Genomic DNA, 95,387 nt, shown 5'->3' with positions numbered 1-95,387 from the left:
TCGCAATGGCGCTCATCAAAACACCAAAACCAGCCGCGGCATGAGCCAGCCCATCCTTCTGCGCCTCCCGCCAAGACCTCCCGGCGGAAAAACAAATCCACAAAAACAAAACCCGCCGAAAATATCGACGGGTTTGTCAGCAGTCTGGCCGCCTCCAAGTGAGGCGGTAATTCTCGCTAAACTGTCTGATCAAACGAAAAAAGCCGCCCCGAAAGGCGGCTTTTCTTTTGTGTCGCAGAACCGCCCCGAAGGGCAATTCATCAACGCGAGTAGAATTCGACGACCAGCTGCGGTTCCATGATAACGGCGTAAGGAACGTCGCTCAGGCCCGGAACGCGGGCGAAGGTGGCAACCATCTTGTTGTGGTCGGCTTCGATATAGTCCGGAACGTCGCGTTCAGCGAGCGAAACGGCTTCGAGAACCGTAACCATCTGCTTCGACTTCTGGCGGACTTCGATGACGTCGCCGGCCTTGCAACGGTAGGAACCGATGTTGACGCGAACGCCGTTGACGGTGACGTGGCCATGGTTGACGAACTGGCGGGCAGCAAAGACCGTCGGAACGAACTTGGCGCGGTAGACGATCGCGTCGAGGCGCGATTCGAGCAGACCTATCAGGTTTTCCGAAGTGTCGCCCTTGCGGCGGTTGGCTTCGTCATAGATCGAGCGGAACTGCTTTTCGCGCAGGTCGCCGTAATAGCCCTTGAGCTTCTGCTTGGCGCGCAGCTGCACGCCGAAGTCGGAAAGCTTGCCCTTGCGGCGCTGGCCGTGCTGGCCCGGGCCGTATTCGCGGCGGTTCACCGGGGACTTCGGACGACCCCAGATGTTTTCGCCCATACGGCGGTCGATCTTGTATTTGGACGATTCGCGCTTGCTCATCGTATTTCCTTATCAAACGGTTACACCGACTTGCTGCCAAGCCGGATCAAGGAAACACGCCCTCCTCTGAGCCCTGATTTAAGAGCTCTGACAGGTCTCTCACGAAAGCGTTCGGAGAAAACCACGGGACATGTCAGTGAAACACCGGGTCTTTCGGCCCGGCGTTGGCGCGGTGTTTAGGCGGATGTCACAGGAATGTCAACTGCACCGGTCTCTTAACCTTTCGGCAAGGCTGTCCGCAGGCTTTTTTGACGGAACAGGGGGTTCGTACCATCTTAAGGAAAGGAGGTGTCGTGTCATGAAATCGAAACTCTGGAACAGCCCGATCAGGATCGAGAATCCCGAAACCGGCACGGTCCGCACCGTCAAGACGGTACGCGAGGCAAAAACAGTCCTCGACCGTTTCTGGCCGGCCTATCACGGCAGTCAGCATCATCTGGCGGAACAGGTCTGCGACGAAGCGCTGAAGGGAAAGTCGAGGCCTTCGGAAGCCCGGCGCGCCTTTATCGCCGCGGCGGTGGAAGCGCATTTTCACATCCACTGACCACCTATTCGGCAGCGGCCCTCGCCTCGCCCTCATCCGGCGCGTCGGCGCTGCCGGGCGCGGTCTCCGCCTGCAGATCCGGGAAGGCAACGATGCGTTTGCCCGAAAAGTCCGCATGCACGACGATCAGGCCCTGTTCCTCGAAATAACCGAGCAGGCGACGGGCGCGCCGCGCCGAGTGGGTGCCGTAGGCCCGGGCGATCCGTGCATCCGACGGGCATGGTTCGCCTGATATCGCCGCCTTCGCCATCAGCAGGAAAACGCCCTGCAGGTCATCCGAAACGCCCGATGACAGCGACAGCGCCGTTCCCCAGACTTCGCTGGAAGCGGTTTCCTCGTCGACACCCGAGCGGGCGATCGCCGTGCGGCGGCGGAATTCACCGAGCGAGAGCGGCGGACCCGGCAGGCGCCGCATCCGGGCGCGCACCAGAAAATCCTGATATAGGACGGAATCCGTCCGGTAGGCGGATTGCGGATCGTCGAGAATTTCCGACAGCACGGCGGACAGCCGGTCTTCGCGCTCTTCGGCGGACAATTCCGGCTGGGCGACACGCGGCTCCTGCGGCGGCGCCACCGCTGATGGCGTCGAGCGCGACAGTTCGGCCAGGATATCCGTTGTCGGCCGCGGCGCAGGCGGGGCACGGCGGACCATCGGCCGGGTGAATTCTTCCGGATCCGGCGTGAAGATCAGGTCCTCGACGTCCTGCGGCGCATCCGGCAGCGGCATCAGCTTCGGGCTCGAAGAGCGCGCCGAGGTCTCGACCGTGCCGATGACGATCGGCAACGGCCGGCGCGACAGGGCCGGACCGAGGGCGACGAAATTGCCACGCTTCAGATCACGGAACATTTCCGCCTGGCGGCGATCCATGCCGAGTAGATCGGCGGCGCGGGCCATGTCGATATCGAGGAAGGTGCGGCCCATCAGGAAGTTCGAGGCTTCCGCCGCGACGTTCTTGGCGAGCTTTGCCAGCCGCTGGGTGGCGATGACGCCGGCAAGGCCGCGTTTTCGGCCACGGCACATCAGGTTGGTCATCGCACCGAGCGAAAGCTTTCTGGCGTCTTCCGACACATCGCCGCCGACCGACGGCGCAAACATCTGCGCTTCGTCGACCACGACCAGAACCGGATACCAGTATTCGCGGTCGGCATCGAACATGCCGTTGAGGAAGGCGGCGGCGGCGCGCATCTGTTCTTCGAGATCGAGGCCTTCGAGCGTCAGGACGCAGGAGACGCGATTCTTGCGGATGCGGTTGGCGATGCCGGCAAGCTCGGCTTCGCTGCGCTCGCCATCGACCACGACATGGCCGAATTTTTCAGAGAGCGTGACGAAATCGCCTTCCGGATCGATCACCACCTGCTGCACCCAAGGCGCGGACTGTTCCAGAAGGCGGCGCAGGAGATGCGACTTGCCGGAGCCGGAATTTCCCTGCACGAGCAGACGGGTCGCCAGAAGCTCCTCGATATCGAGCTTGGCCGGATCGCCCCCGGACACAATTCCCATATCGATGCCGACCTGCAATGCACTTACCCCGTAAACTGTCTCTTCGCGGTAACCGTTGGAAGCCGCGACTCCGGAACTCTAACAGAGATCGGGATTCGTTTCGCCGGGCAAGATCGAAAATGCACAGGCCTTTAGGAGCTACTCGAAATTGAGCTGCCAAGAAATGCCGAAACGATCCTGAAGCCAGCAGAATTTCCGGCTGAACCCGTAATTGTCGGTGGGCATCAGGAACATCCCGCCCTCGCTCAGAGCTTCGGCCAGCCGCGTGAGCTCCTCTTCGGCCTCGCATTCCACAAAAAAGGAAAAGGACGGCGTGAAATCGAAGACATGCTTTACCGGGCTGTCGATGCAGACCACCTGCTGGCCCGCGACCTCGAAGGTGGCGCGAAACACGCTGCCTTCCGGCCCCGCCTCGCCCGGGCCGTAACGCCTGATGTCGTTGATCCTGCCTGCCGGCAGCACTGACGTATAGAAGGTGATCGCCTCCTCGCAGGTGCCGCCCTGGAACATCAGGAAGGGCCGGACGGATTTCACTGGACCAGACATCGGGTTCTTCCTTTACGAAGCGGCCCTTCGATAGAGCGCCAGAGACCCCGCGAGCGCCAGAAGCGCGCCGCCGCAGAGCCGGTCAAGCCAGAGCGCGCCTTTCTTCTTCAACAGATGCACCGCCCGCGAGCCGAGCAGCGCATAGGCGAACATAACCGCGAAATCGATCAACGCAAAGACGAGCGCCAGGATCGCATATTGCGGAAACTGCGGCGCATCCGGCACGATGAACTGCGGCAGGAAAGCCGAGAAGAACAGGTATCCCTTGGGATTGGTCACCGCGACGAGGAAGCTCTTCAGGAAGATTGACGTCGCGGAACCCGAACCGGCGGCAGCAGCGCCTGCCGTTACGTCAAGCGAGCCTTTCGAGCGCAGAAGCATCAGGCCGAGAAATGCAAGGTAACCGGCACCCAGCCACTTGACGACCGAGAACCAGAATTCGGAGGCCGCCAGCAACGCGCCGAGGCCGAGCGCCACTGCGCCGATCAGCGCGAAATCGGAGATCATCGCACCGGCCATGCCAGGCAGCGCACGGCGCAGACCAAAACGCGAGCCGTTGGTGAGCGCCAGGAGAACGGTCGGCCCGGGTGTGGCGATGCCAATGAACGCGACGATCGCAAAGGCAAGCAGGGTAATGTCACTCATCGCTCTTCTCCTACCAGAGGTGCCGGCCGTCGATGACCGTGTGCGGCCAATCTTCCGCGTCAAAATCGTCGAATAGCCGTGCATTCACGGCGATACGCCGGGTTTTGCCGTCCCATGTGCCGTCCGGCTGGAAATCCGGGCTGTCGCTATAGGTGGTGCAGCCGCATGTGCCGCAGAAATGATGCGCCACCGTTTTGGTGTTCCACCGATAGACCTTGTCATTGGCGGCATCGGCGGTGACTTTCACCTGCTTCGGCTCGTAATAGGCATGCAGCGCACCGCGCCTGGAGCAGAAGGTGCAGGTGCAACGGGTGAGTGCCTGTGGCAGTTCGCCCTTGATCTCGAAAACGGTCTCACCGCAATGGCAACGCCCGGTGATCATCAGTTGCTCCTCCTTGACGACGCTCAGACGGCTGCGCGCTTGAAGCCGACCGACAACAGCCCGGCGCCGATCATCAGCGAACCGCCGGTGAGGTTGACGATCCGCTGGACCTTCGGCTTGCGGATCGTGTTGCGGGCCATCGAGGCCAGCAGGCCGTAGAGCGTGGCATTCAGGGTTGCGAGCACCAGGAAGGTCACTTCGAAGACCACCATCTGGAAGAACAGGGGCTGACTGAGGTCCAGGAACTGCGGCAGGAAGGCCACGAAGAAGACAATGCTCTTCGGGTTCAGTGCGGTGACCACATAGGTATGCAGGAAAATCTTGAACGGCTTTACCGACGTCACTTCGGCTTCGCCGAGATCGGCTGCCCGTTCGGAAACCGGCGCGCGCCAAAGCTTGATGCCGAGATAGATGAGGTAGGCGGCACCCACCCATTTCAGCACCGTAAAGAGCGCTGCAGAGGTCGCAAGCAGAGCACCCAGCCCCAGCATGGACGCGGTCATCGCCGTGAAGTCACCCAGCGCCGTGCCGGCGACCGTGGCGGAGGCCACCTTGCGGCCATGGCTCAGCGCATACGAAATGACGAGCAGGATCGTCGGCCCCGGAATGGCCAGGAGAACCGACGATGCGGCGACGAAAGCGAGCCAGTGTTCAAGCGACATGCGGATTCTCCTCCATGGAATAGACGGAGCAAGCCACCGAATTTTTCAGTTTGCAAGTGGTGTTTATTCAGTCGTCATGCGCCAGCGGTAGAGTACGTCCGGCTCCTTCTCCTCATTGCCTGAGCCATCGGTCTCCTCGGTCGCGACGAAACCACGCGCTTCATAAAAACGGCGGGCTGCAACATTGCGCTGGAAGGTCCAGAGGAAGAGCTCCGGATGGGCTCCCTTCGCGATGTTCAGCAGCCGGGAACCGATCCCCTGCCCCCGCACGCCCGGCAGGATATAGAACTGGTCGATCCAGTCCTTGCGAAAGGCAATAACGCCGAGCAAGGTGCCGTCCCTTTCGGCGCCCCAGATGTCGCAGGTCGCGAAGAGATGTCCTCTCCAGTATCCGCGATCCTCCTCCGGCGCGTGAAGCTGAGCGAGCCACGGCAGCCGTTCTTTGAAGGACGTACGGTGAACGCTCGCAGCCTCCGCCATATCGTCACGGCAAAGTTTGCGGAAGACGGCTGTCATTCTTTTAGCTCCAGAACCATAGAACCTCTACGTGAGGCCCCGGCGGCAAGCCCGCCGGGGACCCATCGCAGCACTTTCACAGCCGGAGGTCCCAAAGGTTGAACCGGGCATTACCGCGGTCGTCCTCGAGTTCGGGGAAACCGACATCGCGGCGCATCCGATTGGAAAGATCAGAGATTTGGTTCTCTTCTTGACGACGTCTCCAGGCTGCCAGGAGCAGTGCACCGGCAGTCTTCCAGACGCCATGTTCGCGGCAGAGTTCATGAACCGCAGCCGAAAGGGTGTCAGCAACTATAAATTGTGATTCACGCATGATTTTCCGTCCCGGCACATATCGCGACCAGGTCCTCTGAGATGAAGAAAGACGTGCGGATGCGGACGAGGAAACACGGTAAATCGCGTCGTCAGCCGGTCACGTCAGATCAATGGGAAAAGTGCCAAAAGCGGCGGAAATCCAGCCTTATACAGCCTGGAAACACATGCCGGCCGGCATCGATGTGCGAGACACCGAGGCCACAATAGCCGTTCCGCCAGAAAGGCGCATATACATGGTAATGGACTTCATTTCACGCCTCCTGTGTTCGATTTGCGGAATGGATAAATAATACACGAGATCGTCCGATGAGCAAGCGCACAATCGCGAATTGCAGTCATCACGGAAAAACCGTGGCAAATAAGCCACATTGCTCGTTGGCGCTCAGGCCCTCAGCCCAAAACCCTGCATCAGACGGCGGGTGGCGAAGTCGGGATTGCCGGAGGTGAAGACGGCGAAGTCGTAATTATCCGGATGTTCTGCGCCCTCGACCAGCGGCACTTTTCGGCGTGCCTGCCTGGCGATCGCCTCGGCCGGGTCGAGCCAGTCGACCGGCCAGGGGGCAAGCCTGCGGAATACATTGGCCATGAAGGGGTAGTGGGTGCAGGCGAGCACGACGATATCGGTTTTCCGACCGTCCTTCTCGACGAAGCAGGGCGCAATCTCGGCCAGCACCGCCTCGTCGGAAATCGTCTCGCCCCGAATATACGCTTCCGCCATGCGGGCGAGGTTCTGCGAGCCGACAAGACGCACGTGACACTGGGTGGCGAAGGATTGGATAAGGTCGCGGGTATAGGCGCGCTTGACGGTGCCCGGCGTCGCGAGAACCGAGACGAGGCCTGACCGGGTGCGTTCGGCCGCCGGCTTGACCGCCGGCACGGTGCCGACGAAGGTCATCTTCGGAAAAGTCTCGCGCAGCTCGGCGCCGACCAGCGTGAAAGCGGTATTGCAGGAGATGACGCAGACTTCGGGATCGTATTCATCGAGGAGTTTTGCAAAGAGCGCGATCACCCTCTCGCGCAGGGCCGGCTCCTCCCAGTCGCCGTAGGGAAAACCGGCGTCGTCGGCGACATAGATGAAGCCGCGTTCCGGGATCAGCACGCGCGCCTCGCGCAGCACGGTCAGCCCACCAATGCCCGAATCGAACATCAGCACCGGTTTCGATTCATTCGTCTGCGTCATTCCCCGTCTTCTCCCCAGATACCCCTTTGGGCAGATCCGCCTTTTCAGGCTTCGGCCCGTCCTTTTTCGACCATCCGCGGGGAAAACGGTCGAGCGAGTTGATGACGCCCCGGAACACGCTGATCTCCTGTTCCGTAAAACCCCGCCGCGAGATGACGGCCCGGAGGTTGTCGATCATTCTTGGCTTTTTCGCGGGCGGATGGAAATAATTGCGGGCGTCCAACGCCTCTTCCAGGTGCTCGAACAGGCCAATCACCTGTTCCTTGGTGGAAGGGCGCTGCTCGATCGGCAGGAAGACCGTCTCGGTAAGATCTTCCATGCCCGATTTCATCCATTCATAGGACATCAGCAGCACGGCCTGAGCGATGTTGAGCGAGGCGAAAGCGGGATTGACCGGAAAGGTGACGATCTCGTCGGCGAGCGCCACCTCCTCATTGGTGAGGCCCCAGCGTTCGCGGCCGAACAGAATGCCGGTCTTCTCGCCTGCCTTGAATTTGGTGCGCAGGGTCTCGGCCGCAGTCACAGGCGAGCGCACCGGCTTAAAGCCATAACGCTCGCGCGCCGTCGTCGCATAAACGAAATTGAGATCGGCAATCGCTTCTTCCAGCGTTTCGAACACCTTGGTGCCGTCGATGACGTGGTCGGCCTTGGAGGCGGCGGAGCGAGCCTTTTCGCTCGGCCAACCGTCGCGCGGTTTGACGAGGCGTAGTTCCGCGAGGCCGAAATTGGCCATGGCGCGCGCCACCATGCCGATATTCTCGCCGAGCTGCGGCTCAACCAGGATGACCGCCGGTCCTTCGGCTATAAGTTCGCGCTCGCTGTTCGTGCCTGACATTTCTGTTTCCGTATCCAAATCCGAGGCCGCAATAGCGGTGACCGGGGCAATCGGCAAGCCTTATGCCGTTGCGGGATAAAGCCTGCCCAACATGGTGCCGATCATTTCGACGCCAACGCGACTGCCGTGCTTGAAGATCGGCAGATGGCGGCTGCCGCCGCGGCTCAGCTTACGCTTCACCACGAAACATTCCGATCCACGCGCTGAAAGCGCGTCGATATTGCCCAAAGTATCCTCCAGCGCCGTCAGCACAGGGCCTTCCGGCTTGTGTCCTACCTGGACTGCATTGCGGGCGAAGATTCGCGCCCAATAGGTAGCACCGAGGAAGATGCCGAGCGTCTGGCGAACCTGGCCCGGACGACTAACGACCGACCAAGTGGTGCCAAGTGGGCGCGCGGCGAGCGTGACTTCGCGATATGAGGCATCGAGCTTGTGAGAGAGCGCGATGATCTCGAAACCGCTTCGGCCCTCCCTGACTGCGGAAAGAAGCTCGCGCAGACCATCGAACCAGCGCCCCAACGCAAGATCGAGGGTCGAGCGCGTTGATGCCGGAAAAACAAGGAAGGCGACGATCGTTCCCGCTAGAGCGCCGATCAGCGTTTCCTCGATCCTGAGCTGCAGGAGGTCGAGGGTCAGCACGCCGGTCATGCCATAGATCAGGCAGAGCACGATCGAGATGAAGAAGGTCATCGCCGCATAGGAGATCTGCAGGCAATAGAAGCCGAGGAAGATGCAGAGCACCGCGATCGGCGCGGATACCAGCGGATAACCGCCAATCAGCGTTGCCAACACGAGGCCGGCGGCAATGCCGAGCAGCGTGCCGATCGAGCGCTGAAGGGCCCTGATCGCCGCGTCGCCGCGCGACTTGGTGTTTGTGAAGATCAGGAAGGCGGTCAGTACCGCCCAGAACCAACGGTCGCGCGACAGCATCAGGCCAAAGGCCATCGCCAGGCTCGACGCGATGGTGATCTGCACCGCGGATCGCATCACCGGGTTCTTGAGCGAGAAATCGATCTTTGCCGAGGCCGGCGAGGCAACGGCATCCTCGATGACCCGGAAACGGTCGCGCCGCCCTTCCTCGACGGCTTCCGTCAAGGCCGCCCTCGCCGTCTGCAGCCAGATTAGAGCGCGGGCATTCTCCGCCACCCGGTCGTCGCCGGCGACCGCCGGGCTGGCTGCGATCTTCTCGGCCATATCCCGGTCGTCCTCGATCAGGGCGTGAACGAGCAGGAAAGGCGGCAGCGCTTCGAGGGAGAGCACGATCACACTTTCCGCGGCGAGATGCGCGTCGAAGATTTTCATCGTGAGAGACGTGAGCGGCTCGTCTTCCGGATCGATCGTGCCGTCGGCCGTGCGGGGAAGGAACCCCTCGGCCATCAGCACGACGTCCTTCAACCGCTCCTCGAGCTGCCGCAATTCGCGCCGATCTCCATCCGAGATGATCCCGCCGCTCGATAGAACCGCGAGCTTCATCAGGATATCGCCCACCCTGCCCTGGATCGCCACTAGCGACCGAAGAAGGTCGCGCCGCCAATCGTCCGGCAGGAGATAGGTGCGGACCAGATGGCCGATGACGACCGCGATCACCGGACCGATGGCCCCCAAAGGAAGATCGGAAAGGTTCGGCTTGAGATAGGCGCCCATGAAATAGGACGTAAACGCGAACATGCCGACTGCAAATCCGCGCGGCCCGTAGACACGCCCGACCGTAGCGCCGGCGATGACCACTAGGAACATCGGATCGGATATGTAGCGATAGTCTTCCAGTGCCGCGGCGAGCCCGACACAGAGCAAGCTGACGGCGCCGCCGATCAGCCGCGTCTTCAACTGGTCCGACGGCAGCCGGTCGCGGACAGCGACACCTCCTTCGATTGAGAGGATGATCGCAAGCCCGTAGGCGATCGTCGGCAGCGCCAGACCGGCCATGTGGATGAGCGCTAGGCAGGCCACCGCGCCAATCACGGTCAGCGTCACCCGTCCTGCCATGCGCAGGCGCGACAGCGCCGGGTCGTTGGCGAGCAGCCAGTCTCGGATCTTTGCGGCAACCGTCATCAACCACCCCAGGCGGGTGCCGGCACCCGCTCCTGGCCGGCGAATATATCGCGTTGATAAAGTTTGGCGATACCGTGCATGGGGCTGAGGGCCACGATCGACAGATCGGCGGGCTGCCCGATCACCGGCACGGTTACTCGCCCTTGGCGATCGAATGCATCTCTTCGATCACCGAATCCCGCTCGCCGTCGGCGACGCGGTGGATGTCGTCGATGACAGGCTTGCCGGCTTCCTGGATGACGTCGAAATGCAGTTCGTTGACACTGTCCTTCACCGCAGCCTCATCGACGCAGGTCCACATTTTGAAGGTCACGGTAACGTCGGTCATGCCGTTCGCGCCCGGCGCCGAGGTGGTCTTGATTTCCTTCAGCGGACAGCCGTCCTGCGATGAGGTGACCACATCGTAGCCGAAGGGATCGCCAGGCTGGTTGTTGTCCGTGTCATAGGCCGGGTGTTTGGCGGCTTCCGCATAGGCGCTCTGGAATTTCTTGCTGAACAGGCGCGACAATGGATCGGCATCGAAGATGTATTTCCATTCGCTGTCGACGGTGTTCCAGTTGTCCTCGGTGATTTTCATCACCTCTTTCACCGGATCGGTAACATCAGCCGCCGAAGCGAAGGTCGAGATCAATGAAAAGGCAAGGGCAAGCGGCAAGGTCCGCATAAGATCAAATCCGGCTGTTGGAGAGCGATTTGGCCGGACATTAATCAGGCTTTGTGGTTTGGCAAGGGCAATCGTCCACAGGTCCGGACGCACCGTGATTTCTCGCGCGAAAAGCCGCATATGATGGCCTCAATGCCTTTGCGTTCCGGCCTGGCGATGTTATAGCGCACCCACTGGTGTCCACCCGTCGGGACCTTGAGGTCCCTTCTACGTCCAAGAGGAATTCCATGCAAAAGATCAAGGTAGCCAACCCGGTCGTCGATCTCGACGGCGACGAGATGACCCGCATCATCTGGCAGCTCATCAAGGACAAGCTGGTCCTTCCCTATCTCGATCTCGACATCGAATATTACGACCTCTCGGTCGAGAACCGCGACGCCACCAACGACCAGGTGACCATCGACGCCGCCAACGCCATCAAGAAGCACGGCGTCGGCATCAAGTGCGCGACGATCACGCCGGACGAAGCCCGCGTCAAGGAATTCAACCTCAAGGAAATGTGGAAGAGCCCGAACGGTACGATCCGCAACATCTTGGGCGGCGTCATCTTCCGCGAGCCGATCATCTGCAAGAACGTGCCGCGCCTGGTTCCGGGCTGGACCAAGCCGATCGTCGTCGGCCGTCACGCTTTCGGCGACCAGTACAAGGCGACCGACTTCAAATTCCCGGGCAAGGGCACGCTGTCGATCAAGTTCGTCGGCGAAGACGGCCAGGTGATCGAGAAGGAAGTGTTCAAGGCTCCCGGCGCCGGCGTCGCGATGGCCATGTACAACCTCGACGAATCGATCCGCGATTTCGCCCGCGCTTCGCTGAACTACGGCCTGATGCGCAAGTGGCCGGTCTACCTGTCGACCAAGAACACCATCCTCAAGGCCTATGACGGCCGCTTCAAGGATATCTTCGAGGAAGTCTTCAACGCTGAATTCAAGGAACAGTTCGACGCGCTGAAGATCACCTACGAACACCGCCTGATCGACGACATGGTCGCAGCGGCGCTGAAATGGTCCGGCGGCTACGTCTGGGCCTGCAAGAACTATGACGGCGACGTCCAGTCCGATATCGTCGCCCAGGGCTTCGGCTCGCTCGGCCTGATGACCTCGGTTCTGCTTTCACCCGACGGCCGCACGGTCGAAGCGGAAGCTGCCCACGGCACCGTTACCCGTCATTACCGCCAACACCAGAAGGGCCAGGAGACCTCGACGAACTCGATCGCCTCGATCTTCGCCTGGACCCGTGGCCTCGCACATCGCGCCAAGCTCGACGACAATGCTGCCCTTGCAAAGTTCGCCGCCACGCTCGAAACCGTCTGCGTCGACACCGTCGAAGCTGGTTACATGACCAAGGACCTGGCGCTGCTCATCGGTCCGGATCAGCCGTGGCTCTCGACCACCGCCTTCCTCGACAAGGTGGACGAAAATCTCAAGGTGGCCATGGCTGCCTAAGTCCGAAAAATCGGCTAATCATTCGACGGCGGGGAGCAATCTCCGCCGTTTTCTTTTGTGAGGAAGTTTGCCATGACCGCCACGACGACACCTGCGATCATCCGTCCGCTCGAGCCAGCCGACCGCACCGCCTGGGAACCGCTCTGGGAAGCCTATCTGCGCTTCTACGAGACCGTGTTGCCGAAAGAGATGTACGATCTCACCTGGAGCCGGCTTCACGATCCCGCCGAGCCGATGCATGCTCTCGGCGCATTCGACGAGACCGGCAAGATGATCGCCATCGCGCATGTCATCTTCCACCGATCCTGCTGGTTGCCCGAATCGACGTGTTATCTGCAGGACCTCTATGTCAAGAATACCCTGCGCGGCCGCGGAACCGGCGCAGCCCTGATTGAAGCGGTGGCAGATCTGGCGCGCGCAAACGGAGCCGGGCGGCTCTATTGGCTGACCCAGGAGAGCAATGCAGCCGCGCGGCGGCTCTACGACCGCATCGCCCAAAACTCCGGCTTCATCCAGTACCGGAAGGCGCTCTAATTCGCCCTGGCGCCTTGATTGAAAAGCAAGCTGCACCAAAACATAGACGTCACTGCCCGGAGGACCACATGTCAGATGAACTTGTGCTCTACACAAATCCGATGTCACGCGGCCGGATTGCCCGGTGGATGCTGGAGGAGGTCGGCATCCCCTATCGTACCGAAATCCTGCATTTCGGCACAACGATGAAGGGCGACGCCTACAGAAGCGTCAACCCAATGGGCAAAGTGCCGAGCATCACGCACGGCAAGACTGTCGTCACCGAATGCGCGGCGATCTGCGCCTATCTGGCGGATGTCTTTCCGCAGGCGGGTCTTGCGCCCGCCCCCGCCAAGCGAGCCGACTATTACCGCTGGATGTTCTTTGCGGCCGGTCCACTGGAAGCAGCCGTCAGCAACCACGTGCTCGGCTTCGAAGTGCCCAAGGAACGCGAGCGGATGGTCGGTTACGGCACCTATCAGGATGTCATGGATACGCTGGAAGCGGCCGTTCGGGCGAACGCCTATATCGCCGGCGACACGTTCAGCGCCGCGGATGTCTATGTCGGCTCGCAGCTCGGCTATGGACTGCGGTTCGGCACGATCGAAAAACGCGCAGCATTCGAACAGTATTTCGGACGGCTTGCGCTACGCGAGGCTTATCAGCAGGCCAACGACAAGGACAACGCCGCGACTGCCGAGCTGCAGAACGCGGGATAGGCTTCAGGGATCAGCGGTCGATACCGCCCGGCGATCGCTTGGGCGACGGAGTGGGTATCGGCTTTGCGTTGCCGGCGTCGAAACGCAGCATCCATTCATTGCTCATGGAGCTGGCAAGGATCACCGGCCCGACAGGAGGCTTTACGGATTGCGTGCCAGTCGGCTGGATGCTGGCCGAACGGACAGCCAAGGGATCCGGCCGCTCGATCGGAACCGGGACGTTCGTCGCTACCATCGGATCCGCGCCGGTCGACGGAATGGACGCAACGTCGAATTCCTTAGCCTGGATCAGGCTGAACGGGTCGGGATTGCTCTGCACGAGTGCGAGCACGTATTCGTCTGCTGGTTTCGGCGGCGGCGTCTGCAGCTCCCCGTCCCTGTCGCGCTTCTCGTAGAAGGCGTTGCCGCCGGCAACCGTCACATAATGCATGTTCTGATAGGGGAAGCGTAAGCCGGCCGTGTGAAAGAACATGGCGTCCCTGACTTCCGGGTTCCGCTCGCCGCGAATGATCGCATCGACCGCCGCATCGAGTTCCGGAACCGTTTCGTCGTTGATCGGTCGCGTCAGGACACCCGGCGCAAACTGCTTTTCCTGAGCAACGATGCCGCAAATGCTGGGCGGATAGGCATCCGAAGTCAGCCTGTTCATGATCACGGTGCCGACCGCCATCAACCCTTCACGGCTCGACCGCTGCGACTCGAAATACATTGCCCGCTTCATGCAGTCACGATCGGCCGGCGTGTAGTGATAGACCTGTTTCCTGGAGACCGGTGCAGGCTTCACGGTCGTGCTCGCGGGTGAGATGGATGACGTCGTCTGCGCCGACGTGCATGCCGATAGAAGCATCATTCCAACCAGGCCTACTGCCGGCCGGAGAAGGGCCTTATCGCTCGCCGTCATTGAATATCCCCCCTGCGGTATAATTCCAGAAATCGCTACGGCGCGAAAAGGGATACCTCAAAAATTGATTCAGATCAAACGCCATAAGAGACAATCAAAACTGGGAGGAAAATCGTTCCGGTTGCAGGCCGGCCTAGCGGCAAGCCCCTTCGAACCGAGGCCTTGCCAGACGTGCCGAAACGACGTCTTACGACGGTCTTCCTAATGGAAAGTTGACTTCCCACCCTTCCGTTCACTGAGATTCGGCGTAGAGCAGTTCTGGAACCAAAAGCGTCCGGAGCTGGAATCCAAAGCCAGAAGCGATAGGGGCCGACGCCGCTCCGCCTCTATCGGCTTCCCTAGCTCCGCAGCCCCGGCGCCTCGTAACCGGTGCGTTCTACATATTCCGTATAACCGCCGTCATAGCGGTGGATGCCCTCGGGCGTCAGTTCGAGCACGCGATTCGACAGTTCGGCGAGGAAATGCCGGTCGTGGCTGACGAACAGCATCGTGCCTTCGTATTCCGACAGCGCCTTGATCAGCATTTCCTTGGTGTCGAGGTCCAGGTGGTTGGTCGGCTCGTCGAGGACGAGGAAATTCGGCGGGTCGAACAGCATGGCGGCCATCACCAGACGGGCCTTCTCTCCGCCGGACAACACCCGGCATTTCTTCTCGACATCGTCGCCTGAAAAGCCGAAGCAGCCGGAAAGTGCCCGCAGCGACCCCTGCCCCGCGCGCGGAAACCGTTCTTCCAGCCATTCGAAGACGGTCAGGTCGCCGTCGAGGAGATCCATGGCGTGCTGGGCGAAATAGCCCATCTTGACGCTGGCGCCGATCGAGACGCTGCCTTCGTCCGGTTCAGTCGAACCCGTCACCAGCTTCAGCAGCGTCGACTTGCCGGCGCCGTTGATGCCCATGATGCACCAGCGCTCACGCCGCTTTACCATGAAGTCGAGACCTTCGTAGATCGAGCGGCTACCGTATCGCTTGGCGACATTCCTGATGTTGACCACGTCTTCACCGGAACGAGGCGCCGGCTGGAATTCGAAGGCGACCGCCTGGCGGCGTTTTGGCGGCTCTACACGCTCGATCTTGTCGAGCTTCTTCACCCGGCTCTGCACCTGGGCCGCGTGGGATGCACGGGCCTTGAAGCGCTCGATGAACTTGATCTCCTTGGCAAGCATCGCCTGCTGGCGCTCGAACTGCGCCTGCTGCTGCTTTTCGTTCTGGGCCCGCTGCTGCTCGTAGAAGCCGTAGTCGCCGGAATAGGTAGTGAGCGATCCGCCGTCGATCTCGATGATCTTGGTAACGATTCGGTTCATGAATTCGCGGTCATGCGAGGTCATCAGCAGCGCGCCGTCGTACCCCTTGAGAAACTGTTCGAGCCAGATCAAGCTTTCGAGGTCGAGATGGTTGCTCGGTTCGTCGAGCAGCATGACGTCCGGGCGCATCAGCAGGATGCGGGCGAGCGCCACGCGCATCTTCCAGCCGCCGGACAGCTTGCCGACATCGTCGTCCATCATCTCCTGGGTGAAGCTCAGGCCGGCAAGCACTTCGCGGGCGCGGCCTTCGAGGCCGTAGCCGTCGAGCTCCTCGTAGCGCGCCTGCACCTCGCCGTAACGCTCGATGATCTGATCCATCTCGTCCAGGCGGTCCGGATCGACCATCGCCGATTCGAGTTCGTGCAATTCGGCGGCGACGACGCTCACCGGACCGGCGCCGTCCATCACCTCGGTGACGGCGCTACGACCGGCCATCTCGCCGACATCCTGGTTGAAATAACCGATCGTGACGTTCTTCTCGACGCTGACCTGCCCCTCGTCCGGCGCCTCCGAACCGGTGATCATCCGGAAGAGCGTCGTCTTGCCGGCGCCGTTCGGCCCGACGAGGCCAATCTTCTCGCCACGGTTCAGCGCCGCGGCCGCCTCGATGAAGAGGATGCGATGGCTGTTCGATTTGCTGATGTTTTCGATACGGATCATGGATGGCGGACTCGGGAGGTTGCATCACAACAAAAAGCCGGGTCGTCGCCGACCCGGCTTTTCTAATCAATCAATGCGAAGGTTATTCGGCGCTGTCTTCAGCGGCCTTCTTCTTCGGAGCAGCCTTCTTTTTCGGAGCGGCAGCTTCTTCGCCTTCGGCGGCTTCATCAGCAGCCTCGGCCTTTGCAGCCTTCTTCGGAGCGGCCTTCTTTTTGGCCGGTTTTTCAGCGCCTTCCGAGCCTTCCTCGTCTTCAGCCATCAGCTCTTCCTTGGTCACGACCTTGTCGGTGACCTTGATCTCGGAGAGCAGCTTGTCGACGACCTTCTCTTCGAAGATCGGCGCGCGCAAGGAGGCGGAAGCGCCGGGGGTGTTGCGGAAGAAGTCGAGGATTTCCTTCTGCTGGCCCGGGAACTGCTGGAGCTGCGCATAAAGGGCGCGCTGCATTTCTTCCTCGGTCACTTCGACGCCGGCCTGTTCGCCGATTTCGGAGAGGACGAGGCCGAGACGAACGCGACGCTCAGCCAGCTTGCGGTATTCGACGCGCGCGTCTTCCTCGGTCGTTTCTTCGTCTTCGAAGGTCTTGCCGGACTGCTGCAGGTCGGTGTTGATCTGACGCCAGATGTTTTCGAACTCGGCGTCGACGAGGCCCTGCGGGGTGTCGAACTGGTACATGCCGTCGAGCTGATCAAGGATCTGACGCTTGACCTTCTGGCGGGTGACGCTGCCGTACTGGCTTTCGATCTGGCCGCGGACAATCTCCTTGAGGCGGTCGACGGATTCGATGCCGAGCTTGGAGGCGAGTTCGTCGTTGATCTCGAGAGCGGCCGGAGCGGCGACTTCCTTGACGGTGACGTCGAAGGTGGCTTCCTTGCCAGCGAGGTTCGCAGCCGGATATTCGGCCGGGAAGGTCACGGTGATGGTCTTGTCTTCACCGGCCTTGACGCCGACCAGTTGGTCTTCGAAGCCTGGGATAAAGCGGCCGGAGCCGAGAACCAGTTCGGCATCTTCGGCGGTACCGCCGTCGAAGGCAACGCCATCGACCTTGCCGAGATAGTTCATGGTAACGCGGTCGCCATCGGCGGCCTTGCCACTCTTGGTTTCGAAGGTACGGGCGCTCTCGGCGATCTTCTCGATCTGCTCGTTGACTTCGTCTTCGGTGACTTCGACGACTTCACGAACGACGGAAAGGCCGTCGGTCGGCTGCAGCTCGATGTCCGGGATGACTTCGTAGGAGAGCGTGAATTCGAAATCGACCTCGGCGTTCAAGATCCTTTCGGCTTCGTTCTCATCCTCGGTCATGGCGACCGACGGCTGGGTCGCCGACTTCTCGCCGCGGTCGGTGAGAATCTCGGTCGGGCGTTCGCGGACGATCTCGTTGACGAGATCCGCCATGATCGACTTGCCGTACATCTTCTTCAGATGAGCGATCGGCACCTTGCCCGGACGGAAACCGTTGATGCGGACCTTGTCCTTGGCGTCGGCGAGGCGCACGTTCAGCTGCGCTTCCATATCCCGCTTGGGGATTACGACCTTGATTTCGCGCTTCAGCCCTTCAGCGAGCGTTTCGGTAACCTGCATTTTCATACCTTCATATCGTGGCGGCGGTGCTCAGACAGCCGTTGGTTTCAATGAGCACATCGCCGGAACTTTGAGAGACCGGCCGCGGCTTCAAGGAGCGCCGATCCTTTAGCCAGAACCGGCTCGGACCGCACTCCTGGCGGTTTTGATGCGGGGCGGTTCTGGTGCGGGTAGAGAGACTTGAACTCCCACGCCTTGCGGCACCAGAACCTAAATCTGGCGTGTCTACCAATTTCACCATACCCGCGCCCCAGCCGCGTCGAAAATCCTCGTCGCACAAGGCCTTCCGGAGCGCGCGTCTCTATATCACCCGTTTCGGCGCACGCAAAGGGAAAATGACGCTTTTTTGGCAGCTCCGAGAAACCGCGGTGGATGGGCGAATTTGCTCCCGCCGCACCCCGGTCGAACCAGCGATTATTGGGATATTTAACTTTTTATTAAATTCTAATGTGTACATTGGAATCAACGGCGATGTGAGCCATGCAATAACCGCATGTCATCCATACGGATATTGCACTGCACAATTTCGCTGCAATCTCATATTATGCAAATACAGAGATTGATTGAAGGTTTCGGTCTCTCTGGTTTGGACGGCTTGGCGCCCGCCCTGAACGATGCAGATGCCCTCGGGAAGTCTCTCGTGATAGGAATTCGAGCCGCGCACTCCTCCTCCCAGCGCGGGCTTGATGGGACTGGCGATCCTCCTCCTCCCAAGTCGCCAGTCGTTACAAATGACGCCCACCGGACCTCCTCCCCCGGTGGGCGTTATTTTTTGTCCTGCAGCATGCGATCTGCCTAAAACTCGCGCATCATTTCCTCACTTGTGCATGGTAAACGATCTCGTAATGCGCCAGATGCATAGGTGGCATTCCGAATAGGCGCTGTTACTTTTTGCAGCGCAGCATATATTGGTGCTCATGAGATTGAAGTCAGCGCCGAACGGGCTGCTGGCAAGGGCCTAGAAAGGGACAAGATCATGAACATCGCACAGAAGCTCACCACCTGGCGCAAGTACCGCGAAACCGTCAACGAGCTCGGCCGCATGAGCGACCGCGAGCTCAACGACCTCGGCATCGGCCGCGCCGACATCCGCCGCGTTGCACGGACCGCCGTCGGCTTCTAAGCCTTGCGCAGACATTGCTGCACCATCCAAAAGCGCCTCCTCCCGGAGGCGCTTTTCTTTTTGTTCATAGAAATTTCACACTTGAAGCATCTGCCTGATTTTTGGCCTCCGCCGCAAACTTCGGCGATCCCCTGCACATTTGCATGGCAGTCGCACATTTTTCGCACTGCACATTCTTATTGTGCGGATGTATAAGACCCTCATCGCTGATGACGACAGAGCATCAGGAAAAATCTTGAGGAAACAACCATGAACCCGATCCGTATCGCCAAGAACTGGATCAGCTACCGCCGCACGATGAATGAGCTTGGAAATCTTTCGAGCCAGGCCCTCAGCGACATCGGTCTGACCCGCTACGACATCCGCCACATCGCGGCTCGCTCTTTCCGCTAATCCGCTTCTCGCAGGCGGACCCGCACGGCTCGAGGCCTTGCGGCGAGGATCAAGCGGTCCGAGAGGACATCCAAGGACGTATCAAAGGCACCTTTTCGGGTGCCTTTTTGATTCCGGTCCGGCAAATGGCGTGATAATGAGCCGGCCATGAGCAACATTTCTTCCTCCCCCACCTCTCCTGCCGCCATCCACGTTGTCGGCGGCGGCCTTGCAGGTTCCGAAGCCGCCTGGCAGATCGCCTCGGCCGGCGTCCCGGTGATTCTCCACGAGATGCGCGGCGTGCGCGGCACCGACGCCCACAAGACGGACGGACTTGCCGAGCTCGTCTGCTCGAATTCCTTCCGCTCGGACGATGCGACGGCGAATGCCGTCGGCGTCATCCATGCGGAGATGCGGCTTGCCGGTTCACTGATCATGGCATGTGCCGACAGACATCAGGTACCGGCCGGCGGGGCGCTTGCCGTCGATCGCGACGGATTTTCCGACGCGGTCACCGAAGCGATCGAAAAACACCCGCTCATCACCGTCGTGCGCGAGGAGATCCAAGGCCTGCCGCCAAAGGAATGGGATCTGGCGATCATTGCCACCGGGCCCCTGACCTCGCCGGCGCTGGCAGCCGCGATCCAGGCGGAGACAGGCGAGGACCAACTCGCCTTCTTCGACGCCATCGCACCGATCGTGCACCGTGATTCGATTGACATGGACATCTGCTGGTACCAGTCGCGCTACGACAAGGTCGGTCCCGGCGGTACCGGTAAGGACTATATCAATTGCCCGATGGACGAGGCGCAATACAACGCCTTCGTCGACGCGCTGATCGCCGGCGACTCGGTCGGTTTCAAGGAATGGGAAGGCACGCCCTATTTCGACGGCTGCCTGCCGATCGAAGTGATGGCCGAACGCGGCCGCGAAACGCTGCGTCACGGGCCGATGAAGCCGATGGGTCTCACCAATTCCCACAACCCGACGGTCAAGGCCTATGCGGTCGTGCAGCTCCGGCAGGACAATGCGCTCGGCACGCTCTACAACATGGTCGGCTTCCAGACGAAGCTGAAATACGGCGCCCAGGCCGATATTTTCCGGATGATTCCCGGCCTGCAGAATGCCGAATTTGCAAGGCTCGGCGGCCTGCACCGCAACACCTACATCCACTCGCCCGTTCTTCTCGACAGGAGCCTGACGCTGAAAAGCCGGCCGGGCCTGCGATTCGCCGGCCAGATCACCGGCTGCGAAGGGTATGTGGAAAGTGCGGCGATCGGACTTCTCGCCGGCCGTTTCGCGGCTGCCGAACGCAGGGGCGAAACGCTCCCCGCACCGCCTGCGACGACCGCTCTAGGCTCGTTGCTCGGCCATATCACCGGTGGACATCTGGTTTCGGACGACGAGCCGGGCAAACGCTCGTTCCAGCCGATGAACGTCAACTTCGGGCTGTTTCCTGAGCTGGAGCCGGGATCGATCGTCAAGCCGGAGGGCGTCAAGCGTTTCCGCGGTAAGGACAAGACGGTGATGAAGCGGCAGCTGCTCTCTGCCCGCGCGCTTCAGGATTGCGCTAGTTGGCTCGGTCGGGGCTGACATCCCCGGAAGGCGTCCCCGGCTTTTCCTCCAGATCGCGATCGGCAACGCTGACATAGTTGTCGAGCAGCCAAAGGGCCACTTCGGCTGCCTCCTTTTCCGTCGAGAAGAGATAGGTGCCGTTCTGCGTCGATGCGTCCAGAAATTCGACGGTGAACCCCTTGGCGTTCGGCAATGGGGTCACGCGGACTCGGCCGGGCTCGATCAGAAAGCAGGCGTAGTGATTGCGGTGGCTGCGCATGAAGCCGGCCTTGTTGTCATGCAGCCGCACGAAGATGGCGTCGCCCTTAGCCGTCACGTGCAGGCTGCGGATGGCCTCATTGGGAAAGGCCCGGCCGAACTCGAGGATTGCCATCCCCGTGTCATGCAGGTTGCCGTCCTTGTCCCTGTCCTTGCCGGACATTCGCGTGACGTAATAGGCAAGCGCCATGAGGAGTACGAAGATGATCGACCAGACGACAACGGGGCTCACACCGCTTCTCCTTATGATGGCGCCGGATTTGTGCTTCGTTCCTTAGCCGGCGAGCCTTGCGCGAATTTGACGTCCATCAAAAGCGCCTGGTGACGGAGGCCTTCATGAGCCGCAATTGGCGCCGCCACTGCGGCAGTTGCAGGGCCGAGTCGAGCACCGACGCACCTGCACGCACTGCCCGGCGCAGCACCGGTTCGGCAAGCGCCACAGGCAGATAGGCCGGAAAGACGGCGGACGGGACGGTTCCCGACTTTCTGGCCTTGGCAAGATGTTCCAATCCAAGGCCGGCAAAGGCCTCGATCGCCACAGAAATGCGCGACCTATCCTCGCCGCGCAGGAATGTATCACGGTCGAGCCCGGTCGCCGAGAGGATATCGAGCGGCAGATAAAGCTGATGACGACGTCGATGGATTGGCATCAGCAGCAGGAAACCGGCGATCGACTGGGCGACACCCGCATGTCCTGCCGCCTCGGCAGATTTTGCCGCATCGGTGGGAGAGAGAATCAGGCTCGCGAGCTGGATTACCGCCGAAGCGGTCTCGCCGGCATATCCTTCGAGCGCATTCCGGTCGGCCAACGGATCGTCGTAGAGGTCGAAGATGCGCGCCTCTATCATGTCGACGAGCGTCTGGCGCGGCAGGCGATAGGTCTCGATCGCCTCAAGCAGGCCGGCGGCGATGGGGTTGGCGGTGCTGTCGCCGTGAGCGCCGCCTTCGAGGAGGTCGCGCCACCATTGCAGGCGGATTTCGCCGGGAAGCGGTTCACGCACCACGTCGCGGACGCGGGCGATCTCGGCGTTGAAGGCATAAAGGGCCGCAAGTGCGCCGCGCTTGTCTTCCGGCGACAGGAGGCAGGCGAGATAACGGTCGCGGTCCGTATCCCTGAGCGTTGCAAGGCAGATGTCGCCGTCCTGTCTGGCTGGATCGGCCATCTGTCAGACGGCAATCAAAGCTGCGGCGACGGCGCGCGATTCGGCGAGCATGATGTTGAACGTGCGCACGGCAGCACCGGTGCTCATCGGATCGGAGGCGATGCCCTTGGCTTTCAACGCCGCTTTCACATCCGCCGGAATGGGCTTGAGGTTGGCACCCATGCCGACGAGCAACACCTCGATCTCGTTCGATTCGGCGAGCACCTTCATCAGGGAGGCGACCGTCAGCGGTTCACCTTCCCGCAGTTCCCAGCCGTGGACACCCGAGGGAAGGCAGAGCAGCGAGCCGCGATGCGACATGTCTGCAAAACGGAAACCGCCATTGCCATAAGCGTCGATCGGAGCACGACCGGGAAAATGGGCGTCGCGGATTTCGATGCCTTTCGCCATGGGCCGCAAGCTTTCTTGAAAAGGTTACGAGCCGGATGATGGGCCCGGCTCTTTGGATCCAAGGCCCTGCAGCAGACAGGGCCCTTGCATCGGCGATAACGTTCAGGAAGCCGTTCCGGTCTTCGCCGGTTCGGTCTTGACCGGCTCGCCCTTGACGCGGACTTCGGCAATATAGGCGCGCATGGCGCGGATCTTCACGCCTTCGGCGATTTCGACTTCCACTTCGGCATCGTCGATAACCTTGGTCACCTTGCCGGTGATGCCGCCGCCGAGAACGACCTGGTCGCCGCGGCGGACGTTGGACAGCGTTTCCTGGCGCTTCTTGGCAGTGGCGCGCTGCGGACGGATCAGAAAGAAATACCAGACCACCATCAGAGGCGCGAAGAGGAAGAGCATCTCAAGGCCGGAGCCGAACGCGGAAGCTCCCGGTGCTGCGGCTGGGGCCTGGGCGAATGCTTCGGTAATGAACATCGAAAACTCCTAAGATTACCGGAGGCCCCGGGCCCCCGTTTCAAGCCGCCGGAATATAGTTGCGATAGGCCGGAATGCAACAGAAACACGCCGGCCGGCGTACCGAATTCGCGGCTCTCAGGCTTTTGATGCCCCAACGAGCATGTTACCGCAGCGAAAAGGCTCAAAAACTGGCCGATACGACCGGAGAAACACCATGAGCGACGACTTCAACACCCTGATCCTGACTGAGGTCCGCAGGCTTGCGGATGCGCTGGAACGGCTTGCCGGCCCTCCGCCCGCCGTCAACGACTGGAACGCCGCCGACTGCTTCGTCTGGATCCCGGCAAACCAGCGCCTGCAGCCGGTGCCGCGTCCGAACCGGGTCGCCCTGACGCTGATCCGCGGCGTCGACCACGTGCGTGACATTCTTCACGAAAACACCCTGCGGTTCGCGGAAGGCTTTGCCGCCAACAACGTGCTGCTGTGGGGCGCTCGCGGCATGGGCAAATCGTCGCTGGTCAAAGCCGTGCACGAGGACGTGCGCGCAGCGACCGGGATCTCGCTGAAACTCGTCGAGGTGCATCGCGAGGATATCGCCTCGCTCCCAGCCCTGCTCGATATCCTCGAGGCTTCCGGCCAGCGCGTCATCGTTTTCTGCGACGACCTCTCCTTCGACCACGACGACACCGCCTACAAGTCGCTGAAGGCGGCACTCGACGGCGGCATCGAAGGCCGGCCGGACAATGTTCTGTTCTATGCGACCTCCAACCGCCGCCATCTCCTGCCGCGCCACATGATGGAGAACGAGCAGTCGACGGCGATCAATCCATCCGAGGCAGTCGAGGAAAAGGTGTCGCTGTCGGATCGTTTCGGCCTGTGGCTCGGTTTCCACAAGTGCAGCCAGGACGACTACCTGAAGATGATCGATGGTTATGCCGAACATTTCGAGCTCGGCCTTGACCGGGAGACCCTGCATCACGAGGCGCTCGAATGGGCGACCACCCGCGGCGGGCGCTCGGGCCGTGTCGCCTGGCAATATATCCAGGATCTTGCCGGGCGGCTGCGGAAACCGCTTTCCCGAGATTGAAACCTGAAAAAGCACTGAGAACGCAAAAAGCCCGGCACTGCCGGGCTTTTCTCCGTCCCCTGAAACGCACTACTTATTCAAGGAAGGTAATCGGGTTGACCGGGGTCGCGTCCTTGCGGACTTCGAAGTGGACCTGCGGGCGCTTGGCGTCGCCGCTCATGCCGGAGGCGGCGACCGTCTGGCCGCGGGTGATCTTCTGCCCGCGTGTGACGTTGATGCTGCCGGCGTGGCCGTAGACGGTGACCTTGCCGTCGTCATGACGGACGAGAACCGTGTTGCCGAGCTGCTTCAGGCCGTTGCCCGCATAGATGACCACACCGTTTTCGGCAGCCTTGATCGGGGTACCCTCCGGAACCGAAATGTCGATGCCGTCATTGCGGTTGCCGTCGACGTTCTGGCCGTAGCCGGCGATGACCGCACCATTGACCGGCCAGCGATACTTGCCGATGCCGGTGGACTGCGGCGCCACTGAGGCGGTGTCCGACTTCTTCTCGACGTCGGCGACGGAGGCGCCGTCGACCGCGGCCTTGGCAGCGGCAGGCGCCACAGCAATCTGAGCGACCTGGGCCGTGGCAGGAGCAGCCGGCTTCGGTGCCGCGGCTACCGCCTTTTCAGCCTGCTTCTGCGGAATGGACGCGGTCTTGACCGGATCGGCGACAGGAGCCGCAACGCCGTTGGCGACCTTGAGAGTTTGCCCGATCCGGACGCCGCCGGAGGTCAGGTTGTTGGCGGCTTTCAGCTGATCGATCGGCGTGCCGGTCTCGCGGGCGATCTTATTGATCGTGTCACCCGGCTTGACCACATACGTACCGCCAACCGGCTTGCCGCCCGGAGGCGTCAGCTTGGCGGGTTCGGCCATCGCCTTGTCGCGCGCCGGGGTCGGCAGAACCGCGAGTTTCTGCTCGGGCTCGCGGGCTGGCGTCGGAGCCTTGTTCTGGAGGTCGATCGTGCCGGCGGCATTCTTCGCCGAATTCTGCGCCGTGCCGAAGGTCGGGATAAGGACAGACTGGCCGGGAGCGACGGCGCCGCCATTGGCCTTCAGGATTTCCTTTTCCGGAACGCCGTAACGCTTGGAAAGCGTCGAAACCGTTTCACCGGGCCTCAGCGTTACCTTCGGCGCATTGACCGTGGACCAGCCGGACATCGGCTTGGCGGTCGTGCCGGTGACGACATTGTCGGCCTTCAGCGTCGATGGAGACGGAGCGACAAGCGTGTGGGCGGCCGGTTGACGACCGGGGAACGGCTGAGCGAGCGCTTCCTGGCGGTTCGCCGGATCACGGGCCATCGGTGCGGTGTTACGCTGCGCCGCGGCGCCGGTCGGGGCCGCGAGTTCGGAGCGCTGGACGGCGACGGGAGCGGATGCGGTGCGCGCCGGCGAGGTATAACCGCCGGAATTACCGGGATACGGTTGAGCCATGGCGGTGTTGCGCGAGCCGTAGTCGTTCCGCGGAATTGGCGGCAACGCCTGAGCCTGGCCGGATCCAAGATCGGCCTGCGGCGTCGGCGCTTGGCCATAGGCCCCGCCTCCCTGCCGCTGCGGAATGGACGCCGTCGTCATGTTGTCGGATTTCGAAAAGAGCCCCGAGAAACGCGTCGCGTCCGAACTGCACCCTGTCGCTGCGCTGGCAAGCAGTGCCGCGACAGCAAATTTGATTACGGATTTTCCGAACTTCGGAGAACTCTTCATACGCATGACTCGCCTACAGATACGCCACCATCGTGAGAGTCATTAAAGCGCGTTAGTCTTACTGCACTGTTAAAGGGCAGGCATTGTCTTAAAATTTTAGGGAAATTGATAACCATGACCGCCAGAAGGCCGGCATGGCCTGGAACCAAACCGTCTACAGCGCTGCGGCGATATGCGGAACGATCGGCAGAAAAGGCACCGGGAACAGGTCTTCGCGCTCGAATCGGCTGCCGGTCTTGGTCAGGCGCACCATCATGCACGCCTCGCCATCCATCAGCGGAGCGAGCATAGAACCGCCGTGGGTCAGTTGCTCGGCATAGAATCGCGGCAGTGACGGAAAGGCTGCCGTGACGAAAATGCGGTCGAACGTGCCCTCGCCGGGCATGCCGTTGCCGCCGTCCGCCTGGCGCACGACGACATTGCGCAGCCCCAGTGCATCCATGCGGCCCTGGGCGGCGGTAACCAGGGTGCGGTAGCGCTCGACGGTCAGCACCCGCTCGGCGATCCGGGCCATAACGGCGGCGGTGAAGCCGCTGCCCGTGCCGATTTCGAGCACCCTGTGCCCAGGCTTGACCTGGAGGCGATGCAGCAACCGGACGGCGAGATCGGCGCCTTCCATGAAGGATCCGCAATCGATCGGCACCGTGCGGCTGGAATAGGCATCTTCGGCAAGCGGCGGCGGCACAAACTGCGACCGCTGCGTCTGTTCAACAGCGGTCAGCAGATCGAGGTCGGAAATGCCTTCCGACCTGAGGCGCAGCACGAGCGCGGCAAAACCTTCTTTTTCGACCATGCCCGATTTCAATCGGCAGCTCCGAATCCCAGTGCTTTCGCCACACGATCCTGAACCGAATGATCGGTCAGGTCCAGTTTCAGCGGCGTCACGGAAATCTTGTTTTCCTTGAGCGCCTGAATATCGGTGCCCTCGCGGAAATGCCCCTTCCGTTCGCCGAATCGCAGCCAGTAATAGGGCAGACCGCGGCCGTCGTTGCGGGCGTCGATCGTCAGGCCGAAATCGAGTTTGCCCTGCGACGTCACCTCGACGCCCTGCACCTCGCTGGGCTCGCAGTTCGGGAAGTTGAGATTGAGGAAGGTGCCGTCGGGCAGGTCCACGTCGATCAGTTTGCGAATGAGGTCCGGTGCATAGGATTCGGCGACTTCCCAAGGCGCATAACGACCGTTCTCGCGACGCACTGCCTGGCTCAGCGAAAACGAGCGCACGCCCTGGAGCGTGCCTTCGATCGCGCCGGCAATGGTGCCGGAATAGGTAACGTCATCGGCCATGTTGGCGCCGTCGTTGACGCCGGAAAGCACCAGATCCGGCTTCTCGGGCAGGATTTCGCGGATGCCCATGATGACGCAGTCGGTCGGCGTGCCGCGCAGCGCAAAGTGCTTGTCGCCAACCTTGCGCAGACGGAGCGGTTCGGAAAGCGTCAGCGAATGGGCAAGACCGCTCTGGTCGGTCTCCGGCGCAACGATCCAGACGTCATCCGAAAGCTGTCTGGCAATTCGTTCGAGAACGGCGAGGCCTTCGGCATGAATGCCATCATCGTTGGTCAGAAGTATCCGCATCAGGCCGCCCGCTCGATCTTGGTCAGGCCACCCATATACGGCAGGAGCGCGTCCGGAATTGTGACCGAACCGTCCTCGTTCAGGTAATTTTCCATGACCGCGATCAGGCAGCGGCCGACCGCGACACCAGAGCCGTTCAGCGTGTGAACGAACTTCAGCGCCTTGTCGTCCTTGGACCGATAGCGCGCGTTCATGCGACGCCCCTGGAAATCGCCGCAGACGGAGCAGGACGAGATTTCGCGGTAGGTATCCTGGCCCGGCAGCCAGACCTCGATGTCATAAGTCTTGCGTGCGCCAAAACCCATATCGCCGGTGCAGAGCGTCATGGTGCGGAAATGCAGGCCGAGGCGCTTCAGCATATTCTCGGCGCATTCGGTCATTCGCTCGTGCTCGGCGATCGACGATTCCTGATCGGTAATCGACACGAGTTCGCACTTCCAGAACTGGTGCTGGCGCAGCATTCCGCGCGTATCGCGGCCGGCGGAACCGGCTTCCGAGCGGAAAGATGGCGTCAAGGCCGTGAAGCGCAGCGGCAGCTTTTCCTGTTCCAGGATTTCCCCGGAAACGAGGTTGGTGAGCGTCACTTCAGCCGTCGGGATCAGGTAGCGGCCATCCGTCGTCTTGAAGAGGTCTTCCTCGAACTTCGGCAGCTGGCCGGTGCCATACATGGCGTCGCCCTTCACCATCAGCGGCGAGGAGACTTCCGTATAACCATGCTCGGTCGTGTGCATGTCGATCATGAACTGGCCGAGAGCCCGTTCGAGCCTGGCGAGCTGGCCGGTCAGGACCGTGAAGCGCGAACCGGAAAGCTTCGTAGCGCGTTCGAAATCCATCATTCCGAGCGCTTCGCCGATCTCGTAGTGCTCCTTGGCCGCATGGTTCCAGCGCGGCTTTTCGCCGATGACGTGCTTGACCACGTTATCGTGCTCGTCCTTGCCGACCGGTACGTCGTCAAACGGGATGTTCGGGATACGCGACAGTGCGTCTTCGAGCGCCGCGACGGCCTCGCGCTCTTCCTGCTCGGCAACCGGCATCGTGTCCTTGATGACGGCGACCTCTGCCTTCAGCTTTTCGGCAAGCTCGGAATTCTTCTGCCCGAGCGCAATGCCGATCTCCTTGGAAGCGGCGTTGCGGCGGGACTGCATGTCCTGAAGCTTCTGGATGACGGAACGACGCGTGTCGTCCAGCGCCAGGAGGGTTGCCGCCATGGGCTCTGCGCCACGCTTGTTCAGCGCTGCATCCAAAGCCCCTTCGTTTTCACGGATCCACTTGATATCGAGCATCTTGCCTTGCCTTTAGAGCGGAACGCCGCGGACTCGCAAGGCAGGCCGGAAGGCTTCAGGCCTTGTCCGTCTCCGCAACATCCGAAGATTCCTGCTCCGAAAGCTTTTCCTCGGCACGTTTACGCTCGACGAGTCGTGCGGCGTAGATGGAAATCTCGTAGAGAAGGATGGTCGGCAGTGCAAGGCCGATCTGGGACATCGGATCAGGTGGCGTCAGCACGGCGGCAACGATGAAGGCAAGCACGATCGCATATTTGCGTTTCTGCCGCAGCCAATCGCTGGTCAGAATGCCGACACGGGCCAGCAGCGTGGTAATCACCGGAAGCTGGAACACCAGTCCAAAGGACAGGACCAACGTCATGATCAGGCTCAGATATTCCGAGACCCGCGGCAGAAGTGAAATGCCGACTTCGCCTTCGGTCGGCGCCTGCTGCATGGCAAGGAAGAACCACATGACCATGGGAGTGAAGAAGAAATAGACCAGAGCGCCGCCCATCAGGAAGAGGATCGGCGAAGCGATCAGGAACGGCAGGAAAGCCGCCCGTTCGTTCTTGTAGAGACCCGGTGCCACGAACTTGTAGATCTGCGAGGCGATCACCGGGAAGGCAATCACCAGCGCGCCGAACATCGCCACCTTCACCTGCGTGAAGAAGAATTCCTGCGGCGCGGTATAGATCAGTTCGGACTTGGCAAGATCGAGATGGGCCCAGAGAACCGCCCACTTATAAGGGACCACGAGCAGGTTGAAGAGCTGCTTGGCGAAGAAAAAGCAAACGACGAAGGCGACGAAAAACGCGCCGATCGACCAGATCAGCCTCGTGCGCAGCTCCATCAGATGCTCGATGAGCGGCTGCGGCTTGTCTTCGATGTCACCGCTCATGCGTCGTCCTTCGGAGTATCGGCCTTCTTCGGCGTGCGCTTGCGGGCCGGAGCCTTGACGACCGCCTCTTCCACAGCTTGGGTCACGGGCGCCGGCTTGGGCGCCGCGCGGCTGCGCTTCGGTTTTTCGACAATAGCGGCCGAGGCGGCAGGAGCTTCAGTGGCCTCGGGAACCGGCTTCGCCTTGGCGGCGGTCTTGCGGACCGGTTTCGGCTTTTCGGTAATAGCTGCCACAGCCTCCGCCGCGGCCGGCACGGACTGTGCCGGAGCGGTGGTAACCGGCGGCACTGTCGACGTCGGCGTCGCGGTCGGGAAGTTTGCCGGGATCTCGGGAGCCGCATCGACGGGCGACGTGCCCTCGACAGCCTGCTGAGCCTCGGCATCGGTCTGGCTTAGCCCCGCCGTCGGCAGCTGCGTCGCCTTCTGCAGGTCGGCGCGGATTTCCTGCCCCATCTGCCGGAGCGGGTTGATCGCGTCCCTCAGCGCATTCGTCGGGTTCAGCCGCTGCGCATCCGAAATCGTCTTGCGCACGTCATCGAGTTCCGACTCCTTCAGCGCTTCATCGAATTGCGCGCGAAAATCGCCGGCCATCTTGCGCAGATTGGTCGTCATCTTGCCAAAAGCCCTGAGCATGGGCGGCAAATCCTTGGGACCAACCACGACGATCAGCACGATCGCTATGACAAGAAGCTCGGTCCAGCCGATATCAAACATTCAATGAGGCTCCTGGAACCCGCCACTCGGACATTACGACCGGTTGGTTTCCTTGGCCTCTTCAGCCTTGAGATCAACGGTCTTCGTCGTGGTCGTCGCGCCGTTCGCCTCAGGGGCGTCCTCGTCGCTCATGCCCTTCTTGAAGCTCTTGATGCCCTTGGCGAAATCGCCCATCAGTTCCGGAATCTTGCCGCGTCCGAAGAGAACGAGCACGATGACCAGAACGATCAGCCAATGCCACACACTGAAAGAACCCATAAGTCCAACTCCATTAGTACCGTTTCATCGATGTAAGCTTTTTATGATGCTTTTTCAAACACCAAAATGTCCTCGGACGGCACCGCTATCGACACGTCGTTTACCGTGGCTGGCAAACCGCCGGCATGGGCCGGTTCCAAAGCTCCGGGAACACACACGCCAGGTACTCAATACCGCCAAGGAACGGTCGCAGCCCGGGCTTGGCGGGGCAATCACCGGTCAAATGCACACGCTGCTGCACTTCGCCGGAGAGCGCATGCGGGTGTTTCTGCGTATGGTGCGACAGACCGACGCGCTCCGGGCCGAACCCTCTCCGATAGCTTGCACCCGCTGAGCCAAGCCTTCAGAGAAAGATGGGTTCATTCCTCTGCTTCACCGCCCGGCGTCAACAGGCCGAGTTCCTCAAGGTCGAGTTGCGTGATCGGGTCCTCGTCCTCGGAAAGATCATCGACATTGAGCGGGATGGGTATCGCAAAGCCCGGCGGGATGCGACCGGAAAGCAGGCCGGCGCCCTTCAATTCTTCGAGACCAGGCAAATCACGCAGTTCCTCGAGGCCGAAATGATCGAGGAAATCAGGTGTCGTGGCGAGCGTGACCGGCCGCCCCGGAGTGCGGCGACGGCCGCGGAAGCGAACCCAGCCCGCTTCCATCAGCACGTCGAGCGTTCCCCTGGAGGTCTGGACGCCGCGGATCTCTTCGATCTCGGCACGGGTGACCGGCTGGTGATAAGCGATGATGGCCAGAACCTCGAGCGCCGCACGCGACAGCTTCTTCGTCTCGTTATCGTCCTTGTGAATGACGAAGGAGAGATCGGCAGCAGTACGGAAGGCCCAGCGGTCGCCGGTCCGGATCAGATTGACGCCGCGCGGCGCATAGACCTCCACCAACCGCCGCATGACGGCATTCACATTGGTGCCGCGCGGCAGCCGTTCGGCCAGAAACGCTTCCGAGACCGGCTCGGACGAAGCGAAAACCAGTGCTTCTGCGATCCGCTCGACCTCCACCAATGAAAAAGATGAGGGCTCGGCCTCCTCTTCGTCAGCGATCGGCAGATCGTCGTCATCCTGCGGCGTCAACAACGCCTCCCGTGACGGGTTGCGGCGAGGCCGGCTGATGCGGCCCAGGCCCCTTGCGCAAATAGATCGGCTGGAAGGCGCCGTCCTGTCGGATTTCAAGCTTGCCTTCGCGCACCAGTTCCAGCGAAGCGGCAAAGGCGCTGGCGGTCGCCGTGACGCGATCCTCCGGCGGGAGATAGGGCAAGAGATAGTGCTGCAGCGCCGTCCAGTCAGCGACCTCGCCAAGCATGCGGGTCAGGAGTTCGCGGGCATCGACCAGCGACCAGACCTTGCGCCTCTCGATCGTCACCTGGGTGACGGCGGTGCGCTGGCGCAGGTTGGCATAGGCCGCAAGCAGGTCATAAAGCGTCGCATCATAGGCGGATTCGACATTGTGCGGGATATGTTCCGGCGCGCCGCGGGCAAACACGTCGCGGCCAAGCCGGTTGCGGTTGACCAGCCGGGTCGCGGCCTCCCGCATCGCCTCCAGTCGCTTCAGGCGGAAGGCGAGCGTCGCAGCGAGTTCTTCACCGCTCGGGCCGTCGCCGCCCTTGACCTGCTGCGGGATCAGAAGTTTGGACTTCAGGTAGGCAAGCCAGGCGGCCATGACCAGATAGTCGGCTGCAAGCTCGATGCGAACCCGACGGGCGCTATCGATGAACAGGAGGTATTGCTCTGCGAGCGCCAGGACAGAGATGCGGGCGAGATCGACTTTTTGGGTGCGGGCAAGGTGAAGCAGCAGGTCGAGCGGACCCTCGAAGCCGCCGACGTCGATCACCAGCGCCGGATCGTCGGTCGCGCGGTTGGCGCCGGCATCCTGCCAGAGCTTGTCCATCGGAATGGCGTCCTGCGATGTATTTATGGCCATTCCCAAACCTTGCCCTGTCGACAGCCGTCAGGAGACGGCGAGAAGACTGTGGAATTCCGCGCGGATCGCCTCCTCGCTCAAGCCGTCGCCCACGCCGAAGGCTGCCTCCACCGCCCTTGCCCGCCGTAGCGCTTCGTCGCCAAGCGGTATCGCTTCCTTCACGACGGCCTTCATTTCGTCCATCACGCCGTTGCAATGCAAGACAATATCGCATCCGCCCCCAACGATTCTCGCCGCACGCTCGCCGATCGTGCCCTTCAGCGCGTTCATCGATGTATCATCGGACATCAGTAGCCCGTCGAAGCCGATATGGCCGCGGATGATCTCGTCGATCACCTTGCGGGAAATGGTCGCCGGCTCGTCCGGGTCGATGGCGGTAAAGACGATATGGGCGCTCATCGCCATCAACTCGTTCTTCATGGCGACGAAGGGCAGGAAGTCATGCGCTTCGAGCTCGGCGCGCGACACGGTGACCACCGGCAGTTCGTGATGGCTGTCGGCCATGCCGCGGCCATGGCCCGGCATGTGCTTCATGATCGGCAGCATGCCGCCCGCCTTCAGACCGTCAGCGGCAGCCTGCCCCAATTCCGCAACCGTCTTCGGATCGAAACCATAGGCGCGATCGCCGATGACGTTGCTCGCCCCTTCGATCGGCACGTCGAGCACCGGCAGGCAATCGACATTGATGCCGAATTTCATCAGGTCGAAGGCATGCAGGCGCGACATCAGCCAGGTTGCCCTCAGCCCCTTGCCGCGATCCTGCCTGTAGAATTCGCCAAGCACCGCAGCGGACGGATAACGCTCAATCATCGGCGGACGGATGCGCTGAACGCGCCCTCCCTCCTGGTCGATCAGCACCGGCGCATCCGGGCGGCCGATAGCATCGCGCATGGATGCGACGAGATCGGCGATCTGCGCCGGTTCGACGCAATTGCGGGCAAAGAGGATGAAGCCCCAGGGCCGTTCATCCCGGTAAAGCGCCACTTCGTCGGCGGTGAGGGTCGGGCCGCTGGAGCCCAGGATCATTGCTTTTGATTCGCTCATGGCTCGATCTTAGATCATTGCTGGACCAACGAAAAACGGGGCGCCAGGCGCCCCGTCCGATTTCTTCGCTTTCAATCCTTACCGGCCGACCAGGCAGGTTCCGCCAGCGGCGCGATACCGTTCGCAGAGCGCCACAGCCTCATTCTTGCCGCCGGCCAGAATACGGACGCGGTAGAATGTGCCCTTGCCGGCGATCTCGGCGGGTTTGATATCGACGCCCCGGCCACCGATGACGCTGCCGAACTTGGCCGACAGGCTCTGATAGGACTTCTGGGCTTCCGCCTGCGACGGCAGCGAGGCGATCTGGATCACGTAGTCCCCCGGTCCCAGCGAAGCGACCTGGTTCGATGCGGACGCCGGAGCGGCTGCTGTCTGCTGGCCGGGAGCGCGGACATTGCCCTGATCCGTGACGGCAGCGACCACGTTGACCGGCTGCTCAGCCGGGCGTGCGATCGGTACCGGAGCCTTCGATGTCGGTGCAGAGGCCTGAACCGGAGCGACGGGTGCCGGAGCCTGTGCGGCGGCCGGAGACGGAGCCGCGGCAGCCGGGGTCGGCTGGGCGGGAGCCGCCGCGACGGCCGGCGTGATCGGGTTCGCTCTCACCACGTTGACGTGTTCTGCCGGAGCGGCCGGATTGGCTGGCGCGGAGACCGGAAGGACACCGGAAGAACCCGCATTCGAGACGGTCGACGAGGGTTGCGGACGGGCCGGTGTGGCGGGCGTGGAAGGCGGAAGCTTAGCGGGGAACGCCGCCGCCGTTTCGACCGGCTTTGCGCCCGCGGCTGGCAGCTTCGGCGCTTCCGGTGCGGCGAGTGCCGGCGCTGCAATTTCCTGCTCGACCAGCTTGCCGTCCGGGCGGACGATCATCGTCTTGACCTTGCGCGGCATGACGGTCACCGGCTGCTGCTCAGCAGAGGTATTGTTTTGCGCAGTCCGATCCTGCGGCAGGAGGCGTGGATCCTCCGTCTCGCCGACATCGGTCGGCTCGATATCGTTCTCGCCTTCGAGCGGCAACGTATCGGGCATCAAGGTCTTCTGGACGACGTCGATCGGCTCCTCGTTGGAGGAGATCAGCGTGCGCTGCTTCGGATCCTTCGGCGAGACGCCGGCGACGCGATCGTAGACAGCCTTGTCCTGGTTGGGGACGGTCTTGCCGCCCGGATTTTCCGGCGCAATCTTGATCGGCTCTTTGTCGGCGGCAATGATGACCGGTTCGCCGCCCGAAACGACACTCGAAACGCTGCTGCCGAAGAACGCATAGGCGCCGGCACCGCCAAGGATCACGACGCCGGCAAGAACCAGCGGCATGGCCCAGCTGCGGACGGAACGGCGGGCGTTCTCGACCGTCGCGATATAATCGCTGTCGGAATAATGCAGTTCCTCATGCTCCGCCGCCGGCAGGGGCGTCGTCAGGCTGCGGCGAAAATCCTCTTCCAGTGCACGCTCGAAATCGTCGAGATCGGTATAGGCCGGCGAATGGCTCGCTTCGGCAGCAGCCTGCTGGCCTTTCTGCGCGATATCGATCTCCGGCTTGCGCGCCGGCGCCGGGGCCGACTTGCCGGGGGCTGCCAGCAGCGTCGCAAGTTCGGCATCGATGTCGAGTTCGTAATCGGGACGATAGGCCGGCGGCTGTTCCGGCTCTTCTGCCGGCAGCGACGGCACGTCGAGCTCGGCGATCGCCTCCACCTGGTCTTCGGAATCGGCAATCTGAGCCGGATCGAATGGCAGGTCGGCCGTGGATTCGGGCTCTTCGACAACCTGCGTCTCTACAACCGGTGCCGCCACAGCGACGGGCGCAACGCGCGCGATCGGCGTCGCCGAAGGGGCGGCAGGTTCGGCCTTTACAGCAGCCGCCGCCGCAGGCGTCGCCTGAACCGGATGTTTCTGCGTCTCTTCGACGACGATCTCGGCAAGGTCGAGTTCCAGGCCATCGAGCGCCAACTCGAATTCCTCATCAGAGAAGGGATCCTTGTCGTCTAGAGACGGCACCTCGGCAACCGGAGGCGTGGCAACCGTCGCATTGGCAATCACGGGCGCAGCGGGTGCGACAGCAGGCGTTGCGGCAAGCTCGGGCGCGTTCGCCACAGTGGTCGCGAGCGGCTGCCCGTTGGATGTCGGCAGCGTATAACGCTGGACGTCGTAGATCAGTTCATCGAGCGCGGAGAACCGATCCTTTTGCGACGCACCGGCACTCTGACCGGTCGATGTAACAGACGTGGCCGCGACGGGCGCAGGCTGCAGTTCCTGCGCCTCCGAGGTCTTTGCAGAAATCTGCAGTTCGGCAGCCGGTGCCGGCTCGATCTTCGGGCTCGGGAGATCGTCCAGAACCGGAGGCTCGACAGCATACTCGTTCAGTGCAGGTGCGGCCGCCTGAGAAGGGATTACAGCCGCCTGCGCAGAGGCTGCAGAAACGTCTCGTGCTACGCTGAAATTGGTGAGCGGCATGCGGAAGCCAGGAATATAGGCGCCCTTGCCCCTCTCTGCCTTTGGCTCCGGTTCAAATCTCGCCTCTGGCTCGAAAGCTGCCTCGGGTTCCGGGGCTGCTTCAGGTTCAGGGGCTGCTTCAGGTTCGAAGGTCGCTTGCGGCACGAACCGGACCTCCGGCTCGATTTTCGCCTCGGGCTCGAACCTCACCTCGGGCTGGCCTGCAGCAACCGGTTCGGCCGCGATCGAGTTTTCCAACTCAGCCGCGAGATCGAATTCCTCCGCCGGCTCTTCTGTCGACGTGGCGGGAGACATCGCGCCAGCTGTCGGAAAATCGGGCAGATCGAAGACGGGTTCCACACGTGCGGTTTCGAAAGCCGGTTCGACTATCGGATCGGAGGCCACGCTCTCGTCGACGGCATCAAACGCCAATGGCGGCTCTTCGTCGCCGAACAGCTGATCGCCGCGCTCGCTGATCGCACTATCGGCCGGCAGAAAAGCCTGCGGCAGTTCGATCGCGGCCGGCTCAGCCGGAACGAACTCCAGTTCCTCCGGCTCTACCGGCGGCGCAGCCACTGCGGCATCGGAAGCAGGCTCGGCGAATGACCGGGGCACATCGTCAAGCGCGATATCGTGGATAGGATCGAGCCGCGGCGCATCATAGCGCTCGAACTCCTGAAGGAGCTCGTCTTCGAGATTGAATGCCGGCTCTCGCCGCCCAGACGCTGAAGTATCGGCGGAAGACGATCCGGGCCTGGCAGCGACGGGGAGATCGTCGTAGCCTACGATGCGGGCGAGTTCTGCCAGCGGATCATCATCGGCAAAGAAGTCCGGTAAATCATTCCGGTTACGCGCAAGGTTGTTATCGGCCATTACCTCGTCCACTCACCTACATTACAACGCATATGCCAGTGCAATGTGGGGAAATGGTGGCGATATTTACCGCATTTCTTCCGGTGCCGCAGTGCCCGTGATCCCAAGTCCTGACTTCAAAACAGAGGCGACAGCATGCACCAGCCCAAGCCTGGCAATACTCAATTCTCGGTTTTTATCGTTAACAAAGCGTAATTCCGGTTGTTCTTTACCCTTATTCCAATGCGCATGGAAGAAACTTGCCAGATCATAGAGGTAAAAAGCAAGCCGATGAGGCTCCTGCGCCTGGGCCGCAGCCTCAATGATTCTGGGGTATTCCGCAAGTTTGGCAACCAGCTGCATCTCATTCGGATCGTTGATCAGGCTGCTCGAACCTTTGAGGTCGAGCGAAGCAAAATCGAGCCCTGGGAACGCTTCCTTTGCCTGCCGGAACACCGACGAGCAGCGCGCATGGGCATACTGCACGTAGAACACCGGATTGTCCTTCGACTGCTCGGTCACCTTGGCGAAGTCGAAATCGAGCGGCTCGGAGCTCTTCCTGTAGAGCATCATGAAACGCACCGCGTCGCGGCCGACCTCGTCGACCACTTCGCGAAGGGTCACGAAGTTGCCGGAACGCTTCGACATCTTCACAGGCTCGCCATTGCGGTACAGCTTGACGAGCTGGCAGAGGAGCACGGTGAGCTTCGCCTTGCCGCCGGAGACGGCACGCGCGACGGCTTCCAGGCGCTTGACATAGCCGCCGTGGTCGGCGCCGAGCACATAGATCATCTCGTCGTAACCACGGTCGAACTTGTCCTTGAAGTAGGCAACGTCGGCCGCAAAGTAAGTATAGCTGCCGTCCGACTTGATCAGCGGCCGGTCCATATCGTCGCCCACTTCGGTGGAGCGGAACAGCGTCTGCTCGCGATCCTCCCAGTCTTCCGGCAACTGACCCTTCGGTGGCGGCAGCGTGCCCTTGTAGACGTGCCCCTTGAACGTGAGGTCGTTGATCGCCTGGCGGATGCGCTGCGCGCCATTGGCATGCAAGGTCCGTTCCGAATAAAAGACATCGTGATGGACGTTGAGCGCTTCGAGATCGTCGCGGATCAGCGCCATCATCGAGTCGATCGCCTTGTCCTTGACGATCGGCATCCAGGCATCTTCCGGCATGTTATGCAGCCGCGAACCGTATTCCTCCGCCAGGGCCTGCCCGACCGGCACGAGGTAGTCGCCCGGATAAAGGCCCGAGGGGATCTCGCCGATCGTCTCTCCAAGAGCCTCGCGGTAACGCAGGAAGACCGAGCGGGCCAGAACATCGATCTGGCTGCCGGCATCGTTGATGTAATATTCTTTGGCCACGTCGTAGCCGGCAAATTCCATCAGGTTCGCCAGCGCATCGCCAACGACAGCACCACGGCAATGGCCGACATGCATCGGGCCCGTCGGGTTGGCCGAGACGTATTCGACATTCGCCTTCTTCTCGGCGCCGACCGTCGAGCGGCCGTAATCCGTGCCCTCGGCAATCATCGAGGCGAGCAGGCGCTGCCAGTAGGGAGCACCGAGCCGGATATTGATGAAGCCGGGACCGGCCACGGAAACTTCGCTGATGTCAGCATCCGAACGCAGCGCTTCGGCGATGATATCGGCGAGCGCACGCGGATTGGTCCCGAGCGGCTTTGCCAGAACCATGGCGGCATTGGTCGCCACATCGCCGTGGCTCTGGTCTCGCGGCGGCTCGACTGCGATACGGCCGAAATCAAGCTCGCTTCGCTTTTCCTTGATAATATCAAGGCTTTCCAAAGCGTTCTTAATTCTTGTTTCGAAGTCGGCAAAAAGATTCATGTTCAATCATCCCCGATACATGCCCGAGGACCCTTGCTGGCCAGTGTCATTGGTGGCGGTGCCTAGCGCAAATCCGGAGTCTGGTCAAACAGCTCGCCATGCGCCTTGATCGCGAAGGTATCGGTCATCCCGGCGAGATAATCGCCCACGTGACGCGCCCTCGCCGTCTCGCCGAGCCCGGCAATGTGATTGACCCAATAGTGGCTGCGCATCAGCGACGGATCATTCATATAGGCGTTGAACAGATCCGAGACGATCTGGGAGGCGCCGGCGCGGATGCGCATGATGTCGGGATGCCGGTAGATGCGCGAAAACAGCAGCTTTTTGATGCAGCGGTCGGTCTCGGCCATCTCTCCAGAAAAGGTGGCGATGACATGCCCAGCGGAGCGGACGTCAGCGGCGCTCTGCGGATCCACCTTCTCGAGGTTGTGCTGCGCCACGTCGATGACGTCCTCGACCATGTGAGTGATCTGCCGGCGCATGATCTCATGGGCGAAACGGCTCGGCTCAAGGTGCGGATAACGTGCCCTCACCTCCGCCATCAGTTTGGCGAGGAAGGGCACGTCATCGAGCATCTCGAAGGTCAACAGGCCGGAGCGCAGCCCGTCGTCGATGTCATGGGTGTTGTAGGCGATATCGTCGGCGATTGCCGCGACCTGCGCCTCCAGGCTGGCATAGCTCGCGAGTTCCAGATCATGCAGCTCGCAATAGTCGCGGATCGGCTGCGGCACGGGGCCGCGGGTGCCTTCGCCGGTGGCGCTGAGGAGCGGACCATTGTGCTTGACGAGGCCTTCGAGGCTTTCCCAGGTGAGATTGAGCCCGTCGAAATCCGCATAACGGCGTTCGAGCTTGGTGACGATGCGCAGCGACTGGGCGTTATGGTCGAAGCCGCCATAGGGCTTCAGCATCTCGTCCAGCGCATCTTCGCCGGTATGGCCGAATGGCGTATGGCCAAAGTCGTGGACCAGCGCCACGCCTTCGGCGAGGTCCTCGTCGAGCTTCAGGGCGCGGGCAAGCGCACGGGCGATCTGCGCCACCTCGATCGTATGGGTCAGCCGGGTGCGGTAATGGTCGCCGTCAGGGCTGATGAACACCTGCGTCTTGTGCTTCAGCCGCCGGAATGCGGTGGTGTGGACGATCCGGTCACGGTCGCGCTGGAACTCCGAACGCGTCAGGCTGCCGTCTTCGGGAAACAGGCGCCCGCGCGACGCCCAGGGGTTGGCGGCGTAGACCGCGCGCTCGCCACTGCCGAAACCCAGCGCCCTGGTATCGATCGTCATGCCGTCACCTGTTTGTTCATCCGCCGCCTGCCGCCCATTGACGTGCCCTTCACGTCTTCATACCTATAGTGGAGCTGTGCGCAATGCCGGTGACAGGAATCTCTCCGGGCCTTGAACCCGGCAGGAGGCGGATAATATGGAAACCAATGTAACTCTTTCAAATGCGGCGGCCAAGCGCATCGCCGAAATCGTCGGCAACGAAGCCGGCAAGCAAGCGCTGCGCGTCTCGGTCGAAGGCGGCGGCTGTTCGGGCTTCTCCTACAAGTTCGATCTCGCCGAAGCGCCCGAGGACGACGACGTGGTGATCGCCAACGGCAATGCCAAAGTGCTGATCGACAGCCTCTCGCTCGTCTATATGGCAGGCTCGGAGATCGACTTCGTCGATAACCTGCTCGGCCAATCCTTCCAGATCAAGAACCCGAATGCGGTTGCCAGCTGCGGCTGCGGCACCAGCTTCTCGATCTGATAACGTTCTTCCTCACGCACTTCGCCCTTCCCAACGCTTCCTCTTTCGCTAAAAGAGAAAGCGAACAGTGGGAGGCAAGGGCCGATGAAGATCGCCACCTGGAACATCAACGGCGTTAAGGCGCGCATCGACAACCTGCGTCAGTGGCTAACCGATTCCTCCCCGGACATCGTCTGCCTACAGGAGATCAAGTCCGTCGATGAGACCTTCCCGCGGCTGGAGATCGAGGCGCTCGGCTATCATGTCGAGACCCATGGCCAGAAAGGGTTTAACGGCGTTGCGCTGCTGTCGAAGACCAGGCCCGACGAAGTGATGCGGGGTCTGCCTGGCGGCGAAGGCCCGGACGGACAGACGGACGAGCAGTCGCGTTACATCGAAGGCGTCTTTTCGGTACCGGGCGGCGCGATCCGCGTCGCCTCCATCTATCTGCCAAACGGCAATCCAGCCAACGATCCGGTCAAATATCCCTACAAGCTGGCCTGGATGGAGCGGCTGCGTCTGCATGCGCAGAACTGCCTTCTCCTCGAAGAGCCGCTGATCCTTGCCGGCGACTACAACGTCATTCCCGAGCCGCATGACTGCTTCGATCCGGCCGCCTGGGCGACGGATGCTCTTTTCCTGCCACAGACACGCGCTGCTTTCCGCAGGCTCGAAAATCTCGGCCTCGTCGATGCGGTGCGCGCCACGACCGACGCCACCAAACTCTACTCTTTCTGGGATTATCAGGCGGGCGCCTGGCAAAAGAACAACGGCATCCGCATCGATCATCTTCTGCTATCGGCGGAAGCCGCAGACAGACTGAAATCGACGGCGATCGAGAAACATGTGCGGGCTTGGGAAAAGCCGTCGGACCACGTGCCCGTCATCGGCATGTTCGATTTCGGCTGATCGTCCGAAAGATCGGCGAGGCGTCAGTTATTCGACGCCTCGGGCAAATTCCTGCGACAGGGCGACCGCGCCGCGGCGATCCTCTTCGCCGACCACCGAAAATGCCTGTTCCTGCAATTGCTGCATCCAGACACATTCCTTGGCGGTACACTTGTCGAGTGCCGCCGTCATGAAGGCGAGCCCCCGCACCGTCTGGCCTTCCTGGAAGAGAACGTTGCCGAAAACCGACATGGCGCCCGCATGGCCGCTCTTGCGGGCCTGGTTCAGCCATTTCTTCGCCTGCTGGATATTGGCGGTACCGCCCTCGCCTGCGAGAATCATCCGGGCGAGCTGGAACTGGGCTTCCGCCACGCCGAATGTGGATGCCGCCTGGAAATAGAGTTGCCGTGCCTGTGAAAGATCAGGCTTGATCGGGCTGCCGGGAATGCCGCGGCGATAATAGTTGGCCAGCGACAGAAGCGCGTTGACGAAGAAGCCGGTATCTTCCGAACCGGGCTCGACGCCCTGCGCGGCGATCTCGTTATAGATCTTGAAGGCCTCGAAATCGTCCTTCGCGACGCCGTCGCCGAAGGCGTACATATTGGCAAGCGCCCAGCGCGAGCCGGTATGGCCTTTCTCGGCGGCATAACGATAGGCCTCGACCGCATCTTCCTTCTGGCCGTTCTTATAAGCCTTGAAGCCGAACTTGAAGAGATCGAAGGGACCGGACTCTTTCGTCACGCCCGACTTGATATCGAAGGCCGCAGCCGATCCCGCCAAAATCGAGGCGAGCGACGCTCCAAGAAGCAATACTCTCATGGATCCGATGTCACACTTCGGCATGGTTCAGTTTCTTTCACTCCGCGCGCGACGACCCGCCGCAGCCCGAGCATCGCTCGCTGCCGGAACAAGATTTATCCGGGAATATCCCGCGCCTGCTCCTCCCGAGAGACGAATGAAACTGTAGCTGCCGTTTTCGGCAAGACTAGGACCCATAACCGCGGCAATTGCGGCAGGACAGGACGGCATTAGAATCCGCCTGCCTGAGCGCAAAAAGCCCGGCTTTTCATGAAGAAACCCGCCCATGATACTCCAATTACGCGCGCCGCCCCCGCGTTCCGCGCCTGTTCTTCCTCTATCGCTGCTCCCCGTTTGTGGCGGGAAGTGGACAGAAACGCCCCTCTCAAGGGCCCTGACAATAGTCTCGAAAAAGTGTTGCCAAATCGTCACAAGAGAAGCGACGAAACCTTCCTCAGCTGAATTAAAATTCGCCACAAAAAAGCCCGGTCGCGACCGGGCTTTCTAGCCTCAATCAAGTGAAGTCAGAACTTGACCTTCAGAGAAGTCGAGAGCGCTGCGACCAGATCGTTGCCGAAGCGATAGCTTGCTTCGTCGCCGGCGGGGATGCCGTTGATGGCCACGGCGCCTGAGCTGCCGCTGGTCAGGATGCCAAGCACGCCGGCCAGGCGAAGCTCAACATTCTTGTTCGGCGAGTAGGAGACACCTGCGCCGACAGTCCAGGTATCCGTGAGGGAGCCAAAGCCCTGCGACGTCCCGCGATCCCATGTCAGGCTAACCGCCCCGCTCCACTGTTCGTTGAACTTGTGGCCTACGCCGCCGGTAATCGTCCAACCGTCCCGGTATCCGAGTTCAAGAGCGGTGACTTCCCGGCCGCTATTGTAGAACGGAATCCGCTGCAACACGCTCCAATTGGTCCATTTGACCGATCCGAACGCGAGCCAATCGGGAGCGATGCCGGATTGCAGCTTGAGCTCGATAGCCTCCGGCATAGTGGCCGAGCCTTCGACCGGAATGACTGTGCCGGCGCCGGGGACAAAACCGCCCAGAGCCGCAGGAAGGTTCGTAAGGTCAACCTCGCCGGTGACGCTATTCAGCTTCACCTGGCTATAGTACATCAGGCTGGCGCGGAGCGCGTATTCCGGAATTTCGTAGGCAACACCTGCCCGCCAGCCCCAGCCGTCACCTTCAAGATCTAGACGACCCACACCAGAGCCCGGTGCCGGCGAGAAGACTGCCGGCGCCACGACCAGGCGCTCCTTGAAGCCGTCCATCTGGAGATAGTTTGCACCGCCGATAACGCGAAGTTGTCCCGGGCCTGCATCGAATTTGTAGGAGCAGGTCAGCGCGTAATTGTCGCTGTTGATCTTTGTTTCGATGTTCTGGTTTGCACCGGCCCAACGGGAGCCTGGATTGGTATGAGCGCCATAGGGCTGCGAGTAATCGACAAGGCAGTCGAAACCCTCGAACCCCGCCTTGGCGCCGATACGTGGGGACCAGTAGTCCTCCGTCTCCTCCACCGAGTTGGAATAGCCCAGGGCGTTGAGTGAACCATCCGTCACGTTTGTATCGGTGACGTTCTTGAGCTTCCTCTGGGGCATCACGAAGGTAGCCGTGGATTCGATCACGACCGGAGACGGATCAAAAAGCAGATCGATATTGTATCCGCCCCGCTCGATGCCACCTGCGAGCGCAGGCGACTGAAGGGTGCATCCTGCTACGAGAGCAAAGACGCCCCTTGAGATTAGTTTGCTTACCATAAAATCTCCCACTCCCTGGTAAGTGACCGAAATCACTCTAGATGGTTCGCTCCGATTGACAACTTTCGGCTGTCCGGCGCTTCGCGGCGCAAACGCGTTATAGATTTACGTAAGCAAACCAGGAACCGGGGCTTTGATGCCGATTTCGGCACAAAATTACTCTTTCTCCGCTAATGCGGTCGTTAAAATTGGAATTATATTATTTTAAGCCGGCTACCTGTGACAATGTGGCAACAATACGGCTTTCTGCTTGTGAGCAGTTGCACACATGCCGAACCAGACCAACAAGCGGTTGCGAAAAATGAAAATGCCGCGTCGTTTCCGGCGCGGCATCCTCTATCGAACTGATTCACAATGAAGACGGTCAGCCAGCTTCGCTGATGCGCAGAAGCGCGGTCTTCAGGTTCGCCATCTGAACTTCCAGTTCGGCAAAGCGCTCGCGCTCGGCAGCAACCACTTCGGGATCGGCATTGGCGACGAACTTCTCGTTGGCGAGCTTCTTGCCGATACGATCCATCTCGGCCTCGGTCTTTCCGACTGCCTTCTCGATGCGCGCCTTTTCCGCCACCAGGTCGATCAGGTTGCCGAGCGGCAGGCAGGCGGTCGCCTCGCCGACGACGATCTGGGCAGAGCCCTTCGGCGCCACGTCGGCGAGTTCGATGGTTTCCACGCGCGCAAGGCGGCGGACGGCCGCCTCATGACGGCGCAGACGCGCCTGGGTCAACTCGTTGGCGCCGACGACGATCAGCGGCGCAACGGCCGACGGCGGCACGTTCATCTCGGCGCGGGCCGAGCGCAGGCCGGTCACGAGATCGACCAGCCAGTTGATCTCCTCCGCAGCCGCCTGATCGGCGAATTCCGGTGCCGGCCAATCGGCATGGCAAAGCAGGCCATCGCGCGTTTCGGTATGGGCCCAGAGCTCTTCCGTCATGAACGGCATGAACGGATGGAGGAGCTTGTAGGTCTCTTCCAGCACATAGGCCGCGCAGCCCTGCGCCTCGACCTTGGCGCTCTCGTCCTCGCTCATGAAGATCGGCTTCAGCAGTTCAAGATACCAGTCGCAGACCTGGTTCCACACGAACCGGTAGAGCGAAGCCGAAGCTTCGTTGAAACGCTGGGTCTCGATCGCCTCGGTGACGTCGCGGATCGTGGCGGAAAGTTCGGTCAGGATCCAGCGGTTGACGGTCAGCGCCGTTGCCTCCGGCAGGAAAGCCGGATCACGCTTGACGCCGTTCATCTCGGCAAAGCGGGTGGCGTTCCAGAGCTTGGTGCCGAAATTGCGGTAACCGGCGATGCGGGCCGGATCGAGCTTCACGTCGCGCCCCTGGGCGGCCATGATCGCCAGCGTGAAACGCAGCGCGTCGGCGCCGTATTCGTCGATCAGGTCGAGCGGGTCGATGACGTTGCCCTTCGACTTCGACATCTTCTGACCGTTCTTGTCGCGCACCAGGGCGTGAATGTAGACGGTGTGGAAGGGCTCGACCGAATTGCCCTCCTCGTCCTTCATGAAGTGCAGACCCATCTGCATCATGCGAACGACCCAGAACGGAATGATATCGAAACCCGTGACGAGCACGTTGGTCGGATAATACCGCTTCAGTTCCGGGGTGTGTTCCGGCCATCCCAGGGTCGAGAATGGCCACAGCGCGGACGAGAACCAGGTGTCGAGCACGTCCTCGTCGCGGGTCAGGATTTCACCCGGCTTGAAGTTCTCCAGCAGGTCCTCGACGAGGGCCTTCATCGGTCCTTCGTGCGACAGATAGTGCTGAATTGCCGCCTGCAGCGCCTCTTCCTCGGTCTTTTCGACGAAGACCTGGCCGTCCGGGCCGTACCAGGCCGGAATCTGGTGTCCCCACCAGAGCTGGCGGGAAATGCACCACGGCTGGATGTTCTCCATCCACTGGAAATAGGTGTTTTCCCAGTTCTTCGGAACAAACTTGGTGCGGCCTTCGCGAACCGAGGCGATCGCCGGCTGGGCGAGCGTCTTGTTATCCACCCACCATTGTTCCGTCAGGCGCGGCTCGATCGGCACGCCGCCGCGGTCGCCATGCGGCACCATGTGCTTGTGCGGCTCGATCTTGTCGAGCAGCCCGGCTTCCTCGAATATCTCGACGATGATCTTGCGGGCCGTGAACCGATCCTGGCCTTCCAGCCGGTCCCAGGCGCCATGCAAGGCGGCTGGATTGTCCAGGCCCTCCAGAAAATCCTCGTTGTCCTTGATGGTCACCGTTCCGTCGATATCGAGAACATTGATTCGGCGCAGCCCTGCCCGCTTGCCGACTTCGAAGTCGTTGAAGTCGTGGGCCGGCGTGATCTTGACCGCGCCGCTGCCGGCCGTCGGATCGGCGTAATCGTCCGCGACGATCGGGATCCTGCGGCCAACGATCGGCAGGATGACATGTTTGCCGACGATCGACCTGTAACGTTCGTCATCCGGATTGACCGCAATACCGGTATCGCCGAGCATGGTTTCGGGACGTGTCGTCGCGACGACGATGTAGTCCCGCGTCTCGAATTCGGTGGCGTTGCCGTCTTCGTCGAAGGCAACGGGATACTGATAGGTGACGCCGTCTTCGAGCGGATAACGCAGGTGCCACAGATTGCCGTTGATCTCGATCTGCTCGACTTCCATGTCGGAGATCGCGGTCAGCAGCTTCGGGTCCCAGTTGACGAGACGCTTGTCCTTGTAGATCAGGCCCTGCTTGTAGAGGGTGACGAAGACTTCCAGGACCGCGGCCGAAAGCCCCTCGTCCATGGTGAAACGCTCGCGGGACCAGTCACAGGAAGCACCGAGACGCTTCAGCTGGTTGAAGATCAGCCCACCCGATTCTTCCTTCCATTCCCAGATTTTGTCGACGAAGGCCTCGCGGCCCATTTCGCGGCGGCCCGGAAGCTGGCGCTCCATCAACTGGCGCTCGACGACCATCTGGGTGGCGATGCCTGCATGGTCCATACCCGGCTGCCACAGCACGTCCTTGCCGCGCATCCGCTCGAAGCGGATCATGATGTCCTGCAGCGTGTTGTTGAGCGCGTGGCCCATATGCAGCGAACCGGTGACGTTCGGCGGCGGGATGACGATCGTGAAGGTTTCCGCGCCCGGCTTGGCGTTGACGCCGGCGCGGAAAGCGTCGGCCTCGTCCCAGGCCTTGGCGATCCTCGGTTCTACTTCTGCGGAATCATAGGTCTTTTCGAGCATTTCCTGACCCGTTTTTGTTCTTTGAGAGCTATCGGGGTGTAAATAGGATGGGGTGTTCCAAGTCAATAAAAAAGCCGCCCCGTCACCGGAGCGGCCGTATCGATCAGCCTTGCGGGCGGATTGGCTACGCCAGCCGCTGGCTTAGCGGCGCGTGCCGCGAGATACGCGTTCAATTTCCTCGCGCACCAGGCGCTCGACCAGCGTCGGCAGGTTGTCGTCCAGCCATTCCTGCAGCATCGGGCGCAGCATGTCGCCGGCCATGTCCTCAAGCGAGCGGCGTTCCATGCCGTTGAACACCGAGGCAAGCTCGCTGAAGGATTTTGCGACCTGAGCGCCGGCTTCGGCGGAGAGAAGGTTGGCGGTCTCCTCGATCTTCGCCGGCAGGCTGCGCGAGGCCTGCTCCGCGGCGAATTTCGGTTCTGCCTTCGGTTCGCTCTTTGGTTCAGGCCGTACCGGCGCCTCGGCTCTGCTGGAAGCAGACAGCGGCGGATCGAAAACCGGCATCATGACGCGCTGGACCGGTTCCGGCTGCGAAGCCGGCGCTGCCTGCGTGACTGGGGCGGCGGCCTGGGTGACCGGTTCGCGGAATTCGGGCATGCGCGGCATCTGGGGACGAAGCGGAGCCGGCTCTTCCTGGCGTGCCGCCGGTGCGGGCGAAGACGGTGTTTGCGCTGGAGAGATCGTCGCTGACAGCGTCGGCGCAGTCGAAGCGGTGGAAAGGCGCACCGTGCCGGTTTCCTGCTGGCGGACCGAAGCGGCGCGAACCCTTGCGGCGACGTCGGCGAGCGACAGGGTACGATCCTGCTGCGCCGGCTGGCCCGACGACCCTTGCGCGTAGCTCATCGGTTCGTTGCGGGAGGGGGCGCCGCGGTCATTGGCAGCCATATCCGGGACGAAGCCCGGCTCTTCGCCGTCTTCGATCTCATCCTCGCCATAGACCGGAGGGAGCTGACCGTTGAGCGCGTTCTCGGCGTTCGGCTCATTGCTTTCAATGATCCGGCGAATGGACGCCAAGATTTCTTCCATGGAGGGTTCACGCGCTACATTTGGCTGAGCCATTTTCATCCCCGCTGTTACCGGCACTCGACTCGGCCCCGTGGAGGGTGAACCGAATCGACGTTACTCTAAGGTCTTGGGGGGGCTGGAAACAATGACAAGTGCCCCAGGCTTCCTACGGATACACAGTTTTGTTGGCGTTGTGAATCCCGTTGGTCACACTTACCGGAACAGATGACAGCTGGATGAAAGAACCGGATGGCGTCGACAGAAACGACAAAGGGGCTGCAAGGCCCCTTCCGTTCATGACATTCGATCGTGTCGGAGCAATCAGAACACGAATTCCTTAGCCTTGCGAAAGCCTGGCAGCGGCTTGACCGACGCATTGAAATAGGCGCTCTCGGAAATCGAGCCCTGTTCCTTCACCAGCACCTTCGCCTGGGCGGCATTGCCGTAACCGACGACGGCGATCAGCCGGCCGCCGTCGCGCAGCTGCTCCAGAAGAGCGGCAGGCACTTCCTCGACGGCACCGTTGACGAAGACCAGGTCATAGGGGGCCTCGGCAGGATAACCCTTTTCGAGTTCGCCGGTAACGACCGCGACATTGTCGTAGCCAAGCGAGGAGAGCGTTCCAGTCGCCTGCGAGGCTAGCGCCTCATCCGCCTCCAGCGAAACCACGGAGCCGGCGATCAGCGACAGGACGGCGGTCGCATAACCGCTGCCGGTGCCGATTTCGAGCACGACATCATCCTTGGTGATCGCCGCGAGCTGCAGAAGCTTGGCAAGCGGCGAAGCCTCCATCAGGTAGCGCCCAGGCGCCACCTCGATATCCTTGTCGATATAGGCGAGCGACTTTGCCTTGGCCGGCACGAAAGCTTCGCGCGGTACATTATAGAAGGCCCGCAGAACCGAATGCGACGTGACATCGGTGGTGCGGATCTGATTTTCGACCATCTTTGTCCGTGCTGCTTCGAAATCCATCATCTCAGTCGTCCCAAATCACCGGCGATGCGCCGGCTCACGCATGTCCGTCTTACTGACGGCGAGACACGCTTTCAAGACGCCGGCCGGTTTCGAAGCAAAAAAGCCGAGGTGAACGGCCCTCTCCTGCAATCCCGATGCTCAGGCGTAGGCCGGCGGCGCTTCTTCAAGCTTGCGGACGGTCACATAATCACGGCCATAGGAGGAGCGCAGGCTATGGCCCTTGTCGAAGGCGGACTGTTCAGCGGAGGTCAGCGGGAACATGCCGTCGGCGAACGTTCCGGTGCCTTCGACCTCGTTGGCCGCCTGGCGATGCACATTGATAATCCTGGTGATCATGACGCCTTCCTTCCGTTCCGCCCAATAATCGCTGAGCAGGCCTTTCTGTTCCGAGCCTAGGAGGAGAAGGTTAAAAAATTAACCATGTTGCACCGCACACAAAAATGCGTGGTAAATGCTTGGTATCAAAGCATGTTTGGATTTGAGGGATTGGTCCGGAAAGAAGGGAAAATTGGAGGCCTCGCCCGGAATCGAACCGGGGTGCAAGGATTTGCAGTCCTCTGCGTCACCACTCCGCCACGAGGCCATCCGAACGCATAAAGAGCGAGTGGTGTCGGGCGTTTAGAACGAATCGAATAACCGCGCAAGCGCGGTTTGGCCCGATTGCCATATTTTTCTGCACAAGATGACGGACGCCGATGCGGGCGGGCCAGTTCGCATCTCTGCCCGCGGTCCACGTTCGGAAAAAAAACTGGCCGGAATGTCAAAAAACCGGCTCGATTGGATGCCGGCCGGCGCTCCGGACTGGCTTCATAAAAAATTCACCAAAATTACGGAACCAAACGCTTCCGGATGAGTTCTCTACGCCGCAATGCAAGGTGTGGACATGACGAGTAACGTAACTGAAGCAGATGACTCCGTGTGGAGTTCCCCGGTCAGAGTACGCATTGGATACGGTTTCCCAGAAACCATCCATGGGCCAAAAGAAGCCCTGGAGTACCTCAACTGGCGCTGGCCGGTGCGTGAAGGTACCTATTATATCAAGGCCCTAAAGGAATGCGCCGCCTGCCTGCAGCGCAAGCTTCCCCTGGAAAGGGTGCGGGAGACCTTCATCCTCGCCAGCATCGAAGCGAAGATGCTGAACTGATTTCACCCTTTGGGCGGGGCCGATGATCAGTGTCAAACTCAGTGTCTCTGACGGCGTGCGGCGCTTACGCTGGCCAATAGAAATCGGAACGAAAGTCAGCCGGGATGTCTGACAATCTGCCGATGGCTTCGGCGACGAAACTGATCTGCATGGCCAGATAACGGATTTCGCGCGGCACCGGTATGCCGGTCAACGTCTCGCGATTGCGCCAGGTCTCGTACCCCATAGACCTGATCCGCCGTTCGGCCTCGCGCAGCACGTCGTCGCGGCTCGGCATCTCGCCCCCGGCCAGATCGGCAGGCTTCGCCACGCAGGCCGCAAGCCCACCCTCGATCACTCTCAGACCCATGGTCACCCTCGTCTTCAATCCCGGGAGCAATGCTAGTGATTCGGGGAGGGATGCGCCAGAGTCTCTGCGGCAACACTGAAGTGGCGGCGGCACAGCGCCTGTGCTAGAATGGCATTGTCGTCGAGTGGGGGAGCACCGGGCGGCGAACATGCGGTAGGAGGAGACCGTCATGCAGTATCTGGAATTCATCACCACCCTTAATCCCGTGGTTCTGGCGATCCTCGTGATCGTGCTGGGCTGCGGAGCCTACGACTATTGGGCGCAGTCTCGATAACGGCCCGATAACGGATGGCGTAGCCTTTTGATTTTCCATGAGACGCCGGGCGTTCACGTTTCCGGCAGGTTGTGGCTCGCGCCTTTGCGAGGACACGGTTTGTTGTTACCCATACCGCTGTTTTAAGGCGGAATGGAGAGACGAACAGTGAGCGCAAGCATCGAATTCGACGATACCTCAACTTCGCTGAGCGGCACGCTGCGCCAGCTTATCGACGGCATCAAGGGTCAGTCGGTGACGCTGCGGCAATTGATGGATGCAGTCGGCGAACAGGGCCTGTTGCTGATCTGCGCCATTGCCTCCCTGCCCTTCCTCCTTCCCGTGTCGATCCCCGGGGTCAGTACCGTGTTCGGCGCGGCGATTATCCTGATCAGCCTGGCGATCACCGCCAACCGGTTGCCCTGGCTGCCGAAGAAAATCCTCGACCGCGAACTTGATACGAAGAAACTGCTGCCGGCGCTGGAAAAGGGCGTCAGCATCGTTTCGCGCCTCGACCGGTTCCTGAAGCCGCGCATTTCGGCGTTGACCACCGGCCGGCTTGTCGGCCGGATCAACGGCCTGGCGATCGCGGCCGGCGGCGTGCTGTTGATGTTTCCGCTGGGGCTGGTCCCCTTCTCTAACACCCTACCGGGAATAGCCATCCTGCTTCTGTCGACCGGCATGATCCAGCGCGACGGGCTGATCGTGCTCGGCGGCTATCTCTTCAACGTCGTGACGGTGATCTATTTCGGCGTGCTTGCCTACGTAGCGTTCAGCGCCGGCCAGGGTATCGCATCGATGTTCGCCTGATCGTGCAGCCTTATCGCTGTTCGGCCTTACGCCCCCGCCGCCTTGCCCACCAGAGTGCGATGCGGCGGCGTTGACGCCGCACGAAGGGCAGATCGTGCGAGAGCACCAGAAAGCCGAGCGGCAGCATCCAGAAGCCAAGGATCGGCAGGAAGCCGAGCACGCCGCCGAAAATCAGGACGACGCCGACGACGACCCGGCCGATCCGCGACCGTGGCATGGGAATCTGTACGCTGCCCAGCGCCAGTTTGCCGCTTTGCGGGTCGATTCCAAATCGCCTCGGTTTCCGTTCGCCTGCCACTCTCAATTATCCTCACCGGTTAAAGGCCCAGCTTTGCCCGAGAAATGGGGCTTTACCGGGGATAAAACAACCAAGTTCATTTTTTTTGCAAAAACCGCTTGGCAAAACGACAAAGCATTTGTATTACCCGCCGCACACGCCGCGACCCTTCGCGGATGATCCCTGGTAGCTCAGCGGTAGAGCATTCGACTGTTAATCGACAGGTCGCCGGTTCGAATCCGGCCCGGGGAGCCATTTTATAAAGGTCGTGATGAAAATCACGGCCTTTTTGATGCGACCTTTCAAGCAGATAGGTGTTTCCTGAGCCTTTGGGCGGTTCGCTTAGCGGGCAAGCCTGTGTTGCGTCACAAATTCAGGTACATCTCGCCGTATACCATTTCCTGCTCGCGGAATTGACCCGCATGGCGTGCCAATAAGCCAGGTGGCGGCTCCATACCGATCTCATATGTGACAAGTTCACATATCGCGTGCCGTTGGCTACTTCGGCGCACCATTCACGGATGGAGCCGCTGCCGTCGGTCGCTGCATCTGGACTGCCCCCGCGAGTAGCGGCGCCTATTTGGCGATGAATTCAATGACCAGCCGCACTCGCCTGGCTTGTACGTTTCGCCATGCGTGAGGAGCCAGAGCGTTCCCAACATGCGCAAGTGGTGCGCCGATGCACAGCCGCTGTCGAGGAATCGCCCATCCCGCTCGGTTGCCCTCCATCCCATTTGACTGTGAATGGGCGCGATGCTTGTCGGCCCTGGACGAACCCGACATTTTCTGGCGCACCCACGAGAAGCTCCTTGCGGATCTTGCCAAGGTCGCAACCGAACGCAACATCTCACGCATCAGATAACCAGCCGCCACTATCTCAGAAGGAATACCTCATGAATATTGACCTTAAGGGCCGTAAGGCCGTTGTAACCGGCTCCACGGCGGGCATTGGTCGCGCCATTGCCGAAGGGCTGGCGCGCGCGGGCGCTTCGGTCGTGATCAACGGCCGCGGCGAGGAACGTGTCGCCACGGCGCTTCGCGAGATTCGCGCGCTTTTCCCAAACTCCGATCTGACGGGCGTCGCCGCTGATCTGGAAACGGCGGAAGGGGCCGCAGCCTTGTTCGCGCAGGCGCCGGATGCTGATATCCTCGTCAACAATGTGGGTACGGCACGCCCGAAGTCCTTCTTCGATCTCGCCGATGACGACTGGCTGAGCCTCTTTCAGCTCAACGTCATGAGCGGCGTTCGCGCCGCACGCCACTATGTGCCGAAGATGATGGAGCGGGGTTGGGGACGGGTCGTATTCATCAGCAGCGAGTCCGCTCTCAACATCCCAAAAGAGATGATTGACTACGGCATGACTAAGACCGCGCAACTCGCCATTTCCAGGGGCCTTGCGGAAGCGGTCGCCGGAACCGGGGTAACGGTCAACGCGGTCCTTCCCGGCCCGACGAGATCCGAAATCCTGTCCAATATGATGAGCGAGTTGGCGCATGCGCAGGGCATCAACCAGGAGGAAGCGGAGCAAGTCTTCCTGAAGACGATGCGCCCGACAACGCTGATCAATCGATTGTCGACCCCCGAAGAAGTGGCAAACATGGTCGTCTATGTCTGCTCGGAGCAGGCTTCGGCGACAAGCGGCGCTGGCCTGCGCGTCGACGGCGGCGTCGTTCGGTCGATCGTCTAACCCGCCCCGACTAGCATCGTCGTGGCTCTCTTCACGGCCGAAAAAGCGCGTCTTGCGGCGCGCTTTTGACGTTTCAGGCCGGAGCGTCGCTCAAGTCCACGACGGCGCCGAGCTTATTTCAGGCCAAACAGTTCCACCGCGTTGTTGCGGAAGATAGCGGAGCGCTCGGCCGATGTCAGTGGCACCTTGAAGGCAAAACGCGGATCGTCGAAATCCCAGTGCGGATAGTCGGTCGAGAACATCAGCCGGTCGGTGCCAATCCAGCGTAGGATATCGAGGAGATGCCGGTTGTTCTCCGGCTCCTCGATCGGCTGGGTGGTGTACCAGAAATTCTCGCGCACATATTCGGACGGCTTGCGCTTCACGTGTGGAACCTCGTCGCGCATGCGCTTCCATTCCCGGTCGAGCCGCCAGACGAGTGACGGCAGCCAGGAGAACCCGCCTTCGACGAGCACGATCTTCAGCTTCGGGAATTGTTCGAACACGCCTTCGAGGATCATGCTGGAGAGCACGGTCTGGAGGCTGTTGGAGGCTGCGTAGTGCTCCTCCAGATAAAACGAACTCCAGCCGGACGGCGTATTCGGGCGGTAGCCGAAAGCGCTGGTATGCAGCCCGATCGGCAGGCCGTAATGTTCGGCCGCCTCGTAGATCGGCCAGTAGCGGCGACGGCCGCAGGGCTCCAGCGTGCGCGGCGGCATGGCGATCTGCACGAAACGGCGGTCGGTGACACGCCGGTCGATTTCCGCAACCGATTCCCTCGCGTCCTCTTGGGAGATACAAATGGAGGCTTTCAGCCGTGGTTCCGGCCCGGCAAACTTGTCGATCTGCCAGTCGTTCAGCGCCGCGCAGAGCGCTGCACCGAGTTCCTGGTTGAAGGCCATGCTGCCGGCCGCGAGCGGCTGCAGGATGCCGTAGTCGATGTTGCACTGGTCCAGCAGTTGTTCCCGCAGGAAAGCAAGGTCCGACGCCGGCGGCCCGCCGTTCGGCGGCCAGGAATCACGGCGCATGCCATTGCCGGGCGTCATGCGCGGATAGGGCAGCGTGCCGAGCAAGGGGTTTGCCGTGCGCACCGCGAAATCCCGCACATGCGTTTTCCAGCGTTCGGGCAGGTAGTCGAGCAACTGGTCCGGCCGGGAGAAAGCCGGATGCACGTCGCAATCGACCACGCCCTGCACTTGCGATTTTTCGGAGCTACGTTCGAGTACTGGGGTTTCCATGGATCAGCCTCCAAATCTCGGATAGGTGGCGAAAACGTTGTCGCGAAGGATCTTGTTCACCTTGGCTTCCGGCAGACCCTCGGGCAGCACGTCCAGGCCCTCGAAATGCCAATGCGGGTAATCCGAGGAGAACAGCAGCATATCATCGCTGAGCAAGTGGTCGAGCGTCCTGGCGACATCCTCGATATCGTCAGGGCCATCGAAGGGCTGCGACGTCATGCGGATGTGCCTGCGGATGATATCGGCCGGTGCGTCCTTGACCCACGGCACCTCGATGCGGGTGCCGCGCCAGTCCTTGCTCATGCGCCACATCAGCGCCGGCATCCAGGTAACGCCGGATTCGATCATCACGGCCTTCAAATTGGGATATTTGACGAAGACGCCCTCGGAAATCAGGCTCGCGACCTGGGTGGAGAAACCCTGCGGCTGAACCACATGGTCTTCGATCAGGAAGGAATGGAAGCCGCTATGGCTCGGCGCGTTGCGGAAGTTCGATCCTGCATGAATACCGATCGGCAGGCCGTGTTTCTCGGCCGCCTCGTAGATCGGCCAGTAGGTGCGGCGGCCAAGCGGAAGCTCTGTCATGGCAAGCGTCAGGATCTGCACGAAACGTTTGTCGTCGGCCCGACGCTCGATCTCCTCGACCGCGGCTTCGACATTCTGGAACGGCACCAGCATCGATGCCCTGAGCCGGCTGTCGCGGCTCAGCCACTTGTCGGTGAGCCAGTCGTTGGTGGCGCGGCATATGGCGGCGGCCAGATAGGGATCGAACAGAGCGTGGGCGCCTGAAACCACGTTGAGGATGGCACCTTCAAGACCCAGCGGATCGAGCAGGTTCTTCTGCATCTGCGCGAGCGGATCGCCGCTCCACGTCCAGTCAGGCCGCATATAGGGACGCGTGCGCTCAGGATAACTCATCAGTTCCAGCACGTCGACTTCGCGTGAAGTCACGATCTCCTGCCAGTAGTCGTCGAGATAGGGAAGCAGGTCGGCGCGACGCGGTGTCGGCGGGTGGACGTCGCAATCGATCGCCCCGGCGGTTTCGAATCTGGCCATCTTCGTATGCGTCTCGCTCATCGTTGACATCTGTGCTGCTTTCTTACGTGCGGCCTCACGCCGCCTGCGTCCCCATCTTTTCCTCGATCCCGAGCCTCTCTTCGCGGATGAAATCCGCCGCCTTTTCCGCGATCATCACGGTCGGGGCCTGGGTATTGCCGGAGACGATGGTCGGCATGATCGAGGCGTCGACGACGCGCAGGCCGGCGAGGCCGTGGACCCGCAACCGATCGTCGACCACCGCCATCCGATCGCGGCCCATCTTGCAGGTGCCGACCGGGTGGAAGGTGGTATTGAGGGTGCGGCGCGCGTAGTCGAGCATGTCGTCGTGCGACTGCACGGCTGCGGTCGGCGCAATTTCCTCCGGCTCGAAACGCGCCATGGCGGGGCTTGCAGCGATGCGTCGGACCGCGTCGATCGACCGTATCAGGATGTCGCGGTCGGCCTCCTCTTTCAGAAAATTGTGCAGGATGCGCGGTTGGGCGGAAGGGTCCCTGCCCCCAACATGGCAATGGCCGCGGCTTTCCGGCCGCAGGATACAGGCCGACGAGGTGATGCCGGGGAACGGATGCATGGCGCCGCCGAAACTCGGCGAGGTGGAGCCTGAGACGTGGATCTGGATTTCAGGCGCCGGCGCATCCGGCATGGTCTTGATGAAGGCGCCGAGCAGGGTCGGCGATCCGCCGAGCGGCCCGCGTTTGGTTGCAAAATACTGTATGCCGAGCAGCATCCGGCCGAACCGCGTGCCGGCGCGGGTATTCAGCGTATGGGTGTTGTGAAGACGATGCTGTACCCTGATGTGCCAGTGGTCCTGCAGGTTTTCGCCGACACCCGGCAACGCGTGCAGCACCTCTATTCCGGCGGATGCAAGCACGTCCGGAGCACCAATGCCGGAGCGTTCGAGAATGGCCGGCGAGCTATAGGCTCCGGCCGACAGAATGACTTCCCTCCCCGCCTTCGCCTCTTGGTTCCGGCCATCGAGGCTGAACACGACACCGCTCGCCTGGCTGCCCTCCAGGGTGATCCTGTCGACGAGAGCGCCGGTCACGACGGACAGGTTGCGGCGGTTGCGGACAGGTTCCAGAAATGCGCGGGCGGTGGAATGGCGCACGCCTTTCTTGATCGTGGCAACGAAAAAGGCCACGCCTTCGTTGTCGCCGGAATTGTAGTCGTCCGCAGCGGGAATACCCTGCTCGATCGCCGCCCGGCGATAGGCCTCCAACGCCTCCCAGCGCACATTGGGATCGGAAACCGCCCATTCGCCCTCGGTGCCGTGCGCCTCCGTGCCAGCCCCATGAAACGCTTCGGAGCGCTTGAAATAGGGCAGCACGCTTTCCCAGGACCAGCCGCGATTGCCGAGCTGCGCCCATTGGTCGTAGTCGTAGGCATGGCCGCGCACATAGATCAGGCCGTTGATCGCGGAACTGCCCCCGAGCATTTTTCCGCGCGGCAGTGCGAGCTGGCGTCCATGGAGATAGGGCTCGGGTTCGCCCTTGTAGAGCCAGTCATATTGGGGCCTGCCGATGAGATAGGCGAGGCCGAGAGGCATGTCGACGTAGAAGCCGCGCCCCTCGCCGCCGCCCTCGATCATCAGCACCTCGACCGCCGGGTCCGCCGATAGCCGATTGGCCAGAACGCAGCCTGCCGTGCCACCGCCCACGATGACGTAATCGTAGGTACGGGAATGCTCGAACGCACCCATGGTCTCTCCTCCACTTTCCGCAACAGCTAGCCGCGCGCCTCGCGGTTACGGCGCCGAAACGGGCACCGGAAGAGCAAAGGACACAACGGCCGCACAATCGCAGCCTCCCGTACAATCATGGCATACGAGCCGATTGGAAGGAAGTCATATTGCGGCAAAACCGAATGCAAAAGTATACATCGCAATGCTCCTGTTGTAGATCTACCCGCGGCAGGCTGCCGCAATTCGGAAAGAGGAAGCCGAACTGCAAGCTCGATGTATGCACGCCTGCCCGAGTGAACACGAATTTATTTCGTCAATCTGTTTCATCGGGGAGGAGCCCAGAGATGAAAAAACAGCAGGACGGCGTGCCGTCGATCATCCATGACAGCAGGATCAACCGGAGAACGCTTCTGGCGTCTGGCGTAGCGCTGGGAGGCGCGATGCTGCTGCCCGGGCAGATGTTCGCCCAGACGCCGCAGGCCAAAGCGGGCGGCACTTTGCGCATCGCCATGCCGTTCAACCCGGCCGCACTCGACCCGATGACCGGGCGCAATGTGCCGGATTTCAACGCGCTTTATGCGTTGTTCGACGCGCTGATCGCCTTCGATCCGGCGACGCTCGAGCTCAAGCCGATGCTCGCCAAGGACTGGACCTTCGCCGATCCGACGACGCTGGTGCTCAACCTCGTCGACGGCGTGAAATTCCATGACGGTACGCCTTTTAACGCCGAGGCCGTGAAGTTCAATTTCGATCGTTTCATCAGCGATCCGCGCTCCAACGTGAAATCGGACCTGGTTTCGGTCGCGTCTGTGGCGGTCACCGGCCCGAGCCAGGTGACGCTCAAGCTGAAGCAGCCGAACTATTCGCTGCCGACCATCCTGACCGGCCGCGTCGGCTGCATCGTCTCGCCCGCCTCCATCAAGGCTGCCGCCGACGGCAATGTCGACCGCAATCCCGTCGGCACCGGGCCGTTCAAGTTCGCCGAGTGGCGCGACAACGACCTCATCCGTGTCGAGAAGAACCCGAACTACTGGCAGCCGGGCCTTCCCTATCTCGACGGCATCAACTTCCGCATCATCAACGAACTGAACACCGCCGCCCGCACGGTCACCGCCGGCGAAACCGATCTTGCGCTCAACATGGCCGCGCAGCAGATCGCTACCGCCCGCCGGGTGCAGGACCTGACCGCCGAAGCCAATCCTTCGATGATCTTCTTCACCCTGATGATGAATTTCGCCAAGCCGCCGCTCAACGACCTCCGGGTTCGGCAGGCGATGAACTACGCCATCAACCGCACCGAATTGAACCAGGTTCTGATGCTTGGCCTCGGCGAACCGACCTCGACCATGTTTCCCAAGGATTTCTGGGCGGTAGATGCCGGGACGGCGCAGTTCTACCAGCACGATCCGGAAAAGGCGCGCAAACTGCTGGCCGATGCCGGCTACCCGAAGGGCTTGGAAGTCGAGACCTGGAGCTGGCCGGACCAGACATCGGTTCAGCGGCTCGAAGTGGTCGGCGAGCAGCTTTCGCAGGTCGGCATTCGTCTCAAGGTCACCCCCTCGCCTCCGCAGGTCGTAAACCAGGCCTTCTATATCGAGGGCAAGGGCGCGATGATCCTCAATCCGCAGGGCGGCTGGCTCGATCCCAGCCAAACCTACGAGCGGCTATTCGGCGCGACGGGTCAGTTCAACGCCGGCAAGGTGGAAGATCCGCAGTTCCGCAAGCTGCTCACCGCGACGGGCAATTCGGCTGATGCCGGCGAACGCAAGAAGGCATTTGCCGCACTCCAGCGTTTCGTCGTGGAACAGGCGCTGCACCTGCCACTGGTGACGTCGGCCGCCATGTCGATCCGCAACAAGAAGGTCAAGGACTTCCGGTACGACCGGCTGCACTCGCCGCGGTTCCACCGCGTCTGGCTCGACCAAACCGCATGATCCGCAGCCAAGATCCGATAGACGCGACGAAACAGCCCGACCGCGAGGCCAGGCTGTTTCGCAGCTAAAATCGGGATTACCGGCGCTTGATGGTCGGATCGAGGAGCACGCGGATCGACTCGCCTAACGTGTTGAAGGCGAGCGCGGTGAACAGGATGGCGAAACCCGGCGCATACATCTGCTCGGGCGCCACCTCGACATAGTGGTAGGCGCGCGCCAGCATGCCGCCCCAGCTCGACTCGGGCGGCTGGACGCCGAGCGACAGGAAGCTCAATCCGGCTTCCGCCAGAAGCGCCACGGCCAGCATCAGGGTCACCTCGACGATCACAGGCTGGATGGCATTGGGCAGGATATGGCGCAGGATCAGGTGCAGGCGCGATGCGCCGAAACCGGTCGCTGCCTCGACATAAAGCGCGTTCTTCACCACCAGCGTCTGCGCCCGCATCGTGCGGGCAAGCACCGGCGCGAAGGCGAAGCCGACGGCGATCATCGCATTGGTGAGACCGATGCCGAGCGCGCCTGTCACGGCGACGGCCAGCACGAGCGGCGGAAAGGCGAGAACCCCGTCGATGATGCGGCTGCCGACCTGGTCGACCCAGCCTCCGACAAAACCGATGAACACGCCAAGCGGCACGCCGATCGCCACGCCGATGCCGACTGCGAGGCTCGCGGCATAAAGCGCGTTGTAGGAGCCGTATATCAGCCGGCTCAGCGTATCGCGGCCAAGGTCGTCGGTGCCGAGCCAGTGTGCGCCGCTAGGCGGCGCCAGAAGGTCCATCAGGTTCTGCTTGTTGGGTGCATAAGGCACGATCAGCGGCGCAAAGATCGCCGCCAGAACCAGAACGGAGAGATAGGCAAGGCTGATCAGCGCGCGCTTGTCGCCCCACAGCCAGGTCCAGAAGCGGAAGCGGACGGGAGGCGGCAAGGTCGTCCTGGCTGCCGGCGCGGCAGCGGTTTGGGTCATCGCGGTCATGTTCGTATCGGTCATGTGGAGGCCGCCACTCTGGGATCGAAAGTCGCGTTGAGCACGTCGACCAGGAGATTGGTGAGGATAACCACCAGCACGAGCACCAGCGCTACGCCCTGCACCACCGGGAAATCCTTGTTGAGCGCCGAATAGCTGATGAGATTGCCGACGCCGGGGATGGCGAAGACCGCCTCGATGATGACGGCGCTGGAGAACAGCCGATTCACCTGCAGGCCGGCAATGGTCAGCATCGTCGCCGCCACGTTGCGCAGACCGTGCTTCCACAGGATGGCGCCGGAACCGAGCCCCTTGGCGCGCAGCGTGCGGATATATTGCGAGCCGAGCACTTCGAGCAGCGCACTGCGCACCTGCCTCGCGAGAACCGCGACCACGCCGGTGGAGAGCGCGATCGCCGGAAGAGTTGCGTAATAGAGCGACTCCAGCGGTTTTTCGAAGACGGATACGGCACCGGTCGCCGGGAACCAGCGATAACCGAGCGAGAACAGCGTCACCAGAATGATGCCGAGCCAGAAATTGGGAACCGCGACACCGAGCGAGGCGACGCTGGTGATGATCTTGTCGAGCGTGGTGCCCTGGCGCGTGGCTGCAAGAATGCCAAGCGGAATGCCGAGTGCCGCGCCCAGGACCAGCGCATAAAGAACCAGCAGGATCGTATGCGGCAGGCGCGAAAGGATCAGCCGCAGAACCGATTCGTTCGAGAACAGCGAATGACCGAGATCGCCCTGCAGGGCATTTCCCAGCCAGAAGAAATATTGCACCAGCATCGGCCGATCGAATCCGTAGATATGACGGATTTCCGCGATGCGTTCCGCCGTCGCATAGTCGCCCGCGATCATCATGGCCGGGTCGCCGGGCATCATGTAGACGAGGGAAAACACCACGAACGTGGCCACGATCATCACGGGCACCAGCTGCATGAGCCTCTGCGCAACCATCCCGGGGACGCCGTACATCATTGATACTCCGTCAATCCGCATTTGACGCCGGCCGTTTCAATGGCCCGCGAAAGGAACATCGGATGCGCAGAACCACTGCCTTCCGATGCGGGGGAGCGGCGCGGGCGACGCCGCCCCGCTCCGGTTTCCGGGCGATCCCCGACGCGACGGTCGCATCGGGGGATCGCATCGCTTGAGCCTCAGGCTTCCATCCACACCTTGTGGAAGCGCGGGCGTTGCAGCAGGCTGAAATTGAAGCCGTGTACCTTCGGGGTACGTATGATGATGCCGGCGGACGAGAACTGCGGCAGGTGCAGCGCGTTCTCCAGCACGAAACGCTGCATCTTGAAGAGCACGTCCTTGCGCTTCGCGTTGTCGAACGTGTTCATCGACGCATCCATCAACTCGCGATAGCCGGGCAGTTCGATCTTCGCCGCGTTGCGATAGGCCGTCGCTGAGAACTGGCGATCGTAGGCCGTTGCCGGATCCGGAAGACCGCCGGTCGGGGTCATCAGCATCTGACCCTTTTTCTCGGTGAGGAAGTACTGCATCGTCTGCGCCGGTTGCGCCGGAGTGACCTTCAGCCGGATGCCGGCCTCGGCAAGCTGGGCGCCGAGGACTTCCTGACGCTGTACCGCAGCCTGATCGGCCCAGGTGAAGGTGGCGATCTCTATGCCATTTGCGAAACCGGCCGCCTTCAGCAGCGACTTGGCGCGGTCGAGGTCCAGCTTATAGTAGTTTTCGGTCGCAGGATCGTTGGCCCAGAAACCCGACGGGAACATGCTGCAATGCCCGCCGCCGAGGCCGCCCCACAGGACCTGGTTGAGCACGGGCCGGTCGAGCGCCCAGTTCATCGCCTGCCGAACGCGAACGTCTTTCAGCGGTCCCTCACCGTAGTTCAGGAAGGCCGTGTAATAGATCATCGACGGCGTCGCTTCGGCAACCAGCTTCGGGTCGCGCTTGGCTACGGCCATCTGCTGCGCGCTCATGTTGAGGACGATATCGGCTTCGCCGGCGGTCACCGTGCGCACAGCCGTATTGAACTCGTTGACGATGCGCATGTCGACGCCGTCGAGATAGGGCTTGTCACCCCAGTAGTTGGCGTTTTTTACGACCTTGATCAGGGTATTGTCCTGCCATTCGACGAACTTGAACGGCCCTGTGCCGACAGGCGCACGATCGACATTTCCGCCCGCGGCAGCCTTGACCGAAGCAGGCGACACGATGAGGCCGGCGCGGTCGGTCAGGATCGCAGGCAGGGTGGCGTCCGGGTATTTCAGTTTCAGCGAAACCTGATAGGGGCCGGTCGCCTCGACCTTGTCGACGACGGCAAGGTCCGATTTCACGTTCGAGCGATCGTAGGTGCTGCAGCGCTGCAGGTGGAAGACCACCGCCTCGGCATTGAACGGCGTGCCATCATGGAACTCGACGCCCTGGCGCAGTTCGAGAACCAGCGTCGTGGGGTCGGCGAACTTCCATGACGTCGCCAGCATCGGCTGCAGTTCGAGCGTCTGCGGATCAAAGCCGATCAGCGCGTCGAACATCAGCAGAAGGGCGTTGAAGTCGGGATTGTTGCGACCTGTCAGCGGATCGAGCGCGGCAGGGTTGAACGGCATCACGGCTCTCAGAGTGCCGCCGGATCTCGGTTGCGGGGCCTGAGCCCGCACCGTTGCCGGCAGCAGGGCCAAACCGCCGGCGGCGGCCGTTCCAGCCAACAGCGAGCGACGGCTAATGTCCGGTATCTTTCCAAATAAATCTGTGGTCACGTCTTCTCCTCCATCATCCATGACCGGCCGTCTTCGGCCGCTATATCAGCGTCACATTATGTCAGCGCCCTGTGCGGCAGCGCCTTGGCGGGCGCCGTTCCTTTCCGCAGGATCAAGACTTCTCCTCTCCTTTTCGCCCAGCATCTCCTCGGCGAAATGGCAGGCGACATGCCGCCCGGGCAGCAATTCGCGCTGCTGGGGTTCCTGCGTGCGACAGATGTCGCGCATCCGCGGGCAGCGCGTGTGGAAACGGCAGCCGCTCGGCGGGGCGATCGCGCTCGGTATCTCGCCCTGCAGGATGATCCTCTGCCGGGCATCGGCGGCCGTCGGGTCGATCTCCGGTTCGGCCGAACGCAGCGCCTCCGTATAGGGATGCAGCGGCGTTTCGATCACGGCGTGCGCCGGACCGACTTCGACGATCTTGCCGAAATACATCACGGCCACGCGGTCGCTGATATGGCTGACGACCCGCAGGTCATGGCTGATGAAGACGTAGGTGAGGCCGAACTGTTCCTGCAGGCGGGCGAAAAGATTGAGCATGTCGGCCTGGATCGAAACGTCGAGCGCTGCCACCACCTCGTCGCAGACGATCACGTTCGGATCCAGCATCAGCGCCCGGGCGATATTGGCGCGCTGCTTCTGGCCGCCGGAAATCTCGTGCGGGTATCGGTTGGCCATTTCGGCGGACAGCGACACCCGGTCCAGCATCGCGAACGCCTTCTCGCGCCGCTCGGCCTTCGTCCCCTCGCCGGCTATGTACAAGGGCTCGCAGATGCTCTGAAGGATGGTCATGCGCGGATCGAAGGCCGCATTCGGATCCTGAGAGACGATCTGATATTTGCGCCGGTGGCGGTTGAGTTCGCGGCGGGAAAACTTGAACGGATCGATGCCGTCATGCAGAACCCCGCCGCCGCTTGGGCTGAGCAGGCCGACGAGACAGCGCCCCAGCGTCGATTTGCCGGAACCGGACTCGCCGATCACGCCAAAAATCTCGCCCCTGCGGACGCTGAAGCTGACCCCGTCGACGGCACGGATCAGCGAGCCGCGTCGTGGATTGCCGAAGGTGACATGCAGATCGTCGGCATCAAGCGCCGGCTGCTCGGAAGGAGCGCTCAAACTCATGCTCCGACCCCTCTCAATGCGAGTTCTTCCCAGCGATTGCAGCGCACTTCCCTGCGATCGAGATCGTCGATGCCCTCATTCTCGATGTTTTGAGGCAGTTCGCAGGGCTGCATGGAATAGGAACAGCGCGGCCCGAAGCGACAGCCCTTCGGCATGTGACGCAGCGACGGAACCCGGCCGGCAATCGAGGGCAGCGTCCCGCGCGCGCGGTTGCTGTCGGGTATCGAGTGCAGGAGCCCGGCCGTATAAGGGTGGCGGGGACCGGCGATGACGTCTCTGACGGGACCGCCCTCGACGACCTGCCCTGCATACATTGTGACCATCCGGTGGCAGCTTTGCGCGACCAGTCCGAGATTGTGGGTGATGAACATGATGGCCGTGCCGGTACGGTCGGCGAGGCCCAGAAGCAGGTCCATGATCTGTGCCTGGATGGTCACATCGAGAGCCGTCGTCGGCTCGTCGGCGATGAGCAGGCGCGGCTCGCAAACCAGCGCCATGGCGATCATCACCCGCTGGCGCATGCCGCCCGAGAGGTTCATCGGGTAAAGCGTAGCGACGTGGCGTGGCGATGCGATGCCGACCGAATCCAGCGCTGCGACGGCGCGCTCCGCTGCCTCCCGACGGTCCAGCTTGAAATGCCGCTGGAGCGTCTCTTCGATCTGGTAACCGACGGTGAATACGGGATCAAGCGCACTCATCGGCTCCTGGAAAATCATGCTGATGTGCCGCCCGCGAATGCGATTCATCTGCGATTCGGAACAGGAGACGAGGTTCTCGCCGCCGAACATGATCTTGCCGCCAAGGCAGGAATCGCGCGGCGGCAGGAGCCGGAGAATGGAGAGAGCAGTCATCGATTTGCCGCAGCCACTCTCGCCGACGACACCGAGAATTTCCTTCGGCTTCACCGAAAGCGAAACATTATTGAGGACTTCGACCCAACCCGATTGGTCGCGCAACGACAATGTCAGGCTCTGGATATCCAGAAGCGCGTCCTGGCTGGCCACCGTGGTCTCGGCAAGCTGCTGCATCCGATCCTGATCCTCCCTATCGGCCGCTGCCCGCAAGATCAGTATCCGACATGCAGGCGGCGGCTGTGCATTCCCACCACCGCAGCGAAACCCCATCAGGGATCCTGATACGTGATGCAGACTCCTCCCGAGAGCCTAGGCATGTATACATTACATGTGATGATGACGAAAGCCAGACTGAAAATTGCCGTCCTCCGGAAACCTGGCTTTCAGCTCAAGCTGGCGCGGATAGCCTCCCAGCTCGTCGCATCGGGCGCGAGCAGCAGCCGCCCCTGCGTCATCGCGGGCCGATAGGTCTCGCCGCTCAGGAGGCCGCTATGGCCGCCGGCTTCGCGGTGGATCAGTTCGCCGGCCGCATGATCCCAGGGCTTCATGTCCGCATTCAGCGAAAAGCTCATCGCCCCGGTCGCCACCATCCGGTATTCGAAGGCGGAGCACCGCCATGTGGTGGTGCGGCCGAAACGCAGAAGCCGCGGCGCGAATGCTTCCTGTTCTTCGGTCGAGAACATGTGCAGCGGCACGAAGCCGCTCATTTCGCCGACCGGAGCCGGCACCGCAACGCTAAGGCGGGTGCGCGCGCCGTCACGGGCGATATGCCAAGCGCCGTCGCCCGGCCGGGCCACGAGAAAATCACCGGTCAGCGGATAGTGGATCAGCCCAGCGACGGTTTTTCCGCCGGAAACGATCGCCACGATCATGCCGAACAGCGGCACGCCATGGGCGAAATTCCAGGTGCCGTCGACGGGATCGATGATCGCCGCGAGTTCGGCATCCGCCAGGCGGTCGAGCAGCGCCGGATCGGCGGAGACAGCCTCCTCGCCGACGATCAGCGCTTCGGGAAAATGGGCAGAGAGTGCTGCGGAAAGCCGCCGTTCCGCACCCAGATCGGCATCGGTGACGATGTCGTCCGGAGCGGTCTTGGCGCGGATGCCATCTGCCGTTACGCCGAGGAAGCGGGGCAGAACCTCTGCCTCACCAGCCTTGCGCATATCCTCCATCAGGGATAGGAGGACGACGTCGGAAATGATCGTCATGCTTGGCGTGCCTTTATGTAGGATTTCAATGCGGCGGGCTGGTCCGTCTGGATAACGCTGATGCCCGCGTCGATCAACCGGCCCCAGATCTGATCGGGGTCGGCGAGAGCCGCACTGTCCGTCCATTCGCCGCTGCCGGGCTGGTCGAGCGTGTTGACCCAGAGCGCCATGCCGGCCTTTGCGAAATCCTCGCGGTGATACGCGATCGTCTCGAGGCTGTCGAAGCGGATTTCGCACATGAAGGGCGAGAGTTCGGCAAGCACCGCCAGCGCGTCGCCGGTGTTTTCGGCGGTGAAACGCGCCATGCCCATGAATGGCACGCCGTCGATCTTCTGGGCGCGCACCCATTCCACATCAGCCAGGCTGTAAACTTTCGTCTTGAGGTCGACATCGGCGGCCGCACCCATCTCGCGGGCGCAGGCGGCGACCTCGGAGAAAAGCCCGCGATCCTTGAGATCGAGATCGGCGAAGATGCGGCCGCGGATGATCTCCAGCGCCTGTCTCAGCGTCGGGATGCGCTGATCGCTCGCTGCGCGGCCTTCGCCGCCGTCGTCCTCGCGCAGCATGATCGCCTGCAGCTCCGCCATGGTGAAAGTCTCGGCATCGCGGTCGATGCCGGCCATACGTTCCAGCGTATCGTCGTGCATCAGGAAAAGCTCGCCGTCGGCGCTTTTGCGGACGTCCAGTTCGACGATGTCGCAGCCGAGCGCAATGGCGTTCTCGATGGCCGCCAGGCTGTTTTCAGGCGCACCGTGCCAGGCGCCGCGATGAGCAACGACGGCGCAGCGACGCGTTGGATCGGCGATGAAGTCTCTATAGTTCATGAGGGTTTCTTTCATAGGGCGCCTTTAACGCCGGGCTTTCATTGGGCGCCAAAGGCACCGGGCATGGCCCGACCCGTGACCGCATCGAAAAGATGCAGCCGCGACGTCGGGAAATTCAGGTCGAGTTCAAGCCGGTCGGCAATCTCCGCGCCGAAGGGAGTCGCGATGCGGACGACCGAGCCCCCGAGATCGGCGGCCAGCACCGAGTGGGAACCGAGATCCTCGCGGAACCGGAGTGCGGCCTTGACGACATGGCCGTCCGCCTTGCCGTCGACGACGATGTCCTCGGGCCGGATGCCGAGCTGATAGGCGCCGGTCAGCGGGGCGTTCGCTACCACCTGCCCGTCGGCGAGCCTCAGCACCGAACCGTCGCCGGTCACCGCCAGGATGTTCATTGGCGGGGCACCGATGAATTTGGCGACGAAGACCGAGGCCGGGTGATGGTAGATCGCCTTCGGCGTATCGAACTGCTCGATCCGGCCCTTGTTGAGGATCAGAATGCGGTCGGCGAGCGTCATCGCCTCCACCTGATCGTGGGTGACGAAGACGGTGGTGGCGCCGATGCGGCGATGCAGGTCGGCAAGCTCGACACGCATGTCGTGTCGAAGTTGGGCATCGAGGTTGGACAAAGGTTCGTCGAACAGCAGCACGCCCGGTTCGCGCACGATGGCGCGGCCGATCGCGACGCGCTGGCGCTGGCCGCCGGAGAGTTGTCCCGGCTTGCGATGCAGATAGTCGGCAAGGCCGAGCATCTTGGCGACCGCCGCGACCCGGTCGGCGCGCTCCGCCTTCGCCATGCCGGCAACCTTGAGGCTGTAGGCCATGTTCTCGAACACGCTCATATGCGGATAGAGCGCATAATTTTGGAACACCATGGCGCAGCCGCGATGTTTCGGTTCGAGATCCTGAACCTCACGGGCGCCGATCAAAATCTTGCCGCCGCTCACCCGTTCGAGCCCTGCGATCATCTGCAGAAGGGTGGACTTGCCGCAGCCGGAAGGGCCGAGCACGACGGTGAACTCGCCGGCCTTGAGCTCGACATCCATCGGCGGGATGACTACCGTCTGTGCGTCATAGGCCTTGGTCAGACCCTCGACCGTGATGCTCGCGGCGGCGGCGCGGATGGCTGTATCGATGGCGTTCATCGCTATTTCTCCGAAAGCACGAGGCCCTGCACCAGATACCGCTGTAAGAGCGCGATCATCAGGAGGGGCACGAGGGAAACGATCACGGCGCCCGCCATGATCGTCGGAAAGTCCGGCACCTCGCCGTCCGAATCCGGCAGCAGGCGCGCGAGGCCGACGACGGCGGTCTGCATGTCCGGCGTTGAGGAGGCGACGAGCGGCCAGAGATACTGGGTCCAGCCGCTCAGGAAGGTCAGCACGAACAGCGCCGCGAAACTGGTGCGCGACAGCGGCAGCAGGATATCGAACATGAAGCGGACCGGACCGGCCCCGTCCATGCGGGCGGCCTTGAACAGATCTCCCGGCAGGGTGCGGAAGAACTGACGGAACAGGAACGTGCCGGTACCATGCGCGGCAAGTGGCGCGATGAGGCCGAAATGGGTATTCAGCACGCTCAGTTCGAGCTGCACCGGCGCGCCGAAGACCTGGGTTATTAGCCCGTTGAGGCCGGTGACGTCGAGCAGTGCATTAACCGGCGAAAACACGTTCGACGCCACCTGATAGGTGGTTATGACGCGGATATCGACCGGCAGCATGATGGTGGCGAGGATCAGTGCGAAGGCGACACCTGCCCAGCGGATGCGGAAATAGACGATCGCATAGGCCGAGAGGAAGGACAGGACGCAGGTCGCGATCGCCAGGCTGAACGCTACCACGAGGCTGTTGAGCATCTGGATCGGAATGCGCGTCTCGGTGAAGATGCGCGCAACATTGTTGAAGAACTGGTCGCCGGGATACCAGGCAAGCCCGTTTCGCAGCAGGAATTCGTAGGATTGCGAGGCCGTTGCCAGCGTCAGGTAGAGCGGGCCCAGAATGTAGAGCATGCCGACGAGCAGGATCAGGCTCGCGGCTATGTTGAGGGAGCGTGCGTTCTCGATCATCGGTCAGCGCTCGTAGTTGATGCGCCGGCCGAGGAAGGCGAACTGGGCGGCGGTGAGAAGGATGACGAAGACCATCAGGATCGCGGTCTGGGTGGAGGCGCCGGAGAGGTCGTAACCGCTGAAACCGTCCTTGTAGATCTTGTAGACGAGCAGTGTGGTCGCGCCGCCCGGACCGCCATGGGTGATCGTGTCGATCAGCGCGAAGGCCGAGGTAACGCTCTCGGTGAAYTCCAGCACCAGCGTCAGGAAGAGCTGCGGCATGATCAGCGGCAATTGCACGTCGAAGATCCGCCGCCAGGGCCCTGCCCCGTCCATCGCCGCCGCCTGGTGCATGGTACGGGGGATCGATTGCAGCCCGGCCAGAAGGATGACGAAATTGAACGGGATGCCACCCCAGACATGCGCGACGATCAGCGTGATGAACGCATCCGTGCCGTCGATGCCGGGTGCCCAGATGCCCGGAAAAGCTTGGTTGAGCGGCGCCAGGATGCCGACGAACGGATTAAAGACGAAAGCGAAGACGACGCCGATCGAGGCGCCCGCGACGCCCTTCGGCCAGACCAGCACGTTGCGGGCCGGCAGCGACAGGCGGATTTTCCGGTCGGCGGCGACCGCGAGAATCAGCGGGATCAGCACGGCGAGCGACGATGCCGTCACCATGAACATGAGGGTGCGCCAGCCCGCCTGCCAGAACTCCCGATCGGAAAGGACGCGGGCGAAATTGTCGAGGCCGACGAATATCGAACCGCCGCCGAACGGCTGCTCGAGAAAGAAGGACCAGTAGAAGGCCTGGAAGATCGGCACGTAGAAGAAGAGGACGATCAGCAGCATGAACGGCGCGACCAATAGGATCGGCAGCCAGCGGTTGCTGAAGAGGGTGGATTCGGAGGTCATGGGAAAAGCCCGCAGTGAGGGACCGGCACGGACGGGACTTGTGTCCCGTCCGTGCCGATCAAGCTTGGATCAAGGCAGCTTGACGCCCTTGTAGGTCTGCTCGAAGCGGCGCAGCAATTCGTCGCCACGCTTCTTGGCGTTGTCGAGCGAGACCTGCATGGTCTGCTGACCGCCATAGGCCTTCTGGGTCTCTTCCACGAAGATCTCGCGGAACTGCACGTAGAAGCCGAGGCGAATACCGCGGCTGTCGGCAGTCGGCGGCTGGTTCATCGACTCGATGCCAATGGCAGCGGTTGCATATTTCGCAGCCTTGGCGTCGCCGCTCTTGTTGATCGCGTCGAGCACGTCGTTGGTGACGGGGACGTAGCCGGTCGCGGCGGTAAACGCCATCTGCTGTTCCGGCTTGCGCAGGAAGTCGAGGAAGGCCTTGGCGCCATCGACTTGAGCCTGGTCATGGCCCTTCATCACGTAGATCGAAGCGCCGCCCACCAGCGTATTGTGGCGCTCGTAACCCTTGTACATCGGTGCCATGTTGACGGTAAGCTGGTACTTGCCGTCGAAAGCCTTGGTGGAGGCGGCGTAGGAGCCGGAGGAACCTTCCATCATCGCGCATTCGCCGGCGTTGAAGGCGGCGGTGTAATTGCCGGCCTTGGTATCAGCATTGAGCTTGACGAGGCCTTCCTTGCGCCAATCCACCAGGTTCTGGAGATGCTTGGCGACGAAGGTGGTGTTGAAGACGTATTCAGCGTCGAGGCCGTCATAACCGTTATGCCTTGAAGCGATCGGCAGGCCGTGGCGGGCCGAGAACTGCTCCAGCACGCGCCAGGTATCGCCATCGGTGACGAACGGGCATGCATGGCCGGCAGCCTTGAGCTTGCGGGCCGCATCGATCACTTCTTCCCAGGTGGTCGGGGTCTGGGTGATGCCGGCTTTTTCGAGTTCGGTCTTGTTCGTATAGAACAACAGCGTCGAGGCATTGTAGGGCTGCGCGAACAGCTTGCCGCCGGACGTTTCGTAATAGGCGCGGGCACCGGCGATATAGCTGTCCCACTTGACGTCGGGCAGGATTTCCTGGACCGGCACGACGGCGTTGGACAGCATCAGGTCGAGCGTGCCGGCATCGAAGAACTGGATCAGCACCGGATGGTTCTTGGCGCGATAAGCGGCAATCGCCTTCTGCATCGACACTTCATAGCTGCCCTGGCCGACGCAGGTGACCTTGTGCTGGGTCTGTGCGGCATTGAAAGCATCGCACTGGGCCTTGATCGCGGTTTCGACCGGGCCCGTATTGCCGTACCAGAACTCGATATTGGCGGCCTGCGCGGAACACGCGCCCGCCATCAGGGCGGCAGCCGCCGCCAGAATGGAAATCTTCATCATTGCCCTCGCCTGTTGGGATGATCGGCCGAGTGGGATCGGCATCGGAACGCGGCATTACTACACTTTACGTGTAACAATTAAATGACGAGCTGAAACCCTTGCCGCGCAAGGCATTTCCATCTAAGCAGAGGAAAACGCGAGGTAGACGGCGACATACAACCGCAATTATTACACCTCGATGGTAATTGTTGGCGACGGAGGTGGATCAGTGGCCTATTTTCCCGAAGCTCTGATCCCGCCCCAATTCCTGCGCGCAGGTGAAAGTGGCGTCGTTTCGCCGAACGAGCGCAGCTTGCTCAAACTCATCTGGCGTCACCCCGGTCTCTCCCGCTCCGAAGTGACCGATCATACTGACCTCACCCAGCAATCGGTCTATCGGATCATCGACCAGCTGGCGGAACGCGGCATCGTCTTGCTCGGCTCTCCAAAACCTGGCGTCGGCCGCGGGCAGCCGAGCCCGACGATCCGCCTCAACGCCCGCTACGCCTATTCCTGCGGCATCTCGGTCAATACCGACGTTATCGGCATCTGCCTGATGGACCTTGCCGGCAATATCCTCTCCGAAAGCAGCGTGACGCTGCGCGAACACACGATGGCGCAGTCTCTCGATCTGGTCAGGACACGGCTCGTGGAGGCACAGAAGCTCAACGACCTGTCCCCGGAGGCTCTTTTCGGCATCGGCTTTGCAATAGCGGGCTATCATGTCGGAGGAACCCGCTACAACGCGCCCCTGCCGCTGCATGAATGGTCGCTGATCGAACTCGGTCCGCTGCTGGCGGAGTTATTCGGCAAGCCGGTTTGGGTGCACAACGGCGCCAATACCGGTGCCATCGCCGAGTCGATGTTCGGTGCCGGCCGCTACGTCAAGCATTTCGCTTATCTCAGCTTCAACTACGGTTTCGGCGGCGGGCTGGTCAGCGACGGCGAATTGCTGCTGGGCGGCAATGGCAATGCCGGCGAGTTTTCAGGCATCTACAACCAAGAGGAAAACCAGCGGCGACCAGCGCTACAGCTGCTCATCGAGCGGCTTGTTCGCAATGGCGTCGATGTGCCCTCCATCACTTACATGCGCCGGCATTTCGACCCGCAATGGCCAGGTGTTGCCGAATGGGTGAACGAAATCACGCCGGCCTACAATCGCCTGGTCAATGCCATCTCGGCGATCTTCGATCCGCAGGCGATCGTCTTCGGCGGGCAGGTACCGCCGGACCTGGCGCAGATGATGATCGACCGGACGGAGATTTTCGGACGCCCTCGTTTTGGCGTACCGCGCCCCAGTCCAAAACTGATCATTTCGGAGATCGCCAGCGACGCATCGGCGATGGGGGCTGCGGTTACCCCTTTCCACTCGACGTTCTACTGATACGCAGTTGCCGCCTATCTCTGGTGCGCCCGGATCACCGCCAGGAAGGCGTCGCCGTACCGCTCGAGCTTCGATTGCCCTACTCCGGAAATGCCGAGCAGCGCATCGCGGCTTGTCGGGCGGGCGGTCGCAAAGGCGACCAGTGTCGTGTCCGGAAAGACGACATAGGGCGGCACCGAAAGCTCCTTGGCGATCCCCAGGCGCGCGACGCGCAGTGCCTCGAAGAGTTCTGCCTCGGCCCCTTCCAGCGTGGATCTTGCGTTTGCCGCACTTGGCGACGCGCTTCGCGATGCCTTGCCGGTCGTCGGGCGGTCCTTGCGGAAACGGACCTCGCGTTCGCGCTTGAAGACGGCGCGCGCGCCCTCTTCCAGTTTCAGCGCGCCGAACGCCTCATGATCGACACTGACGAAGCCGGCGGCGAGGAGCTGGCGATAGACCGATTGCCAGGTCTTCGACGGAATATCCTTGCCGACGCCGAAGACAGGCATGTCGGCATGGCCGAAGCGGGTGGTCTTCTCGTTGCGGTTTCCGAGCAGCACGTCGATCAGGTGGCCGGTGCCGAAACGCTCGCCAGTCCGGTAGATTGCCGCCAGCGCCTTGATGGCGGCCTCCGTCCCATCCCAGGTTTCGACCGGCTTGAGGCAGGTGTCGCAGTTGCCACATTGCCCGCCATGCGCCTCGCCGAAATGAGCCAGGATCGCCTGTCTCCGGCAGCCGGGGGTTTCGCAGATGCCGAGCAGCGCATTGAGCTTGGCGCGCTCGACGCGCTTGATATCGTCGCCCGACGTGCCGCCGTCGATCATCCGGCCGCGCTGGATGACATCGGCCATGCCGTAGGCCATCCAGACGTCGGACGGCAGGCCGTCACGGCCGGCGCGGCCGGTTTCCTGATAATAGGCCTCGACCGAACCGGGCAGATCGAGATGGGCGACATAACGCACGTTCGGTTTGTCGATGCCCATGCCGAAAGCGACCGTGGCGACGAGGCAAAGGTCCTCTTCCTTGAGGAAAGCGTCCTGATTGGCATCGCGCATGCTGCGGTCCATGCCGGCATGATAGGCGAGTGCTCGAATCCCCTGCCCGTTCAGCCACTCTGCCGTATCCTCGACCTTGGCGCGCGACAGGCAATAGACGATGCCGCTCGACCCCTTGTGGCGGGACAAGAAACGCAGGAGCTGCTGGCGCGGCTGGTCTCGCTCGACGATCTCATAGGCGATGTTCGGTCGGTCGAAGGAGGTGGTGAACACCTCGGCCGAGCGCAGAGCGAGCTTGTCGATGATATCTTCGCGGGTATGCGGATCGGCGGTCGCCGTCAGCGCCATGCGCGGCACGCCCGGATAATATTCCGCGAGATGGCCAAGCTCGCGATACTCCGGGCGGAAGTCGTGACCCCATTGCGAGACGCAGTGCGCTTCGTCGATCGCAAACAATGCGATCCTCGCATTGCCGATCATATCCTTGAAGGCCGGCGTGACGATGCGCTCGGGGGTCACATAGAGAAGATCGAGATCGCCGTTGGCGATCGCCCGGCGGACATCGACGAATTCTTCGCGCGTCAGCGAGGAGTTGAGGGCGGCGGCCCGCACGCCGAGCTGCTTCAGCGCCTCCACCTGGTCGCGCATCAGCGCGATCAGCGGCGAAACGACGATGCCGACGCCATCGCGGCAGAGGGCGGGGATCTGGAAGCAGAGCGATTTGCCCGCGCCGGTCGGAAACAACACCACGGCATCGCCGCCCGATACGACCTGTTCGACGACCGCAGCCTGTTTGCCCCGGAATGACGAATAGCCGTAAACGCGCTTCAGCACGTCGAGCGGGTTTCTCGTGCCTTGTCTGTCAAACAGGGGATCGATGCGGTCTGGGGTCGGTGGCATGGAATCGCTTTCGTCGGAAGGACCGCACTATGGCACAGGTCCGGCGACCAGAGCGAGCACCGGCGGCGCTCGGCCGTGGGCGTCCCCACATGAATTGGGCGTGGCAATTCCCGACGCACCGGCAGCCCGTTTTGCTTGAAGCGTCTTTCGCGGACATATAAGCCTCGTCTACCCGCTCCCTGACCCGTCACTGGCATCGATATTCCGCATGGCTGCAGACTCCGAACTGGATCAACCCGCCGACGACAAACCCGATCATGCCCGCGTGGCGATCAAGGTGGATATCGTCGTGATCGGAGCGGGTCAGGCGGGTTTGTCGTCGGCCTATCACCTGCGCAAGCTCGGCCTTGCGCCGGACAAGGATTTCGTGGTTTTGGACCAGTCTCCGGAGCCTGGCGGTGCCTGGCAATTTCGCTGGCCTTCTTTGACCCTGGCCACCGCCAATCGTGTCCATGACCTCCCCGGAATGCGGTTCGAGGAGGTGGTCGATACGTCAGCCAATCTGGTTAAGGCGTCGGTCGCCGTGCCGCAATATTTCGCGGCCTACGAAGCCGCCTTCGATCTGCGCGTTCATCGTCCCGTCAAGGTAACGGTCGTCTGCCCGAGGGGAGATCGGTTGAGGGTCGAAACCGACAGCGGTGCCTTTTCGGCACGAGGCCTGATCAATGCCACCGGCACATGGGAATCGCCTTACATTCCCGACTATCCCGGTGCTGATCGTTTCCATGGACGGCAGCTCCACACGCGGGATTATCGCACTGCGGACGAATTTGCCGGCCTGCGTGTCGTCGTGGTCGGCGGCGGGATTTCGGCGATCCAGTTGCTCGACGAGATCTCGCGCGTCACCTCGACCACCTGGGTGACGCGACGGGAACCGAAATTCCGCGACGAGCGGTTCACGCCGGAGGTGGGACGCGCCGCCGTGGCGCTCGTGGAAGATCGTGTCCGCCAAGGCCTTCCGCCGGGTTCGGTGGTTTCGGTGACCGGCCTGCCCGTCACGCCGACGATCGAGGCGGCGCGAGAACGGGGCGTGCTGAAAAGGCTGCCTATGTTTTCCGAGATTACCGAACATGCAATCCGCTGGCCGGATGGTTCCGAGCAAAGGGCCGATGTGATCCTCTGGTGCACGGGCTTTCGCAGTTCGCTCGATCATCTTGCCCCGCTACAATTGCGCGAGGCGGGTGGCGGCATCGTCATGACCGGCCGACTGGCGACGCAGGTCGCCAAGGACCCGCGCATCCACCTGGTCGGCTACGGCCCATCCGCTTCGACGATCGGCGCCAACCGTGCCGGTGGTGCAGCCGCGCGGGAACTGACAAGCTTCCTCAGCGCTCCAGTCAATTCCTAAAGATGACTGGGTTCAACCTGCCCGCCGCACCAGCTTGCCCTCCTCCGCCTTGTAGAAATACTGGCTCGCCACCAGCCAGCCCTTGAGCGGCCGTAGCGGCGGAATACAGGTCAGCAGCATGAAGGGCAATGTCACCAGCAGGTGAACCCACCAGGCTGGCTGGAACTGCACTTCCAGCCAGACGCCGAGAAGCACGCTCGGCACGCAAGCGAAGCAGATCACGAAAAAGGCGGGGCCGTCGGCGGGGTCGGCGAAGGAATAATCCAATCCGCAGGCCTCGCACTTCCGGCCAAGCGTCAGGAAGCCGTTGAACAGATGCCCCTGACCGCAGCGCGGGCAACGCCCACGGATGCCGGTCTGCATGGGAGGGAGAGGAGGCCATTCGTGATCCATGATCATCGTCCTTGGAAACAAAGCGATCAAATCGACTATTGAGTGCAGTCATTTATATAGATTGATGCATTCAATACGTCGATTGGCCAGAATGCCGCAGGGCATTCCGGTCACGGATCGCGGGAAGAGGAGAGATCAGAAGAAGGAGCCGGCCATTTCGGGTGAGGTCTCCAGCGCGTGCCCCATGAATTCCAGAGCGGCCTTCAGCGCCGGCCGTTGGATGGGACCGCCGAGGCACACGCGCACCGCTTCAGGAGCCGGCCCGTCGACGGTGAAGGCATCGCTCGCCACGACACCGATACCGGCGGAGCGCATGTGGCTGCCGAATGTCGAGCGGGTCCAGCCCTCGGTCAACGGCAGCCAGATGTTGAAGCCGAGCGGGTCGCCCCGATAGCTGCCCTTTGGCAATATGCCAGCGACCAGCGCCTGGCGGGCCGCCGCTTCGGCCCGGATAAACTGCAGCATGCTGTCGGCCGTGCCGTCCTCGATCCAGCGGGTGGCGAGCGCTGCCGACAACGGCGATGCCATGACGTTGTTGGCACGCATGGCACTGACGAACGGCCACGCCGCCTTGGTATCCGGGGCGACGACATAGGCGAGCCTGAGGCCGGCGCCGATACATTTCGAAAGCCCGCCAATATGCCAGGTCAGGTCCGGAGCCATCGCCGCGAGCGGCGCCGGAGCGTGGAGAGGGACAAAGCCATAGGCATCATCCTCGACGATCGGCACGCCGTATTTGCGTGCCACAGCGGAAATTTCCTCCCGACGCCGCTCCGGAATGGTCAGCGTCATCGGGTTCTGCAGGATCGGATTGAGATAGAGCGCCTTCGGCTTGTTCATCTCGCAGGCCTCAGCAAAGGCTGCCGGCAGAATGCCGTCTTCGTCCATCGGCAGGCCGACGAGGTTCAATCGCAGCTGGGCGGCTATCGACCGCATGCCCGGATAGGTGATGTTTTCCGACAGCACCGTCTCGCCCGGTTTTGCCAAGACACCGAAGATCGCCAACAGCGCCGGATGCGCCCCGGGAGTGATGAAAATGCGCTCCTGCGAGGGAACCAGGCCGCGCCGGCTGAGCCAAACCGCGGCGGCCTCCTTGTCCATGCCGGCACCGCCGAAACCCTGATACCGCAGCAGAGGCAGGAGATTGGTTGCGACTGCGGTGAGCCCTTCCCGCATTCGCGCGATCAGTTCCGGATCATCCGGCTCCGGCGGCATGTTCATCGAAAAATCGACGATCGAGGCCCGGCGCGGATCCGGCGCGGCCTCGGAAACGAAACCCCGGCGTTCCTTATCAGCGCCGCCGGTCACGAATGTGCCGCGTCCCACATGCGAGCTGACCAGCCCGCGCTTCTGGGCTTCCAGATAGCCGCGCGCCACGGTGGTGAAATCGACGTCGAGCACCTTTGCCAACTCGCGTTGCGGCGGCAAACGGTCGCCGACGACGAGGTTGCCGCTCCTCAGGTCCATCTCGATGACATCGGCGATCGCCATGTATCGCGGGGAGCGGCTGCGGGTCAGGTCAGGCTTCCAGGTCTTCATCCATGACGTCCGATAGTTAGTCCTGGATTGACGGTATATTGTTGCTCAGTGAGTCTGTCATCAGGAAAACGGATATTGCGCCGCAACTTGAGGACCGGAGATATCTGCAGCATTCCATTTACGGTAGCTAGTTATCCTAGCTGCAATTTTCCCGTGCTTTCAGGCTAAATTTCCGAACCGCACATTGTCGACTGTCTTTGCCGGCGCCCTTCCGCTCGAAATTCGGTCTGAACGCTGCATCGCACAATTGATCGCATAATTGATGGCTCCCGGACCACCTCAAATATCGGATGCGCGGGTGGTGGTCTGCTTGCGTCGTCGGCAAGGACTTGGGTGGTGATGGTGCGGATGCGTTCTGCGGGTTTGATTGCCGACAGGAGGCTCGGCGGAACCTATCAGTTCCGGGACTCGCTCTCGTCCGAAACACCCTTGGCTATCTGGCTCTTGTTCTGCTTGTCGGGAACATTGCCGTTCCCCTCCGCCCGGTCGCGATGGAGGGCAGCGCGGGCGAGAAGCATGAAGGTGATCGGCGTCGTCACGGTCACGAAGATGCCGATCAAGATCTCGTGGAATACGAGGCGTCCCGACGAAACCGTGAAGAAGATCATCGAAGCCAGCATGACGCCGCCGATCCCCCAGCTGGTGCCGAGCGTCGGCGCGTGGATGCGCTCGTAGAAGGTCGGCAGGCGCAGGAAGCCGATGGCACCGATCAGCGCAAGACCCGAACCGATCAGCAGGAAAAACGCGACCGCGATGGCGGCCCAGACGGGGATATCGGCTGCAGCCTGCATCATTCGATCACCTCCCCGCGCATCAGGAATTTCGCAAGCGCCACGGTCGCCACGAAGCCCAGCATGCCCATGACCAGCGCCGCCTCGAAATAGATCACGCGGCCCGTGCCGATGCCGAAGGTCACCAGCAGCAGCATGGCGTTGATGTAGAGCGTGTCGAGGCCGATGATCCGGTCCTGTGCCCTTGGCCCCCGGAACATGCGCACCGAGGCAATCGCCATCGCCGCCGCCAGCATCAGCTGGGCGAGCGAGACCGCACTGAAGAGAATGATGGCGCTCATGCGAATATCTCCATCAGCAGCTTCTCATATCTGTTCTTGATCGTGTCACGCCATTCCGCCTCGTTGTCCAGATCGAGGATATGCAGCAACACCGTCTTGTCGTTTGAATCATACTCCAGCCAGGCTGATCCCGGCGTGCTGGTCAGCACGACGGCCAGAACCGCGATTGCGGTATGGTTCTCGATATCCAGCTCGACGGTCAGGAAACCGGGATTGTGGCTGCGGCGGCCGGCCTTGAGGATGATCAGCGCAACCGCGATGTTCGATTTGACGATATCGTAGAGTACGATCCCGAACAGTTTCGGCAGCAGGTACCATTTGCCGAGCCGCGGCTTGTCCGGGCGCAGCGATGCCATCGCCCACGACGCGAACACGGCAACCAGGATGCCGAGCACCAGATGGCCGGGCGTGAAGCCGTTGAGCAGCAGCCACATCAGGACCAGCGACAATGTGAGCAGCGGATAGGGCAGCATCATTTACCCCTCGCTTCGGTCGACGCAGCACCGTCGTAGTCGGGGATCGGCGCCGCTTTGCGCACCGCATCGATATAGATCCGCGGATTGCTGAGGCTGCGGATCGTCGTATCCATATACTGCATCGCCGGTCCGGCCTGGACGGTGAGCGCAAGCGTCAGGAACAGCAGGAACATCACCGGCACGATCTCGATGACGAGGACGCGCGGCACGGTACCTTCGAGCGAGCTCCAGAAGGTGCGGATGCCGGCGCGCGTCATCGAAATCAGTGCTGCAATGCCGGAGAGGATGACGAGGATGACCAGAACCCAGACGGCCGTCGTCGGCGGCACTCCGATCGCCCCCGTCCCCATCATCGCCGACAGCATCGCGAACTTGGCGATGAACCCGGAGAGCGGCGGCAGGCCGGACAGCAGGATGCCGCAGGCCGCAAAGCAGATGCCGAGGATCGCCATCGTGCCCGGCATGGTGACGCCATCGCCTTCCTCCGGCTCGTCCTCATCCGCGTCGCCATAGGCTTCCATGGTGACCGCAAGGACGATCGCGCCGGCATCCTGGCCGCGCTCGACCAGTTCGATCAGCATGAAGAAGGCGCTGATCGTCAGCGTCGAGCTGACGAGATAGAGCAGCGCGCCGGACGAGATCGAGCCGTCATTGATGCCGAGCACCATCAGCAACGTACCGGAAGAGACCAGAACCGAGAAACCTGCAAGCCGTCCCAGCGCCTGCGAGGCCAGTACACCGATCGTGCCGAAGATCAGGGTGGCGATGCCGCCGTAGAGAAGCACGTCGGCGCCGAAACCGGCGGAAGGTCCTTCGCCGAAGAGCAGCATGGTCAGCCGCAGGATGATGTAGATGCCGAGCTTGCTCATGATCGCGAATATGCCGGCGACCGGTGCGGATGCGGCGCTATAGGCGGTCGGCAGCCAGAAGCAGAGCGGCCACATGCCCGCCTTGATGAGGAAGGCGATGCCGAGCACGCCCGCTCCCGCTTCCATCAGCATCCGCCGGTCCGGCTCGATATCGGGAATGCGGGCAGCAAGATCGGCCATGTTGAGCGTGCCGGCGGTGCCGTAGATCAGGCTCACGCCGATCAGGAACAGAAGTGCTGCGGCCAGGTTGACGGCGATATAGTGCATGCCCGCCTTGACGCGCAGCGGGCCGGAGCCGTGCAGCAGCAATCCATAAGATGCCGCCAGCATCACCTCGAAGAAGACGAAGAGATTGAACAGGTCGCCGGTGAGGAAGGCGCCGTTCAAACCCACCAGCAGCAGCTGGAACATGGTGTGGAAATGCGCGCCAACCGCATGCCAGCGGGCGAACGAGAAGACCAGCGCGGCGACCGAGAGCAGCGCGGTCAGCAGCAGCATCAGCGCCGACAGCGCGTCGAGAACCAGCACGATGCCAAAAGGCGCCGCCCAGTTTCCGAGCAGATAAACGCCGTCGAATTCGCTTGGACCGCTTTCGATCCGCAGAAGCGTGAGCGAGACGGCGACCAGGATCAGCGTCGATGCGAGGCTGATCATCGCTTTTACGACACGCTGGCGCTCGTCGAAGAACAACATGAGTGCGGCGGCGACCAGCGGCACAAGGATCGGCGCGATGATGAGGTGATGGATCCAGCCATTCATTTCGGCTCGTTCCTCCCATCGACATGGTCGGTACCGGTCAACCCGCGGGAGGCGAGCATGACGACGAGAAACAGCGCGGTCGTCGCAAACCCGATGACGATAGCCGTCAGCACCAGCGCCTGCGGCACCGGATCGGCAAGCGTCGAAGTGGGAACGCCGTCGACGAGGATCGGCGGGACGTTGGTCTTCACCCCGCCGACGCCGAAGATGAAGAGGTTGACGGCATAGGAGAGAAGCGAAAGGCCAACGATGACCTGATAGGTGCGCGGGCGCAGGATGAGCCAGACGCCGCAGCCCGTCATCACGCCGATCGCGGTGGCAAGAACGAGTTCCATCAGCCCTCCTCCGTCCGCGCTGCATCGATCGCCCGCAGGCGGTTGATGCGGATCGACTGGTGCGCCAGCGCCACGAGAATGAGCACCGTGGATCCGACCACCAGCGAGAACACGCCGAGATCAAAGAGCAGCGCCGTGGCGGCCGGCATCTTGCCGATCAGCGGCAGGTCGACATACTGGAAATGCGAGGTCAGGAACGGGTAACCGAAGAACCAGGCGCCGATGCCCGTCGAAACCGCCGTCAGCAGGCCTACTCCCATCCAGCGCAGCGGCAGAATGCGCAGGCGATCTTCCGCCCAGCGCGTGCCACCGGCCAGATATTGCAGCAGGAACGCGATCGACAGCGTCAGACCGGCCGAGAAGCCGCCGCCCGGCAGGTCATGGCCGCGCATGAAGATATAAACGGCGAAGGTGATGATCACCGGGAACAGCCAGGTCATGATGACCGAGGGGACGAGCAGGTAGTCACGCACCGTATCGCCGGCCGAACGCTCGGGACGATCCTCATCGAAACGGTTCTGGATGCGCTGCTGTTCCGGCAAGTCCATGCTGTCATCGGCCGGGCGGAAACGGCGAAGCAGCGCGAACACCGTCAGTGCCACGACGCCGAGCACTGCGATCTCGCCGAGCGTGTCGAAGCCGCGGAAATCCACCAGGATGACGTTGACGACGTTGCGCCCGCCGCCTCGCGAATAGGCGTTTTCGAGGAAGTAGTTGGCGATGGCATCCGGCACCGGCATGGTCATGACGGCATAGGCGATGAAGGTCATGCCGATGCCGCAGACGACGGCGAGCGCCAGGTCGCGGAAGCGGCGGAAGCGGGCCCGCAGCGTGATCGACTCGGCCATCCCCTGCGTCCGTTTCGGCAGCCAGCGCAGGCCGAGAAGGATGAGGACGGTGGTGACGATTTCGACGAGGAGCTGCGTGATGGCGAGATCCGGCGCCGAGAGCCAGACGAAAGTGATGCAGACGATCAGCCCGACGCCGCCGAGCATGACGAGGGCTGCAAGGCGATGGTATTTGGCGAGATAGGCGGTGCCGAAGGCGAGGCAGATGCCGAGCAGCCAGATCGCCGCGAAGGCTGGATCGATGCCGGAAAATGCGATGTCGCGGGTTTCGAAACCGGAGAGATAGAGCGGCAGGAGCCCGGCAAGGAAACCGGTCGCCACCACCCAGCGGAGCTGCGGCTGCAGATTGCGGGTGCCGAAGCGCCGTTCGAGCGTGCGGGCCCAGCGCCAGGACACTTCCACGAGAATGCGCTCGAAGATGCGCTGGCCCTTGAGGTTGCGCAGGATGGGCGGGCCGTCTTCGCAGGTCGCGAGATATTTCCGGAGCGAGAGATAGAGCAGCGTGCCGCCGACAAGTGCGATGGCGCTCATGATCAGCGGCAGGTTGACGCCGTGCCAGATGGAAAGGCTGTATTCCGGTGTCTGCGCACCCAGCACGCTGACGACGGCGGTTTGCAGGAAAGGCCCGATCGAAATCGCCGGAATGATGCCGACGATCAGGCAGGCGACAACCAGAAGCTCGATCGGAGAGCGCATCCAGCGCGGCGGCTCATGCGGCTGCGGCTTCGGCAGGTCCGTCGGCGGCGAGCCGAAGAACACCGTGTGAATGAAGCGCAGCGAATAGGCGACGCTGAAGGCGCTGGCGAGGGTCGCCACATAGGGGAGGATGCGGTCGAGGATAGAATCCGCGTGGGTTTCGACCGCTTCCGCAAAAAACATTTCCTTCGACAGGAAGCCGTTCAGCAGAGGAACGCCGGCCATGGCGGCACTCGCCACCATGGCCAGCGTGCCTGTGATCGGCAGATACCGGAAAAGCCCGCTCAATCGTCGCATGTCGCGCGTGCCGGTCTCGTGGTCGATGATGCCGGCCGCCATGAACAGCGACGCCTTGAAAGTTGCATGGTTGACCATGTGGAAGATCGCCGCAACGGTCGCGAGCGGACTGCCGAGGCTTAAGAGCGTGGTGATGAGGCCGAGATGGCTGATTGTCGAATAGGCGAGCAAGCCCTTCAGGTCCTGCTGAAACATCGCAAAATAGGCGCCGAGCACCAGCGTGATGATGCCCGCCAGCCCGACCAGGTAGAACCATTCGTAGGTTCCCGACAGGGCCGGCCAGAACCGCACCAGCAGGAAGACGCCGGCCTTCACCATGGTCGCCGAATGCAGGAAGGCCGAGACCGGGGTCGGCGCCGACATGGCATTGGGCAACCAGAAATGGAAGGGGAACTGGGCACTCTTGGTCAATGCGCCGAGCAGGATGAAGACCAGCGCCGGCACGTAGAGGGAATGACCGCGGATGACATCACCGGCGGCGAGGATTTTGTCGAGGTCGTAGCTGCCGACGATGTTGCCGAGCAGCAGCAGGCCGATCAGCAGGCAGAAACCGCCGATCCCGGTGATCGTCAACGCCATGCGGGCGCCGTCGCGCGCGGCGGCATTGTTGTGCCAGTAGCTGATCAGCAGGAAGGAAAAGATGCTGGTCAGTTCCCAGAACACCGACAGCAGAATGACGTTGCCGGAGATGACGATGCCGAGCATCGCGCCCATGAAGGCGAGAAGGAAGGAGAAGAAGCGCGGGACCGGATCGTCTTCCGACATGTAGTAGCGGGCGTAGACGACCACGAGAAAGCCGATGCCGGCAATCAGCATGGAGAAGAGCCAGGCGAAACCATCCATGCGCAGCGTGAAGTTCAGGCCAAGCTGCGGCAGCCATGTGCCCTCGAAGCGAAGCACGCCGCCATTGGTGACACTCGGATGGAAGGCCGCGATGATCAGCAGGGACAGGAGAGCAGTGGCGCCGGCGACCCAGGACGGCAGCACGCGCGAACGGGTTCGCAGCAGAGATACGGAGACCAGGCTTCCGAGAAAAGGCAGGACCAGCAGGAAAAGAAGAAGATATGGTCCTGACGTTATCCCAATGCTCCGGCCTTCCTATGTGCTGCGCATCCGCCCAGCGCCTGATGCGAAGATGCCTGCGAATGCTCCATCTAGCAATCTAATCCAAATTGCCATATATGGGAGATATTGACCAATATGGGCAGTTTGGTGAGATGGGTCAAGCCGCAAAGAACGCAATTTTGACGCCGGCCTTGTGTCGCGCCGCCCGTGGGTTTCTGGATTGGACGCAGACCGATCTCGCCGAGCGGTCGGGCGTGTCGCGCAGCACCATCCGTGATTACGAGGGCAGCCGGCACGACCTGCACCGCGCCACGGAAGCGCAGCTGCGCCTCGCCTTCGAAGAGGGCGGCGTCGCCTTCGTCCACATGGAGGGCGGACATTTCGGCGTCTGCCCGAGAGCCGTCCAGACACGGCAATAGGTCGAGCGGAGCGCGGCCCTGACCGGGCATCACCAGTTGGTGACCGAGCCGTCCCGGCGCCGTTTAAACCCTCGGCATGCCTTCAGGGCGAAGCGCCCTCTTCAGCGCCGCGATCCGGAAGATCGCGTTCGGAGCGCCGTAGCCGCGATAGCCGCGCCGTTCGACAATCTCGAAGAAGAAACCCTCGCCATAGGTCATGCTGTAGAGCTGGAAATATTCGCCGTGCTCGTCGCGGTCGTAGAGGATGTTCTCTTCCTTCAGCCGCTCAGAAAGCTCGGCATCGAGGCCGAAGCGGGCTTCGACGTCGCCATAGTAGTTGGGCGAGATGGCAAGCGGCTTGAAACCGTTCTTGCGCAGCGCCGCGGCCGTCGCAAAGATGTCGTCGGTCTGGAAGGCGAGATGCTGGACCCCGGATCCGAATTTTTCGGCGATGAAATGACCCGCCAGCGTGCGGCGGTTCTCGGCGCCGTTCAAGGTGATCCGCAGCGTGCCGGAGGCGTTTTCGACCACCTGGCTGCGTATCACGCCGGCCGGATCGATGATGTCGACCATCGGCGTCTTCTGCGTCTCGAAGATCGAGGTGTAGAAGAGCAGCCAGGTCAGCATTTCCTCGTAGGCGACCGTCTGAGCGATATGATCGACATGCCCGAGATGCGCCGGCGCCACCTCGGCTTCTTCGTTGACGGGCTGGAAATCGATCTCGGAAAAACGGCCGAGATTGCTCTTGTCGTCGATCAGGTAGACGAGGCCGCCGCCGACGCCGCGGATCGCCGGTATATCCACCTCACCCTCCGCCACCTGCTGCCGGAACGGTTCAGCCCCGAGCGCCACCGCCCTTTCGAACGCCTGCCCCGCATCCTCGACGACCAGGGCCATCGCATAGGCCGAGGTGCCGTGGACGGCAAACGAGGCGTTGGCAAAACCCTTCTCGTCGGTATTGACGAGGAGACGGATATCTCCCTGGCTGTAGAGGCTGACCTTCTTCGACTTGTGCACGGCGGTCTTGCGGAAACCCAGCGTTCGCAGGATCGCGGCCAAATCGGCCGCATCCTTCTCGTCGGAGGAGAATTCCACGAAACCGACCCCCTTGACCGAAGCGCGGTCCGGCATGTCGCGAACCGTCAGGCCCGATGCGTTCGGGCTGCGCCGCACTTGGTCGCCGAGATAGATCAGCGAACGGTGGCCGTCATCGGCAATCGCCCGGCTGGATCCGCCGCGGAACTGGTCGTTGAAAATCTCCAGCGAGAAATACCCGTCGTAGCCGGTTTCGGCGATCGCGGTGGTAAAGGCGGTCACCGGCAGATCGCCCTCGCCCGGCATGTTGCGGAAATGCCGCGACCAGTAGAGCAGGTCCATGTCGATCAGCGGCGCATCGGCAAGCTGGACGATGAAGATCTTGTCCTTCGGGATGGAGCGGATCGAATTGATGTCTATTCTGCGCGACAGGGTGTGAAAGCTGTCGAGGATGAGGCCGATATTCGGATGGTCAGCGCGCCGCACGATCTCCCAGGCATCGCGGTGGTCGTTGATATGCCGGCCCCAGGCAAGCGCCTCGTAGCCTACCCTCAACCCACGCCTGGCGGCCCGTTCGCCGAGCTCGTGAAAATCGGCCGCCGCCCGGTCGATGCCGCCGAGCGAGACCGGCGAGACGTTGGAGCAAACGAGGACGAGGTCGGTGCCGAGTTCCTGCATCACGTCGAACTTGCGCTCCGCACGATCGAAGGTGCGGCTCCGATGCGAGGCAGGCATGCCCTCGAAATCGCGGAACGGCTGGAACAGCGTGATCTCCAGGCCGTGATCGCGCACCATCCTGCCAACATCGGCGGGGCTGCCGTCGAAGGCGAGGAAATCGTTCTCGAAGATCTCCACTCCATCGAAACCGGCCTTGGCAATCGCTTCCAGCTTCTCGGGCAGCTCTCCGCTGATCGAAACCGTGGCTATCGACGTTTTCATGCGCTCCCTCCCGTTTCCTCGGAATGTGACCGAAGAGGCTCCTCAGATGCACCGGCGAGCGACCTCCCGCTTCGAGCCGGCATCAGCGAGACTATTTTGTACTAAATAGTTCGTAACATCAAATGGGAAGTTTGGGGTGTACCGATAGCCCGAAATCGGGAATCGGATTGGGCGCTGCCGAGGCAGCGAGAGTCTGGCCACGGGACCGCGTTCAGAGCTTCAATTTTGCGGCCCAGGCCGATACGGTTTCAGCCATCGTCGCGAGATGGTCGGTGGCGGAAAATCCGGAAATCGTCTTGCGCGGCTTCAGGTCATGATCGCCGTCCTCCAGCCAGAGGATCTCGATGGCCTTCGAGAGTTCGTAGCCAGATACTTCTTCGCGGTTGCCGAATTCATCGCGGGTTCCCTGGCAGATCAGCGCCGGCGCCTTGAGACTTTTGAGATGCTGGGTGCGAAGCTGCTCCGGTTTTCCCGGAGGATGGAACGGATAACCGAGGCACAACAGGCCGGCGATCCTGCCCTCATCGTAAAGCTCGTCGGCAATCATGCTCGCCACCCGTCCGCCCATCGACTTGCCACCGATGATCAGCGGTCCCTTCGCACCGAGTTCGGCGATCGCCGCCCTGTATTCGGGATTGAGCGTCTCTGCCCGTGGAGGCGGCTTGCGATCGCCGGAGGTACGCCGGGCAGCCATGTAGCCGAATTCGAAACGCGCGACACGAAAACCCGTGGCCGACAGGGCTTTCGCCGCAGCCGTCATCGATGCCGAATCCATCGGCGCGCCGGCGCCGTGCGCAAGCAGGATCGTGAGACGCGCGTCTTGCGGTCCCTCGATCAGAAATCGCCCTGACATCTTGCTCCCTCAATTCCGGTTCACTTTTCCCGCGCGCCTGTCGGAATAGACCGCCGGCGCACGTCCTTTATGTGGGCGAGCCCGTGTCCGCCCGCAATTTGGCGACTATATCAGCGGGGGCAAGGCCAAGTCTCCTGCCCTACCATTACAGACGGAGGAATGTCATGGATATGCAGAGCCTCACACCAGCAATCGAACTTGCAAGAAAGAATGGCGTGCACTTTCCCAACGAAAGCGCCGCATACAGGGAGGCGCGGGATGCGCTTCTCGCCGAGGAAATCGAGCTCCGTCGCCATATCGAGCGCGTTGCCGAGCAGAGACGCCATCTGCCGCCGGGCGGACATGTGCCGAAGAACTATACGTTCGAGGGCGTGAACGGCAGGATTTCGTTCGAAGAGCTGTTTGCGGACAAGGAAACGCTGGTCATCTACAGCTATATGTTCGGTCCGCAGCGCGAGCGGCCCTGCCCGATGTGCACGTCGCTGCTTTCCTCCTGGGACGGCGAGGTTCCCGACATCCAGCAGCGCGTCGCGTTCGCCGTCGTCGCACGTTCGCCGCTGCAGCGGCTCACCGATTTCAAACGGGAGCGCGGCTGGCACCATCTGCCGCTCTATTCGGATACGAGCGGCGAGTTCAGCCGGGATTACCACGCGATCGGCAAGGACGGCAGCGACGACGCGGCCTTCAACGTGTTCACCCGCCGGGATGGAACCATACGGCATTTCTGGAGCGGCGAGATGGGCGGTGCCACTGCCGACCCCGGCCAGGACCCGCGCGGCGCACCCGATCTGATGCCAATCTGGACGATCCTCGACTCTACCCCGGAAGGCCGCGCGCCGCACTGGTATCCCAAGCTGTCCTATTAGGACTGAAGTCCTACGCGCCGATCAAGGCGGAACGAAAGATGATGCCGCCACGTTCTCCGGCCACTTCAACCGATAAGGAAGTGACCATGAAAAAGCTCATCATTCTCTCCGCCGCGATCGGCCTCCTCGCGACCGGCGCAATGGCCCAGCAGAGCACGGTCAACGGCGCCGTGGGCGGTGCGGTTACCGGTGCAATCGTCGGTGGTCCGGTTGGCGCTGCCGTCGGTGGCGTAGTCGGCGCGGTCGCCGGCACGGCGATCGACCCGCCGCCGGAACGCGTCGTCACCTACGTGCGCCAGCAACCGATACAGCAGTCCGTCGTGGTGCAGGAGCGCGTCGTCGTCGGCCAGCCGATCCCGCAACAGGTCGTCCTCACCCCGATCCCGGAAGCGCCGACCTATGCCTATGCCGTCGTCAACCAGCAGCGCGTCATCGTCGATCCGCGCACCCACACCGTGGTTCAGGTCGTCGAGTAATCGCTTCCGCATTGCTGACCGAAAGCCGTCGTATCGAGAGGTACGGCGGCTTGTTTTTTAGATCATGGCCTGCCCGATCAAAAATTTTTTGAATCCGGCGGAACCAAATGCCGGCTGCATCGTTTTTTAAGGTTGGTATCCAGGGAGGACACGAAAGATGCCGCAGGCAAGTTGGCAAAAACCGGTGCGCGTCGCCTTCGGGCAACTCGGTACTGAGGTCATCAACGGACCGTTTGAGGCGCTTGCGCTTTTGACGGACCGGTGGCCGGACATGCGCGGACCACACTTTGTCAAGGCGCGCAGCGTCTGCCGGGCAGCGCTCGATGGGCGCAGGTCACCGGAAGAAGCGCGCCAGCAATTTGAGGAAGCAGTCAGCGAAGCGCAACTGCATCTTAACTGAACGATGGCCGGCGATCGCCGGCCTTCATGGTTCAGAGACCGATGATATCGCCTAAAAGCCGGAGGGTGGAGCCGGAAAGGGCGATCGGCGCGAACAGCACGGAGAAACACAAGCACGGCCCGCGCTTACCCGCGATCGGCCGATGGTCCAGTGTTTCGTCCGCGACGGAGACATCACCCTCACCGAAATTGCCGCGATGGTCGTGAAACTCGCCCTCAAGCACCAATGTCAATTCAAGCCCGTGATGGCCGTGCTGCGGGAGTGCCCTTCCCGGCCGTACCCATAAAAAACTCGTCTCGACTTCCTTCGATTTTTCGATGACGTGATGCCGCAGACCCGGCAATTTCGTTTTCCATCTGATATCGGCGAGATCGGCGCCGACATAAGCCCGTAGCGGTGCGGGGAGCTTCGATTTTCCGAAGATCCTGGGCCGATGCTCCGGCGGCGGCGCAGACGCGAAGATTTCGGCCAACCGTCGCTTGGCGTCGGACAATGCCAGGGGTGGAGTGATATTCAGGGCATCGCCTGCATACTCCTCCATGACACCGGCCAGTTTCGCAGACGGCGAGTGCATTTCCAGATGCGAACCGACGAGAACATGAGCCGGCTCAGGAAGAGAGCCAGACACGTAATGCGCGATCAGAAGATCCAGCCGTTCGAGGTTCTGCAGCATGTCCAAATGCCAGTTTCATGCAGGAAATCGGGTCAAAGCGCCCTCACTTCATCGCGCAGCGCGGATCCGTATCTGCTTCAACTCTACGTCTATACGTCTGGAGAGAAATTTGGATTACTACTTCCAATATAATCGCGCCGTTTTTTTTAACGGCCCGTCGATACATTAGAGGGTGGCGCTCGAAGCGCTCTTTTAGCCGCCGTCGCAACCATAGATCCAGCCACGAAAAGACGGATTTTACGGGGGCAAACCCTTTCCGGAAACAGAATTTCTTGCCTCCGGGTCCTTGTCCGCCGAAAAGACCCTGTTTACATGTGCGATGAACAAGAAGGCACCCCCGATGACCTCCCATTCCTCCGTCCTTGACGTGATCGGCAACACGCCCCTCATCCGGCTGAACGGCGCTTCCCAAGCGACCGGCTGCGAAATCCTCGGCAAGGCGGAGTTCCTGAACCCCGGCCAATCGGTCAAGGATAGGGCAGCGCTCTACATCATCCGCGACGCTGAAAAGAAGGGGCTCCTGCGCCCCGGCGGCGTCATCGTCGAAGGCACGGCCGGCAATACCGGCATCGGCCTGACCCTGGTCGCCAAGGCACTCGGCTATCGCACCGTCATCGTCATTCCGGAAACTCAGAGCCAGGAAAAGAAGGACGCGCTGAAACTGCTCGGTGCGGAACTGGTCGAGGTTCCCGCCGTCCCTTACAAGAACCCGAACAACTATGTGAAAATCTCCGGACGGCTTGCTGAAGAATTGGCGAAGTCCGAGCCCGCCGGTGCGATCTGGGCCAACCAGTTCGACAACGTCGCCAACCGGGAAGCCCATATCCACACCACGGCGCCCGAAATCTTCGAGCAGACCGGCGGCAAGGTAGACGGCTTTATCTGCGCGGTCGGCTCGGGCGGCACGCTTGCCGGCGTCGCCCTTGGCCTCAAGGCCCGCAACCCGGCAATCAAGATCGGCATCGCCGATCCGGAAGGTGCTGCCCTCTACGAATTCTATGCCCATGGCGAGTTCAAGTCGGAAGGCAACTCGATCACCGAGGGCATCGGCCAGGGCCGCATCACTGCCAATCTCGAAGGTTTCAAGCCGGATTTCGCCTACCAGATCCCGGATGCGGAAGCGCTGCCTTATATCTTCGACCTGGTCGAGCACGAAGGCCTCTGCCTCGGCGGTTCGACCGGCATCAACATTGCCGGCGCCGTTCGCCTCGCCAGGGATCTCGGCCCCGGCCACACGATCGTGACGGTGCTTTGCGACTACGGCAACCGCTATCAGTCCAAGCTTTTCAACCCGGATTTCCTGAAGTCGAAGGGCCTGCCCGTGCCTGCCTGGCTGACGCAGAAGCGGCAGATCGACATTCCCTTCCAGACGGTCTGATACCTTGAAGAACGAGTGATTTATGCCCGCTGAAGCTCTCTACCGCGACGATTTTTATCTATCGACAGCAGAAGCGGTGGTGACGGCCATCCACGAGGACGGCGGCATCGAGCTCGATCGTACCTGTTTTTATGCAACGTCGGGCGGCCAGCCGGGCGATACCGGCTTTCTGGAACGGGCCGACGGCACCAAAATCCAGCTTGGCCAGACAAGGCACGGCGCCTCCAAGGATATCGTCATCCATGTGCCGCTCGAAGGCGAAGCCCAGCCCCTGGTCGGCGAAAACCTGGTCATGCATATCGACTGGCAGCGCCGCTACAAGCTGATGCGCATGCACACCGCCTGCCATCTTCTTTCCGTCGTCTGCCAGTATCCGATCACCGGGGCCGCCGTCGGCGAAGAGGAGTCGCGCGTCGATTTCGACATGACCGACACGATCGACCGGCAGGAGGTAACCGCCAGGCTGATGGAGCTGGTCGGCCAGAACCATCCCGTCTACGTGCAGTGGATCACAGACGAGGAGCTTGCCGCCAATCCGGGTATCGTCAAGTCGAAGAATGTCCGCCCGCCGATGGGCCTCGGGCGGGTCAGCCTCGTCTGCATAGGCGAAAATTCCAGCGTTGACAGCCAGCCCTGCGGTGGAACACATGTCTCCGAAACGCAGGAGGTCGGGGCGATTCATATCGCCAAGATCGAGAAGAAGGGCAAGGAAAACCGCCGGTTCCGCATCCGGTTCGGCGAGCCCGGCGCAGAGGCCTGATATCAGGCCCAAAGGAGATTTGACATGAGTGAAACCAGCCGTTTCGTCGTTTCGTCCGAGTGGCTTCACAACGAGCTCGGCAGCCCCGACCTCAAGATCCTTGATGCCTCCTTCTATCTTCCCGCGCAGAACCGCGACGCGGATGCCGAATACGCGGCCGGACATATTCCGGGCGCCATCCGCTTCGACCACGACAAGGTCGCCGACCACTCGACCAACTTGCCGCATATGGTGCCGGCGCCGGACGTGTTTGCCGAGGCGGTCGGCCGTATGGGCATCCGCGAGAACGACCGGATCGTCATCTATGACGGTCCCGGCATCTTCTCCTCGCCGCGCGGCTGGTGGCTGTTCCGCATCATGGGCGCAAGACAGGTCTTCGTGCTCGACGGCGGCATCGATGGCTGGAAGGCGGAAGGCCGGCCGCTCGAAACGACCGTCCCTTCGCCCGAACCCGTCATCTTCACCCCGAATTTCAGGGTGGACAAGGTGATCGACTTCCAGACCATGCTGTCGATCGTCAGCGATGGCACCCGCCAGATCGCCGATGCGCGGCCTGCCGGCCGTTTTGCCGGCACCGATCCGGAGCCGCGCGCCGGCATGCGTTCCGGCCACATGCCGGGTGCGGCCAGCCTTCCGTCCGGCACGTTCTCGGTCAACGGCAAGCTGCGTTCGCTGCCCGAACTGCAAAAGGCGATCGAGGATGCTGGCATCGATTTCGGCCGGCCGGTGGTGACGAGCTGCGGCTCCGGCATCACCGCCGCGATCATCACGCTGGCGCTCGAATCCCTCGGCCATGAGGACAACTCGCTTTACGACGGCTCGTGGACCGAATGGGGCAGCCGCCAGGATACGCCGGTCGTTACCGGCCCGCCCTCGCCGAAAGCGGCGTGATCGCCATGGCGAAGAAGCCAGCTCCGCTGAAAGCCCATGTCACCAGCCTGGAAATGACCGCACCGCCGAAGACCAGCTTGGCGGTGCCGGTCAATATCCAGACGGCGATCATCCGTGCCCCCGAAATCCCGCTTCACTACTATCGCTATCTCTATCGGCAGGTGGGCAAACGCTGGCACTGGTACAAGCGCCTGCGCATGGGTGACGACGAACTTGCGGCCGCCGTCCATAATCCGCGAACCTCCGTGACGGTGCTCTACGTCAACGGCGCGCCGGCCGGCTTTTTCGAGCTGTTCAAGGAAAGCGACGACGTCATCGAACTCTCCTACTTCGGGCTGTTCGAACGGGCGATCGGGCTCGGCATCGGCAAGTGGTTCCTGCTTCAGGCGCTTTATGCCGCCTGGCAGGACAATCCGCAGAAGGTGACCGTCACCACCAACACACTCGACCATCCGCGCGCCCTGCAGCTCTACCAGATGATGGGCTTTTCGCCGGTTTCGACCTACGAAGCGCTGGTCCCGCCGATGACGGATGCCGAGCTCCTGAAAGCGCTCGACGGCTGATGTTCAAATTTTCACCCAAGGCGATGCTGATCGCTTTGGTGGTGATGATGCTGACGCATTCATATTCTTGACCGGAGGCAAGTATCGGGTGGCGAGAGGCATTCGACAGGCGCATCTCTTGTGCAACACGCACCACAGGAGAGCCCGATGACCATTTCCTTCATTGCCATGCCCGCCGCTGATGCCGAGCATCTCTGGAAGGGCGGCGCCGATGCCTACGGACGCCAGCCGGAAACGATGACGTCCGACGGACCCGGTTATCCCTGCCGCCATTGCCTCAAGAATATCGATGCGGGCGAGGAATTGCTGGTTCTCGCCTACCGGCCCTTCCCCGAACTGCAGCCCTATGCGGAAACCGGGCCGATCTTCCTGCACAAGCAGCCCTGCCGGCGTTACGCGGCGGAAGAGGTCCTGCCGCCCATGCTGGCGAGCACGGATTATATCGTCCGCGGCTATGGACGGGACGACCGCATCGTCTATGGCAGCGGCGCCGTGACGCCGACCGAGAAGATCACCTCGCGCGCCGAGGAACTGCTGGCACGCGACGACATCGCCTATGTGCATGTCCGCTCGGCCCGCAACAATTGCTACCAGTGCCGGATCGACAAGGTCGAGGTGCGGGCGTTCGCGGACCCGGCTCTCGCAATCTGAAACGCGAAAGCGCGCCGTTCCATCGAAGCGGCGCGCCATCATGTTCGTTTTGAAGCCCGCTTAGGCTTCAATTCTGGGTATTGTCGCCCTGCTCGTCGTCGCGTTCAAGGTTCTCGGCGAAATCGAGCAGCAGCCTGACGATCTCGCCGCCCTTCTTTTCGTCACCCTCAAGCTTGCGGGCAATCACCTCGCGAAGGTTGAGCATGGCTGCATCGATGCTGCGCGGCAACGACGGACCGGTCTCGCGACCGCGCTCGTGGCGTTCCTGCCGCTGTTTGATGCGCTCGGCGAGCTGCGACAGCCGATCGAGGATCGTCGCGGCAAAGCTGCGGTTCTCGTCGAGATACTTGCGGCCTTCGTCGGTGATCGCATAGCGCTTCTTGTTGCCGTCCGCCTCGGCGACCACATAGCCGGCCTCCTCGAGATAGGTCAGCGTCGGGTAGATGACGCCGGGGCTCGGCGCATAAAAGCCGTAGGTGAGATCCTCGATATGCTTGATGATCTCGTAGCCGTGGCGCGGCTCCTTCTCGATCAACGCCAATACGACGAGGCGCAGGTCGCCCTGCATCAGGAAGCGGCCGATACGGCCATCACCGTCATCGCCGAAACCGCGGCCGCCGCCGGGACCGCCCCGGCCGCCGCGTCCAAATCCCCCGCTAAACGGGCCGCCGCGGGCGGCGAACATTTCCTCGAAACCCTTGCGGTCGCCACGCTCGCCGCAGCCATGTCTTCCATCGAACCTGTGTTTGAACATTTCTTGTCTCCTCAGACTGTCTTTCGATATATCTAAAGATAGCCACTCAGGAGATTTCGTCAACAACTAAGATATATCTAAATCATATCGCATTGATCTTGAACATAGAAAAACGCCGGACGCGAAGCGCCCGGCGTCAGACTGCTGACAAACCCCTGGCGTGGTCCGGGGGTTTGTGATTCATTGGGACATGTTGAAGAAACCTGCCCCTTGCCAGACGGCTCTTGAGATGGTGACGCTCGAGGGTCTGGTGCCGAAGGATCACCTGCTTCGCAAGATTTGAT

The 95,387-nt window shown here is 61.8% G+C and carries 91 protein-coding genes and 3 tRNA genes; 26 read left to right on the top strand and 68 right to left on the bottom strand.

Annotated features, from left to right (window positions below; translation table 11 throughout):
* Nucleotides 1–260: 260 nt before the first annotated feature.
* Complete coding sequence (gene rpsD, locus AC1DLT_RS27815; protein WP_038542451.1) at nucleotides 261–878, bottom strand: 30S ribosomal protein S4; 618 nt, start codon at nucleotides 876–878, stop codon at nucleotides 261–263.
* Between the two features lie 298 nt (nucleotides 879–1,176).
* On the opposite strand from rpsD, the gene AC1DLT_RS27810 reads away from it, so the two are divergent.
* A complete protein-coding gene (locus AC1DLT_RS27810) occupies nucleotides 1,177–1,422 on the top strand; it encodes a DUF982 domain-containing protein (RefSeq protein WP_477488874.1) in 246 nt (81 codons plus the stop codon).
* Between the two features lie 4 nt (nucleotides 1,423–1,426).
* On the opposite strand, the gene AC1DLT_RS27805 is transcribed toward AC1DLT_RS27810, so the two are convergent.
* The 10 genes from AC1DLT_RS27805 to AC1DLT_RS27760 all read right to left on the bottom strand — a co-directional run bounded on the left by AC1DLT_RS27805 (nucleotide 1,427) and on the right by AC1DLT_RS27760 (nucleotide 10,720).
* Nucleotides 1,427–2,941: a helicase HerA domain-containing protein gene (locus AC1DLT_RS27805; protein WP_477488873.1), complete on the bottom strand. Its 1,515-nt coding sequence runs from the start codon at nucleotides 2,939–2,941 to the stop codon at nucleotides 1,427–1,429.
* Nucleotides 2,942–3,061: 120 nt separating this feature from the next.
* A complete protein-coding gene (locus AC1DLT_RS27800; protein ID WP_477482588.1) occupies nucleotides 3,062–3,469 on the bottom strand; it encodes a VOC family protein in 408 nt (135 codons plus the stop codon).
* Nucleotides 3,470–3,481: 12 nt separating this feature from the next.
* Nucleotides 3,482–4,114, bottom strand: a complete 633-nt coding sequence (locus AC1DLT_RS27795; protein WP_477488872.1) for a LysE family translocator — start codon at nucleotides 4,112–4,114, stop codon at nucleotides 3,482–3,484.
* A gap of 10 nt (nucleotides 4,115–4,124) precedes the next feature.
* Complete coding sequence (locus AC1DLT_RS27790; RefSeq protein ID WP_477488871.1) at nucleotides 4,125–4,496, bottom strand: GFA family protein; 372 nt, start codon at nucleotides 4,494–4,496, stop codon at nucleotides 4,125–4,127.
* Between the two features lie 23 nt (nucleotides 4,497–4,519).
* Entirely contained in the window at nucleotides 4,520–5,158 is a 639-nt protein-coding gene (locus AC1DLT_RS27785; RefSeq protein WP_477488870.1) for a LysE family translocator, read from the bottom strand.
* 63 nt (nucleotides 5,159–5,221) lie between these two features.
* Nucleotides 5,222–5,674 carry a GNAT family N-acetyltransferase gene (locus tag AC1DLT_RS27780; protein WP_477488869.1) on the bottom strand — a complete coding sequence of 151 codons (453 nt, stop codon included), beginning with the start codon at nucleotides 5,672–5,674 and terminating at the stop codon, nucleotides 5,222–5,224.
* 697 nt (nucleotides 5,675–6,371) lie between these two features.
* A complete protein-coding gene (gene murI, locus AC1DLT_RS27775; RefSeq protein ID WP_247033300.1) occupies nucleotides 6,372–7,169 on the bottom strand; it encodes a glutamate racemase in 798 nt (265 codons plus the stop codon).
* Nucleotides 7,153–8,004, bottom strand: coding sequence for an RNA methyltransferase (locus AC1DLT_RS27770; RefSeq protein ID WP_247033299.1), 852 nt, complete (start codon nucleotides 8,002–8,004; stop codon nucleotides 7,153–7,155). Before AC1DLT_RS27770 ends, murI begins: the two co-directional genes overlap by 17 nt.
* Nucleotides 8,005–8,064: 60 nt before the next feature.
* Nucleotides 8,065–10,056: an FUSC family protein gene (locus AC1DLT_RS27765; protein WP_477488868.1), complete on the bottom strand. Its 1,992-nt coding sequence runs from the start codon at nucleotides 10,054–10,056 to the stop codon at nucleotides 8,065–8,067.
* A gap of 133 nt (nucleotides 10,057–10,189) precedes the next feature.
* A complete protein-coding gene (locus AC1DLT_RS27760) occupies nucleotides 10,190–10,720 on the bottom strand; it encodes a hypothetical protein (RefSeq protein WP_477488867.1) in 531 nt (176 codons plus the stop codon).
* A 227-nt stretch (nucleotides 10,721–10,947) separates the two neighbouring features.
* Between AC1DLT_RS27760 and AC1DLT_RS27755 the strand changes: the two genes are divergently transcribed.
* From AC1DLT_RS27755 to AC1DLT_RS27745, 3 genes are all read left to right on the top strand, one after another.
* Nucleotides 10,948–12,162, top strand: coding sequence for an NADP-dependent isocitrate dehydrogenase (locus tag AC1DLT_RS27755; RefSeq protein WP_038542422.1), 1,215 nt, complete (start codon nucleotides 10,948–10,950; stop codon nucleotides 12,160–12,162).
* Nucleotides 12,163–12,234: 72 nt separating this feature from the next.
* The gene (locus AC1DLT_RS27750; protein WP_038542420.1) at nucleotides 12,235–12,696 is read left to right on the top strand and encodes a GNAT family N-acetyltransferase; all 462 of its coding nucleotides are present in this window, start codon (nucleotides 12,235–12,237) and stop codon (nucleotides 12,694–12,696) included.
* A gap of 68 nt (nucleotides 12,697–12,764) precedes the next feature.
* Nucleotides 12,765–13,394 (top strand): glutathione S-transferase family protein, encoded by a 630-nt coding sequence (locus AC1DLT_RS27745; RefSeq protein WP_477488866.1) that lies wholly within the window; start codon nucleotides 12,765–12,767, stop codon nucleotides 13,392–13,394.
* Between the two features lie 10 nt (nucleotides 13,395–13,404).
* On the opposite strand, the gene AC1DLT_RS27740 is transcribed toward AC1DLT_RS27745, so the two are convergent.
* From AC1DLT_RS27740 to AC1DLT_RS27725, 4 genes are all read right to left on the bottom strand, one after another.
* The gene (locus AC1DLT_RS27740) at nucleotides 13,405–14,295 is read right to left on the bottom strand and encodes a cell wall hydrolase (RefSeq protein ID WP_247033295.1); all 891 of its coding nucleotides are present in this window, start codon (nucleotides 14,293–14,295) and stop codon (nucleotides 13,405–13,407) included.
* 338 nt (nucleotides 14,296–14,633) lie between these two features.
* Nucleotides 14,634–16,256, bottom strand: coding sequence for an ABC-F family ATP-binding cassette domain-containing protein (locus AC1DLT_RS27735; protein WP_477488865.1), 1,623 nt, complete (start codon nucleotides 16,254–16,256; stop codon nucleotides 14,634–14,636).
* 82 nt (nucleotides 16,257–16,338) lie between these two features.
* Nucleotides 16,339–17,835 (bottom strand): trigger factor, encoded by a 1,497-nt coding sequence (gene tig, locus AC1DLT_RS27730; protein ID WP_477488864.1) that lies wholly within the window; start codon nucleotides 17,833–17,835, stop codon nucleotides 16,339–16,341.
* 162 nt (nucleotides 17,836–17,997) lie between these two features.
* Nucleotides 17,998–18,082: transfer RNA gene (locus AC1DLT_RS27725), tRNA-Leu, on the bottom strand.
* A gap of 729 nt (nucleotides 18,083–18,811) precedes the next feature.
* Here AC1DLT_RS27725 and AC1DLT_RS27720 point away from each other — a divergent pair.
* From AC1DLT_RS27720 to trmFO, 3 genes are all read left to right on the top strand, one after another.
* Nucleotides 18,812–18,958, top strand: coding sequence for a DUF1127 domain-containing protein (locus AC1DLT_RS27720; RefSeq protein ID WP_065814773.1), 147 nt, complete (start codon nucleotides 18,812–18,814; stop codon nucleotides 18,956–18,958).
* A 249-nt stretch (nucleotides 18,959–19,207) separates the two neighbouring features.
* On the top strand, nucleotides 19,208–19,351 hold the full coding sequence (locus tag AC1DLT_RS27715) for a DUF1127 domain-containing protein (protein WP_007762204.1): 144 nt from the start codon (nucleotides 19,208–19,210) through the stop codon (nucleotides 19,349–19,351).
* 147 nt (nucleotides 19,352–19,498) lie between these two features.
* The gene (gene trmFO / locus AC1DLT_RS27710) at nucleotides 19,499–20,923 is read left to right on the top strand and encodes a methylenetetrahydrofolate--tRNA-(uracil(54)-C(5))-methyltransferase (FADH(2)-oxidizing) TrmFO (protein WP_477488863.1); all 1,425 of its coding nucleotides are present in this window, start codon (nucleotides 19,499–19,501) and stop codon (nucleotides 20,921–20,923) included.
* Here trmFO and AC1DLT_RS27705 read toward each other — a convergent pair.
* The 4 genes from AC1DLT_RS27705 to yajC all read right to left on the bottom strand — a co-directional run bounded on the left by AC1DLT_RS27705 (nucleotide 20,901) and on the right by yajC (nucleotide 23,187).
* Nucleotides 20,901–21,353 (bottom strand): BRCT domain-containing protein, encoded by a 453-nt coding sequence (locus tag AC1DLT_RS27705; RefSeq protein WP_046668053.1) that lies wholly within the window; start codon nucleotides 21,351–21,353, stop codon nucleotides 20,901–20,903. The two genes, trmFO and AC1DLT_RS27705, sit on opposite strands and share 23 nt — an antisense overlap.
* A 118-nt stretch (nucleotides 21,354–21,471) precedes the next feature.
* Nucleotides 21,472–22,326, bottom strand: a complete 855-nt coding sequence (locus AC1DLT_RS27700) for a phytoene/squalene synthase family protein (RefSeq protein WP_477488862.1) — start codon at nucleotides 22,324–22,326, stop codon at nucleotides 21,472–21,474.
* Nucleotides 22,327–22,329: 3 nt separating this feature from the next.
* Nucleotides 22,330–22,716, bottom strand: a complete 387-nt coding sequence (locus tag AC1DLT_RS27695; protein ID WP_477488861.1) for an Mth938-like domain-containing protein — start codon at nucleotides 22,714–22,716, stop codon at nucleotides 22,330–22,332.
* Nucleotides 22,717–22,818: 102 nt separating this feature from the next.
* Entirely contained in the window at nucleotides 22,819–23,187 is a 369-nt protein-coding gene (yajC, locus tag AC1DLT_RS27690) for a preprotein translocase subunit YajC (protein WP_038542405.1), read from the bottom strand.
* Between the two features lie 196 nt (nucleotides 23,188–23,383).
* On the opposite strand from yajC, the gene AC1DLT_RS27685 reads away from it, so the two are divergent.
* Nucleotides 23,384–24,256 carry an ATP-binding protein gene (locus AC1DLT_RS27685; protein ID WP_477488860.1) on the top strand — a complete coding sequence of 291 codons (873 nt, stop codon included), beginning with the start codon at nucleotides 23,384–23,386 and terminating at the stop codon, nucleotides 24,254–24,256.
* 73 nt (nucleotides 24,257–24,329) lie between these two features.
* On the opposite strand, the gene AC1DLT_RS27680 is transcribed toward AC1DLT_RS27685, so the two are convergent.
* The 13 genes from AC1DLT_RS27680 to AC1DLT_RS27620 all read right to left on the bottom strand — a co-directional run bounded on the left by AC1DLT_RS27680 (nucleotide 24,330) and on the right by AC1DLT_RS27620 (nucleotide 40,017).
* Nucleotides 24,330–25,949: a peptidoglycan DD-metalloendopeptidase family protein gene (locus tag AC1DLT_RS27680; protein WP_477488859.1), complete on the bottom strand. Its 1,620-nt coding sequence runs from the start codon at nucleotides 25,947–25,949 to the stop codon at nucleotides 24,330–24,332.
* A 148-nt stretch (nucleotides 25,950–26,097) separates the two neighbouring features.
* Nucleotides 26,098–26,736, bottom strand: coding sequence for a protein-L-isoaspartate(D-aspartate) O-methyltransferase (locus tag AC1DLT_RS27675; protein WP_477488858.1), 639 nt, complete (start codon nucleotides 26,734–26,736; stop codon nucleotides 26,098–26,100).
* Between the two features lie 8 nt (nucleotides 26,737–26,744).
* Nucleotides 26,745–27,515 carry a 5'/3'-nucleotidase SurE gene (gene surE, locus AC1DLT_RS27670; protein WP_477488857.1) on the bottom strand — a complete coding sequence of 257 codons (771 nt, stop codon included), beginning with the start codon at nucleotides 27,513–27,515 and terminating at the stop codon, nucleotides 26,745–26,747.
* Nucleotides 27,515–28,798 (bottom strand): serine--tRNA ligase, encoded by a 1,284-nt coding sequence (serS, locus tag AC1DLT_RS27665; protein WP_038542394.1) that lies wholly within the window; start codon nucleotides 28,796–28,798, stop codon nucleotides 27,515–27,517. The genes surE and serS overlap by 1 nt, the downstream gene beginning before the upstream one ends.
* Before the next feature lie 55 nt (nucleotides 28,799–28,853).
* Nucleotides 28,854–29,678 carry a twin-arginine translocase subunit TatC gene (gene tatC / locus AC1DLT_RS27660; RefSeq protein WP_038542392.1) on the bottom strand — a complete coding sequence of 275 codons (825 nt, stop codon included), beginning with the start codon at nucleotides 29,676–29,678 and terminating at the stop codon, nucleotides 28,854–28,856.
* Nucleotides 29,675–30,391 carry a Sec-independent protein translocase protein TatB gene (gene tatB, locus AC1DLT_RS27655; protein ID WP_038542390.1) on the bottom strand — a complete coding sequence of 239 codons (717 nt, stop codon included), beginning with the start codon at nucleotides 30,389–30,391 and terminating at the stop codon, nucleotides 29,675–29,677. Before tatB ends, tatC begins: the two co-directional genes overlap by 4 nt.
* Nucleotides 30,392–30,424: 33 nt before the next feature.
* On the bottom strand, nucleotides 30,425–30,649 hold the full coding sequence (locus AC1DLT_RS27650) for a twin-arginine translocase TatA/TatE family subunit (RefSeq protein WP_038542389.1): 225 nt from the start codon (nucleotides 30,647–30,649) through the stop codon (nucleotides 30,425–30,427).
* 359 nt (nucleotides 30,650–31,008) lie between these two features.
* Nucleotides 31,009–31,701, bottom strand: a complete 693-nt coding sequence (gene scpB, locus AC1DLT_RS27645) for an SMC-Scp complex subunit ScpB (RefSeq protein ID WP_080719274.1) — start codon at nucleotides 31,699–31,701, stop codon at nucleotides 31,009–31,011.
* A gap of 7 nt (nucleotides 31,702–31,708) precedes the next feature.
* Nucleotides 31,709–32,572, bottom strand: a complete 864-nt coding sequence (locus AC1DLT_RS27640) for a segregation and condensation protein A (RefSeq protein WP_038542384.1) — start codon at nucleotides 32,570–32,572, stop codon at nucleotides 31,709–31,711.
* A gap of 27 nt (nucleotides 32,573–32,599) precedes the next feature.
* The gene (gene nagZ, locus AC1DLT_RS27635; protein WP_477488856.1) at nucleotides 32,600–33,616 is read right to left on the bottom strand and encodes a beta-N-acetylhexosaminidase; all 1,017 of its coding nucleotides are present in this window, start codon (nucleotides 33,614–33,616) and stop codon (nucleotides 32,600–32,602) included.
* Between the two features lie 78 nt (nucleotides 33,617–33,694).
* A complete protein-coding gene (locus tag AC1DLT_RS27630; protein ID WP_477488855.1) occupies nucleotides 33,695–36,913 on the bottom strand; it encodes an SPOR domain-containing protein in 3,219 nt (1,072 codons plus the stop codon).
* Nucleotides 36,914–36,979: 66 nt separating this feature from the next.
* Nucleotides 36,980–38,737 carry an arginine--tRNA ligase gene (gene argS / locus AC1DLT_RS27625; protein ID WP_247035339.1) on the bottom strand — a complete coding sequence of 586 codons (1,758 nt, stop codon included), beginning with the start codon at nucleotides 38,735–38,737 and terminating at the stop codon, nucleotides 36,980–36,982.
* A gap of 62 nt (nucleotides 38,738–38,799) precedes the next feature.
* On the bottom strand, nucleotides 38,800–40,017 hold the full coding sequence (locus AC1DLT_RS27620) for a deoxyguanosinetriphosphate triphosphohydrolase (RefSeq protein ID WP_477488854.1): 1,218 nt from the start codon (nucleotides 40,015–40,017) through the stop codon (nucleotides 38,800–38,802).
* 136 nt (nucleotides 40,018–40,153) lie between these two features.
* On the opposite strand from AC1DLT_RS27620, the gene erpA reads away from it, so the two are divergent.
* Nucleotides 40,154–40,483, top strand: coding sequence for an iron-sulfur cluster insertion protein ErpA (gene erpA, locus AC1DLT_RS27615; protein ID WP_477488853.1), 330 nt, complete (start codon nucleotides 40,154–40,156; stop codon nucleotides 40,481–40,483).
* An 84-nt stretch (nucleotides 40,484–40,567) separates the two neighbouring features.
* Complete coding sequence (gene xth, locus AC1DLT_RS27610) at nucleotides 40,568–41,371, top strand: exodeoxyribonuclease III (protein ID WP_477488852.1); 804 nt, start codon at nucleotides 40,568–40,570, stop codon at nucleotides 41,369–41,371.
* Between the two features lie 27 nt (nucleotides 41,372–41,398).
* Here xth and exoR read toward each other — a convergent pair whose 3' ends face one another.
* From exoR to AC1DLT_RS27575, 7 genes are all read right to left on the bottom strand, one after another.
* Nucleotides 41,399–42,169, bottom strand: coding sequence for an exopolysaccharide production regulator ExoR (exoR, locus tag AC1DLT_RS27605; protein ID WP_405029347.1), 771 nt, complete (start codon nucleotides 42,167–42,169; stop codon nucleotides 41,399–41,401).
* Between the two features lie 503 nt (nucleotides 42,170–42,672).
* Nucleotides 42,673–43,908, bottom strand: a complete 1,236-nt coding sequence (locus AC1DLT_RS27600; RefSeq protein WP_477488851.1) for an OmpP1/FadL family transporter — start codon at nucleotides 43,906–43,908, stop codon at nucleotides 42,673–42,675.
* 364 nt (nucleotides 43,909–44,272) lie between these two features.
* Nucleotides 44,273–47,104, bottom strand: a complete 2,832-nt coding sequence (locus AC1DLT_RS27595; protein ID WP_477488850.1) for a valine--tRNA ligase — start codon at nucleotides 47,102–47,104, stop codon at nucleotides 44,273–44,275.
* A gap of 141 nt (nucleotides 47,105–47,245) precedes the next feature.
* Nucleotides 47,246–48,163, bottom strand: coding sequence for a PopZ family protein (locus AC1DLT_RS27590; protein WP_477488849.1), 918 nt, complete (start codon nucleotides 48,161–48,163; stop codon nucleotides 47,246–47,248).
* A gap of 267 nt (nucleotides 48,164–48,430) precedes the next feature.
* Nucleotides 48,431–49,084, bottom strand: coding sequence for a protein-L-isoaspartate O-methyltransferase family protein (locus tag AC1DLT_RS27585; protein WP_477488848.1), 654 nt, complete (start codon nucleotides 49,082–49,084; stop codon nucleotides 48,431–48,433).
* A 138-nt stretch (nucleotides 49,085–49,222) separates the two neighbouring features.
* Nucleotides 49,223–49,420 carry a hypothetical protein gene (locus tag AC1DLT_RS27580; protein ID WP_038542362.1) on the bottom strand — a complete coding sequence of 66 codons (198 nt, stop codon included), beginning with the start codon at nucleotides 49,418–49,420 and terminating at the stop codon, nucleotides 49,223–49,225.
* Nucleotides 49,421–49,593: 173 nt separating this feature from the next.
* Nucleotides 49,594–49,667, bottom strand: a tRNA-Cys gene (locus tag AC1DLT_RS27575).
* A gap of 300 nt (nucleotides 49,668–49,967) precedes the next feature.
* On the opposite strand from AC1DLT_RS27575, the gene AC1DLT_RS27570 reads away from it, so the two are divergent.
* A complete protein-coding gene (locus tag AC1DLT_RS27570) occupies nucleotides 49,968–50,228 on the top strand; it encodes a DUF982 domain-containing protein (RefSeq protein ID WP_477488847.1) in 261 nt (86 codons plus the stop codon).
* 64 nt (nucleotides 50,229–50,292) lie between these two features.
* On the opposite strand, the gene AC1DLT_RS27565 is transcribed toward AC1DLT_RS27570, so the two are convergent.
* Complete coding sequence (locus tag AC1DLT_RS27565; RefSeq protein ID WP_477488846.1) at nucleotides 50,293–50,577, bottom strand: hypothetical protein; 285 nt, start codon at nucleotides 50,575–50,577, stop codon at nucleotides 50,293–50,295.
* A 421-nt stretch (nucleotides 50,578–50,998) separates the two neighbouring features.
* Between AC1DLT_RS27565 and AC1DLT_RS27560 the strand changes: the two genes are divergently transcribed.
* The gene (locus tag AC1DLT_RS27560) at nucleotides 50,999–51,640 is read left to right on the top strand and encodes an exopolysaccharide biosynthesis protein (RefSeq protein ID WP_477488845.1); all 642 of its coding nucleotides are present in this window, start codon (nucleotides 50,999–51,001) and stop codon (nucleotides 51,638–51,640) included.
* 10 nt (nucleotides 51,641–51,650) lie between these two features.
* On the opposite strand, the gene AC1DLT_RS27555 is transcribed toward AC1DLT_RS27560, so the two are convergent.
* Nucleotides 51,651–51,938, bottom strand: coding sequence for a hypothetical protein (locus AC1DLT_RS27555; RefSeq protein ID WP_046601410.1), 288 nt, complete (start codon nucleotides 51,936–51,938; stop codon nucleotides 51,651–51,653).
* A 159-nt stretch (nucleotides 51,939–52,097) separates the two neighbouring features.
* On the opposite strand from AC1DLT_RS27555, the gene AC1DLT_RS27550 reads away from it, so the two are divergent.
* Nucleotides 52,098–52,172, top strand: a tRNA-Asn gene (locus AC1DLT_RS27550).
* A gap of 638 nt (nucleotides 52,173–52,810) precedes the next feature.
* Nucleotides 52,811–53,605: an SDR family NAD(P)-dependent oxidoreductase gene (locus tag AC1DLT_RS27545; RefSeq protein WP_477488844.1), complete on the top strand. Its 795-nt coding sequence runs from the start codon at nucleotides 52,811–52,813 to the stop codon at nucleotides 53,603–53,605.
* Nucleotides 53,606–53,718: 113 nt separating this feature from the next.
* Here the strand turns inward: AC1DLT_RS27545 and AC1DLT_RS27540 are convergent, their stop codons facing one another.
* From AC1DLT_RS27540 to AC1DLT_RS27530, 3 genes are read right to left on the bottom strand one after another with little or no spacing between them, the layout of a single operon-like run.
* A complete protein-coding gene (locus tag AC1DLT_RS27540; protein ID WP_477488843.1) occupies nucleotides 53,719–54,822 on the bottom strand; it encodes an amidohydrolase family protein in 1,104 nt (367 codons plus the stop codon).
* A 3-nt stretch (nucleotides 54,823–54,825) separates the two neighbouring features.
* On the bottom strand, nucleotides 54,826–55,878 hold the full coding sequence (locus AC1DLT_RS27535; protein WP_477488842.1) for an amidohydrolase family protein: 1,053 nt from the start codon (nucleotides 55,876–55,878) through the stop codon (nucleotides 54,826–54,828).
* Between the two features lie 55 nt (nucleotides 55,879–55,933).
* Nucleotides 55,934–57,580, bottom strand: coding sequence for a GMC family oxidoreductase (locus AC1DLT_RS27530; protein WP_477488841.1), 1,647 nt, complete (start codon nucleotides 57,578–57,580; stop codon nucleotides 55,934–55,936).
* Between the two features lie 326 nt (nucleotides 57,581–57,906).
* Here AC1DLT_RS27530 and AC1DLT_RS27525 point away from each other — a divergent pair, with 326 nt between their 5' ends.
* Nucleotides 57,907–59,496, top strand: a complete 1,590-nt coding sequence (locus tag AC1DLT_RS27525; RefSeq protein ID WP_477488840.1) for an ABC transporter substrate-binding protein — start codon at nucleotides 57,907–57,909, stop codon at nucleotides 59,494–59,496.
* 76 nt (nucleotides 59,497–59,572) lie between these two features.
* Here AC1DLT_RS27525 and AC1DLT_RS27520 read toward each other — a convergent pair whose 3' ends face one another.
* The 11 genes from AC1DLT_RS27520 to AC1DLT_RS27470 all read right to left on the bottom strand — a co-directional run bounded on the left by AC1DLT_RS27520 (nucleotide 59,573) and on the right by AC1DLT_RS27470 (nucleotide 71,529).
* On the bottom strand, nucleotides 59,573–60,484 hold the full coding sequence (locus AC1DLT_RS27520) for an ABC transporter permease (RefSeq protein WP_247136401.1): 912 nt from the start codon (nucleotides 60,482–60,484) through the stop codon (nucleotides 59,573–59,575).
* Nucleotides 60,481–61,401 (bottom strand): ABC transporter permease, encoded by a 921-nt coding sequence (locus AC1DLT_RS27515; RefSeq protein ID WP_477488839.1) that lies wholly within the window; start codon nucleotides 61,399–61,401, stop codon nucleotides 60,481–60,483. Before AC1DLT_RS27515 ends, AC1DLT_RS27520 begins: the two co-directional genes overlap by 4 nt.
* Nucleotides 61,402–61,619: 218 nt before the next feature.
* Complete coding sequence (locus AC1DLT_RS27510) at nucleotides 61,620–63,185, bottom strand: ABC transporter substrate-binding protein (protein ID WP_477488838.1); 1,566 nt, start codon at nucleotides 63,183–63,185, stop codon at nucleotides 61,620–61,622.
* Nucleotides 63,186–63,236: 51 nt separating this feature from the next.
* On the bottom strand, nucleotides 63,237–64,307 hold the full coding sequence (locus AC1DLT_RS27505; RefSeq protein WP_477488837.1) for an ABC transporter ATP-binding protein: 1,071 nt from the start codon (nucleotides 64,305–64,307) through the stop codon (nucleotides 63,237–63,239).
* A complete protein-coding gene (locus AC1DLT_RS27500; protein ID WP_477488836.1) occupies nucleotides 64,304–65,335 on the bottom strand; it encodes an ABC transporter ATP-binding protein in 1,032 nt (343 codons plus the stop codon). The genes AC1DLT_RS27505 and AC1DLT_RS27500 overlap by 4 nt, the downstream gene beginning before the upstream one ends.
* Nucleotides 65,336–65,544: 209 nt before the next feature.
* Nucleotides 65,545–66,369, bottom strand: coding sequence for an inositol monophosphatase family protein (locus AC1DLT_RS27495; RefSeq protein ID WP_477488835.1), 825 nt, complete (start codon nucleotides 66,367–66,369; stop codon nucleotides 65,545–65,547).
* Nucleotides 66,366–67,193, bottom strand: a complete 828-nt coding sequence (locus AC1DLT_RS27490; RefSeq protein ID WP_477488834.1) for a glycerophosphodiester phosphodiesterase family protein — start codon at nucleotides 67,191–67,193, stop codon at nucleotides 66,366–66,368. Before AC1DLT_RS27490 ends, AC1DLT_RS27495 begins: the two co-directional genes overlap by 4 nt.
* Nucleotides 67,194–67,231: 38 nt before the next feature.
* A complete protein-coding gene (locus AC1DLT_RS27485; RefSeq protein WP_477488833.1) occupies nucleotides 67,232–68,338 on the bottom strand; it encodes an ABC transporter ATP-binding protein in 1,107 nt (368 codons plus the stop codon).
* Between the two features lie 2 nt (nucleotides 68,339–68,340).
* The gene (locus AC1DLT_RS27480; protein WP_477488832.1) at nucleotides 68,341–69,258 is read right to left on the bottom strand and encodes an ABC transporter permease subunit; all 918 of its coding nucleotides are present in this window, start codon (nucleotides 69,256–69,258) and stop codon (nucleotides 68,341–68,343) included.
* Nucleotides 69,259–69,261: 3 nt separating this feature from the next.
* Nucleotides 69,262–70,152 carry a carbohydrate ABC transporter permease gene (locus AC1DLT_RS27475; protein WP_477488831.1) on the bottom strand — a complete coding sequence of 297 codons (891 nt, stop codon included), beginning with the start codon at nucleotides 70,150–70,152 and terminating at the stop codon, nucleotides 69,262–69,264.
* Between the two features lie 69 nt (nucleotides 70,153–70,221).
* Nucleotides 70,222–71,529: an extracellular solute-binding protein gene (locus AC1DLT_RS27470; protein ID WP_477488877.1), complete on the bottom strand. Its 1,308-nt coding sequence runs from the start codon at nucleotides 71,527–71,529 to the stop codon at nucleotides 70,222–70,224.
* A 211-nt stretch (nucleotides 71,530–71,740) separates the two neighbouring features.
* On the opposite strand from AC1DLT_RS27470, the gene AC1DLT_RS27465 reads away from it, so the two are divergent.
* Nucleotides 71,741–72,895: an ROK family protein gene (locus tag AC1DLT_RS27465; protein ID WP_477488830.1), complete on the top strand. Its 1,155-nt coding sequence runs from the start codon at nucleotides 71,741–71,743 to the stop codon at nucleotides 72,893–72,895.
* Between the two features lie 14 nt (nucleotides 72,896–72,909).
* Here the strand turns inward: AC1DLT_RS27465 and recQ are convergent, their stop codons facing one another.
* Complete coding sequence (gene recQ / locus AC1DLT_RS27460; protein WP_477488829.1) at nucleotides 72,910–74,769, bottom strand: DNA helicase RecQ; 1,860 nt, start codon at nucleotides 74,767–74,769, stop codon at nucleotides 72,910–72,912.
* A 208-nt stretch (nucleotides 74,770–74,977) separates the two neighbouring features.
* On the opposite strand from recQ, the gene AC1DLT_RS27455 reads away from it, so the two are divergent.
* A complete protein-coding gene (locus tag AC1DLT_RS27455) occupies nucleotides 74,978–76,117 on the top strand; it encodes an NAD(P)-binding domain-containing protein (RefSeq protein WP_477488828.1) in 1,140 nt (379 codons plus the stop codon).
* A gap of 12 nt (nucleotides 76,118–76,129) precedes the next feature.
* On the opposite strand, the gene AC1DLT_RS27450 is transcribed toward AC1DLT_RS27455, so the two are convergent.
* The 8 genes from AC1DLT_RS27450 to AC1DLT_RS27415 all read right to left on the bottom strand — a co-directional run bounded on the left by AC1DLT_RS27450 (nucleotide 76,130) and on the right by AC1DLT_RS27415 (nucleotide 84,481).
* On the bottom strand, nucleotides 76,130–76,513 hold the full coding sequence (locus AC1DLT_RS27450; protein WP_477488876.1) for a DUF983 domain-containing protein: 384 nt from the start codon (nucleotides 76,511–76,513) through the stop codon (nucleotides 76,130–76,132).
* A gap of 132 nt (nucleotides 76,514–76,645) precedes the next feature.
* Nucleotides 76,646–78,049, bottom strand: coding sequence for an aminotransferase-like domain-containing protein (locus AC1DLT_RS27445; protein ID WP_477488827.1), 1,404 nt, complete (start codon nucleotides 78,047–78,049; stop codon nucleotides 76,646–76,648).
* A gap of 395 nt (nucleotides 78,050–78,444) precedes the next feature.
* Nucleotides 78,445–78,843, bottom strand: coding sequence for a monovalent cation/H(+) antiporter subunit G (mnhG, locus tag AC1DLT_RS27440; RefSeq protein WP_247136388.1), 399 nt, complete (start codon nucleotides 78,841–78,843; stop codon nucleotides 78,445–78,447).
* On the bottom strand, nucleotides 78,840–79,121 hold the full coding sequence (locus tag AC1DLT_RS27435; RefSeq protein WP_037084596.1) for a K+/H+ antiporter subunit F: 282 nt from the start codon (nucleotides 79,119–79,121) through the stop codon (nucleotides 78,840–78,842). The genes mnhG and AC1DLT_RS27435 overlap by 4 nt, the downstream gene beginning before the upstream one ends.
* Nucleotides 79,118–79,594 (bottom strand): Na+/H+ antiporter subunit E, encoded by a 477-nt coding sequence (locus AC1DLT_RS27430; protein ID WP_038549083.1) that lies wholly within the window; start codon nucleotides 79,592–79,594, stop codon nucleotides 79,118–79,120. Before AC1DLT_RS27430 ends, AC1DLT_RS27435 begins: the two co-directional genes overlap by 4 nt.
* Nucleotides 79,594–81,225 (bottom strand): monovalent cation/H+ antiporter subunit D, encoded by a 1,632-nt coding sequence (locus AC1DLT_RS27425; RefSeq protein ID WP_477488826.1) that lies wholly within the window; start codon nucleotides 81,223–81,225, stop codon nucleotides 79,594–79,596. The genes AC1DLT_RS27430 and AC1DLT_RS27425 overlap by 1 nt, the downstream gene beginning before the upstream one ends.
* Nucleotides 81,222–81,560, bottom strand: coding sequence for a Na+/H+ antiporter subunit C (locus AC1DLT_RS27420; RefSeq protein ID WP_046601424.1), 339 nt, complete (start codon nucleotides 81,558–81,560; stop codon nucleotides 81,222–81,224). Before AC1DLT_RS27420 ends, AC1DLT_RS27425 begins: the two co-directional genes overlap by 4 nt.
* Complete coding sequence (locus AC1DLT_RS27415) at nucleotides 81,560–84,481, bottom strand: monovalent cation/H+ antiporter subunit A (protein ID WP_477488875.1); 2,922 nt, start codon at nucleotides 84,479–84,481, stop codon at nucleotides 81,560–81,562. The genes AC1DLT_RS27420 and AC1DLT_RS27415 overlap by 1 nt, the downstream gene beginning before the upstream one ends.
* 92 nt (nucleotides 84,482–84,573) lie before the next feature.
* Here AC1DLT_RS27415 and AC1DLT_RS27410 point away from each other — a divergent pair, with 92 nt between their 5' ends.
* Complete coding sequence (locus tag AC1DLT_RS27410) at nucleotides 84,574–84,885, top strand: helix-turn-helix transcriptional regulator (RefSeq protein ID WP_436109456.1); 312 nt, start codon at nucleotides 84,574–84,576, stop codon at nucleotides 84,883–84,885.
* Nucleotides 84,886–84,948: 63 nt separating this feature from the next.
* Here AC1DLT_RS27410 and AC1DLT_RS27405 read toward each other — a convergent pair whose 3' ends face one another.
* Together AC1DLT_RS27405 and AC1DLT_RS27400 are read right to left on the bottom strand one after the other, a co-directional pair.
* Nucleotides 84,949–86,838: a bifunctional sugar phosphate isomerase/epimerase/4-hydroxyphenylpyruvate dioxygenase family protein gene (locus AC1DLT_RS27405; RefSeq protein WP_477488825.1), complete on the bottom strand. Its 1,890-nt coding sequence runs from the start codon at nucleotides 86,836–86,838 to the stop codon at nucleotides 84,949–84,951.
* 211 nt (nucleotides 86,839–87,049) lie between these two features.
* A complete protein-coding gene (locus AC1DLT_RS27400) occupies nucleotides 87,050–87,691 on the bottom strand; it encodes an alpha/beta hydrolase family protein (RefSeq protein ID WP_038542314.1) in 642 nt (213 codons plus the stop codon).
* Between the two features lie 164 nt (nucleotides 87,692–87,855).
* Between AC1DLT_RS27400 and AC1DLT_RS27395 the strand changes: the two genes are divergently transcribed.
* From AC1DLT_RS27395 to AC1DLT_RS27385, 3 genes are all read left to right on the top strand, one after another.
* Complete coding sequence (locus tag AC1DLT_RS27395; protein ID WP_038542313.1) at nucleotides 87,856–88,557, top strand: DUF899 family protein; 702 nt, start codon at nucleotides 87,856–87,858, stop codon at nucleotides 88,555–88,557.
* 86 nt (nucleotides 88,558–88,643) lie between these two features.
* A complete protein-coding gene (locus AC1DLT_RS27390; protein ID WP_051900072.1) occupies nucleotides 88,644–89,033 on the top strand; it encodes a DUF1236 domain-containing protein in 390 nt (129 codons plus the stop codon).
* Between the two features lie 157 nt (nucleotides 89,034–89,190).
* Nucleotides 89,191–89,433: a DUF982 domain-containing protein gene (locus AC1DLT_RS27385; protein WP_007772754.1), complete on the top strand. Its 243-nt coding sequence runs from the start codon at nucleotides 89,191–89,193 to the stop codon at nucleotides 89,431–89,433.
* Between the two features lie 31 nt (nucleotides 89,434–89,464).
* On the opposite strand, the gene AC1DLT_RS27380 is transcribed toward AC1DLT_RS27385, so the two are convergent.
* Nucleotides 89,465–90,106: a ChrR family anti-sigma-E factor gene (locus AC1DLT_RS27380; protein ID WP_038549077.1), complete on the bottom strand. Its 642-nt coding sequence runs from the start codon at nucleotides 90,104–90,106 to the stop codon at nucleotides 89,465–89,467.
* 340 nt (nucleotides 90,107–90,446) lie between these two features.
* Between AC1DLT_RS27380 and AC1DLT_RS27375 the strand changes: the two genes are divergently transcribed.
* From AC1DLT_RS27375 to AC1DLT_RS27355, 5 genes are all read left to right on the top strand, one after another.
* Nucleotides 90,447–91,484: a cysteine synthase A gene (locus tag AC1DLT_RS27375; protein WP_038549075.1), complete on the top strand. Its 1,038-nt coding sequence runs from the start codon at nucleotides 90,447–90,449 to the stop codon at nucleotides 91,482–91,484.
* Nucleotides 91,485–91,506: 22 nt separating this feature from the next.
* Nucleotides 91,507–92,244, top strand: coding sequence for an alanyl-tRNA editing protein (locus AC1DLT_RS27370; RefSeq protein ID WP_038542311.1), 738 nt, complete (start codon nucleotides 91,507–91,509; stop codon nucleotides 92,242–92,244).
* A 24-nt stretch (nucleotides 92,245–92,268) separates the two neighbouring features.
* Nucleotides 92,269–93,135: a 3-mercaptopyruvate sulfurtransferase gene (gene sseA, locus AC1DLT_RS27365; RefSeq protein WP_038542309.1), complete on the top strand. Its 867-nt coding sequence runs from the start codon at nucleotides 92,269–92,271 to the stop codon at nucleotides 93,133–93,135.
* Nucleotides 93,136–93,140: 5 nt separating this feature from the next.
* The gene (locus tag AC1DLT_RS27360; RefSeq protein ID WP_247039694.1) at nucleotides 93,141–93,698 is read left to right on the top strand and encodes a GNAT family N-acetyltransferase; all 558 of its coding nucleotides are present in this window, start codon (nucleotides 93,141–93,143) and stop codon (nucleotides 93,696–93,698) included.
* Nucleotides 93,699–93,845: 147 nt separating this feature from the next.
* The gene (locus AC1DLT_RS27355; RefSeq protein WP_477488824.1) at nucleotides 93,846–94,349 is read left to right on the top strand and encodes a DUF1203 domain-containing protein; all 504 of its coding nucleotides are present in this window, start codon (nucleotides 93,846–93,848) and stop codon (nucleotides 94,347–94,349) included.
* Nucleotides 94,350–94,416: 67 nt separating this feature from the next.
* On the opposite strand, the gene AC1DLT_RS27350 is transcribed toward AC1DLT_RS27355, so the two are convergent.
* Nucleotides 94,417–95,103 carry a PadR family transcriptional regulator gene (locus AC1DLT_RS27350; RefSeq protein WP_477488823.1) on the bottom strand — a complete coding sequence of 229 codons (687 nt, stop codon included), beginning with the start codon at nucleotides 95,101–95,103 and terminating at the stop codon, nucleotides 94,417–94,419.
* Nucleotides 95,104–95,387 lie beyond the last annotated feature (284 nt).

It is taken from the genome of Neorhizobium sp. 05N33 (genome assembly GCF_056397445.1).
Note: the sequence above shows the minus strand (reverse complement) of the source record. Positions and strands in the feature narration are given on the sequence as shown.

What these genes read in the sequence shown, in the direction of transcription:
- rpsD (WP_038542451.1), bottom strand. Translation starts at nt 878, where the DNA reads ATGAGCAAGCGCGAATCGTCCAAATACAAGATCGACCGCCGTATGGGC.
- AC1DLT_RS27810 (WP_477488874.1), top strand. Translation starts at nt 1,177, where the DNA reads ATGAAATCGAAACTCTGGAACAGCCCGATCAGGATCGAGAATCCCGAA.
- AC1DLT_RS27800 (WP_477482588.1), bottom strand. Translation starts at nt 3,469, where the DNA reads ATGTCTGGTCCAGTGAAATCCGTCCGGCCCTTCCTGATGTTCCAGGGC.
- AC1DLT_RS27795 (WP_477488872.1), bottom strand. Translation starts at nt 4,114, where the DNA reads ATGAGTGACATTACCCTGCTTGCCTTTGCGATCGTCGCGTTCATTGGC.
- AC1DLT_RS27790 (WP_477488871.1), bottom strand. Translation starts at nt 4,496, where the DNA reads ATGATCACCGGGCGTTGCCATTGCGGTGAGACCGTTTTCGAGATCAAG.
- AC1DLT_RS27785 (WP_477488870.1), bottom strand. Translation starts at nt 5,158, where the DNA reads ATGTCGCTTGAACACTGGCTCGCTTTCGTCGCCGCATCGTCGGTTCTC.
- AC1DLT_RS27780 (WP_477488869.1), bottom strand. Translation starts at nt 5,674, where the DNA reads ATGACAGCCGTCTTCCGCAAACTTTGCCGTGACGATATGGCGGAGGCT.
- murI (WP_247033300.1), bottom strand. Translation starts at nt 7,169, where the DNA reads ATGACGCAGACGAATGAATCGAAACCGGTGCTGATGTTCGATTCGGGC.
- AC1DLT_RS27770 (WP_247033299.1), bottom strand. Translation starts at nt 8,004, where the DNA reads ATGTCAGGCACGAACAGCGAGCGCGAACTTATAGCCGAAGGACCGGCG.
- AC1DLT_RS27765 (WP_477488868.1), bottom strand. Translation starts at nt 10,056, where the DNA reads ATGACGGTTGCCGCAAAGATCCGAGACTGGCTGCTCGCCAACGACCCG.
- AC1DLT_RS27760 (WP_477488867.1), bottom strand. Translation starts at nt 10,720, where the DNA reads ATGCGGACCTTGCCGCTTGCCCTTGCCTTTTCATTGATCTCGACCTTC.
- AC1DLT_RS27755 (WP_038542422.1), top strand. Translation starts at nt 10,948, where the DNA reads ATGCAAAAGATCAAGGTAGCCAACCCGGTCGTCGATCTCGACGGCGAC.
- AC1DLT_RS27750 (WP_038542420.1), top strand. Translation starts at nt 12,235, where the DNA reads ATGACCGCCACGACGACACCTGCGATCATCCGTCCGCTCGAGCCAGCC.
- AC1DLT_RS27745 (WP_477488866.1), top strand. Translation starts at nt 12,765, where the DNA reads ATGTCAGATGAACTTGTGCTCTACACAAATCCGATGTCACGCGGCCGG.
- AC1DLT_RS27740 (WP_247033295.1), bottom strand. Translation starts at nt 14,295, where the DNA reads ATGACGGCGAGCGATAAGGCCCTTCTCCGGCCGGCAGTAGGCCTGGTT.
- AC1DLT_RS27735 (WP_477488865.1), bottom strand. Translation starts at nt 16,256, where the DNA reads ATGATCCGTATCGAAAACATCAGCAAATCGAACAGCCATCGCATCCTC.
- tig (WP_477488864.1), bottom strand. Translation starts at nt 17,835, where the DNA reads ATGCAGGTTACCGAAACGCTCGCTGAAGGGCTGAAGCGCGAAATCAAG.
- AC1DLT_RS27720 (WP_065814773.1), top strand. Translation starts at nt 18,812, where the DNA reads ATGAACATCGCACAGAAGCTCACCACCTGGCGCAAGTACCGCGAAACC.
- AC1DLT_RS27715 (WP_007762204.1), top strand. Translation starts at nt 19,208, where the DNA reads ATGAACCCGATCCGTATCGCCAAGAACTGGATCAGCTACCGCCGCACG.
- trmFO (WP_477488863.1), top strand. Translation starts at nt 19,499, where the DNA reads ATGAGCAACATTTCTTCCTCCCCCACCTCTCCTGCCGCCATCCACGTT.
- AC1DLT_RS27705 (WP_046668053.1), bottom strand. Translation starts at nt 21,353, where the DNA reads ATGGCGCTTGCCTATTACGTCACGCGAATGTCCGGCAAGGACAGGGAC.
- AC1DLT_RS27700 (WP_477488862.1), bottom strand. Translation starts at nt 22,326, where the DNA reads ATGGCCGATCCAGCCAGACAGGACGGCGACATCTGCCTTGCAACGCTC.
- AC1DLT_RS27695 (WP_477488861.1), bottom strand. Translation starts at nt 22,716, where the DNA reads ATGGCGAAAGGCATCGAAATCCGCGACGCCCATTTTCCCGGTCGTGCT.
- yajC (WP_038542405.1), bottom strand. Translation starts at nt 23,187, where the DNA reads ATGTTCATTACCGAAGCATTCGCCCAGGCCCCAGCCGCAGCACCGGGA.
- AC1DLT_RS27685 (WP_477488860.1), top strand. Translation starts at nt 23,384, where the DNA reads ATGAGCGACGACTTCAACACCCTGATCCTGACTGAGGTCCGCAGGCTT.
- AC1DLT_RS27680 (WP_477488859.1), bottom strand. Translation starts at nt 25,949, where the DNA reads ATGCGTATGAAGAGTTCTCCGAAGTTCGGAAAATCCGTAATCAAATTT.
- AC1DLT_RS27675 (WP_477488858.1), bottom strand. Translation starts at nt 26,736, where the DNA reads ATGGTCGAAAAAGAAGGTTTTGCCGCGCTCGTGCTGCGCCTCAGGTCG.
- surE (WP_477488857.1), bottom strand. Translation starts at nt 27,515, where the DNA reads ATGCGGATACTTCTGACCAACGATGATGGCATTCATGCCGAAGGCCTC.
- serS (WP_038542394.1), bottom strand. Translation starts at nt 28,798, where the DNA reads ATGCTCGATATCAAGTGGATCCGTGAAAACGAAGGGGCTTTGGATGCA.
- tatC (WP_038542392.1), bottom strand. Translation starts at nt 29,678, where the DNA reads ATGAGCGGTGACATCGAAGACAAGCCGCAGCCGCTCATCGAGCATCTG.
- tatB (WP_038542390.1), bottom strand. Translation starts at nt 30,391, where the DNA reads ATGTTTGATATCGGCTGGACCGAGCTTCTTGTCATAGCGATCGTGCTG.
- AC1DLT_RS27650 (WP_038542389.1), bottom strand. Translation starts at nt 30,649, where the DNA reads ATGGGTTCTTTCAGTGTGTGGCATTGGCTGATCGTTCTGGTCATCGTG.
- AC1DLT_RS27640 (WP_038542384.1), bottom strand. Translation starts at nt 32,572, where the DNA reads ATGGCCATAAATACATCGCAGGACGCCATTCCGATGGACAAGCTCTGG.
- nagZ (WP_477488856.1), bottom strand. Translation starts at nt 33,616, where the DNA reads ATGAGCGAATCAAAAGCAATGATCCTGGGCTCCAGCGGCCCGACCCTC.
- AC1DLT_RS27630 (WP_477488855.1), bottom strand. Translation starts at nt 36,913, where the DNA reads ATGGCCGATAACAACCTTGCGCGTAACCGGAATGATTTACCGGACTTC.
- argS (WP_247035339.1), bottom strand. Translation starts at nt 38,737, where the DNA reads ATGAATCTTTTTGCCGACTTCGAAACAAGAATTAAGAACGCTTTGGAA.
- AC1DLT_RS27620 (WP_477488854.1), bottom strand. Translation starts at nt 40,017, where the DNA reads ATGACGATCGATACCAGGGCGCTGGGTTTCGGCAGTGGCGAGCGCGCG.
- erpA (WP_477488853.1), top strand. Translation starts at nt 40,154, where the DNA reads ATGGAAACCAATGTAACTCTTTCAAATGCGGCGGCCAAGCGCATCGCC.
- xth (WP_477488852.1), top strand. Translation starts at nt 40,568, where the DNA reads ATGAAGATCGCCACCTGGAACATCAACGGCGTTAAGGCGCGCATCGAC.
- exoR (WP_405029347.1), bottom strand. Translation starts at nt 42,169, where the DNA reads ATGAGAGTATTGCTTCTTGGAGCGTCGCTCGCCTCGATTTTGGCGGGA.
- AC1DLT_RS27600 (WP_477488851.1), bottom strand. Translation starts at nt 43,908, where the DNA reads ATGGTAAGCAAACTAATCTCAAGGGGCGTCTTTGCTCTCGTAGCAGGA.
- AC1DLT_RS27595 (WP_477488850.1), bottom strand. Translation starts at nt 47,104, where the DNA reads ATGCTCGAAAAGACCTATGATTCCGCAGAAGTAGAACCGAGGATCGCC.
- AC1DLT_RS27590 (WP_477488849.1), bottom strand. Translation starts at nt 48,163, where the DNA reads ATGGCTCAGCCAAATGTAGCGCGTGAACCCTCCATGGAAGAAATCTTG.
- AC1DLT_RS27585 (WP_477488848.1), bottom strand. Translation starts at nt 49,084, where the DNA reads ATGATGGATTTCGAAGCAGCACGGACAAAGATGGTCGAAAATCAGATC.
- AC1DLT_RS27580 (WP_038542362.1), bottom strand. Translation starts at nt 49,420, where the DNA reads ATGATCACCAGGATTATCAATGTGCATCGCCAGGCGGCCAACGAGGTC.
- AC1DLT_RS27570 (WP_477488847.1), top strand. Translation starts at nt 49,968, where the DNA reads ATGACGAGTAACGTAACTGAAGCAGATGACTCCGTGTGGAGTTCCCCG.
- AC1DLT_RS27565 (WP_477488846.1), bottom strand. Translation starts at nt 50,577, where the DNA reads ATGGGTCTGAGAGTGATCGAGGGTGGGCTTGCGGCCTGCGTGGCGAAG.
- AC1DLT_RS27545 (WP_477488844.1), top strand. Translation starts at nt 52,811, where the DNA reads ATGAATATTGACCTTAAGGGCCGTAAGGCCGTTGTAACCGGCTCCACG.
- AC1DLT_RS27540 (WP_477488843.1), bottom strand. Translation starts at nt 54,822, where the DNA reads ATGGAAACCCCAGTACTCGAACGTAGCTCCGAAAAATCGCAAGTGCAG.
- AC1DLT_RS27535 (WP_477488842.1), bottom strand. Translation starts at nt 55,878, where the DNA reads ATGGCCAGATTCGAAACCGCCGGGGCGATCGATTGCGACGTCCACCCG.
- AC1DLT_RS27530 (WP_477488841.1), bottom strand. Translation starts at nt 57,580, where the DNA reads ATGGGTGCGTTCGAGCATTCCCGTACCTACGATTACGTCATCGTGGGC.
- AC1DLT_RS27525 (WP_477488840.1), top strand. Translation starts at nt 57,907, where the DNA reads ATGAAAAAACAGCAGGACGGCGTGCCGTCGATCATCCATGACAGCAGG.
- AC1DLT_RS27520 (WP_247136401.1), bottom strand. Translation starts at nt 60,484, where the DNA reads ATGACCGATACGAACATGACCGCGATGACCCAAACCGCTGCCGCGCCG.
- AC1DLT_RS27515 (WP_477488839.1), bottom strand. Translation starts at nt 61,401, where the DNA reads ATGCAGCTGGTGCCCGTGATGATCGTGGCCACGTTCGTGGTGTTTTCC.
- AC1DLT_RS27505 (WP_477488837.1), bottom strand. Translation starts at nt 64,307, where the DNA reads ATGAGTTTGAGCGCTCCTTCCGAGCAGCCGGCGCTTGATGCCGACGAT.
- AC1DLT_RS27500 (WP_477488836.1), bottom strand. Translation starts at nt 65,335, where the DNA reads ATGCAGCAGCTTGCCGAGACCACGGTGGCCAGCCAGGACGCGCTTCTG.
- AC1DLT_RS27495 (WP_477488835.1), bottom strand. Translation starts at nt 66,369, where the DNA reads ATGACGATCATTTCCGACGTCGTCCTCCTATCCCTGATGGAGGATATG.
- AC1DLT_RS27490 (WP_477488834.1), bottom strand. Translation starts at nt 67,193, where the DNA reads ATGAACTATAGAGACTTCATCGCCGATCCAACGCGTCGCTGCGCCGTC.
- AC1DLT_RS27485 (WP_477488833.1), bottom strand. Translation starts at nt 68,338, where the DNA reads ATGAACGCCATCGATACAGCCATCCGCGCCGCCGCCGCGAGCATCACG.
- AC1DLT_RS27480 (WP_477488832.1), bottom strand. Translation starts at nt 69,258, where the DNA reads ATGATCGAGAACGCACGCTCCCTCAACATAGCCGCGAGCCTGATCCTG.
- AC1DLT_RS27470 (WP_477488877.1), bottom strand. Translation starts at nt 71,529, where the DNA reads ATGAAGATTTCCATTCTGGCGGCGGCTGCCGCCCTGATGGCGGGCGCG.
- recQ (WP_477488829.1), bottom strand. Translation starts at nt 74,769, where the DNA reads ATGCCACCGACCCCAGACCGCATCGATCCCCTGTTTGACAGACAAGGC.
- AC1DLT_RS27455 (WP_477488828.1), top strand. Translation starts at nt 74,978, where the DNA reads ATGGCTGCAGACTCCGAACTGGATCAACCCGCCGACGACAAACCCGAT.
- AC1DLT_RS27445 (WP_477488827.1), bottom strand. Translation starts at nt 78,049, where the DNA reads ATGAAGACCTGGAAGCCTGACCTGACCCGCAGCCGCTCCCCGCGATAC.
- mnhG (WP_247136388.1), bottom strand. Translation starts at nt 78,843, where the DNA reads ATGATGCAGGCTGCAGCCGATATCCCCGTCTGGGCCGCCATCGCGGTC.
- AC1DLT_RS27435 (WP_037084596.1), bottom strand. Translation starts at nt 79,121, where the DNA reads ATGAGCGCCATCATTCTCTTCAGTGCGGTCTCGCTCGCCCAGCTGATG.
- AC1DLT_RS27430 (WP_038549083.1), bottom strand. Translation starts at nt 79,594, where the DNA reads ATGCTGCCCTATCCGCTGCTCACATTGTCGCTGGTCCTGATGTGGCTG.
- AC1DLT_RS27425 (WP_477488826.1), bottom strand. Translation starts at nt 81,225, where the DNA reads ATGAATGGCTGGATCCATCACCTCATCATCGCGCCGATCCTTGTGCCG.
- AC1DLT_RS27420 (WP_046601424.1), bottom strand. Translation starts at nt 81,560, where the DNA reads ATGGAACTCGTTCTTGCCACCGCGATCGGCGTGATGACGGGCTGCGGC.
- AC1DLT_RS27405 (WP_477488825.1), bottom strand. Translation starts at nt 86,838, where the DNA reads ATGAAAACGTCGATAGCCACGGTTTCGATCAGCGGAGAGCTGCCCGAG.
- AC1DLT_RS27400 (WP_038542314.1), bottom strand. Translation starts at nt 87,691, where the DNA reads ATGTCAGGGCGATTTCTGATCGAGGGACCGCAAGACGCGCGTCTCACG.
- AC1DLT_RS27395 (WP_038542313.1), top strand. Translation starts at nt 87,856, where the DNA reads ATGGATATGCAGAGCCTCACACCAGCAATCGAACTTGCAAGAAAGAAT.
- AC1DLT_RS27390 (WP_051900072.1), top strand. Translation starts at nt 88,644, where the DNA reads ATGAAAAAGCTCATCATTCTCTCCGCCGCGATCGGCCTCCTCGCGACC.
- AC1DLT_RS27385 (WP_007772754.1), top strand. Translation starts at nt 89,191, where the DNA reads ATGCCGCAGGCAAGTTGGCAAAAACCGGTGCGCGTCGCCTTCGGGCAA.
- AC1DLT_RS27380 (WP_038549077.1), bottom strand. Translation starts at nt 90,106, where the DNA reads ATGCTGCAGAACCTCGAACGGCTGGATCTTCTGATCGCGCATTACGTG.
- AC1DLT_RS27375 (WP_038549075.1), top strand. Translation starts at nt 90,447, where the DNA reads ATGACCTCCCATTCCTCCGTCCTTGACGTGATCGGCAACACGCCCCTC.
- AC1DLT_RS27370 (WP_038542311.1), top strand. Translation starts at nt 91,507, where the DNA reads ATGCCCGCTGAAGCTCTCTACCGCGACGATTTTTATCTATCGACAGCA.
- sseA (WP_038542309.1), top strand. Translation starts at nt 92,269, where the DNA reads ATGAGTGAAACCAGCCGTTTCGTCGTTTCGTCCGAGTGGCTTCACAAC.
- AC1DLT_RS27360 (WP_247039694.1), top strand. Translation starts at nt 93,141, where the DNA reads ATGGCGAAGAAGCCAGCTCCGCTGAAAGCCCATGTCACCAGCCTGGAA.
- AC1DLT_RS27355 (WP_477488824.1), top strand. Translation starts at nt 93,846, where the DNA reads ATGACCATTTCCTTCATTGCCATGCCCGCCGCTGATGCCGAGCATCTC.
- AC1DLT_RS27350 (WP_477488823.1), bottom strand. Translation starts at nt 95,103, where the DNA reads ATGTTCAAACACAGGTTCGATGGAAGACATGGCTGCGGCGAGCGTGGC.